Raw genomic sequence first — 115,343 nt, forward strand, 5'->3', positions numbered from 1 at the left:
AAGGTCGATTAGAAGCCCTGCTCAACTTTCAGCAGGTTTGTATTGACCTCACTGGTCTTGAATTTGCAGGAGCGTCATTGCTTGATGAAGCGACCGCCGCTGCTGAAGCCATGGCAATGTCAAAGCGCGTGAGCAAAAGCAAATCCAATAGCTTTTTTGTCGATGAGCGCGTTTATCCGCAAACCCTTGATGTGATTCAAACCCGTGCCAAATATTTTGGTTGGGATGTGGTCGTTGGTGATTTTGAAACCGCCAAATCCGGCGATTATTTTGGCGCCCTGTTCCAATATGTGGGTAAAGAAGGCGACGTTCAAGATTTAACCGACGTCATCACTGAAGTTAAGAAAAACAAAACTTACGTAAGCGTTGCCAGCGACATCATGAGTCTTGTGCTGCTTAAGTCGCCTGCCGATATGGGCGCAGATGTGGCGCTTGGAAGCACTCAGCGCTTTGGTATCCCGATGGGCTTTGGCGGGCCGCACGCTGCTTACTTTACCTTTTTAGACAAAGCCAAACGTTCAGCACCTGGTCGAATCATTGGCGTATCAAAAGACGCTCAAGGCAATACCGCGCTTCGAATGGCACTTCAAACCCGCGAGCAGCATATCCGCCGCGAAAAAGCCAACTCCAATATTTGCACCTCGCAAGTGCTACTTGCCAACCTTGCTGGCATGTACGCCGTTTATCATGGTCCTGAAGGCATCAAGCGCATTGCCACAAGAATTCATGCAATGGCAACGGCGTTTGCTGATGTGATTAAAAACGAAGGCGGCAGTGAACTTCGCGTCGTTCACGACCAATTTTTTGATACCGTATTGGTCGATTGCGGCTCTGAAAAACTGGCGACGCAAATTTTTGAAAATGCCGATAATATTGGCTACAACTTATGGCGCGTAGGCGACAGCAAAATCAGTGTGGCATTTAGCGAAATCAGTGATGCCGCTGACTTTAACGTGCTGACGCAATTGTTTGTGAACAAAGCTTTTGATTTACCAAATGAGGCTCGCGTGTCACTAAGCAGCGAGCACTTGCGGACGGATGACATTTTGACCCATCCGGTGTTCAATTCGCATCATACCGAGCACGAAATGCTGCGCTATTTAAAATCGCTTGAAGATAAAGATTTGGCGATGAACCGCAGTATGATTCCGCTTGGCAGCTGTACGATGAAGCTGAACGCCACCAGCGAGATGCTACCCATCACGTGGCCTGAATTTGCCAACGTCCATCCGTTTGCACCGCGTGACCAAGTTACCGGCTATATTGAGATGATTGACAGCTTGCAAGACCAATTAAAAGCCATCACCGGTTTTGATGACATCTCCATGCAGCCAAACTCAGGCGCGTCAGGGGAATACGCAGGGCTACTTGCCATTCGCCGCTATCATGAATCGCTTGGTGAAAACGACCGCAACATTTGCTTAATTCCAAAATCAGCCCACGGTACCAACCCTGCCACCGCCATGATGATGGGAATGCAAGTGGTCGTGGTCAATACCGATGACAATGGCAACGTTGATATTGGGGATTTGACCGCCAAATGCGAGCAGTACAGCAAAAACTTAGGCGCGCTCATGATTACTTATCCCTCAACCCACGGCGTCTTTGAAGAAGGTATCCGCAAAATTTGCGACCTCATTCACAGCCATGGCGGTCAGGTGTATATGGACGGCGCCAACATGAATGCTCAAGTTGCCATCATGCAGCCTGCAGAAGTTGGCGCAGATGTGCTGCACATGAACCTTCATAAAACCTTTTGTATCCCGCACGGCGGCGGCGGTCCTGGCATGGGACCTATCGGCATGAAGTCGCATTTAGCGCCGTTTAAATCAAGCCACGTTATCTCACCGGTATTTAACGCGCCAAAAGACTGCTCAGCCGTGTCTGCTGCACCTTATGGCTCAGCCAGTATTTTGCCAATTTCATGGATGTATATTGCCATGATGGGTCGCGATGGCTTGCTTGAGGCGACCGAAGTTGCGCTATTAAACGCCAACTACATCGCCCATCAATTAAAAGACGACTACCCTGTGCTTTACACGGGCAAAAATGGCAAAGTCGCTCACGAATGTATCATTGATATTCGTCCACTAAAAGACGAAACCGGAATCACCGAAAGTGATATTGCCAAGCGCTTGATGGATTATGGCTTCCACGCGCCAACCATGAGCTTCCCTGTTGCAGGAACGCTGATGATTGAGCCGACCGAATCGGAGTCTAAAGAAGAGCTTGACCGCTTTATCGATGCGCTAAAAGCCATTAAAGCTGAAGCCTTGAAAGTCAAATCTGGTGAAAATGGTTGGTCACGTGAAGACAACCCACTGGTCAACGCGCCGCACACCGCCGCAATGATTACCGCTGAGGACTGGTCGCATCCGTACAGCCGCGATGAAGCCGCCTTCCCGCTACCTTACGTTCGCGCGCATAAGTTCTGGCCGACCGTTGCCCGCGTTGATGATGCTTATGGCGATAAAAACCTCATGTGCTCATGCCCTGGCATCGAAAACTATATGTAATTCAGCATAACGTAACGTTTTGATAAATTGCCTTCAAGTCAGTCATGGCTTGAAGGTTTTTTATTTTTTAATTTAATTTTTGTTATGATAAATAAAAAGGCTGTTGAAAAAAGGACAATTATGAGTAAAAACCGCGTCATTTTAATTCATGGATTGCATCAAAACGCTTGGGTGATGACCCCGCTTGCAAGGCGCTTAAATCAGCAAGGCTTTTATACGCACCAATTTGGTTATAAAAGCCTTAAAAACAATATCATCACTCATAGTATCGAGCTAAATAATTGGCTTAAAGCCCGTCATGACCCCAATCAAGCGCTTGATTTGGTTGGTCACAGTTTAGGCGGCTTGATTATTCGAGATTTTGCGGCAAGGTTTCCGCAGTGGCAACTTGGTCGCGCGGTAACGCTTGGCTCACCGCATTTGGGCAGCGTTTGCGCGGATTACGCTTGGCGGCTGGCGCCAAAACTCGTTGGCAAATCGTATTTGGACGCACTTGATGGCACGATTGCGCCGTTTGATAAGGATAGATTGTGCTTAGGAGTGATTGCAGGAAATAAGCCGCGCGGTTTGGGGCAGCTGGTTTTAAAGTATCATCAAAAAAAGCAAAGTGCTGAAAGCCTACTTTCTGAGCAACTCAGCGAACAATACAGCCATGACGGCACGGTTTATTTGTTTGAAACCCGTCTTGAGGGCGCCGCTGACCATTTAGTTTTGCCGGTATCGCACACCGGAATGCTCATTGATAAAACGGTGGCGATGCAAACGGCATATTTTTTACAACATGGTCATTTTAACCACTAGCATTTTGATTGGATAAAAGCCCCATCCCTGCTTGCAGCTGTGATTTATGGTTTTGAATGACGGGCAGCAGTTTTGATTTTACCCAATCATGACGCCAACCTAACAGCCCTTCTGGAAATTCAGTATCAGCCTTATCTAGCGCAACAAACTCATAAAGCTCATGAAGCCATTTTTTGCGCATAAGAATATTTTTAGGAACCCCTAAAGCTTCAGCTTGAGCTTTGATAACCTCTTGAACCGCATTATCAAGCGCTTTATCCTTTGAGCGATACGGCGCGACGATTAAAGCTGGTTGGTCAGCCAAGGCTATTTTTTTAGCATTTTTAATGACGGTCAATAATTCCTCACCATATAAGCGAATCATACTTCGGTGCATCGTCGTTTTATGAGCAAGTTCGCGCAAATTACTTGGCTGCTCGTTGATAATCTCACGGACGGCTTGTTTTTTAATCACAAAGGTTCGCGGCTGATTGGTCGCCCTTGCCAGCGCCTCTCGCCAAGCGCTGACTGCCTGCAAAATCGCCAGCTGCTCCCCTGTATAGCGATAATCGGCAAGCCCTAAATAAATGTCTTCATCTTCAATATGCTGAACGTCATAAAGCTCAGCAGCATAAAGCTGACAATCTTCCCAAACGTAATCGTAAAGTCCGCGCGATTTTAGCTGCTGCTCGACCACCAAATATAGCGCCGGCAAATAGCGAACGTCATCAATCGCGTAGTCCTCTTGCTCCTCGGATAAAGGGCGTACTAGCCAATCAGACTGACTGTGCTCTTTGTCAATGTGCATGTCCAAAACATCGGCAAGTGCTTGCTGATAGCCCATTTGCAACTGCCCCGTTAAATACGACAGCGCAATTTGGGTATCAAAAATATTGGTTAAGGGCGGACAATCGGACAATAAATAAAAAATCCCCAAATCCTCGCCGCAAGCATGCCAAATGGCAATATCGACTTCGCTCACTGATTGCCAAAAATCGGCAAGGCGCAGCTTTGGCGCATCAAGCAAATAAATGGCGTTGCCGGTGTTTAGCTGAACCAAAGCAAGCCTTGGGTAATAAGTATCGCGTTTGATAAACTCGGTATCAAGCGCCACGCGACCGCACGTTGCCAAATCCTCAAGCACCATCGCTAGCTGATATTGCTCACGAACCCAAACGACCGGCATATCATCAGCAACATCCAGCAGCGCATCAATATCCGGCTCAGCTAAAGTCGTGGTAGCTGAATGTTGCTCTAAATTTTGCAAAGTTGCTAACGGCGCGGCGCTTTGGGTGGCAGTGTTGGCTAAATCATCGGTCACAAGCGGTGTCCTGAGTTATCGGGAAAATTAAAAAATTGAGTTATCAATAGAAATTATAAAAAAGAGCGGTTTTGCAGGGCTTGACCAAGGGTCATGCTGTCAAGATATTCAAGCTCACCGCCCATCGGCACGCCTTGAGCAAGCCTTGTGACCTTCTTAACATGCCGACCGACCGCTTCGCTGATAAAGTGCGCGGTCGTTTGACCCTCAACCGTCGTTCCCGTTGCCAAAATCAGCTCATCAATCGGCATTTGAGTGACGTAATGAACCAGTTGGTCGATGTTTAAATCGTCGGCGCTGATGCCATCAATCGGCGATAAATGACCGCCGAGCACAAAATAGCGACCGCGATAATTGGCAGTTTGCTCGATTGCCATCACGTCCGCTGCCGTTTCAACGACGCAAAGCTGGCTATCGTCGCGCCTTGGGTCTTGGCAAAGTGGACAAATCGCCTCATCGCTTAGGCTATGGCAGCGCTGACACTCATTGATGCCGCGCATGGCTTCATCTAAAGCGTGGGCTAAGGCAATGCCTTGCGGGCGCTTTTTGGTCAATAAGTGCAGCGCCATGCGTTGGGCACTTTTTTGACCGACCCCAGGAAGAACGCGAAGCTGATTGACCAGTTGGTCAAATTTGGCAGTAAGCAATTGGACATCCTTTTTTTGGTAAAATTTACCATGAAAAGTCACGGATTAACCTTAAAAATGGGGTCAAATCACGCAAATAACAACCCCAAAACGGCTTGCTTGATTGCCAAATTTTACGTTAAAAATCGTGTTAAATCGCTCTTAATTGGCGATTAAAACAAGCCTTGCATTCCTGGTGGTAATCCCATGCCGGCGGTCGCTCCTGCCATGGTTTCTTCATACAATTCATCCGCTTGGCGAACGGCGTCGTTAATGGCAGCAGCAATCAAATCTTCAATCATGTCCGGCTCATCTTCTAATAAGCTTGGGTCGATGCTGATACGTTTGACCACGTGGCGACCGGTCATGGTCACTTTTACCAAACCGCTTCCGGCTTCGGCGTGGACTTCTTTGTTGGCAAGCGATTTTTTGGCGCTCTCAACGTTGGTTTCGACCTTTTTTTGCATCGCTTGGGCTTGCTGCATCAATGCTTGAATGTTCATAATGCTCTCTTTTTAATAATTAATTTTAGTAACTAAGGAATATAAATCAACTAAAAACGCTCAATTATAACGCGCTCAAGCCAATCTGTCTAAACCGCGCGCCAAATCTTTAATGATGTCGTCCGCGTCCTCAAGACCAACCGACAAGCGAATTAAACCATCGCCCACGCCCGCTTCAAGGCGCGCCTCAGGGGTTAAGCGAAAATGCGTCGTCGTTGCCGGATGGGTAATCGTGGTTTTGGCATCGCCTAGATTATTGGTGATTGAAATCATTTTGGTGGCATCAATGACTTGCCAAGCGGCGGATTTTTCATCCAATTTATCGGTAGCTTTGACTTCAAAACCTAAAATTGCGCCAAAGGCATTTGGCATATGATTTTGCTGTTCGGCAAGTTTATGCGAGGGATGGCTTGGCAATCCTGAAAAATGAACGTGGCTAACACGGGGATGATTGACCAAAAATTCAGCGACTTTATTGGCATTGTCACAATGAGCGCGCATCCGTAGTTTGAGCGTCTCAAGCCCTTTGGTCATGACCCAAGCGTTAAACGGGCTTAAGCTGATGCCTCCTGAGCGAACTACGGTAAACGCTTCTTGCATCAGCGCATCGCTACCAACGAGCGCGCCGCCTAAAACCCGACCTTGACCGTCGATGTATTTGGTCGCTGAATGAATGACAATGTCCGCGCCCAAATCAAGCGGTCGTTGAATGGCAGGAGTGGCAAAGCAGTTATCCACAACCAGTAAAATACCGTTTTTGCGGCAAAGCTTACTTAAAAAACCAATATCACAAATTTGCGCCAAAGGATTGCTTGGACTTTCGCAATAAATGACTTTGGTATTGGGTTTTACCGCAGCTGCCCAAGCGTCGTTGTCAAAGCAATCCACATAGCTGACTTCAACGCCAAATTTGACCATATAGCCGTTAAATAAGCCAATGGATGAGCCAAACAGCTGATTTGCCGCCAATAAATGGTCGCCTGACTTTAAATAGGCTAAGCACATGGTCAAAATTGCGCCCATTCCCGACGCCGTTGCCACCGCGCGCTCGCCATTTTCAAGGGCAGCCAATCGACGCTCAAAGGTGCGAACGCTTGGGTTGGTGTGGCGCGAATAAACGTTTCCGGTTTTGGTGCCATCAAAATGGGCGGCAGCGTCGCTTGCGGATTTGTAAACGTAAGAGCTGGTGGTAAAAATCGGCTCGGAGTGCTCGCCCTCATCAGTTCGGTGTTGACCTGCGCGAACGGCAATGGTTTGCATGCCGTAGTCTAGGTTTAAATCTAAGGCATCATTTTGCCAGTTTTCATCAAGGGTGGGGTCAAATTGCGAAGTCAAAGTAAAATTCCTAAATTTCGGCAGAAGTTGTAAAAGAAAAATAAAGCGAAAAAAGCGGTTCAATAATTGCCCAATATCATAGCACGGGCATCAGTCTGCGACAGCTAAAACGTACAAAATTTTGCCGTCATTGGGTCGCAAATGAAACCCCATTAATAATTTTATGACTTTGATTGAAATCTCTAAATGATTTTGGCGAAGCGTGACTAAGAAAATTAACGTATTTGCCATAGGCACAAGCTTTAAGTCCTGTTAAGCTTAGCTGCGCTGGCGAAATGTGCGCTTAGCTCTCATTAAAAAACTTTGTATTTACCCAATGATAAGGATTGTCATGACCTCGCAAAATGCTTCCGTAACTAATATTCAAACTCCTAAAACCGTCAGCTTTTTGGGGCTTGGCGCGATGGGATTTCCAATGGCAGGGCATTTGGTTGGCAAATTTGACAGCGTTTTGGTTTGGAACCGCAGTTTTGATAAAGCCCGTCAGCATGAAACCGAGTTTGGCTCAACCGCCGCCGATTTTGAAACGGCGGTCAGCGCTGACGTGATTTTTTCTTGCGTGCCAACCAGTCAGCAAACCGCTGAGCTTATCGAGCGCGCCAAGCCTTATTTAAAAAAAGGCAGCGTTTGGGTCGATTGTACCAGTGGCGTCCCAGAAGCGGCAAAAATGGCGGCACAAATCTTGCAAGAACTTGGTTGCCAGTTTATTGACGCGCCAGTTTCTGGGCAGACCATTGGCGCCATCAACGGAACATTAACCGTCATGGCAGGCGGTGACAAAGCCGCGCTTGATTACGCCTACCCTGCCATTGATTGCTTTGCCGGTCGCATTGAGCATGTCGGCAAAAGCGGTGGCGGCTTTGCGGTCAAAGCGGTGAACAACACCTTATTTGCGGTGAACAGTTGGGCGCTTGGCGAGGGTTTGTCCGTATTAAAAGCGCATGGGGTCAGTCCGAGCGCAGCGCTTGCTTGCATTAATCATTCAAGCGGTCAAAGCTTTGCCTCAAGCGTTACTTTCCCTGACCGCATTGTTAACCGCAGTTTTCCAAAGACCTTTACCTTAGATTTGATGGCAAAAGACTGCGGCATTGCCACCGATTTGCAGCAAGAAGCCAAACTTCCTGCGCCCGTGATGGCGCAAGTGGCAAGCTTTATGCGCGCCGCGAGCAATCAAGTAGCCGCAGGGTCAGCCGATTTTTCCGAATTTATTAAATTTTTGGAACAGTGGCATCAACAAGAAATCAGCGATGATTTTGAGGCTTAAAGCCAAGCAACCAGCAACCCAAGTAAAAAGGTAAGTTTTCATGTCGATGCTCTACTCCGTCTTAAATCGACTTTGGCACTGCTTGGCGCTTCTTCTGCTGCTCTTACTTGGGGCAAATTTGAGCGGCTGCCAAGTGCTGCCTAAAGAGCCGCATTTGCCTAAAAGTATCGCCTTATCGGCAAGAGCTGAGGCGCTTTATCAAGGTGATGCTGCTTTACCTAGTGCAAAAAAAGGGATAGCTCAAAGCTCAGTCAAGAGCAATAATACCGACCTTGTGGCTGCCATCAGCGAACAAAATAACATCCACCCTGACTTATCCGGCTATTACCCCATCGTCACCGGCGCGAATGCATTTGCGGCGCGAAGTATTTTGACGGCAATGGCAACCAAAAATATCGATGTTCAATACTATATTTGGCACGATGACCAGTCGGGGCAATTGCTGCTTAAAGACTTATGGGAGGCAGCGGAGCGCGGCGTCATCGTTCGATTGCTGCTTGATGATTTTAATAACAACGCCGATTTTGACCAACAGTTGCTGCGCTTTGCACGCCACCCAAATATTGCCGTTCGCATTATTAATCCGCTTATGCACCGCAAATTTCAAACGCTGAACTATTTAACTGGACTGCCACGAATCAATCGGCGAATGCACAATAAAAGCATGACCTTTGACCGGCAAATTACCATCATCGGCGGTCGCAATATTGGCAATGAATATCTCAGCAACGACCAAAAAAGCCAATTTGCCGATTTGGACGTGATGCTCATTGGCAAAGTCGTCACGGATATTGATAACAGCTTTAATAGCTACTGGTCAGCGCCGATTTCTTTTGATATTGAAACGCTTGCAGAACCAAAGTCCAATGCCCCTAAGGATTTTTTGGTAGGGCTTGATAAGCTTGGCGAGGCGCAACAAAATAGCGGCAAAAACAACTTAAAGGTTTATAAAACGGCAATTGAAGACTCCTCCATTGATAAGGATTTGATTAACAAACAAGTGCCATTTCGCTGGACGGACATGCAGTTTTTAAGTGATGACGTTGGTAAATTGACCAAAAGCGCGCCGGTGGAAACTAACTTAGTTCATCAGCTGCGAACGCTGCTTGGGCGACCCTCCAAAGAGCTGACGATTATTTCTTCTTACTTTGTTCCCACCAAAAATGGGGTGAATACTTTAATTCAGCTTGCCAATAAAGGCATTAAAATTAAGATTTTGACCAACTCATTTGACGCCACCGATGTGACCGCGGTTCATTCAGGATATAGTCAATGGCGACCCAAACTTTTGCAAGCCGGCATCAAAATCTATGAGCTAAAATCAACAGCAAGTGAAGAAAAACGTGAAAACAAGCTTTGGAAAGCGCGCAGTCAATCGTCAACGAGCCTTCATGCCAAAACCTTTGCCGTTGATGACCATCAAGTATTTATTGGCTCTTATAATGTCGACCCGCGCTCGGCTAATATCAATACCGAAATGGGGGTTGTCATTAATGATGACGATTTGGCGCGGCAGTTGCACGAGGCGCTCAGCAATGATTTGCTCAATCAGGCTTATGAAGTAAAGCTTGCCGCTGACGGTCAATTAAAATGGCACACGATTGAACATGGTCGTCAAGTGGTCTATGACGCCGAACCGCAAGTGGATTTGATTGACCATCTTTGGCTGAGCATCATGTCATGGCTGCCCATTGATTGGCTGCTGTAGTCGCTTGATGGATTGAACTCATGTTACTTACTTAACTGGGGTTATGTTGCACTTAGCTGCTTTTTGGATGTGTGATTTATTATGCCTTCTCGATCTCAATATGCCTTAATGTCCTCCAAAGACAAAAACATGGTGATGTTTGTTTGTTTTAGCAGCGCCGTGGCTTTTTTCGACTTTTTGATTTATTTATATATGGCGGATATCGTTTCAGCCGCCTTATTTCCAATTATCGCAGAAGCGCGGTTTGCGAAACTGCAAAGCCTAGCTTTATTTGCGGTAGGTTATTTGGCAAGACCGCTTGGCGGGGTGATTTTCAGCCGCTTTGGTGACATTAAAGGTCGCAAACCCATTTTGCTCATCAGTATTTTGGTGACGGCTTTTAGTATGCTTGCCATGGCTTGCTTGCCGACGTTTGCGCAATGGGGCGTTGCTGCGTCCTGTTTATTTATTATTTTGCGGCTGATTCAGGGCATGGCGTTTGGGGTATTTGTACCGCTGGCTTGGATTTTTGTGGCAGAACACGTCCCTCGGCAATATTTATCACTCGGTTGTAGCTATGTGACCGCCAGTTTTTTTGTTGGGGTGCTCTTTTCTAATCTGTTTTTTACCTGGCTAACGGGCACCATGACCCCTGAACAACTGATGGTGAATGGTTGGCGGCTGCCTTTTATCGTGGCAGCGGTGCTGAGCTTTTTGCCGCTTGTCGCTTGGCGATTTATCAATGAAACGCCGTTTTTTGAAGCATTGATTCGAGAGCGAAAATCCCCTTCTAAACCTATCAAGTTATTGTTTAAGCACTGCGGTCAGTCAGTATTTATTGCGATGATGCTTACCATGGTCATTTCAAGTATTACCACCGTGGTGGTGCTGCTGCTTCCTGATTTAATTGAAATTGGCTTTACCATCGATAGTGACTTATTCGGTTTCGCCCACAGCTTAGGCATTGTGTTCATGATCTTTGGCTGCGTATTTTATGGGCTGATTTCGAACTATCAAAATTATGGTAAAGTACTCATTATCGGCTCAGCGCTGCTGATTGTTCAAGCTATTGTGTTTTATTACCATTTACAGTCCGGCGGCGATTATGTGTTGATCATGTATGCCCTGCTTGGTTTTTTTGCCGGCATCGTGGGCATGGTTCCGGCAATTTTAGTGCAATTATTCCCAACCAACGTTCGCTTAACCGGTCTTGCCATCTCCTATAATGTGATGTATGGCGTGATTGGCGGTGTTGTGCCATTCTTTTTGGGCTATGCGGCGTTATTTTTAGCGTTTGCTCCTGCACTTTATATGGTATTTATCGGCGCGATTGGCGTCATTATGGGGCTTTATTTTTATCAATTGCCAGAATTTAAGCGGATTAATGAAGTCATTAATGATTAAAAAGTCTTAACTTTCGCTTGCCAATTTTAAAATTTAATCAAATATGTAAGGTATCCCGTTCATGCTCATGTCCCAAAAGCGCCTATCAATTGCCCCAATGATTGATTGGACAACGGCTGATTTTCGCTATTTTGCACGGCTGTTTAACCCAAACGTGATACTTTATACCGAAATGATCAGCACCGGTGCGATTTTAAAGGGCAGTCGGGCGCGGCATTTGCGTTTTGATACTCTTGAGCACCCCCTTGTATTGCAGCTTGGCGGCGCGGATTGTAGCGAGATGACCGAATGCGCCGTTATTGCTCAAAATTACGGCTTTGATGAGGTCAATATCAATGTCGGCTGCCCCTCCGACCGCGTTCAGCACAATAAAATTGGCGCTTGTCTTATGGCAGAGCCAAAAACGGTTGCCAATTTGGTTAAAGACATGCAGGCAGCAGTTGATATTCCGGTGACCGTCAAGCACCGCATTGGCATTGACCACTTTGACAGTTATGAGTTTATGCGCGATTTTGTGGCAACGGTTGCCAGTGCCGGCTGTCAGCATTTTATCGTTCATGCCAGAACCGCTTGGCTGCAAGGCTTAAGCCCCAAACAAAACCGCGAAATCCCGCCGCTGCGTTACGAGGAAGTTTACCGCTTAAAGCAAGAGTTTCCGGAACTTAAGATTGAAATCAACGGCGGTATTGAAACGATTGAGGATATTAAAGCTCATTTAAACCACGTTGACGGGGTCATGATTGGTCGCGCCTTTTATCATAACCCGTATTTGCTTGCCGAGGCTAACCGCTTATGGGGTGAGCCTATCCCAACGCGCTCCGAGATTTTAACCAAGCTTTATCCGTATTTAGAGTCAAAAGTGGCAGAAGGCGAAGTTCTTGCCACCATGGCTCGCCATTATTTAGGATTGTTTCAAGGGTTAACGGGCGCTCGTAAATGGCGACAAGCCTTAAGCGGCAAGCCAAAGCTGACGATTGCTGATATTAAAAGTGCGGCGGATGACGTGTTGGCGCTTAATCCGGACGCTTAATTGTAAGGTTAGGCTTGCTGCAAATATTGTAGCATTGCCGCGCCGTTATTGATGATATGCAGCAGCATCGGCAACAGCAGCGAGCCGGATTTAATGCGTGCCAAACAAAAAATCAGCGCTAAAATTACAATGGTGCTCATCTCATAAATGCCGTATTGCAAATGAATCAGCGCAAAAATAACACTGGTCACCAAACTTGAAATAACCAAGCCGCGCGGCGCTTCAAACTGCTCGTTAATGGCTGACCAAAGCAGCCCGCGAAATACCAACTCTTCATAAATGGGCGCAACCACCACCATCACTATGACCAACAGCCAAACCGAATTGACTGAGGAAAATAACGGGTCAACGAAATCAAGCGGCGCTTTATCAAGCAGATAAGTCAACGCTTGACTGCCAATCATAAAGAGCAGCAAAATGCCAATCATGGCAATGGCAACTTTAAGATTAAAAGGCTTTAGCGCCAGATAATCGCCAACGGACTGCTTTTTTAATTTTAAAATCAGCCAAATCAGCAAGGTTAATATCAGCGCGCTGATAACGATGGAAGCACTCACCACCGTACCGTTACTGCTTCCTAAAAACAGCACCTCATCCCAAGCTAAGTGAGCTGAGTTTGTCAGTAGCCACTTCCCTGCCAAAAATACACTTGCCGTTTGGGTGACAAAAAACAAAATGATTGTTGCAACAATCAGCCCAATGACGCCAAACCTTGAAAACAAAGGCTTTGGCGGTGCTATATCTGCCGCTGATGGCGAACCACTCATCAAGCAGATTCCAGATCAGCGCGGTTTTTATTTGTAGCGGCACTTTGTGAGGCTAAAATTTCAAGGACGCGCTTTGAGACCGATTTTGGATACTCAAGCGGGAACATGTGACCGCCGGCGTGGGTTTCAAAAGGGATTTTTAGCCTTGCATTCATTTTTTGTGGAAACTTTTGCTTAAAAAAGACGCTGTCTTCACCAATAATCAGCTTAACCGGCGGCTTTGGCGCTTTATTTGGGGTCAGCCAATACCATGAAGGGTTGGTTCGAAATATCGCCACTTCATTTGCCTTTGGAATTGCAAGGGTGACTTTGCCGTCGGCGCGCTCCTCTAACCCGTGATTGATATAGCCTTGAAAACTTTCGTCGGTAAAGTCTTTAAAAAAGGCTTTGTGACGCAGTTTTTGATAAGCATCGTCACGGCTGTCCCAAACGTCGCGGCGGTATTTTGAAATTCCTGACGGCGATATTTTGTCCATTAAGCGGTGGTTCATCAGCGGCAGACGGTCAAGAGTTTTTGCCAAATGCCAAACCAAGCTTTTATGACCATAAATCCAAGGCGGATCTAAAAGTACCGCTTGGCTCACGCGATTGGGCGCTCGGTACAAGGATTGCAGCGAACACATGGCGCCAAGCGAATGACCAACGACAACGACCGTATCCACGCCATGCTTTTGGCAAGCGCTTTCAATACTGTCAATCACTTGCTGAGTAAGACTTTTCCAGTGGTTGTCTACGGGATAATCGGGCGTTGCGCCGAGCATGGCAATGCGCTCAATGGTAAAAAACGGCTCAAACGCCTCAAAAAATCCAGCTTCCACGTAAACGGCACTGGGCATGCCATTGGCGTGAGCAAAATGTAGCACTGGCTTTTGGGTGAGTTTTGATTTGGGCAGATTGGCAAAGCTTTGAGGGTCAATCGTCATAACTACTCTTTTTCATCCGTGAATTGTTTATTAAAATTTGGCAATAATAAGCCTGCCGCCAAATTTATTTTGACGGCAACTTAGATTGAAACATCGCAAGTTAACGCATTTGCGCGTTATTGTCTTCCTTTGGCAACACATCAAGGCTTAAATTTGCCCCAAACCCTGAGCCCATTTTTACCGCAAAACGATCCATAAACAATTGAAATGGATCCATCGGCGTATAATTCACCACATTGTCCAGCTTTAATTGGCGCTCAAGGCTTGAGATGCTGCCGGTTTTATCCGCAAGTCCCAACGCAATCGACTGCTCGCCGGTCCAAAACAGCCCTGAAAATAGTTTATTTTCTTCAGGGTTTTTCAGCCGGTTACCGCGACCTTGTTTGACCGCATTAATAAAGTGCTTATGGGTATTGGCAAGCACCGATTCGACGTGTTTTTCTTCATACTCTGTCAATGGTCGCGACAAGCTTAAAATGTCTTTATACTCGCCAGCGGTGATGGTTCGGTCTTTGACGCCGACTTTATCCATCAAACCTTCAATATTATAGCTTGGCATAATCACACCAATGGAGCCGACCAAGCTTGAGGGATTGACATAAATTTCATCAGCCGCTGAGGCGATATAATACGCGCCCGATGCCCCCATATCGCCAATAACGGCATACAGTTTTTTCTTAGGGTATTCTTTTTTAAGCTGCATCATCGTTTGCCAAATTTCATCGGACTGAACCGGTGAGCCGCCGGGGGAGTTAATATCCAAAGCAACCGCTTTTGAATTGGGGTTTTCAAACGCCCTTGTCAGCGCTTTATTGATATCATAGGCATTGGCAGGGTCGCCGCTGCTGATTGTGCCTTGCAAATCGACCACCGCCAAATGCGGCTGAGCATTGTCGCCGCCGAAGCTGTCGAACCCGCCTGCTTTTGGGCTGCTGCAACCGCGACCAAGGGTCAAAAATATCAATAAAATATAACCAAAGGTCAAAAGTTTAAAAAATATTCCCCAACGCCGAGCGCGGCGCTGCTCCTCAACGCTTGCCAGCAAGGTTTTCTCAATCAACCGCCACTCTTGACCACTTGGCGGCGCAGCAACGGGCTGCAAATTGTTATTGGTATTATTAACGTCATCGGGGCGTTTGTTAGGGTCAGGTGGCCAGTTCGGCATAAATTTTCCTAAAAAAATCAGTAAAAAAAACAAAATTGTCAATCAGTATGGTGACAATTCAAGACAGGTTCAATAGCGAAACGGTGAAATCTTTTTAATCATCACAAAAAATACCTAAGGTGGCAACATGGTCAACGCAGCTTCAAATGGCTTTCTATCATAAGTCACTGCTGAACCAATGGCTAATTTGTTCAAGGTTTCAGAAGAAGTTTGTGAGCGGCTGTGCCCTACCCAAACACTTTTGCCCTCATAATGAGCTTGATTGGGGCAAAGCAGCTCCCAAAGTTGCCAGTGATAAGGATGTCGGCTGCCGTCTAAAATGAGCTGATACGCTTTGGCTTGGCGGTTAGTAGCGCTCGAATTACGCATTTGCAGCGCAGCTTTTGGCGATGTTTTAGGATTTGCTAAGTTGAAATAAACAATTTCAATGGCAGCTTGACTACTAATTTGAATACTACAATCCCAAACTCGGCTATCGTTAATTTCAAGCCAACCTGTCAGCGCTTCAATGCGAATTGGGCTATCTGTTAAGCTAACGCTACCATCTGCTTGCCAAACTTTTCCCGACTGGCAGCCTTGAGCAGTGATTGCGCCTTTTGGCAAATCATTAATCATGCCAGCTTGCCAATAATTATGGATAATGAGTTGCTCACTTAATTTTGCAGCAACGGCAGGTAATAATGGCAACGAGCTTTGCGCTGATAATTCAACGTGAGCCGCCGCTGATTGAACCACCAAACCATCAAGACGCGAAATATTTAACCGCTGTAAATTGTCCGTTAAAGTGGCGCTAAGCACTTCGGCGCTTAACTGACTTGGTCGCGATTGCCAAGACTTATTGTCAATGGCTCGATGGTCAGCCAAAATAAGCCAACTGATTTGGCGCGTAGAATCATCTTTTGATACTACTGGATACTGCAACAAAGCGGCGCTTATTAAAGTATCGCCTGTCGGCAAAACATATAAGGTCGGCGTCGATAGCAGCGCTTGATTTTGCGCACTGACCGTCATTATTAACAAAAATAACGGCGGAATTGCCAAATAACGACCAATCAGACCGCGCGGCAGCAGCCAAGGCAGCAATAGCAAAACTGTAATCAGCAGCAAACTTGGCGTCATGGCAGTGGTCAGCCAAGCTTGCTTTGCCCCACCAAGTTCCGTTAGCCAAGCAATAAGCTGATGAAGCTGTATCAGCATTTGAGTGATGAGTTGCCAAATCTGGTCGGCGGCGGCAGGTGATACTAAATAAACCACCCCTGCCAATAAATTGAGCGGCACCAATAGCCAACCAAACAAACCAATGGCAAATAGATTAACTACCAATCCCCAAAGCGACACCTTATTAAATAAAATCAGCGTAACAGGCAATAGCGCCAAAAACAGCCAACCTTGCAGCTTGAATAAACTTATAAAGGCTTGCCAAGTTCGGTTACGCCAAGCTGAATAAATAGTGTCCCCAGATTGTATTTTCGCCCGTTTTTCCTCATAAGCCAATAACAGTGCCACCGCAATAAATGACAACCAATAGCCGGCTTGCCAAAGCATCAAAGGGTCAAACCAAGCCATCACGACCGCAAGCGCTAAGAGCACTTGCCGCGTTGAGATGGGCAGCAGCGTCAAGCGAACCAATCCTACCAAAAGCAGCGTCCAAGCCGTTCTTGCTGCCGGAACATCAAAGCCAGTAAATAGCGCATATAAAAAGGCAGCGGCAACCATCACCAAAAACCGCCATTGCCACCTTGATAGTCGCTGATAGCCTTGTGTCCAAAAGCGCTCAATTAATTTGCTCACCATTGCCGCTAAAATCAGCGCCAAAAACAACACGTGCGCTCCTGAGATGGCAAGCAGATGCGAAATCCCTGCAATTTGGTATAACTCTTTGGTATCACGATGAATTAAACTGCGGTCGCCGGTCAGTAAGCTTAAGGTCACCGCCCGCGCTTGCTGCTGCTCTTTTGAGAACGTATCCCAACCTTGGTAGAAATGCTCGCGCAGTTTAAAGCGACCTTGATTAATAGTTTGGCGAAATTGTTGTAAAAACCCCTCATCGGTTGACGGTTGCCAATTTGTAATCGTCAACTCACTGACCGCTTGAATTTGCGCTGTGCCATCAATATGCCGCGAGCGCAGCCAACGATAGCTGTCAAACCCTGACGTCGCCTCGTTTGATTGTTCTAAAGGCTTAATGGTCAAAGTCATTAACCGGCGCTCGTTTGGCATTAACGCATTGAGTTTTTCGGCAAGATTATCCCCGTCATTTTGGCGTTTTTTTTGCAAATTTGATAAAAACTTCGATGTTGGCTTTGATGATTTTACAGGCTGATTAGGTTGAGGATAAGCTTGCAGGAGCACGCGCTTTGGTTCGGCTAAACTATTGGCTTGCCAAAGTGAATTGTCATCAAGGGCGTGCTTTGCCAATTGATTCAGCTCAGTTGACGATAATTTTTTTGTCATTGGCAGCATGGCTTCAATGACTGCCGCTTGCCGATAGCCGGTGTCCTCGGTCATGACGCTATCGCTCAGCGCTTCAATTCGGACTAACGCCTGAACACGATGGCTTTGAGTGATTTGCCGCTGCTGGGCGGATTGATGATGGTGGATAACTTGCAAAATGCTGATTACTATGAGCAATATCGCAAGCCCAATCTGCACGATTTTTTGACCTAACACTAAAAGCCTTTGGCTTTTATCAGCACGACAAACACTCAATGGCTTACGATATTGCAAAATCATCATTATTAAAGCAATTGCAATACCAATGATCGGCAATACTGACGGCGCTATCGTACCAAGCCAAACACTTTCAGGAACGCCAATATCTGTAGCCGCACTGAGTGCCGCGAGCATGACTGCTAATAAGGCGATTCCTAATAACCAAAACAAGCGCGCCCCTTAGCCATCATTGATAGCTCTTATTAATTACCCCTTTGCCTTGATTATTAACCGCTTGCTACTATTGGCATTAATAAAGGCTCAAAACAGCTATTTATAGACAATTATCAACAAAAAGTCGAGCACTTTTTATTAGGCGCATAGCTTTCAAAGGCATATTATCTTATACTGAGTCTAATCATTAAAATTGCCTACTTTATTGATTTTCTAGCCAGTTTTTATCATTCATACCAGCAAGTTAAGACAATTCATGCCCAAAAAACGCCTTAAAGCCATGCTTCCGACACCTGAAAAGCTGATGGAAAGCCGATCCTTAAAGTACTTTGCGCCGCATTTAGCCGATGCAAGGCTTTGGCAATTTAACCGCAAAAGCCTGAATAAAGCCGTTTATATCGGCGTATTAAGCGCTTTTTTCCCATTGCCGGGGCAGATGCTGCTGGCACTTATTGGTGCGCTGATTTTTCGGGCCAATGTGCCGATGGCGCTTGGTTTAACGTGGATTACCAATCCGGTGACGACTTTGCCGGTATTTTATGCTGCGTATTATGTGGGCGCGACCATCTTAGGCGAGCCGATGATTAGCCTGCGCCTCATTGGGCGGATGATTTCAGATTTTAGCTTGTGGATTTTGGCTGACGGCACAAACCCTTTTGTCACTTACCAAGGTTCGGTATCCATTGCAGCGTTCTGCCTAGGGCTGGTATTGCTTGCCATTGTGACTAGCATCATCTGCGGGCTTGCCTTTAATGCCATCTGGCGTTATCGAACTGTCGTCACGTGGCAAAAACGGCAATTTGAAGAAAAAAAGCGCTTATCGCGAAAATTAAAAAACGATAAGCGCCAGTTAAATGATTAGCCCATTAAACCATTAGTAAGACTCCCAGTGACCATTTCTTAATAACAGCTGGCGGTCGGCAAGCTCGGCAAGACCTCTGTCATGAGTCACCATCAAAAGCGCAGTTTGCATGGTGCTTTGTAGCTCGGACAATAACCCAAATACGCTTTGAGCGTTGTCATAATCCAAGTTTCCGGTTGGCTCATCGGCTAAAATAAGCGACGGCTTGGTCACAAGGGCGCGCGCAATAGCAACACGCTGACGCTCACCACCCGACAGCTCGCCGGGTCTATGGTCAAGTCTATGACCAAGACCAACTTTTTCAAGCAAATCAATCGCCTGTTTACGGGCGCTATCCACGCTCACCTTTGGTCGCATCAGCAGCGGCATGGCAACGTTTTCAACGGCAGTAAACTCGGCCAATAAATGGTGAAACTGATAAATAAATCCCAAATACTGATTGCGCATCGCCCCGCGCTCAGTTTCGTTCATTTTATTTAAGCATTGACCGTGAAGCCAAACCTCACCGCTGGTTGGGGTATCAAGACCACCAAGCAAATGCAGCAAGGTGCTTTTTCCTGAACCACTCGTACCAACAATCGCGATGCGCTCGCCGGCGTTGACCGTTAAATCAAGACCGGTCAACACTTGGGTATGAACTTTGCCCTCATCATAGACTTTGCTGATATTGGTAGCCGTTAAAATGGCGCTCATAGCAACCTCTTTTTTTTAGATAATCTTATTAATTTCTAAGCCCAAATTACTCATAGCGCAGCGTTTGCGCCGGCTGAATTTTTGCGGCTCGGCGCGCCGGATAAATGGTTGCCAAAAAGCTTAAAACAAACGAGGCGGTGGTAATCAGCACCACATCAAGCGCGCGCAGTTGCGAGGGCAAATAGTTGATAAAATAGGCATCAAATAAATGCAGCCCAAAACTTTGGTTGATAAAGCCTAAAATATCACTGATGGTCAGGGCAAAAATCACCCCCAAAATCGTTCCGGCAACCGTTCCAATCACGCCAATGACCACGCCTTGAACCATAAATACTTGGGTAATCAGCTTTGGGGAGGCGCCAAAGGTTTTTAAAATGGCAATGTCCGCTTTTTTATCGGTTACCAGCATCACAAGGCTTGAAACGATATTAAACGCTGCCACCAAAATGATTAAAAATAGCAATAAGCCGACCATGGCTTTTTCCATTTGAATCGCGCCAAACAAATTGCCATGCGTTTGCGTCCAGTCACTCGGATAAAGCTGGTCGGGGGCAATTTGCGCCGCTTTTTGGGCGGCCATTGGTGCATTAAAAATATTATCAAGCTTCATGCGAATGCCTTGAGCGCCATCAGGAAGTCTGAGCAGTTTTGCCGCATCATTCATCGGGATAAATGCCATAAGGCTATCAACCTCGGGGCTGATACTAAACACGCCGGACAGTGTAAAACGTTTAAACCGTGGAATGACACCTGCAGGTGATGGTGATGCCTCAGGAAGCACCAGCGTGACTTTGTCGCCCACTTGCAGCCCTAATGAGCGCACCATCTCTTCACCCAAAACAATATTAAAATCGCCACCTTTGAGCGTATCAATACTGCCTTCGGTCATATGATTATTAATGATGGAAACGTCTTTTTCATATTTTGGGTCAACACCCGTCACCATAATTCCGGCAACTTGACCATTGGCTGTCAGCATCCCTTGCAATTGAATAAAGGGCGCAACGGCACTGACCTCAGGGTCTTTTTTAATTTCAGCCGCCAACCCTTGCCAGTCACTAATGACCTCGGTTGAAATGACCGTTGCTTGCGGCACCATTCCTAAAATCCGCGTTTTTAGTTCACGGTCAAAGCCATTCATCACCGACAAGACCGTGATAAGTACGGCAACCCCAAGGGTCAGCCCAATCATAGAAATCAGGGAAATAAAGGAAATAAAACGGTTACTGCGCTCGGCTCGAGTGTACCGCAATCCAATAAATAACGCTAAAGGACGAAACATAGTCAAACTCTTTTACCAATAACTGCCAATTGCCGCTGATTGAGCGGTGCAGCTTATTTTGACAGGCTTTTTATTGAGGGCGGCGCTTTTGATGGCGCATCGCCAAAATGGGGACAGTTTGACACAGTTTACGCGTTCTGTGCCAATCATTCGCAAAAACTTTTTGCACAAAAGCTGCACTTTGGTATTATTTTTGGCAGCAGACTTGCTATTATCAGTCGACATACCTATATAAGCTGAGTAAGATCGCAACATTTGGGATTTTTGACCACTATTTTATAGCCAACTTTGATGGCAGTTAACGTCAAACGTTTGGGCTGACTTAATTTTTGAGTGACTTCATGACCATCAATTACCAATATAAAAACGTGCAACCGCCTACTAAAGTGGCGCTAACCGATGACCAAACTGTAGGTCACGCTGATCATTGGCGGATTTTGACCGATGATATCAGCGAAGATGTCCCCAATTGGCTGTCGCAAATGATTGATCGCGCGGTTATGCCAAAAGGTCTTAATAACCAAGTCAGCGCTTATGATAACCGTTTACTCTTGTCTGAAAACGCCCCTTGCCATATCAATCAAGTCCTTGCCATGAAAGAGGGTAAGCCTGAGCGCTTTATTAATGCCTATCCTTGCATTAATGGAGCTTATGGCTTACATTGCCAAATTGAGCGCGTTATTGTCAATGACAACAGCCTTGATGCTGTGTTGCGTTTAAAATCTACAGACGGCAGCATCATTTATGCCTTTGATCAACTCTACACCGTCAACCGCCATCTTTATCAACAACAAGAAACTTACTTTGTTAATTTTAGCGCTTGGGTTCATGAAATCACCTTGAGCAACAAAGATGAAGTCATCGTTGTTGAAGACCAAGAAGCCATTCGCTATCATCGGGCATTTAATGATATCGTTGCGGCAAACGATGGCGTGATCCCTGAAGATATTCAAGACCAAATCAAAGCTTGGCAACCTGAAACCTCAGCGCAAATGGCGCCCGTTGAAATCAATCTAGGTCATATGTGCGCCTATTTATTTGGCGACACCTTAGGTCAAGAGGATGAAGCTTGGTGCCAAGGTCAGGTATTAGGCAAACAAGAAGCTAAATTTAATGATCAAAGCATTTTGCTGTTTGATGTGGTCATTTTAAGAGAAGCAAATGCCATGCCGTTTGTCGTTCGCATGGGCGCGGTTCACAACCAAGCCAATCAAGCCATTGAAGTCAACGATTATATTCAAGCCAATATTTGGCTCCAAGCAGCCATTTATAAAGAAAATCAAGAAACTGCCAAATCGCAAGCCAGCTAGTTTCAACTCAATAAAAAAGCGTCACAATATTTGGACGCTTTTTTATATTTAACTTCAAACGGTTACGCCATTTCGGTCATCGCATAAACTTGTTTAAACAGCTGCTTTTGTTCGCTGCTTGGTTTGGCGGTTTGAAGTGCCATCAATTGCGACATATCGCCTTCAACGCGGATTTTGCCACTCATAAATGCGCCCATGACTTCATTGACATCAAAGCCACTAATTAGGCTTTGTAGCGTATCTCGATCAAGGATTAAGGTGGTGGTGGCATTGTCGTTAAAACCTTTGTGCAAGTAGCCTTGACTGTAATTGGCCTCAACGTCGCCCTGATCATCGGTTACTTTTAAATTGATATTCATATCAGCAAGCGCCGGCGATAAGTTCAATTCGCCCGTGTCTTTAGCAATTTGCTCCGCTTTTGCAAACCATTCATCGGTTAAAAATACTGCCATTATTATGTCCTCATCAATGTTAACTATGGTTCAACCAACCCCCTAAATTTAGGCGTCAGCTGCTTATTATGACTGGGATTGCCGCTTAAAAATACCAAAAATCATGCGCTCTTGCCAAATTACAACAAACCTTAGGTACGTCTTGACTTCAAAGGTTTGGCGAGTTGTCTGGTAAATCCTTACTAATTGTATTGATATGTTACTTAAATTTGATATGATAGCAAGGCAATTTTAATTTTAAATCGAAACTGAAATTTTCCCTTAACATCAGGGATTGATAGGCGTATCATAAGTAATTATGAGAATTATGAAGCAGTTGGTTCAGATAGCCTTTTGATATTACATGACTTTTTAGCAACACCTTGATTGTCATATTAACTTAAAAGCCGCTTTTTTCTGCTCATAACCATTTTATTTTTGACTTTTATTGTTAAGCTTTTACCAAAATAATCGGTTCAGAGGCTTTATCTGCCGATCAGTTTTACTAAAATGACTTAATAAATAGTTTGTATTTTGGCGCATCCGTTTGATGATATTTCGTTAATATTGCGTTACAATACCTTAAACAGAGTCGGGAGTTTTAACTAAAAATTACGTAATTGTGTGACTGTCAGCCGCCGCTAGCATCCTTCTTCGATTGCTGAGCCCATCATCACTAAGAGGCATGTTAATCACTTATAGCATTAAGTTGTAAATGAATTGAGTTGGCGCATTTTCTTATCAAGCAAAGCCGTTTATGACTGTTCAATCCCCCAATTGGTCGATGCGTTTTTATAAAGCGCCCATGAGTTGACACTAAGACCAATATGTAAACAGACAGTTAAGCCGATATTTGCAAAGTTAAGTAAAATTGGACATTGGCATCTGGCGTGAACGAGATAAAAAAGTGGCACTTTGGCTTTTTTATCGAGCATTAGTTAATTCTATTGATAATTCGGGCTGTAAAGGAATCATCCAATGAGTTTACAAAACACAGCAGTCGCCCCTATTGACCGTGAGTACGAAATTACTATCGTAAGATTCTTTACGATTATGGCTGTCGTTTGGGGCATCGTCGGCATGAGCATTGGTGTGTTCATTGCGTCACAACTGGCTTGGCCAGCGCTTAACTTTGATATCCCGTGGCTGACGTTCAGCCGCTTAAGACCATTGCACACCAACGCGGTGATTTTCGCGTTTGGCGGTAGTGCATTATTTGCAACCTCTTACTACGTCGTTCAACGTACGTGTAAAACAAGACTATTCGCGCCTTATTTAGCTTGGTTCACCTTTTGGGGTTGGCAAGCAGTAATTGTGTCAGCGGTCATTACGCTACCTTTAGGTCTCACTTCAACCAAAGAATATGCTGAGCTTGAATGGCCAATCGATATTTTAATCGCTTTGGTTTGGATCTCTTACGGCGTTGTGTTTTTTGGCACGCTGATTAAACGTAAGACCTCGCACATTTATGTGGCAAACTGGTTTTTCGGCGCATTTATTATCACCATTGGTTTATTGCATATTGTTAACAGTATGGCAATCCCTGTCAGTGCGTTTAAATCGTACTCATTGTTTGGTGGAGCAACCGATGCGATGGTCCAGTGGTGGTATGGTCATAACGCGGTAGGCTTTTATTTAACTGCAGCCTTCCTTGGCATGATGTATTACTTCGTTCCGGTGCAAATTGGTCGTCCGATTTATTCTTATCGTTTGTCTATCGTCCACTTTTGGGCATTGATTGCCTCTTATATGTGGGCAGGCGGTCACCATTTGCACTATTCAGCGCTTCCTGACTGGACGCAGTCTTTGGCGATGGTGTTCTCAGTGATTCTATTTGCGCCATCTTGGGGCGGTATGATTAATGGGGTGTTAACGTTATCTGGAAGTTGGGACAAGCTTCGCACTGACCCGATCATTCGCTTTATGATTGTAGCCCTATCCTTCTACGCGATGTCAACGTTTGAAGGTCCTATGATGTCCATCAAAACGGTCAACGCTTTGTCGCATAACACTGACTGGACCGTAGGTCACGTTCACTCAGGCGCGCTGGGTTGGGTAGGTATGATTACCATCGGCTCGCTTTATGTGCTGCTGCCGCGTATTTATAACAAGCCTAAGATGTATTCTATCAGCTTGATTACTACTCACTTTTGGCTTGCAACTGCAGGGACTATCTTCTATATCGTCTCTATGTGGATTTCAGGAATTGGTCAAGGCATGATGTGGCTTGCCACTAACCCTGATGGTACTTTGGTTTATAGCTTTGTTGATACCGTTGAATTCTCCCATTTCCCATATATTGGTCGTGCATTTGGCGGTCTATTATATGTCTCAGGAATGGTAGTGATGGCTTATAACTGCTACAAAACCTTGCAAATGCCTGAAGGTAAACCTGTCGATGTCGCCGATCCTACTGACCATGAACCTAGTGTTGATGAGTCACAGACTGCTAAAGTGTAAGGAGCTATCATGGCTGGTATTCCACATGAATTGATTGAAAAAAATACGGGCTTGTTGGTCATCGGTATCGTGATTGCCATCAGCTTTGCCACACTGGTCGAAATCGTACCGCTTATTTATGATCAAAAAGCTCCTGAAGAAGGCGGTGTTAACACGCCGCTACCTTCGATGAAGCCTTGGACGGCACTTGAGTTTGAAGGTCGTGAGATTTATATTCGCGAGGGTTGTCACGTTTGTCATACCCAAATGGTGCGACCACTTCGTGCTGAGGTTGAGCGTTATGGACCTTATTCGCGCGCGGCTGAATCCACTTGGGATCACCCATTTTTATGGGGCTCAAAGCGTACCGGACCTGACCTTGCTCGCGTTGGTGGCAGATACTCTGAAGACTGGCAAAAGCAGCATTTAATTGACCCGCGCTCATTGGTTCCTGAATCTGTGATGCCAGGATTCCCATGGCTGGCTACCAATGAGGTAAACGGCGCCAACATTCAAACCAAAATGCGCTTGTTCCGCGATCGTTTTGGGGTTCCTTATACTGATGAAGATATCGAAGGTGCTCCAGATGCGGTTCAAGGCGCCACAGAGCTTGATGCTTTGGTTGCTTATTTGCAACAGCTTGGTACGGCAATGGAAGGGCAGCGATAATGAGCATTGGTGAATTACAAACGATTGCGACAGTTTCAGCTTTTATTGCCTTCGTAGGTGTCGCATGGTGGGCGTATTCGCCAAAAAACAAAAAACGCTTCGAAGAAGATGCACAACTTGCGCTTGACGATGAGGTAGAGCCTACCTCATCGGATGAGACGCGCAATAAGGATAAATGATGACATTTTTTTGGAGTTCTTGGATTACCGTATTAAGTATTGGGTGCTGGTGTTTCATTCTTGGGGTCTTATTATTTGTACTAAAATACAAACCCACAGTAGAAGAAGACGGAACGACTGGTCACAGCTATGATGGTATTCAAGAATACGACAAGCCGCTGCCTAAATGGTGGTTGGTAATATTCTTTGGGTCAATTATTTGGGGCGCGCTGTATTGGGTGTTTTTCCCTGCAATTTTCCCCTCGCATTGGAAGGGTATTTCAACCGTTGAGGTTGATGGTGAGACCGTTCCTTGGACATCGCGAAACGAGTTGTTTAGTGACCTTGAGAGCAACAACAAAGTCTTTACTGATAACTTTGAAAAAAATATTTTGGCAAAGGCAGGCGCCAGTGGGGCAACGGGAACGCTAAAATCTTTGGCAGAAATGCAAGAGACTTTGCGTAAAAGTGAAACGCCACCAGCAGACCTGCAATCAAACATTGATACTAAAATCAATGAGCTTGGACCTTATGTAGAAAAGCTTGCCAATGATCCGAACGCGCTGAAAGTCGGTAGCCGCTTATTTTTGCAAAACTGTGCCGTTTGTCATGGTTCAAACGCCAAAGGTGCAACTGGCTATCCTAACCTTACCGATAATGATTGGTTATATGGCGGTGAAGCTGAAAATATTTTAACCACGCTTCATAAAGGTCGCGTTGGTGGCATGCCCGCTTGGCGTGATCAGTTGGGTGAAGACGGCGTTCGAGCGGCTTCTGAATACGTGTTGTCGTTATCATCAAATCACGGCAGCAAAGCCAATCTGCCGCTTGATAAGACGCTTGTGACTCAAGGTGAAGCAATTTTCAAACAGCAGTGCTCTATTTGTCACGGTCCAGATGGCAAAGGTATGACCGCAACCGGCGCGCCAAACTTAACCGATAACATTTGGTTGTATGGCGGTGATCGCGAAACTGTACGCGAGACCCTTCGTTATGGTCGAGCTGGGGTGATGCCTGAATGGGAAAGCAAACTTGGTAATGAGCGTATCATGCTTCTTGCAGCTTACATCTATTCTTTATCAAAGGATGCTAAAGATGACCAAGCAAAAGTTCCTGCCAGTGCTACAGCACCAAAAGCTGCCAAACCTGCAGCCGCTAAAGAAAGTTAATATTGTTTAGTTGATTCACAAAGGAGCTTAACATAAGCTCCTTTTTTGATGCGTCTTACTACTGATTGAGATAAGACCGCGGCTAAATTTACGAGCAAGCCAATATTGTTATGATATATCCGCCTAAGATTATTGTTTTTTTGAAGATTCACCCCATTTACATCTTAAGTAATGCTAAACTATATAGCCAATAAGTACCGCTTAAAATAACCGTTCATTGAGAGGATCATCACTCCTCTCAACTGACATTGATAACATCGTAACGCCAGAAGATTTCGTTTTACCGCTCTTTGTTACCCATGCCAGCAAACTGATTCTTTTTTTTAAAGAGGCAAGTTTATGTCAGCACCACAACCCAATAGAATTCCTGTTCGCGAGGTCGATTTAAACGCCAATAAACAGCGCGTCCACCCCCGATTTATTAAAGGTTTTTATCAAAACATCCGCGTCATTACCATGTACGCCCTACTGGCATTATTTTTGATTTTGCCGTGGCTGCGCTTTAATGGTCGGCAAGCCATTTGGTTTGATGTCCCCTCGCAGCATTATTATATTTTTGGGATTACTTTTTTAACCCAAGATTTTTATTTTATCGCTGTTTTTGCCATTATCGCCGCATTCTTGCTGTTCGTGGTGACTGTTTATGCAGGTCGCGTTTGGTGCGGCTATGCCTGTCCGCAAACCATTTGGACACATATGTATCAATATGTGGAAAAGTTGGTGATTGGCGACCGTAACAAGCGCATTAAGTTCGATAAAGAGCCAATGACTGCTAAAAAAGCCTTTAAGCGACTTTTGATTTATTTTATTTGGTTTGTGCTGTCGGTGATTACGGCAGCAACCTTTGTCAGCTACGTTGCCGGAACGGACTTTTTATACCACAGTTGGCAGATGATTGGTGGGGTTATTCCCTTCCCTGATTGGCCGGTTTGGGTTTGGGTATCGATGTTCATTTTTACCTTTTCCACCTACGCCAATGCCGGTTATATGCGTGAGCAGATGTGTATTCAGATTTGCCCATATGGTCGTTTCCAAAGTGTGATGTTTGATAAAGATACGTTGGTGGTCTCTTATGATTATGAGCGTGGTGAGCCGCGAGGCGCTCGCAAAAAAGGCACGCATCCGGACAATTTAGGCGACTGCGTTGAATGTACCATGTGTGTTCAGGTGTGCCCAACAGGGATTGATATTCGTGATGGTTTGCAGGTTGCTTGTATTCAGTGCGCCGCTTGTGTCGATGCTTGTAACGATATCATGGATAAAGTCGGCTATCCGCGCGGGTTGATTCGTTATACCACTGAGCGGCAATTGGTTGAAAAAGAGCCAAGTAAGCTTTTGCGACCAAGATTGTTTGCCTATTTAGCGTTGTTATCTATCTTAGTTGGCGGCATGGTTTATGCGTTGACGGGTCGCGTGCCACTTGAAATTGACATTCGCCGTGACCGCAACCAGTTGTCATCGACCAACGCTCAAGGTATGATTGAAAACAGTTATATTGTTAAGCTCACCAACAAAACCCAAGAGCCACACACCTATAAGCTCGCTCTTGAGCCGCAAGATGGTTTAAGCTTGCAGTTGCGCTTTAACGATGTGCCGCTTGAGGCGGGTGAAAGCTATGACATGCCGGTGAGTATTTACGGCGACCCTGACGTTATCGATGAGGGTCAAACGCCAGTTACCTTGACGGTCACCAGTGAAGATGGCAAATACAAAGTCAGCAAACAAAACATCTTTACCACTCAAGGTCAATAATTTTGCAAGTCAGCGCTTAGGATAAAAGCTGTCCTAAGCGTCTTTTAGACATCGGTCAAATGATAGGTAGATTATGGCAACGCAACTTCAATCCCCGAACTTTAAGCACCAAGACTCTCAGCCGTGGTATAAAAACTACATGGTACTGATTTTTGTAATTGGTATGCCGCTATTTGTGGTGGTGGCGTGTCTTTGGTTTGTCTATTATTCCTATCAGATTCGCGACAGCGTGGTTCGCGATGACTGGTATATGGACGGCAAGACGCTGTATCACGACGTCTCACGCGACAAGCTGATGTATGAGCTGGACCTGCGCGGCGATTTACAATTTGCGCCCAATGGCGATGTGGTGTTTTATTTAAACTATCCTGAGCAAAGTCTGCAATCAGGAAAGCTACTCAATGGCGACCCGCTCACCTACCCTGATGAGCTTGAATTGTCCATCTCACACGCCACTGACATTAAAAAAGACCGCGACGCCATTTTAAAACATGAAAGCGGCAATAAATACAGCGCTCATGTCGATTTGGACTCGGTGAAAGGCAAATACTACTTGCAAGTCAGCTACGATGGTAAAGACGATTGGCGGATGCAAGACGTTGCCAAATTGCCACGCTCGGAAGTTGTTTTTAGCCCCCTTCCGGTTTTTGCCAAAACGTCGTAATGCTGATTTAAAATAAAGAAAAGTTAAAACAAATAAAAAGCCAGTCAATGAAACTGGCTTTTTTTATGGTAACCCTAAAGCTGGGCTTTAAATTGCCGGATTTACCGTTGGGATTTTTTCAGCAAATTTGGGATTAAAGGTTTGTGATTTTGGCGCGGTGGGAAGCCCGATATCAGCTAAGCTTGCAAGCTGACCGGCTTGAATATTCTCCCCTTCAAACAAGCGCTCGTTGTCATCACGCTCAAGGCTTAGGTTTTCAAAGTCAAAAAACTCACGGTCGGCAAGCTGTGATGGCGCCACGTTTTGCAGCGCTTTAAAAATAGACGCCAAGCGCTGCGGATGCGCGTTGTCCCAGTCTTTGAGCATGTCATTAATAATGGCGCGTTGTAGGTTTTTTTGGCTGCCGCAAAGGTTACAAGGAATAATTGGGAAATTTTTATAGCGCGCGTATTTGATGATGTCTTTTTCTTCGACATACGCCAGTGGTCGGATTAAAATATTTTGCTTATCATCGCTTAGCAGCTTAGGCGGCATGGCTTTGAGCGCCCCGCCGTGAAAGAGGTTCAAAAAAAACGTCGCCAAAATATCATCGCGGTGATGACCAAGCGCTACCTTGGTTGCGCCAATTTGCTTAGCAAAGCCATAAAGCGAGCCACGGCGCAATCGCGAACACGCTGAGCAGTACGTTTTGCCTTCAGGGACAACGCTTTTCACAATGCTGTAAGTGTCTTTTTCCAAAATATAATGGGCAATGCCTTGTTCGTTGAGATAGTTTGGCAGCACCTCTTCTGGAAAGTTTGGCTGTTTTTGGTCAAGGTTCACCGCAACAATGTCAAAGCTAATCGGGGCAATGCGTTTGAGCAGCAGCAAAATATCAAGCAAGGTAAAACTGTCCTTGCCACCTGAAATGCAAACCATGACCACATCGCCATCTTCAATCATATTGAAGTCGCGAATTGCCCAAGACACTTGCTTGCGTAGCTTTTTTTGCAATTTTTTAAAGCGCACTGAGTCGGGGTCAGCGGCTGCCATGGCGGCTAAGTCTTGAGCATCGTCATCCATATCAAAGCTTGCGTTGTCGCTTAGGTTCGCGTCATCGGCTTCATTAAAATTTTGGCTTGGATTAAATAAGGTCGCAGCGCTCATAGCAGTCTCAACATTGGCAATCATAAAAGCTGCTGATTATAACAAATTTTGCTAAGGGGTTGAAAACATGCTGATATTATTTGCGCAAATTTGCGGCGCAGAGTTTTGTCTTGAGGGCAAGTTTGTTAAGATAAGCGTTTTTAATCCCTCTTAAAAAGTGATGACCACCATGACTGATACCGCCCAAACTTTGACCCCACAGACCCATCAAGACGACAGCGCCAACCAGAATGCCGTTGTGCTCTTGTCAGGCGGTCTTGATTCGGTGACCTGTTTGTATTGGGCGCGGCAAAAGTTCAATCAGGTGACCGCCATCAGCTTTGATTACGGTCAGCGCCACAACAGCGAGCTTGAAGCGGCAAAAGCGATTGCTCTTGACGCCGGCGTTTCGCATCGGGTGATTAATATTGATATTGCTCAGCTTGGCGGCTCATCACTCACCGACCACAGCATGACTATCCCCGATGGTGATGCCAATAAATTTGCCAGTCACGCCGCTGATAGCAGTGATGACAACGACGCGATTCCAAACACCTACGTTCCTGCCCGAAACACCATCTTCTTATCGTATGCCTTAGCCGTTGCTGAAGTCACCAATGCCAACCATATCGTCATTGGGGTAAGCTCGATTGACTATTCAGGGTATCCGGACTGCCGACCTGAATTTATTGCCGCGTTTGAGCGCCTAGCCAACCTTGCCACCAAAGCGGGTGTGACCGGTCAGCATTTATTTGTACAAACGCCGCTGCAAAACTTGTCCAAAGCGCAAACTATCGAGCTTGGGCTCAGTCTTGGCGTGGATTATGGCAAAACCATTTCGTGCTATCAGGCGGACAATGACGGTCTTGCTTGCGGTAGTTGCGACAGCTGCGCGCTGCGCCGTCAAGGATTTTTAGATGCTGGCGTTACTGACCCGACCCGCTATCAGAACTAGGCAATTTTAGATTGTTTTCACAATTGCGTAACATTCACTTTCATCATTACAGCAGCTCAGCAGTGTTAAATTTAACAAATCCTTGCTATGGTGAGAGCGTTTTTATGGTTAATAACGGTATTGAAGCTATTTTTTCTCATTCATGCCGTTCACGAGAGGAACTCTATGAAGCTGTTGCAACTCCTACCTTTAGCCGCTATTGGCTTTTTGGCTATCCCCCAAGCAAATGCCTTGGATATCAAGCAAAACAACATCAACCAATGTGTTGAAGGCGCGGTAAAGTACAAAGTAGCTGACAAAGCCACCGCCAGTAAGCTTTGTAGCTGCACCATCAATGTTCGCAGTAAAATGACCATCGGTCAGATGTGGGAAATTGAAAGCTACGCCCAAAGCAAAAAAGACCCCTCAACCCTACCTTATGTTAAAAAAATGCAAAGCGACTTGCAGCAGTGCACCAAAGGTCTTGATTTGAAGCCACCACAAAAGCCATCTTAAACCATTAATGCAAAGCTAAATTTTGAAGATTATAAAAGGTTGACTTAGGTCAGCCTTTTTTGATGCTTGCTTGTTATCACCTGCAATAACCACCACGCTCACAGATTTGCAACAGCTTACTGCCCTGACTAAGCTGATTTTTGCAAAAATTGCTTGTAAGATAACTTATGATTTATAAAAATCTCTTGACTTAATTTGTTTCATTTAATCGCTATTTCACCTAAAAATCATTGAGAATATTATGAACCAAAATAATAATTTATCAGCTAACCTTACCCCTCAACAACGCGCTAAGCATAAAAATAATAACCTCTCTCGCCACGTTGCCGTTGCCATCATCGGCGCAGGAACTTCCGGTCAAAATGCCTTTCGCCAAGCAAAAAAAACCACTGAAAACATCGTCATTATCAATCATGGCTTTTGGACGACCACCTGTGCAACCGTTGGCTGTATGCCAAGTAAGCTTTTGCTTGCGGCAGCTGAGCGCGCTTTTGATGCCAAAAACTCTGCCGACTTTGGCGTAAGCGGCGACATTAACATCGATGGCAAACAAGTCATGAAGCGCGTTCACAAACTTCGTGATGACTTTACCGGCAGCGTTCAACAGCAAGTAGCAAGCTGGGATGACGATAAAAAAATATCCGGAAAAGCGACAATTAATAAAGATGGTCTTATCGAGGTTAATGATGAAGTGATTAAAGCCGATAAAATCATCATTGCCACCGGAAGCTCGCCGTTTGTTCCTGAGGATTGGGGAGAAAAGTTAAAAGATAAACTTTTGACTTCTGATTCGGTATTTGGCTTGACCGATTTGCCCAACTCCTTAGCCGTCATTGGCGCAGGAGCGGTGGGGCTTGAGCTGGCGCAAGCGTTTTCACAGCTTGGCGTTGCGGTCACTTTATTTAACCGAACGCGAACCGTTGGCGGTCTTGGTGATGACAAAATCAATGAGCAAGCCATCGACTGCTTAGCAAAAGACTTGACCATGAAGCTTCATAGTGAAATTAAAGACGTTGGCGTCCGTGATGATGCCGCTTTTATCCGCTATAAAGACAGCAATGGCAAGACGCAAGACTGGCAAGGTGATTTTGTATTGGTGGCGACCGGTCGGCGCAACCATATCAAAGCGCTTGGCATTGAGAATTTGGGGGTAGAGCTTGATGACAAAGAGCGCCCAAAACACCTCAACATCAACACAGGTCAAATCGATGGTTTGGAAGTTTACGTGATTGGCGATGCCAACGCCCATTTACCGCTGCTGCATGTTGCAAGCGATGAGGGCTTTAGCGCCGGAAGCGAGGTTTGCCAAAACAACTCCGGCGCTTATATCCGCCCGCCTGCCCTGCCGATTTCTATTGTGTTCACTTCACCGCAAATTGCAACTGTTGGTCAGTCATTGCAAGACATTAAAGACCATAATTTAGACTTCGTTATCGGCAAGGTTGACTTTGCCAAACAAGGTCGCAGCCGAATTATGGGCGTCAATTGCGGTCTTTTGCACATTTATGCTTGTAAAGCAACCGATAAAATCTTGGGCGCAAGTATGGCAGCACCGGACGCGGAGTATTTAGCGCATATTTTAGCCATTGCCATTACCAACCAATTAAGCGTCAAGCAGCTTCTTGATGCGCCGTTTTATCATCCGACCATTTTAGAAGGCTTGCGAACGGCGCTTCGCGATATTCAATCGCAAATGAACATTCCGCATCAAGTCGAGGGCAGCGAGGATACGGGATTTTAAGCAAAGCGCTAATTAAGCTTAGGGCTCAGCGCGGATTTTGATGCTAAACTAGCCGCTCAATCTCTCAGGTTTTTTATTGTTTATAAAAGGTCACCAAATTATCATGGCCATTGCCGGTATCGCTGAATTTTTTCATGAAATTGGTCGCGATTTGTACACCAGTTTATATCTTGCCATTGGCGGCTCGCTTGAGGAAGATTCACGCGACTGGACATCACGGGCGGTTGAGCTTGCCAGCACCGCCATTAAAATCTTGATTTTGCTTGCGATATTGGGCGCGGTTTACTGGCTTGCCATTTATGTCTTGAAAAAAAACAAAGCCCGAATTCGCTTAAATGCGCGCCGATTGGCGATTATTCACTCCTGCCTGCGCTACATTTGGATTGTTGCAAGCTTGATTGCCATCATGAGCCAAATAAATATTGAACCAAGCACCGTTAAAGCCACGGCAAAAGCAAGCATTTGGGCAGGACTTTATTACGTGCTTTGGACGTCCTCGGGGCACATTATTCACAAAATTTTGCAGCACTACGGCATTAGCGCCTCCATTGAACAGCTGCTAAATAACATTTTATCGGTGCTGATTTTAATTTTGGGCGCGGCTAGTGTGTTGGCGCAATTTGGCTTTGATATTGTGTCACTGGTTGCCGGTCTTGGGATTGTCGGCTTGGCAGTTGGTTTTGCCGCGCAATCCACCCTTGCCAACTTTATCGCCGGCATCACCATTTTACTTGAGCAGTCGTTTCAGGTAGGCGATTGGATTAGCCTGAACGACAACGAAGGTCGGGTGGTGCTGATTTCCCTGCGAACGACGCATATTTTGACCCGCGATAATGTCACCGTGATTATCCCAAACGCAACCGTGGCATCTTCTGAGGTGATTAATTTAACTTCCAAAAACTTTGTGCGCTTTGATATTAAAGTCCGAATTGCCCTTGAAGATGACATTGCAGAGGCGCGAAAGGTCATTTTACAAGTCTTAACCGATGCTGATGTGGTGCTCACGCGACCTGAATCCTCGGCAACGGTGTCGGAAATTGGCGATTTTGGGGTGTTTTTTATCGTCAGATTTTGGGTGAAGCCAGCATCTGTTGCGAGAATTCCTAAAATCAAAGAAGACTTATATGAAAAAATTAAGGTCGCCTTTGATAACGCTAATATTTCAACGCCTTATCCGCACATGCGCCTGTTGATGCCAAAAGATGTGGATTACCCCATTGCCACCAAGCCATTTGCCACCACCGTTCAAGCTGCCGAGCCAAACGACAGCAAATCTTAAGTCTAAATTTTAAAGCATCTTAAACCGCGAATTATTAAAAGCAAAAGCGCTCAGACTATGGCAAGTAAGTTATGCTAAAATGACGGGTTTATAGTTTTCACCTTTATTGGTCAGGAATGTGTATGACAAGTCCCGCTCGCCCTTTGCAATCATTTATCATCACTTGCGCCGACGGTCTTGAGCTACCGCTTCAAACGGAGCTGACAAGCTTTGGTATCACCAGTGAGATTAAAAGCACTGGCCGGCTATCGGTTGATGGCAATATCAAGGATTTGTACACCATTTGCCTGTGGTCGCGGGTGGCGTCACGTGTTTTATTGCCCATTAAGCGCAAAAACATCAACACCGATTATGACGTGGCTGAGCAGCTTTACGGTTTGGCAAAATCGGTTGATTGGTGCGAGCAATTTGGCGTTGAGGACACCTTTGCCATTCGCTTGTCGGTTGACAAACGCGTGGCGGTCAATCAGCAATTTGCCATGCTGCGGATTAAAGATGCCATTGCCGACGCCTTTAACGAAAAATTTGGCGCGCGACCAAGCGTTGACAGCCGTCAGCCGGATTTTGCGATTTTTGCAACGGTCAATGACAAGCAAGCTGAATTGTACCTTGATTTGTCCGGAACGAGCCTTCATCGCCGAGGCTACCGCGTGGCAATGACCGAGGCGCCATTAAAAGAAAACCTTGCTGCTGCCCTACTTTACACTTCAGGTTGGCACGAAAAAGACCAAAAAGCAAATCAAAGCCAAGCTAAGCTTGATGCGCTTATCGACCCCATGTGCGGCTCAGGAACGTTTATTATCGAAGCGCTGTTGATGCACTGTGATTATCCGGTGGGCATTGACAAAGCAGCTCGGCAATTTGGCTTTTATCACTGGCGACATCATGACGAGGCGCTTTGGCAATCGATGATTGAGACCGCACAATCGCGATTTGAAACCGCGCTTTCACAAGCAGTAAATAACCCTGAAACACTACCATTTATCGTAGCGTTTGATGCCGATATTGGCGCGGTGATTGCCACTCAAAAAAACCTCATTGCCGCAGGACTTCAAGAGTTATTGCCGCATTTAACCATTGAGCAGCGACCGTTAAGCCAATTGCAAGGTAAATTAAAAAGGTTTATTACTGACAATAAATTTAGCCGACCGCTGATTATCACCAACCCACCTTATGGTGAGCGTTTGGGAACAGAAGACAGCATCCGACCGCTGTATCAAGGTTTGGGGCTGATGCTGCAAGACAGCTTTATTGGCTCGCCCATCACACCGATGCTTGGGATTTTGGCAGCAAAGGTTGAGCAAGCGGACGTATTGCCCATTATTGAGCCGCAAACGCTGCGTTGTCATAACGGCGCGATTACCGTTTATTTCCGCTTTGGCAAGCTTAATAAATCCAAAGCTGATAACTTAATCACTCGTTTTGAAAAGCGTGACATTCAAAGTGAGGAAGCGCAAGATTTTATCAACCGCTTACAAAAAAATCTTGGCAAATTAAAAAAACAAGCTCAAAAAGAAGGTGTGACCAGTCTTCGGGTTTACGATGCTGATTTGCCAGATTTTAAAGTCGCCATTGACGTTTATGGCGATTATGTTCACGTTCAAGAATACGCGCCGCCAAAAAGCATCCCTGTGGAAACCGCCAAAAAACGCTTTAACTTGGCGCTTTTAGGTATCCGAGAAGTTCTTGAGGTCAACCGCGAGCAAGTATTTATCAAAACTCGCGCTCGCCAATCAGGAAATGAGCAATACCGCAAGCAAAACACCACTGACAAACGCGGCAAATTTTATATTGTCAAAGAAGACGGCGCTTATTTTTACGTCAATTTTACCGACTATTTAGACACCGGATTGTTCCTTGACCACCGCAATATGCGGTCGCGCGTCAAAGCAGCCAGCAATAACAAATCGGTGCTTAATTTATTTGCCTATACTTGTACCGCAAGTGTTCACGCGGCTATGGGCGGCGCAAAAAAAGTTACCAGTGTAGATTTGTCACAAAACTATCTCGATTGGGGCAAGCAAAACTTTGCCCTTAATGGTTTAGACGTGATGGGGAGCAAATTTAGCTTTGTTGCTGCCGACATTTTTGAGTGGATTAAAAGCAATACTGAGCAATTTGACGTCATTTTTATTGACCCGCCAACGTTTTCCAATTCCAAAAAGTTTCAAGGAACGTTTGACGTTCAGCGCGACCATGCGGCATTGATTAACCGCGCGATGAACCGCTTATCAGCAGGCGGCGTGTTGTATTTTTCCAATAACTTTACCCGATTTGAATTGGATGAAAATCTGCGCGAGCGCTATGAGGTCGTTGATATTACGCCGCAGACCATTGGCTTTGACTTTAATCCCAAAAAGCCGATTCATCAAAGCTTTGAGATTCGCCATCGCTGATTTCAAATCGTTTGATGGACTGCTAAACTTTGTTTGGTTAACTATTTGAAAATGGCGCAATCGGCTTTGATTACGCCATTTTTTGTTGCTATGATAGTCAGACGATTTTTTATAATTTTTAATGATAATAAGGACAACTTATGGCGTTATCTCTTAGTAAGGGCGGCAACTTATCACTGACCAAAACCGACCCCACCTTAAATAAACTGTTAATCGGTCTTGGTTGGGATGAGCGCGCAACCTCAGGGGCGGAGTTTGATTTGGACGCCAGCGTATTTTTGCTGAGCAATGCCGGAAAGGTTCGCGGCGACCATGATTTTATTTTTTATAACCAATTAAAATCGGACAATGGCGCGGTTGAACATACCGGTGATAACCGAACCGGCGAAGGCGATGGTGACGACGAGGTTATCAAAGTCAACCTTGCGCAAGTGCCAAACGACATCGACAAAATCGTGGTGACCGTGACCATTCATGATGCTGCCGTTCGCAACCAAAACTTTGGTCAAGTCGCCAATGCTTTTATCCGTGTGGTCAATGAAGACACCGGCGCGGAAGTCGTTCGCTTTGACTTGGCAGAAGACTATTCGGTAGAAACGGCAATGGTCTTTGGCGAGGTTTACCGTCATAACGGCGAGTGGAAATTCCGCGCGGTCGGTCAAGGCTATTCAGGCGGCTTGCAAGCCATGTGCCATCAGTACGGCGTCAATATTTAGCCTTAAATTTGGTTTGCAAAATAATCACAATTTACCCTAGCAAATTTTTGCTAAATGCTTTATGTTGCAATAAAGGATTATTAAGAAAAAGTGGCTCTCATTGAGCCACTTTTTTGTAATTTTGGGCGGGAATAATTTGATGATACGCTTTGCAACCGGACAGGATTTGTCATGAGACATTTTTATTTAGACTTTATTTTTACGGCAATAGCACTTGTGGTGGCGGCGTGGTGGGGCTACTCTCACGGCGGTCTGGGAGGGCTGATTACGGCGCTGTCGATTACTGCGATTTTGGCGGTGATGGAAGTTTCTTTATCATTTGATAACGCGGTGGTTAATGCCTCGGTGCTCAAGCACTGGGACAAATTTTGGAAAATGATTTTTTTAACCGTTGGGATTTTGATTGCCGTTTTTGGCATGCGCTTGGTATTTCCGATTGTCATTGTGGCGGTAACTGCTGACCTTGGCATGATGGAAGTGGTGAATTTAGCGCTTTATAACCCTACCGAATACTCAGAAAAACTGCTCGCCCACCATGCAGAAATCTCAGCATTTGGCGGCATGTTCTTACTTCTTGTGTTCTTAAACTTCTTATTTGATGACAAAGACGTTCATTGGTTTGATTGGCTTGAAAGCCGCTTGGCAAAGTTCGGTCAAGTCGATGCCATGAGCGTATTTGTGGCGCTTGCCATTTTGGTGCTGTCATTAACTTGGGTCGATAATGCCAAAGATTCGGTCGTCTTGATGGCAGGGGTTTGGGGTATTTTGATTTATCTTGGCGTTCAAGTGGTCTCCAGTATGCTTGAGGGCGATTTGGAAGAAACCGAAGAAGCTGCTGAGCAAGGTAACGCTGCTGCCGCTGGAAGCGCCATTATGAAAGGCGGGATTGCCGGATTCTTATATTTAGAAGTCCTTGATGCATCATTCAGTTTTGATGGCGTCATTGGCGCATTTGCCATTACCAATGATGTGATTATTATCATGTTAGGTCTTGCCATTGGTGCGATGTTTGTACGTTCCATGACCATCTTTTTGGTGGACAAAGGCACGCTTGATGAGTTCATCTATCTTGAGCACGGCGCGCATTATGCCATTGGTGCCCTTGCCATTATCATGCTGTTATCAATGCGCTTTGAAGTTCCAGAGCTGGTCACCGGACTTATTGGGGTTGCCTTTATTGTTTGGGCGTTGTTTGCGTCAATCAAGCATCGAAAGCTTGAAGCAAAAACGACCCCACTTGAATAATTTTTTATAAAACGGACTGTATTTTACAATATGGTCTGTTGTTAGCCCTTATTTTCGTATAACAATTTTAAAATCTAGCGGAAAAAACGCTTAAGATTGCAAAACTTTAGCACAAAATTTGGCTTGCACAATCCCTATTCGCTCAAGTATAGTTGATTGCAGTGAGCGGAAATTTTTGACGCCAAGACAGTAAAAACAATGCGAAACCAACAATAAACTCAATTTGCTTAAAGGACATCTTATGGCTATTAGCTTAACCAAAGGCGGCAACGTTAACTTATCCAAAGAAGCGCCAGGGCTTACCAACATTACCGTGGGTCTTGGTTGGGACCCGCGCGCCACCGACGGTCAAGATTTTGATTTGGACGCGATTGGCTTTTTGCTCAATGACGCCGGAAAAGTTCGCAATGACAGCGATTTTATCTTTTTTAACAATTTAAAATCAGACAACGGCGCGGTTGAGCACACCGGCGACAACCGCACTGGCGAAGGCGCAGGCGATGACGAAACCATTAAAGTCAATCTTGCCATCATCCCAAGCGATGTGAACAAAGTGGCCGTTTGCGCCATCATTTATGACGGTCAAACGCGAAACCAAAACTTCGGTCAAGTCAGTGATGCTTATATCCGCATCATCAATGACAACGGCGGCACTGAGATTGCTCGATTTGACTTGTCAGAAGATGGCAGTACCGAAACGGCGATGATTTTTGGTGAATTGTACCGCCACAGCGGCGACTGGAAGTTCCGCGCCGTCGGTCAAGGCTTTAACGGCGGTCTTGGACCGTTAGCTGCCTCTTACGGTGTTAACGTTTAAACTTCTGCTTGCATTTTTTGCCATCAAATGCTCAAGTGGTGTTTGGTGGCTTTATTTTATTAAGATGGCTTGTTACTAAAAGCTATTATTAATTTCTTATTAAAAAGTACGATAGGACAGCATTATGGCGGCAACCTTTAGTCTGATTGGCACGATTGAACCGTTTTTACATTGCAACTTAAAAAAAGGCGACGCGATATTTTGTGAAGCCAACGCGATGGTGATGATGGAGTCGAACCTTGAGTTAAAAGGTAAGCTTCAAGGCGGAATTATGCAGTCACTCATGCGCCGCTTTGCCAACGATGAGTCGCTATTTCAGCAGCAAATCGAGGCCGTTCATGGCGAGGGCGATTGCCTGCTTGCGCCAACCCTTGATGGCGATATGCAGATTTTAGACGTAGGCGCTTGCCAATATACGCTCAGTGATGGCGCGTTTGTTGCGGCGCAATCGGGCGTTGATATCCGAGCGCAAATTCAGCGCAACCTTGGCGGCGCCATATTTGGCGATACCGGCGGCTTTATGGTGATGCAAACTCACGGTCATGGTCAAGTGGTGGTGTCAGGGTTTGGTTCGTTGTTTGAAATTGACGTCACCCCTGATAAAGATGTCATCATTGATAACGGTCACGTCGTTTGTTGGGACTCACGACTTGATTATAAATTGTCGGTATCGACCAGTAAAAACAAAGGCTTTGTTGGCAATATCATCAATTCGGTGACCAGTGGCGAGGGTATGGTATTGAACTTTTCCGGCAGCGGTAAAGTGGTCATCTGCTCGCGCAACCGCGACAGCTACCAAAGCTGGCTTCAAAGCATTCTTGGCACAAGCTCTGGTGGTCGCGGCGGTAGTAGCAACGGCTTTTTAAACAACATTTTATAAAACCTTTTTTTATAAAACTTCAAAAATCATAGCAATAATAAGGAGAAGAACATGGCAGTTAGTTTGCAAAAAGGGCAAAAAATTTCGCTGGCGAAAGAAGCCGGCGGCGAATTAAACCACGTTAAATTGGGGCTTGGCTGGGATGTGGCAACCCAAAGCGTCCCGCAAAAATCAGGACTATTAGGAAAACTGTTTGGCGGCGGCGTTGGTGGCAGTTCCATCGACCTTGACGCCTCTTGCATTATGTTTGATGCCAACAAACAGCAGGTCGATGCCGTTTGGTTTAGCCAATTGCAATCCAAAGACGGCAGCATCACCCATTCCGGCGACAACCGAACTGGCGCAGGCGATGGCGACGATGAAGTCATCAACGTTGATTTATCGCGCGTTCCAAGCAATGTCACCGCGCTTATCTTTACCGTCAACAGCTTTACCGGTCAAAGCTTTGACAATGTTGCTAATGCTTACTGCCGATTGGTTGATGCCAATAATAACAAGGAAGTAGCGCGATATGACTTATCCGCTCAGGGCAACCACACCGCACTGATTATGGCAAAGGTTTATCGCCATAATAACGAGTGGAAAATGCACGCCATTGGCGAGATTGCCACCGGTCGCACCTTTCACGACTTAATGCCGTCAATTGTGCCGTTTGTTTAAGTCGGTTTTAAAATCAGCTTTTGAATTTCAGTACCATTAAGTTTTAATCTCAGCCCACCATAAGCATGGGCTGATTTTTTGTCTCTTACTTACGACCGCGCTTCCAATTAAAGCCCCAATTAAAAGCTTTATCCATATATTGATGACCTTGAAAATATTGGTCAAGGCGCTCAACATTAATGCTGCCGTTTTGATTGACAAGGCGCGCAATCGCGCACATCGGTAAATTGCCCGCGCCTTCAGTGAGCCGCGTTTCAATCGGCGGCTGCTCCGGAACATAAATCGTCACTACGCCATCCGTCTGCGACCAGTTTGGAACGCCCTCATAAATAAAGGCAAAAATAAGCACCTCATCAATCTGCGACCAGTTGGCGCCATTGATATCAAGCCACTCGCCGCCTGCAATCTGACCGGTTCGGTCATCGCCGCGAAGGCAAACAAACGGCGCGCGCTGCAAATCACCAAAATTGCCACCAAGCGCTTGAATTAAGGTTTTGTCGCCATTTTTTAGCGAAATCATTGCCCCCAAATCCAAATCAACGCTTGCTGAGCTGCTGCTCTGTTTAAATAAATCGCTTAAGCGACCTTTTTTTGGCGCTTGCGGCGTAACGCTACCACCTTGATTCCAGTTAAGATTGATAGAAATCTTGCCAAAATTGTCACGCTTTTGCAGATTGATGGTCGATTGGTTTTTGGTTAAGGTAATTTTGCTTAAATTAACCGTAGGCGCAGGTGGCGGCGTGCTTTTTTGGGAATTTATATTTGAGTTCGCAGAATTTGGATTGATTCCTGAGGATTGATTTTGAAACGGGCTTGGCGGCGGTGTTGGTGCCGGACTGTCGGCAATTTCAACCCCAAAATGCTCGGATAACGGCTTTAACCCGCCATCAAACCCTTGAGCAATAAAGCGAAACTTCCAAGCGCCTTGACGTTTGTAGCATTCAGCTAAAATCATCGCCTTTTCACTGCGATTGGCGGCGCTCAGCGGACAGTTTAATAAAAGCGTTTGACCTTGAAACACTTGAATATCAATGTCGCCCAACTGCGCAAGCGGCTTATCACTTGAAAAGGCAATGGCAATTTTTTCGATGTCGGCGGGCTGATTGGTTAAATTGATATCAAAAAAACCATCAGCATCATGACCGCGAAAGCTGACCGTGGCATCATCAGCGCGCGTTTGATTATAAAAAATCATATCGCCATCACCGCGAACTTTTCCTGCGCTCGTCAAGCGGTAAGCGGCGCAATCAATCGGCAATTGGCTGATAATACGAACGCTAATGCTGTCATTTGGCAGCGCGGTATTGGCGCCGGCAACTAAAGTTTGGCTCATAAATTATCCTTGTTATTTTTAAAAAATTGATTCATTAAAACTTGGTTTGCCCTATAGTAGCATGAGCGCTTGGCAATTTGCTTTATTCAAAAGAAAGTTTGGCTTTGACTGTCACCCATTGGCGCAATCGACTATAATTCACTATTGGTAAACTTTTAAAATAACTTTTGGCGCAGCCCTGTAGAGCAACTTTTATGAGCAATAATTCAGCTACAAATATTCCTGCCGTTTGGCTTGCCGAGGGTCAATCAAGCCAGCGCGATATGCTGCAAAGTTTGCAAGCGCTGAAAGCCCAATCAACCTTAAAATTTACCATCATTGCTTCGCACCGCCACAACCGCCCCGAGATTTTTGAATTTGCCGATAAAGTCTATATCGAGCCAAAAGATAATGACGAAAATGCCTTACCGCGATGGCAATTTGTACTCAATCACGCCCGCGAAAACAACGTCAAGGCGCTGCTGACAGGTCGCAACAGCATCGATTATGAAGCGCATCGCGAGGAATTTACCAAAGCTGGAATTCGCTTGTTAACGGGAGCCACGTCAACGAAAAGCCTTGCGGCAATTGATGACAAATTTGCCTTTATGCAGCATTGCCAAGCTAATAACATTGCCGTGGCAACCGCTTGGCGTTTTGAAACGCTTGCTGAGCTGCAAGATTTGTTAGCCAAGCATGGTGATGAGCCACTTTGCGTAAAACCGGTCAGCGGAATTTTTGCGCAGGGATTTTGGCAACTGGATACCGGAAAACCTGATAATAAAGCCTATGACAGCTTTGAGCACTTATATTTTACCGACGATAAGAAAATCCATCTTGAGCAGTTTATCAGTGCTTATCAGCACAGCGACATGATTAAAAATAAGCCCATTCCGATGCTGCTTATGCCCTATTTGTCCGGTCAAGAGTTTTCGATTGATGTCGTTTGCGAGAACGGCGAAATTTTAGCTGCCATCACGCGCCATAAAATGGATAAGATTCAACATATTGGTCTTGATGATGCGGTGATGATGGTTGTCACGCCTTTGATTCGCGCGTTTCGCTGTGATGGTATTATCAGCGTTCAAACCAAAGCGGACGTTGATGGCAATCACCGCGTCCTTGAAATCAACAGCCGACCCTCCGGCGGTATTGACTACACCCGTCATAGCGGCGTTGATTTGACCCAAATTGGCTTTGGCTATTGGCTTGGACTTACCCCAAAACCAAATCTTGCAGCCGTTGGTCAGCAAATCAAATCCTGTCAAGTTCGGGCGATTACGGTTGGGGTGAAGGTCTAATTTCAACGGCTAAACTTAATAAACTAACACTCTTAAAAATTGACATGTTAGCGCTTTATATTTGGTAAAAATAGCCTTTATAATACGCGAATTTGGCATCAATGCCGCTTGAGACGCCCAACTTATCATGATTGATTCAAATACTAGCCCATCAAAACTTACCGTAACCCTACCCCGGGGAACGCTTTATTTAACTTATCAAAGCAACCCAAACCTTGATAATCGCTATGACATTGCCGACTTATTAGATTTTGCGCAGCGGATTAACCCAAAGCGGGCGTTTTTGTTTGTGTCCAAAGTCCTTGGGCGTCATATTCCCGTTGCCCCAAGCGTGATGCGCCGCGCCTTTAGCGATTTGGCAGGGTTGATTCCTGAAGGTTTGCCCGAGCCGATTTTGGTACTTGGCATGGCAGAAACTGCCGTTGGGCTGTCGGCAGGCGTTCATCAAGTGCTGCAATCGCGCTACCCAAACGCGCTACTGCTCAATTCAACCCGCCATGCCATTAACCACCCTGATGCCAAACTTTTAACAACATTTAGCGAAGACCACAGCCACGCCAGCCGCCATCTGATTTATCAAAGTGACGATGAGCAAACGCAAAGCGCCATTTTAAATACCAAAACGCTCATCATGGTTGATGATGAAGCGTCAACGGGAAATACTTGTCGAAACGTGGTCAATGCGCTAACAGAGGCAGGACTCAATCAGCTTGAGCAAGTACACTTGGCAACGCTCGTCGACTGGTCGCTTAACTCAGGGTCAAATGTTGAGGACACAAAAGATATTCAATTTTTTCGGCAACATTTATTAGCGGGCAATTGGCAATGGTCGGATGCGCCCAATCCTAACCCCATCATTATGCCAAGCTTAGATACCACAGCGGCAGGCTCTGAGCCAGTATTACCAACGGGAAATTGGGGACGGCAGCCAACTCTTGATAGCACCTCAGGATTTGGCAATTATTTAGCCAATTTTTGGGAAAGTTTTGCGCGCAAATTTGGCAACAATGCGACGCTTCCCAAGCGAATATTAGTGCTAGGTAGTAACGAATTTGTTTGGTTGCCATTTTTATTGGCTGAGCATTTAGATCAACAAACCTTATTACAAGACTCAGATCCTAAGGTTTGCTTTAGCGCCTTGACCCGCTCGCCGATTGCGATGGGTGGCGCGATTTCTGCAACGTTAAGCTTTCGTGACAATTATGGCTTGGGAATGACCAATTTTGTTTATAATGTCGCGCCAAGCGCTTGGGAGTTGATTGTCCTTTGTATAGAGACGCCAGCCGATAGCGTAGATGAACTTTGGCAAAATTTGGACAACGTGCTGATTGTTAGCCCTGAGCCATCGTTTTAGCTAATTTTTAACTGACCTTTAATAAACCACCGAGCCAAACCATGAGCGCGTCATTTTTTAAGTCTGATTCAAACGTTATTTTGCCTTATGCTTTTATGGATTTGGACGATACCTTATTTCAAACCAAACGCAAAATCGATGCTTGGCAACTGGCGGTCGATGACGATACGCTGACTTGCGCAGCAGTTAATAAAAAAAATGAACCGCTGAGCTTTATGAGCGCTCGGCAAAATGCCTTTGTCAATTGGCTGCTTGTTAGTACCGAATTAATCGTCGTGACCGCTCGCGACAAAGACGAAATCCAGCGCGTGAAATTGCCTTTTGCCAGTTGGCAGGTTCTGACTCATGGCGCGCTAATTGTCACGCCAAAAGGCAAGCCGCTTGAGTCTTGGCAAGAAAAAATGCAATTAGCGCTCACGCCTTTGCAAGATAAATTAAACTCGCTGACTGCCTTGATTCAGCCATTAAGTAATGAAGAGTTGACTTTTACACCGCATAACGATATTTTTTGTGGTAAGGACTTGATGATTTATTTGGCGATTAAACATCCACAAAAAGACCATGACGTGCTTGCAACTTTGGCAAAAAAGTTACCATCTCTTATTCCGGATTTTACCGATAATTTTTATATTCATGTCAATGCCAACAATTTAGCGATTTTACCTCACGCCATTCACAAAAAAAACGCCGTCAATTTTTTGCTTGAAACTTATTTAGACCCAAACCGACCGAGCTTTGGCTTTGGTGACAGCGTGGCGGATTTGCCGTTTTTGCAAGGTCTTGATTGGTATGGCATGCCGGCTCGCGGTCAGCTTCACGACCATTTAAACGCCTCTATTTAACCCAAGCGGAATAATATTAAATGACAACAATCAATGAGTTTGGGTCAGGAAGCTATTTACCAAGCGATGTCACGGTGCTGCTTGAGGTGGTGGATAAAGCAAGCGTGATGGACGTGCCAACCGCGCAAAAAGAGGCGCTAATTCAAAGCGGCAAGCGACATTATTCTGAAATGTTAACTTTGGAAACCGCACCGACGCCTGAGCATTTGGCGTTATACCAATCGGCGCTTGATGATGGCAAAAATAGAATGGCCGCCGAGATTGCCAATTTAACGGCAACGCTTACCGAAATTTTTGCAAAAGATATTGATGCCGAGCAGCCGCTTATTTTAGTCAGCCTGGTTCGGGCAGGGTTACCCATTGGCGTATTATTGCAGCGCGCGCTGAATGAAAACAAGGTTTCAAGTCGGCATTTTGGTTTAAGTATTTTGCGCGGTCGCGGTCTTGATTTGACGGCATTAAAGCTTATTTTGCAAAACTTTCCAAAAAGCCCTATCGTTTTTATTGATGGCTGGACAGGAAAAGGGGCAATTTATGATGAGCTTGCCAAAAGCCTTGCGCTGTTTAATGACCCAAGTCATGCCCACTTTAGCCAAATTTTTCATCAAGGTAACCACGTCATTGCGCTATTAACCCTTGCTGACCCTGCAGGCGTGGCTTGGCTTTCGGCAAGCTCGGACGATTGGCTGATTCCGTCAGGGCTATTAAATAGCACGGTTTCAGGATTGATTTCGCGAAGTTTATCAGCAACTTCGCCAGCAAATTTGCATCGCTGCGTGACTTATGACGATTTAATAAATGAGGATGTCAGCCTTGATTTTATAAATCAAATTGATAATGAAAGACAAAGCTTAATTCAAGCGCCGACCATTTTGCCGACCTATTCTCAGCCGCGATATGCCACCAAAGCCATCATTGATAAGTTGGCAAATCAGTATGATATTAGCAATCGCAACCGAATTAAGCCGACAATTGCGGAGGCCACGCGAGCCATTTTGCGCCGTGACCCCGAGCGCGTGTTACTTGCTGCGCCCAATCATCCAGATACCGCGCTGCTTCGGCATTTATGTTCGGCGCGCGATATTAAAATAGAGGTTTTAGGCGAGGCGCTTTTACCTTATCAAGCCGTCACCCTAATCAAACAGCGAGCATCTTAATTTTAATGATAGGTTTTTGAACAAAAACCAATTAAGATAAGCGCTAAACATTATATTTTAACTTTAATTTTCGTGATGACTGCGATGCCCGATACCCTTGCCAGCCTCAATCAGCCCGCCCAATCTTTGGTGAACGCAACGACGTTTCCCGATGAAACGCCAAACGCGCGCGCCCAACACCCCTATCAGCTTGGGGCAAGCTTATATATGCCTGCCACGCGGCAAGACATTTGGCAGGTGATTAAGCGTGATAAGTTGCCAACGATTAACAGCATTATCATTTGCCTTGAGGATGCGGTCAGTCAAAATGACGTTGATTTAGCGCTCAACCAATTCCAATCCCTGCTTAAGACTTGGCAATCAAATTACCAAAGCATCAATAGTCCAAATCAAACTATTGATTCAGACCGTAAAAACCCCATTCGACCGCTTGTGTTCGTTCGACCGCGCAATCCTGAAATGCTCTACCAACTTGCTGATTTTGAACATATTAATCTGATAGATGGTTTTGTGCTGCCAAAGGTTGATTTATTTACTTTGCCAAAATGGGTTGAAGCTTGCGCGGTTCATGATGCCAACAAGCTATTAATGCCAACGCTTGAAACGGCAGCGGTTTTTAATCCGCAGCATAATGAGGAGCTTGCTGCCGCGTTTAAAGACGCGTTTAATCAAAGCATATTTGCGCTGCGAATTGGCGGCAACGATTTATTTGCCGCGTTGAGACTGCGCCGACCTAAAGACAGTATCGTTTATGAGACGCCCATTGGCATGCTTGCTTATCAATTGCTTGGCGCGTTTGTGCCGCATGGCTTTTATTTATCCGCGCCGGTATTTGAATATCTCGACCAGCCTATGCTGTTTATGCAGGAGCTCAATCGTGATGTCAGCCTCGGTTTGGTGGGCAAAACAGTGATTCACCCCAGCCAAATTGCCCTTGTTCAACAAGCATTTTGCGTTCCAAGCAGCATTTTGGAGGAAGCTCAACAAATTTTGCACGCCGAGGCAAAAGCGGTATTTAAATTTAACAATACCATGCTTGAGCCTGCCACGCACCGCGCTTGGGCAACTGAAATCATCAATCGCGCTGCTGTATTTGGCACGATTAACGACAGCCCAAGTGATTATAAACCGTTAATATAACTAAATTTAGCAACTTAACCCGCTTAAAAACTTCTGAATCACCGAATTTACTTGCTCAGGCTCTTCAATGGTTGAGCTGTGACCGGCGCGCGCAATCACCGCAAGCTTTGAGCAGGCAATGCCAAAATGCAGCCGCTCAGATTTGATGTAAGGGGTGGCTTTGTCGTCCGTTCCTGCGACAATAAGCGTTGGCGTTTTGATCTTGTAGAGTTTTTCAAAAACGCCGCCGCGCTCAATTACCCCAATCGTCGCTCGCGTTACCCCAGTTTTATGATTGTCTTGCATTCGCTCTTGCCAAGCTTTGCACTCATTTTTACGCGATTTATCGGTCAAAAACGCGTTACCAAACATGATTGGCATCACTTTTTTACTGGTTCGGCGTATCCCAAGCCAGCGCAAACTTGCCAAAAATTTTGCATACTGCGCCGCCTTAATAGCTTCTTCAGGGTCAGCGGTCGTGTTGAGTAGCATCAACGAGTTTAATCGGTCAGGAAAATCAATCGCCAATCGCAGTCCAACAAAGCCGCCCATCGACAGCCCCAAAAAATGACAGCGCTTAATGTTCAGCACATCCAAAAGCGCCACCACATCGCGCGTTAAATTGTCCATATCGTAGCCATCTTTGGTAATCTGTGAGCGACCTTGACCACGAAAATCAAACGCGATACAGCGAAACTGATCGCTTAACGCGGCAACTTGCGAATCAAACATTTTCAAATTCCAAAGCAGACCGTGAGCAAACACGATCACCGGCTTGCTGTTATCATTGGGGGCGCTGTCTTCATAATAAATGCTGGCATCGTTCAGCTCAACTTGGGGCATAACGTCATCCTTGATCATAATTGGCAATATTTTTCTTTAGCATAAATCACAATGCCCGCTTTGAATAGCGCAATTCAAGACGAAATGAAACTTTTTATTTAAGGCAGGTAATTTTTAAGCAAGCTTTATCTTTTTTTAGACGCATGGCTTACAATTGCGGATTTTTCTTCCTTCATCAACCTGATATAGTCAGCTTAAACAAGCCGTTTGTGATCCACGCGCCCATTGCCAAAACAAGAATAAGGAATCGTTATGCCAACTGACCTTGTGACCTATCAGGTTGCCGACCACATTGCGACCATTACCATGAACGATCCGGCGACGCTCAATGCCATCAGCACGCCTATGAAAAATGCGCTGATGGCGGCACTTATTGAGGCTGATAGCGATGATGACGTTCGGGTGATTGTCCTTCAAGGCAGCAATCAAAACTTTTCAAGCGGCGGTCACATTGGTGAGATGCTTGAAAATGGCACAAAAACCGAAGCTTTGGCAGAAAAAATTGAAGCGATGGTCAGTGGCGTTGCCGAGCTGAGCTTAAAATTGCGAACCGTTTATAAGCCCATTATTGCCAAATTAGAAGGCGCGGTGGCAGGAGCGGGAATGAACTTGGCACTCACTTGTGACTTTCGCATTGCAAGCGACAATGCCAAATTTGTGCAAGCCTTTGTTAATATTGGCTTAATTCCAGATGCCGGTGGCATTTATTTATTAACTCAGCTGATCGGGGCGGCAAAAACGACCGAGCTTGTGATGCTGGGTGACAAATTGACGGCAGAGGACATGAAGCGGCTTGATTTGGTCAACGAGGTGACAAGTGCAGCTCATATTGATGATTGCACCCAACAGCTTGCCAAGCGCTTAAGTCAACTGCCAAGTAAAGCCCTTGCTACCATGAAAGATATGGTTAATACTCACGCATTTATGGGACTCAATGAAGCGCTTGATATGGAAGTTCATCAGCAAACGATGATGGCACAAACGGCAGAGTTTAAAGAAGGCATCAGCGCGTTTATGGAAAAGCGCGCGCCGAATTATCAAAATAAGTAAGCTAATTTTTGACAAGTTGATCGTAAAATTTAAGACTGACTATGAAAAAATACCTCATCGGATTTGGCTTAGCCTTGATTGCCTCAACGGCAATTGCAGACTCGTTTTGGAATCATAACGGCTCCATCATGCGACTATCCGACTACGGCAATGAGCGCGTATTTTCCTATGAGCACCCATCCGATAAAATGCAAAGCGCAGGCGTCAGATCCGGCGACGTCTTATTTAATGGTGTTCGGCGCGGCGATAAATATTACGGCACTGCGCATGTTTTTTCTAAATATTGCAATCATAGCCTGCCCTATAAAGTCAGTGGTAACGTTTATAAAGATGCCAAAGTGGTGCTTTCTGGAACCCGACCAAGTTACGATACCGGCTACAACAAAGGCTGTTTGCCAAACGGTAAAATGCGAACGGATACACTGGTTTTTACGTATATCAGCTCAGAATAATCAGACAAAGCTTGTCAATTGAATAAGGCAGCTGTTCAAAAAACAGCTAACTGGCTTCGAATATCATCAAAAAAAAAGGGCGGCTCAGTTAAATGACCGCCCCATTGTTTTATCTAAAAGGGCAAATTATGCTTGATTGACCGACTCAGCAAGGATCACATCGCCGTCATCTTTGGTAATCATCACGGTTGCTGATCGCGGCGTGCTGCCACCGGCAACCGCGCCCCACGACTCTTCTGGGTGCTGAATATTGATAAATAAGGTTTTAAAATCGGGCGTTAGCGTAATCCCTGTGACCTCGCAGCCTTTTGGTCCCACAAAAAAGCGCTTAATGGTGTCCTCAGTGGCCGTTTTTCCCATAATCGTAGCTTGATTGGCTGAAGTGATGATTGGCGCGCCATCTTTAACTTGACCGGGCAACGCGGCAAGCAACATGCAGCTGCTGGTATCGGTATAAGCGCCGTCATCGGTCTGAATCCAAAGTACGCCGCGCGGATCAAAGTACAAGCCATCGGGCGAAGAAAAGTCATTCTTCGCCGTTAATGCCGATAGGTTCTCCGCCGCTAACTCATTTGGGGCGGCAAACAAATAGATATCCCATTCAAAGCTTGTCGCGGCATGGTCGCCGCCAGTTTCTGACCAGCGGATGATATGACCGTTATCATTGCCGCGGGCTTTATTGCCGACACGATAACTGCGCGGATTTGATGCGCTTAACGGCTGATCGCTTTTCTCGCCGCGATACTTATTATTGGTCAAAGTCACATAAACTTCACCGGTAATCGGACTCACAGAAACCCACTCAGGGCGATCCATTTTGGTGGCACCAAGCGCATCCGCTGCCGCCCGAGCAAAAATCAGCACCTCATCTTGACCATAAAAAGGCAGCTCGCTATTGGTCGAATCTAAGCCATTTTGACCATAAACCAACGAGCGCCACTCACCGCGACCATCTTCATGAAACACAGCAACATAAAGCGTGCCCTTATCCATATATTTATCGCCTGCTTTTAAGCCGCCGCCGATGTCTTTATTTGACCAAAGCGCGCTTGACACAAATTTATAAATATATTCGCCGCGAGCATCATCACCCATATAAAACACCACCGGTTTGCCTTCAATGACGGGCGCATAAGCACAGTTTTCATGAGCAAAGCGCCCCAATGCCGTACGTTTTTTAGGAGCAGAACTTGGGTCAAACGGATCAATTTCGGTGATATAACCAAACGTGTTAAAGTTGTTGCGATAATCCTCGGTCGCACTTGCCCCAGAAGCCGTCATATCCCAACGCGAAAACTCATCTTCAAAAATTGCCTTGCCAGCAGCAGGCGTATGCCAAAGGTAGCCGTTGCCTGCAAAATTGGGATTAGCACCATAGCGCGATCGACCATAATTTTGAGCCGCGGTAAGCTTACTGTCATCTTGACCACGCGCAAAAACGCCTACAAAATTTTCTTCTGTGGTCAGATACGTGCCCCAAGGTGACAGCCCTGCCCCGCAGTTGTTATTAATGCCGCGCGTTTGGTGACCGGTTGGGTCAAACTTTGTCTTTACCCAATCCGATCCTGCGACAGGTCCTGACAATTGCGTCACCGTACTGCTGGTAACCCTACGATTGTATTTAGACACTGGCACCAACTCATAACCTTTTCCATTACCGCGCTTTCGAAGTTCAGCAACACAAACCCCATGACAGTTGACCTCACGGCGAACATCACTTGCCAACCGGCGCTTTTGAAAAATAGGCGCAGCGTTGTTATTTTCAAAAACCTTATACCCAAAAGGGCTAAGCTCTTCGCTGTTCACATACTCATGATTCATCACAAGCAGCCCATTGTCCGATACTTTTGGATGATACGAGCTGCCTTGCTTTCCAAAAAACCACATGCCATCATGATTGTCACCCACACGCCACTCAAACGACTCAGCGGACAGCAAGCGATCATCGCGCCAGTCCTCAAGCCCCGGCATCAGCGGCGTTCCAAGCGGCAAAATCATTTCAGCGCTATAACCCTCGGCAACGCTCATTTGTGCCGCCGTTGAATGCGCCACCGCGTTAAATTTTAGCGCCTCAGGTCGACTCAAATTGCCCGACGCTGGAATAGCGGCTTGGTTATCTCCACTGGATGGAATCAGGTTGTCGCCTTCATCATTTTGACAACCCACCAACGGCAGCGCCCCAAAAAATGCAGCAGCAGTCAGCCCCGCCCCACCCTTTAACAAGCTTCGGCGCTGCAATCGGCGGCTGATGACCGTTTGAAAGTCAAGGTTATTGGTGGGATTTGAGTCCTCAATCATTTCATGAGCAAGATTTTTTGGCGGGCTTAGTTGAGTCATAATAACTTACCTTGCAATTAGCGGGATAAAAATAGCAAATAAAAATCAGCACTATTAGTGATATGCCAAAGCTTACGCAGGGTTTATGACAGGGTAATGAAAAATTTGGAAATAAAATAAGCAGTCGCCCATAAAAAAACCCCAATCACTTTAATTCAGGGTTTTTTATTATAAGGCTAAATCTTTAAACCTGCCTTGCCGGAGCGCCCCAACGGTTCATTTCAGGCTTGGTGTCGCTTGCCAGCCAAATAATTAATAAAATAGCGCCAATTAAAGGAACAAGCCCAATGAGAATCCACCACCCTGAGCGGCTGGTATCATGCAATCTACGAACCGTCACCGCAAGACTTGGTAAAAAAAGACCTAACGCCACTAAAATATAAAACAGCCCTATACCAGAATCAAAAATAATTCCATCTAATATCATGGCAATGATAGTTAAAACAAGTTGCACAAGATAAAAATACCAATACTCTTTTCGGCGAGCGCGACCTGAAAAATTAGCATAATTGCGCAGCCCCTTTTGAAACCACTCTAAAATACTGTAGTCATCTTCAGCGGCACGATTATTGGGCGGTAAACTTTGCTGATTTTTAGTTAGGTTTAAGCGGCTATCTCTAGGGTCAATCATAGAATTCTCTAAAATACAGGGTAAATATACTTTTCTAATTTTGTTAACGAAAGTTTATTCTATATATATTTTGGCAAGAACTCAATAAATGTTTAAAATATAACTTTTAGCAACATAAAAAAAGCCCCGAACTAACATTCGAGGCTTTTTACTTTTTAAGAGCCAATTTTACGCCAATTGAGCAACATCAATCTTATCTGCTTCAGCGGTATAAGTTGCCATTTGGTCAAAATTCATATATTTATAAATCTCGCCGCCCATGCTGTTAAGCATTCCAGCATACTGCTGATATTCAGCATTGGTTGGCAATTGACCTAAAACAGCAGCCACAGCCGCAAGCTCAGCGGAAGCCAAATAAACGTTTGCGCCCTGACCTAAACGGTTCGGGAAGTTTCGTGTTGAGGTTGAAACTGCCGTTGATTTTGGCGCAATTCGAGCTTGGTTACCCATACAAAGCGAGCAGCCTGGCATTTCAGTTCGCGCGCCGGCTTGGGCGTAGATGTTGTAGTAGCCTTCATCCATCAATTGACGCGCGTCCATTTTGGTTGGCGGCGCGATCCAAAGCCGAGTTTTCAAGCTTCCTGCAGGAACTTCTTGCAAGAGTTTTCCTGCCGCGCGGAAGTGACCGATGTTGGTCATGCAAGAACCAATAAATACTTCATCAATGTGGTCACCTGCCACATCCGATAAGGTTTTAGCGTCGTCTGGGTCGTTCGGGCAGCACAGAATCGGCTCTTTAATCTCGCTCATGTCGATGACCATATCGATGGTATATTCGGCATCGTCATCTGCGCGCATCAGGCTTGGATTGGCAAGCCACTCTTGCATCGCTTCAATTCGGCGGCTGATGGTTCGGGCATCACCATAACCTTCAGAAATCATCCATTTAAGAAGCGTGATATTTGAATTCAAATACTCTTTTACCGACTCTTCAGAAAGGGTAATGGTACAACCTGCGGCACTTCGCTCAGCAGAAGCATCTGACAATTCAAACGCTTGCTCAACGGTTAGATTTTCTAATCCTTCAATCTCAAGGATGCGACCGTTAAACTCGTTAATTTTGCCCTTTTTATCAACGGTTAAATAGCCTTCTTTAATCGCTTGATAAGGAATGGCATGAACTAGGTCGCGTAAGGTAATACCCGGCTGCATTTCACCAACAAAGCGAACGCGAACCGATTCTGGCATGTCCAGCGGCATGACGCCCGTTGCTGCCGCAAATGCCACAAGACCAGACCCTGCAGGGAATGAAATCCCCATTGGGAAGCGGGTGTGTGAGTCGCCGCCCGTGCCAACGGTGTCCGGAAGCAGCATTCGGTTCAGCCATGAGTGAATGATACCATCACCTGGTCGCAAGCTGATGCCGCCGCGGTTCATGATAAAATCAGGTAAGGTGTGCTGAGTTTCAACGTCAACTGGCTTTGGGTAAGCAGCGGTATGACAGAATGACTGCAGCACCAAGTCCGCTTGGAAACCAAGACAAGCCAAGTCTTTTAATTCATCACGAGTCATAGGGCCGGTGGTATCTTGAGAGCCGACCGTGGTCATTTTTGGCTCGCAGTACATTCCAGGGCGAACGCCCTCTAAGCCGCAAGCTTTGCCAACCATTTTTTGCGCTAAAGTATAGCCGCGACCCGTATCGACTGGCTCTTCAGGTTTGGCAAAGATTTCAGAGTGACCCAATCCTAAGTATTCGCGGGCGCGATTGGTCAAACCGCGACCAACAATAAGCGGAATTCGACCGCCAGCGCGAACTTCGTCAAGCAGCGTTGGTGAGTTGAGTTCAAACGTTGACAGCACTTCATCAGAATCATGCTTGGTGATTTTGCCATCGTACGGATACAAATCAAAAACATCGCCCATCTCAAGTTTTTCAACATCGACATTTTCAATCGGCAATGAGCCTGAATCTTCCATGGTGTTAAAGAAAATCGGCGCGATTTTACCGCCCAATACCAAGCCGCCGCCGCGTTTGTTAGGAACATTTGGAATGTCATCGCCCATCAACCAAAGTACCGAGTTGGTTGCTGATTTTCGGCTTGAACCGGTTCCGACCACATCGCCAACATAAGCCAGCGGGAAGCCTTTTTCTTTTAATTTTTCAATAAATGCCATTGGACCACGGACGCCTTCGACCTCAGCGGTGATGCCATCGCGTGAGTTTTTGTGCATTGCTAGGGCATGCAGTGGAATGTCCGGACGGCTCCAAGCATCTTGCGCTGGTGATAGGTCATCGGTGTTGGTTTCACCCGTGACTTTAAAGGTAGTATAAGTGGATTTTTTAGGAACTTCTTTACGCGAGGTGAACCACTCAGCATCCGCCCAAGATTGCAACACTTCGCGAGCGCAAGCATTTCCGGCTTCGGCTTTTTCAGTCACGTCATGGAACGCATCAAAAATAAGTAAGGTTTTTTTCAAAGCGTTAGCGGCATCTTGCGCTACTTCTTTATCATCAAGGGCGGCAATCAATGGCTGAACGTTATAACCGCCTTGCATTGTTCCTAAAATTTGAACGGCTTTTTGCTTGGTGATAAGAGGGGACGTTGCCTCACCTTTTACAATGGCTGCCAAAAATGCGGCTTTTACATAAGCGGCTTGGTCAACGCCTGGTGGGATTCGGTTTTCAAGTAAATCCATCAAAAAGGCATCTTCACCGGCGGGAGGGGTTTTAAGCAGCTCAACCAAATCAGCTACCTGATGCTCGTTTAGTGGCAGAGGAACAGTCCCTAGCTCGGCACGTTCTGCGACATGTTTACGATAAGCTTCTAACACGATAGTCGTCCTCTTAATTGGTCATCGCGCATCACGTGGGGGCTTAGAATAAGCGACCTTCTGATACGCCAGATGGATAAATTATGAGTAATAATATAACGCAATTGGGCTCAAAAGTTAATGACCTACCTGCCAATTCACGCCCATAGCCAACATTTATTAAAAAAATAGATGGTATTTTTAACCAAACACCTAACGAAAAACAACCAAACCATTTAACAATCATCAGCTAAAAAGACGTAAATCGTCTCATTAAAGGTAAAAAATAAAAATAGGTATTATCAAAATTTTATTTAGTGATGATTGCTACTTGAAGGATGAAAAATAAGTCAGATATTGTTATACTTCAAGTCACTAAATTTGCTTTCCACGCTCTTATCAGCCCAATTCTCCCCGATTAAAACCTTTTTACTAATAAGGACTTAGGATAAGTCTATGACTTCATTAGCCGTTCAAACGCACGTTCCTGCCCCAAAGCCAAAACCTAAAAAAGCCATTCAAGGTGAAAAGCTGCGCGGTTATGACAAAGTTGCCAAAATTCCGATTAAAATCATCCCAACCGTTGAGGCGAAAAAAAAGCCGGATTGGATTCGGGTAAAAATGTCCTCGCCTGCTGAAGTCACGCGGATTAAAGAAACCCTTCGCGAGCAGCGCCTTTATACGGTTTGTGAAGAAGCCGCTTGCCCAAACTTGCCGCAGTGCTTTGGTGATGGTACGGCGACCTTTATGATTATGGGTGATATTTGTACCCGCCGCTGCCCGTTTTGTGACGTGGCTCACGGTCGCCCAAACAACCTTGACCCCGACGAGCCGCGCCATACTGCCGAAACCATTTTAGGGCTTGGGCTAAAATATGCGGTAATTACCTCCGTTGACCGTGACGATTTAAAAGACGGCGGCGCCGCGCATTTTGTTGAGGTGATTAATGAATCCAAAGCCTTAAGCCCAAACTGCTTAATTGAAATTTTGGTTCCCGATTTTCGCGGTCGCATGGACATCGCCCTTGACTTATTAACCGAAACGCCGCCGGACGTGTTTAACCACAACATCGAAACCGTACCGCGCCTTTATAAAGCCTTCCGCCCCGGCTCTGACTATCAGCACTCGCTTGATTTATTAAAAATTTACAAAGCGCGCCGCCCTGATATCGCTACCAAATGCGGCTTTATGGTAGGTTTGGGCGAAACTGAAGAAGAAGTTTACGCCCTGCTTGATGACTTAAAAGCGCATGATGTTGATATGATTACCATTGGTCAATATCTGCAGCCAAGCAAAAACCACGCCCCTGTTGAGCGCTACGTTCATCCTGACGAGTTTCAGCGCTACATGGACTACGGCAAAAAGATTGGCTTTTTTAGCATTTGGGCAGGTCCTATGGTGCGCTCAAGCTACTTTGCTGACCGTCAATACTACGGCGAGGATTGCCCTGCGCCAATCCGCAGTAAAAAAGCGCTTGAAGCGGAAGGCAAATTAGGCTGCTAATTTAGCTGGTATGTTTGCTAAAAAGAGGTCGCGTTGACCTCTTTTTTTGTTTTGGGCGATTTTTGTTTCAAGCTCTTTTTTACTGGATAAGTAAATTATTACAGACAGCGCTTTTGGGAAGCCTTTATAATGGTGGGTATTTTTTTGAACATTTTAAACCTTGGATAACTATTTTATCGTGGTTCACAATAATAGGAACAATAACGTGACGACCAATAGCCCCATTACCTCATCAGACCAAGCCCATCAGCTTTATCATACTTTTTATGACCCAAAATCATCGGTGAAAGCGACCTTACTTATCGTTCACGGCATGGCAGACCACAGCGGTCGCTATCAAAAGTTTGCGCAGTTTTTGGCAGACAATGGCATTGCCGTCGCCACTTATGACCAATTAGGTCACGGCAGAACGATTAAATCACGCGAGGAGCTTGGCTTTTTTGCTTTACAGCATCCGATGCAGTCGCTCTTAAAAGACGTCATCATTATGGCAGACCGCTTAAAAGCGCGCCATCCGAACGTTTCGCATTTTATTTTAGGTCACTCGATGGGGTCATTTATCGTTCGCACGGTGATGAAGCATCACGCTCAGGATTTTGCCGGTGCAATTTTGATGGGCAGCGCCGACAGCAGTTTGTTATCTAAAGTCATGTTGCCTATCAATGGTATTCTTGCCAAAGCGGCGCCTAAAAAGCCCAATACCTTTTTTGCAGATATGATGAATGAGATGTTTAACCGCAAGTTTGGTCGCAAAATTTCTAAGTCCAAATTTGCTTGGCTTAGCGAAAATGTGCAAAACGTGAAAAATTACGATGCCGACCCGTTGACCGGATTTGCCTTTACCAATAACGGCTTTTTGACTTTATTTGCGTTGATGCAAGCCGGACTCAATAAACACTGGGCAACCACGATTAATAAAAACTTTCCCATGCTGTTTGTTAGCGGCGAGAACGACCCCGTTGGTAATGGGGGTCGCGATATCAATCGCGTGGTAAAACGACTACAAAAACAAGGCTTTAATCATGTCGATAAACGATTGTACCCGAACATGCGCCACGAGCCGCTTCATGAGCAGCATTTTGAGGTCGTTTATCACGATATTTTAAATTGGCTCAACCTCATTATTAACGAAAAATAGGCGCAATTGTAACATGACGCTAAAGTTGCTAATTGCCTGTAAATTGGCGATAATAAAGCGTATTTATTTTAGATTGCAATAACGCGCTGTCTTAACCGTTAAATTACAATAATTAAAAAACCAAAGGACAAGTTATGCCATTACAACTACAACAAATTATTGATGCGGCATTTGAAAATCGCGGCGATTACAGCCCAAGTTCCATGCCGCAAGACATTCGCGATGCCATTGAGCAAGTGCTTGCAATGCTTGATAATGGCAGCCTTCGCGTTGCCGAAAAAAAGGACGGCGCTTGGGTGGTTAACGAATGGGCAAAAAAAGCGGTATTGCTCTCGTTTCGTCTGCATCACAACTACGTCATGCCCGCAGGCGACCACGTTCAATATTACGACCGCGTTCCGACCAAATTTGCCAATTGGTCAGCCGAGCAGTTTAAAGAAGCTGGCATCCGCGTCGTGCCGCCCGCCGTTGCCCGAAAAGGCTCGTATATTTCGGCAGGGGCGGTGCTTATGCCCTCATACGTGAATATCGGCGCATTCATCGACCAAGGCGCGATGGTCGATACTTGGGCAACGGTTGGCTCGTGCGCGCAAATCGGCAAAAACGTGCATTTATCCGGCGGCGTTGGTATTGGCGGGGTTTTAGAACCGCTGCAAGCCAATCCCACCATCATTGAGGACAACTGCTTTATCGGCGCGCGCTCCGAAATCGTCGAAGGCGTCATCGTCGAGGAAGGCTCGGTCATCTCGATGGGCGTTTATATTGGGCAATCAACGCGAATTTATGACCGCGAAACGGGCGAAATTCATTATGGTCGCGTGCCAGCAGGTTCAGTCGTCGTTTCTGGAAGCCTTCCTGCAAAAGATGGCAGCCACAGCTTATATGCCGCCATCATCGTGAAAAAAGTCGATGCCCAAACCCGCGCCAAAACTGCCGTTAATGAGTTGCTGCGATTAGATTAAGACTAAAACCGTTAAGTTGTTATAAAAAAGATGCTAAGCAATTTGGCATCTTTTTTCTATTATTTTTCGCGAGCCGCTCGCAGTTTTATTTTATTTCTTTATAATTTATTGATTGCTAATTTGACACCTAGATTGATTATGACTGAGCCATTGCTACGAACGCCAAGTATTCCGACCACTGACCCTGAAGCGGGATTAAAAATTACCGAGATTTTTTATTCCCTTCAAGGCGAAGCGCTGACCTCGGGGCTACCAACGATTTTTGTCCGGCTGACCGGCTGCCCTTTGCGCTGCGTTTATTGTGATACTGAATATGCGTTTAGCGGCGGCACGCGGCAATCGCTTGATGCGATTATGGCAACGATTCAAAGCTTTCCGTGCAAGCGTATTTGCTTAACCGGCGGTGAGCCGCTTGCTCAGCCAAACGCCATCGCCCTTATGAACCGCTTGCTAATGGAAGGCTTTGAGATTTCCTTAGAAACCGCAGGGGCACTTTCGGTTGCCGACGTTCCGACTGCGGTCAGCAAAGTTATGGACATCAAAACGCCAAGCTCGATGGAGTCTGATAAAAATTTGTGGTCAAATTTGGATTATTTAACCCAAAATGACCAGTTAAAATTTGTCATCATGAACCGCGCTGATTATGAGTGGTCGCGCGACAAACTTCGTGAGCACAATTTAGACAAACTTGTGGGAACGGTTTGGTTTTCGCCAATGTTTAACGTCGCCGAGGAAATTGACGCGAGCAATGTAGATGAGTTAGTCGCTCCTGAAGTGCCCATACTCGCGCGCGAGCTTGCCGAATGGATTTTGGACGACGCCTTGCCCGTTCGCTTTCAATTGCAGCTTCATAAAATCATTTGGGCAGATGCCAAAGGCAAATAGCTTAAAGTCAAAGCTTAATTTAGAGCCTAAAATCAAAACTTAGAATCAAAACTTAAAAAACATAAATCGCGCAAAACCGCAAAAAGGTAGCCCATGGTCAAACTGATTTTATTAGGACTGTTAGCCGGAGCGCTGTTTAGCTCGACGTTTATTTTAAATGAGCTGATGAGCGGTGCCGGCGGTCATTGGTTTTGGTCGGCAAGCTTGCGTTATGTTTTTATGTGGCTGATTTTGACCGTCATTATCAGCATTCAGCACGGCTTTGGTCGAATTAAAGCTTTATTTGCCATTTTTTTTGAGCATTGGCAATTTTGGTGCATCACCGGAACGATTGGCTTTGGGCTATTTTATAGCGGAATTTGCTACGCCGGTGACCACGTTGCCGGTTGGGTGGTTGCCGCGACGTTTATGTTTACCGTGGTGACCAGTCTTTTGGTCTTGGTCGCCTTTGGTCAACGCTTTGCCAAAAAATTTATTGCTTATGCGGTTCTGGTTTTTATCGGCGTGGCGCTGGTCAACATCAGCGAAGGACTTCGCGCCTCAGATGCGATTGACGCGACTGCACCCATGAGCGAGATGCTGCTTTTTGGCGCCCTGCCGGCGCTTTTGGCAGCGTTTTGCTACCCGATTGGCAATCAATTGGTTTGGCAAGTGTCTTATAATTCTCGCAATTCTCGAAAACGCATCCGCAAAATCCGCGAATTAACAGCAGCAAATCCTTTAAACGAAAACCTCCAAACTGAACCTACTACTGAAGAACCTTTACTAACTTCCCCACTTGCCCGCCTTATTGCCAAAGTCCCAAGCATTGACACTGACCTTTTGCAAAACGCCTTTAACAAAGTTTGGCTGATGACGCTTGGCAGCTTGCCATTTTGGATAATTTTAGGAGTTATTGTTCGACCTGATACGCCAAGCGCCTCGCAGATGTTTAATACCCTACTGGTGGCGCTGCTTGCCGGCGTTGGTGCGACCAGTATTTTTTTCTTTGCTCGCGAGCGCGCGGTAACCTCAAGCGAAGTTGCCGGAGTTGACTCCACCCAAGCCAGCGAAGTGGTGTTTGCCTTAATTGGCGGAATTATTTTATTAAACAACGCTTTGCCCTCCTTTATGGGCGTTTTTGGCATTGTTCTTATTATTACTGGCTTAATCTTATTTGCCAAAAATGGTTAACTTTTGCCAAATTTACCTTTATCCTTATTTTTATTAAAAAAAGCTTTGCAAATGCCAAAATATTGATTAAGCTTGCAGTATGCCGACAGGTGCCCTCCGCCTGATGGTCGTAAAACGCCGTTCGTCCCCATTCAGGGTCACGGCTATGATTGCCCCCAACCTTTTTTATCTCTACTCCTTTGGGCGTTTTGTTCAAAGGTTTTTCACGTGAGCCAATTTGACAAGAGTACTTTTGTCATTGCTTTTGCTTGGCGCTTTGTGCCGTTTGAGCATTAGGATTTTTGGCTTTAAAGATTTTGGGGCGCGCTTTTTGGTTTATTTTGATGAGCTTATGTTGCCATGATTCCCATTCATTTTGCCTCGCAGCTGCCTGCGGCGCTCACCCCTGATTTTATGATGCGTTTTGAGCCGACCTCGTTTATGTTTTGGCTTGAAATGTTCGGGATTTTTGCCTGTAGCGTTTCAGGAACGGTGCTTGCCAAACATCATAAATTTGATATGTTTGGCTGTATTTTGGTGGCGATGATTACCGCCATCAGTGGTCCTACGGCTCGTGATATTATCCTTGACCGCTATCCGCTGTTTTGGATGGTCAATATGAATTACTTAGTGATTATCACCGTCACTTCCATCGGCTTTCAGATGTTTTGTAACCCAAAAGCGCGCCACGTTGAGCCGCTACTCAAATTATTTGATGGCTTGGCACTGGCAATTTTCACCTTAATCGGTATTCAAGTGGCGCAAGAAATGGGCGCAAATATTCCGATTTGTATTTTGATGGGCGTGCTGAACATTCTATTTGGCGGTGTTATTCGCGATATGCTTTGTAATGAAATTCCACTGGTGTTGCAGCGCGAAATCTACATCACCGCAGCAATTGTTGGCGGCGTGGTTTATTTTGCCATGCAAGGCTTTGGAATCACCAACTGGATTACCGAAGCGGTCACCATGCTGATTATTTTTGTCATTCGCATGCTCGCGGTTCATTACGATTGGCGCTTTCCAGATATTAGCTTGGTGAAACGACCACAAGTTTAAAATTTTTGGAAATTTCTTGAAAAGTAAATATAAAAAAAGAGGAGCGCAAAACTCCTCTTTTTTATGGTCTTTTTTTATTTAGAATAAAGCTTAACTACAATTAACCACCGCCAAATCACGAATCATTAATTGCAAGCTTTGGTTGCCGCGCCACTCATTAATGTCCAATTCAAACAATAAATGAACGTTTTGCGCGCGGTAATCCCAAGCCTGACTGTCATAATTAAAACAAATCGCTTCAATTGGATATTGAACGTCCGGATAGCGTAGGCTTAGCTTTAAATGCTTGTCTTTTAACACTTTAAAATTAAGCACTTCAAAAATACCATCAAAAATAGGCTTGGCAAACCCATGACCCCAAATGCTGGCATTATTGATAAAATCGGCAAACGACAAGCTAAAATCTTGCGGCAACAATTTGCCATCAGTCAAAGTTTGCGGCGTAAAAATGGCGTCATCAATATCATTCATTGCCGCGTTAAACACTTCGGCAAAGGCGTCAAAGTTTTTGCGCTGAATGGTCAATCCGGCCGCCATCGCGTGACCGCCAAAATGGCTAATCAGCTCTGGATGACTTTCAGCCACATTTTCAATGGCATCGCGGATATGAATGCCATCAATTGAGCGCGCTGAGCCTTTAAGCAAGTCATCTGCTGCTGTTTTATTCACATCCGCCGGCGCAAATACGATACTGGGTAAATAATAACGCTCTTTTAACCGCCCTGCGACAATGCCAATCACCCCTTGATGCCAGTTGGGTTGGTATAAAATTAAGCTGCGATTGCTGTTATTTTGCGTTTTATCGTTGTTGCTGCTTTTTGAGGGCTTACTTTCCGAGTCATTGCTTTGAGAGTTTGAGTCTTGGCTATCGAGCGCTTCCACAATCAGCGCGGCTTCCTCACGCATTTTGCCCTCAATTTGGCGCCGTGTTCGGTTTAAGGTGTCTAATTCAAATGCCAATTGCTGCGCTTTTTGCCAATCATCGGCAAGCAAGCACTCAATGCCAATTCGCATGTGCTCAATTCGACCAGCAGCGTTAATTCGAGGCCCTAAAATAAAGCCAAAATCTTGCGCTTGCAGCTTTTCAGGAGCGCGGCTCGCTTGCTCAAGAAGCGCCAAAATCCCTAAGCAGCAACGCTTTTGCCGAATGGCATTTAGCCCATGATGAACCAAAATGCGGTTGTTTTTATCCAAAACGCCAACGTCAGCAACCGTTCCAAGCGCCACCAAGTCCAAATGCTTGCTGACTTGAGCGCTTGATTTTTGCGCGTCACGGCGAAGCTTTGCCAAGCGCCCAAGCACATAAAACGCCACGCCAACGCCAACCAAAGCTTTGCTTTGAAACGGGCAGCCAAGCTGATTGGGGTTCACCACCGCTTCGGCGTCGGGCGTTGGTTTGGTGGTTAAATGATGGTCAGTGATGACGACTTTGACGCCCGCATCATGAGCACGAGCAACGCCTGCGGTACTTGAAATGCCGTTATCCACAGTGACGATTAATTCAGGTTGGTGCAGCTCAACCGCCAAATCAACAATCTCAGGGGTCAGACCATAGCCATATTTAAAGCGGTCGGGAACGATAAAATCAACGACTGCGCCCATCTCTCGCAAGACGCGAATCATAAGCGCGGTACTGGTCGCGCCATCACAATCAAAATCACCAACGATTAAGATTTTTTGCTGAGAATCAATGGCGGCATCTAGCAGCGCAACGGCGTCATCAATCCCTAATAAATCCTCAGCAGGAAGCAGCGCGGCAAGCGAGGTTTCTAAATCGGTAGGGGCGGTAATATCGCGGCTGGCATAAAGTCGCGCAAGGGTCAGCGAGCGCTCAGCAATGGGCTGCAAAGCGTCGGGAAGCACCAAATCGGCGCTAAATCGGGGAGTTAAGGTTAGCATGGGGCTATTTTACTTGTAATTGTTATGCAGCTCAACGACTCTTTAGCCTTTGATTCATTTAATTTTTTTGGCAAAACTTAGCTATCGAAACTTACGATTTTTACAAAACCTGACTTTAGCCTTGTGCCGATTTGTGGTTTGATACAAAGCGATGCTGAAATAAGCCTGCCAGCTTTTTAAAATAACTTTTATAAGCTGGCTTTTATAGGATAACCTCGCAATAATAAGCAAAACCGTCATTTAATAAGGATAATAATATGGAAACAACTCCGTCAGTTGAAAAATTACCAAAAACCATTGACCCCAATTTAAATTTGGATGAAGTCAAAAAAGAATGCCAAGAACTGGTTAAAAAACGCGCCAAAGTTTCGGCGGGTGTTGCCATCGTTCCGGTGCCGTTTTTTGATGTGGCGGTTGACGCCGGAATGCTCACCACCCTACTTCCTGAAATCAGCGAGCGCTTTGGTTTGATTGAGGGCAACGAGTCGGCGATTGATTTGCAATCACGCGAAGTTCACTGGAAAGCGCTAAAAGACCGTGCGGTAGATTTTGCAGGGCTTATGGCAACTCGCGGAATCGTTAAAAAGACCATTCAAGGCTTTGGTGGTCGCATTGTTGCCAAGCAAGTGACCAAATTTATCCCGCTTGGCGGTCAAATGGTGGCAGCAACGATGGGCTATATGATTTTTAGAAAAATTGCCTTTGACCACATCGACCAGTGCTACAATTTAGCCAAAGACATTCAAAAAGAACAACATGCCAAAACTGTGGCGTAATGGACTTAAACTAAGTTTTTAAAATAATAGCTTTTAAAAAATACAATCATAAAAAAGCCAGCAATTAACGCTGGCTTTTTTGGCAACTGATTCTTATTAATGATTATCAGTTGTTGTTAACACTTCTGGCTCAACCGTTGAGGAAAGCGACAACACTTTATTGCGAAAATACTCGGACTTACTTTCAATAACTTTGTCCACATCTTTGATTAATTCTTTAATAGAATCATCATAAACGCCGTGATTTAGCTCGGTTTCAAAGGCGGTAAAGGGGTGCTTTCTGGTCGCTGAGCGCACATCGGTGATGCCATTTTTGGTGTAAAAAATATCAACGCGACCGTCGCTGTTTAAAACGCAGTTTAATAAGCCGCCCTCAACCATTAATTCGACGCGCTCAGGCATAAAAATATAATCAGCAACATCAACCAATTCTTTTTCAACGCCGCGTAATAGCAATGATTTTACATCAAACATAGTGACCTTCCTTAAAGTTATAATATTTTATCCAAGTTATTATTTTTGCCAAAATCTTGTTGTTCTGCTATCCATAGTACAAAAGCTTGCCGCGTATTTTAAGTGAGAAAGTGTAAGGCTACGTGAAAGAACGTTTAAATTATCCCTAAAATCGCAATCAGTTAATCCATCACTTCTACAAAATCATCATTTTGCCACTCAATACGAAACTGCCGTTCAGGAACAAGCAGTTCGCCATCTTCAAACGCTTCAGGATGCGACCGAAAATTGGGAATGGCTCGGAACTCAAGTCCTTTGGCGGATAATTCATACTCAATAATTTCCTCGCTAAAGGGCGCATAAAGCAGTACCTCAAAGCTGTCTTTAATTTGCTGGTTGCGACCAAGAAGTAAATATTGAATCGTACTATGGCTATGGACGCTACCACCAAGCGGACCTTCTGAGGTCACATCAATCACCCAATCGCGGTAGCCATCTTGGTTAAAATCGCGCGCAAATAACGGAATTAGTTTAATATAATAATCTGCTCGGGCATCTTTTGTGGTAGGCAGTTGCTCAAAACAAGCAAATTCTAATTTGGTCGCCGTTTTGGGATTGGGATTTGGAAAACTGCAAAATTCTTCTACTAAATTAGTAACAACTGACTTTGGAATGTTAGGCGCTTTTGGCGAATAGCTTGCCGCGATTGCTTGATTTGCCAGCAGCGCTATCCCCAAACTGGCAACAAAGGCAATTGCTTTTACTAAGGTGGTCATGATTGCCTCCATTTGCTGATAGCTCAGTTTTTTTATGCATCCATTCATCTAATGTAGCAAAAAAAGTGTTCATCATTGTTAGCTAAGCTCATGAGTTGCTTATCAATCCTGTTAATTTAGCAAAAAAAACGGTCTGAGCATCCTCAAACCGTTTTTTATTCAAGCTTTTATAAAATCTAAAGCTACTGGACAATATAAGCTTTTAGCTCAAGCACTTTATCACGAGTTTTAGCGGCTTCTTCAAATTTTAAATCGCGCGACAGCTGCTGCATTTGTTTTTCTAAGCGCTTGATTTCTTTAACCAATAAATCAGGGCTTCGCAAGATGCTGATATCGACATCCGGCAAATTGCTGCTAATAGCAATGCTTTGGTTGTCGTTGGCGTCCAAATCCTCGCCGGTGTCAATCTTATCGGTGATGCTTCGGCGAGCGCCACGCGGGGTAATGTTGTGCTCAATATTAAAGGCGATTTGCTTTTCGCGGCGACGCTCAGTCTCCTCAATGGCTTTTTCCATACTTGGGGTGATGCGGTCGGCGTACAAAATGGCTTTACCGTTTAAATGACGGGCGGCGCGACCAATGGTCTGAATCAAAGAGCGCTCCGAGCGTAAAAAGCCTTCTTTATCAGCATCAAAAATCGCCACCAGTGACACCTCGGGCATATCAAGACCTTCTCGAAGTAGGTTAATCCCGACCAACACATCATGGACGCCGGTTCGCAATTCATGAATGATTTGCATCCGCTCGACCGTGTCAATATCTGAGTGCAAATAAGCGACTTTGACGTCGTATTCTTTTAAATAACTGGTCAAATCCTCCGCCATGCGCTTGGTCAAGGTGGTAATCAAGACGCGCTCATCAAGCTCGCGGCGTTTGATGATTTCGGACAATACGTCATCAACTTGGGTTAAAACAGGGCGGATTTCAATTTCAGGGTCGACAAGTCCCGTTGGGCGAACGACTTGCTCAACAATTTGCTCGCTGCGTTCAAGTTCATATTGCGCAGGGGTTGCGGTCACAAAAATGGTCGCAGGCTTGATGCGCTCCCATTCTTCAAACTTCATTGGTCGATTGTCCATGGCGCTTGGCAAGCGAAAGCCATAGTTCACGAGGTTTTCTTTTCGTGATTTATCGCCTTTATACATCGCGCCAATTTGCGATACCGTCACGTGCGATTCGTCAATAAACAACAAAGCATCGGGCGGAATATAATCAAACAAGGTCGGCGGCGCTTCCCCTGATGGTCGCCCTGATAAATGCTGCGAGTAGTTTTCAATGCCGTTACAATAGCCTAACTGCTGAATCATTTCCAAATCGTACTGGGTGCGCTCTTTGATGCGCTGAGCTTCAATCAGCTTATTATTATCACGAAAATAATTCAGCCGGTCTTCAAGCTCGGCGCGGATAGTTTTGCTCGCCTCTTCAAGCTTATTTCTTGGCGTTACGTAATGCGATTTGGGATAAATGGTAATCCTTGGCACACTGCGAACCGTTTTTCCGGTTAACGGGTCAAACCACGTTATTTTTTCAACCTCGTCATCAAATAATTGAACGCGAACGGCAAGCTGTTCAGATTCCGCCGGATAAATATCAAGCGTCTCGCCGCGTAAGCGATACGTTCCGCGACCAAAATCAAGCTCATTTCGGGTATATTGCAGCTCAACCAAACGCTTAATCATCGAGGTTCTGTCAATTCGGTCACCGACGACGATATGCAAAAGCATGGTCAAATAGCTTTCGGGGTCGCCCAAACCATAAATTGAGGACACCGACGCCACGATAATGGCATCTCGGCGCTCAAGCAGCGCTCTTGTTGCTGACAGGCGCATTTGGTCAATATGGTCGTTAATCGCGCTGTCTTTTTCGATAAAGGTATCGCTTGCGGCAACGTAAGCTTCGGGCTGATAATAGTCGTAATAACTGACGAAATACTCGACCGCATTGTTGGGAAAAAACGCCTTAAATTCGCCATAAAGCTGAGCGGCTAGCGTTTTGTTATGCGCCATAATGATGGTCGGTCGCTGACACTCGGCAATCACTTTAGCCATGGTGTAGGTTTTCCCCGACCCCGTCACGCCAAGAAGAAGCTGCTCATCCATGCCAGCGTTGACACCTGCGACCAGCTTTTTAATGGCTTGCGGCTGGTCTCCTGCCGGCTCAAAATCGGTGACCATCTCAAAGGCGCGGCTTGAAATTTGCGTTCCTGAGGCATTGACACCGGTAATTTCCGCCTCCCCTTGCAATTGGGTGGCAAGCTGATTTAACTGTCGTGACGACCGTGGTTCTGGCATTCTCATAAGCAGCTCTTTTTATTGATAACTATGGATAATTTATAACAATTTTGTGATAACAATATGGGGATTTTGGTGCCAATTTAAAGGGAATTTGGCACTTTAAAGGCGTAAGTTTCGCCGCAATTTCCCCTTGTTTTTAGTCTTCTTTTTATTCTTAAACTAGCAAAACTCTAGGGGTTAAACCTCCTATTTGATTTGACTAATTACAAAGCTTTGCACAGTTAACAAAGCAATTACACGCCTACCTCACAAAGCCTAAATCAGGCTCTAGACTCAGATTGTGCTCATGTTAAGATAGGTTTTGCAATGACCGATTGGCAATGCGCTGAGCTTATAATTTTGTTTTAGCGATAACTTTTAAATAAGCAAAATCGATTGTCAATTTGAACAATAACAACAAATAAATAATAACTGGAGAAAATAATGAGAGAACGCTATGCAAGTGGAATCGATGACGACACCGCAAAAAAAATGTCTGAGCTGTTAAATGCCAACCTTGCCAACGTCATTGATTTGACCTTAGACGGTAAACAGTGCCATTGGAACTTACAAGGCTCTGGATTTATTGGCGTTCACCAACTTCTTGATGATACTGCTGAGCGTATCCGCGAGGTATCAGACGCCCTAGCTGAGCGCATTGTCATTTTAGGCGGTGAGCCAGACGGTCGCGCCAGCCGCGTGGTCAAAAACTCAATTTTAGAGCCGTACCCAACGGACATTGCGACGGTAGAAGAGCATGTTCGCGCCCTAACAGGTCGCTACAAAAAAGTTGCCGCAAAACTGCGTGAAGCCATTGATACAGCAAGTGAAGCCGGTGATGAAGATACCGCCGACTTATTTACTGAAGCCAGCCGAATCATTGATAAAGATGCTTGGTTCATCGGTGCCAACGCGCCAAAAGAAAACAGCTTTGACAACAAAAAATAAGACCTTAGGCAATAAATAAGTTTTATCAAAGTTTGAATAAGCCAAAAAAAGTCGCCTTAACTGGCGGCTTTTTTCATCGGTTAAAGATTTGATTAAATTTTTCAACACCCGTTAAGATTTTGACGGCGTTAAAGTTTTCGCATTAGGAACTGACAGCGTTAAAATTGACTCTTGAAATAAGGGATTGGCGCGAAATTCATTTTCAATCTCTTCAAATTTTTGTGCTAAATGTTGCTCCTGCTGGTTTCCTGCAATATCTACCGCTGCTACCATAAATATCTTCTGGGGTCCTACCCATTCTAAATGCAGGTAAGACACGCTGTCAATATCTGGCTTTGCAAGCAACGCTTTTAACACATAGTCATGCATGTCATCAGAAACTTTATGACCCACCAAAAAATCACGGTTACGGCTGATTAAAAATATCGCAATCGCGCCAAGAAGTAGCCCGACGATGATTGAGCCTAGCGCATCCCAAAACGGCTCGCCCGTATATGCATGAAGCCCCATAGCAATGGCAGCAATCACCAAGCCAACAACCGCTGCCAAGTCCTCAAAAAACACCCCGCGAAGGGTCGGGTTTGAGGTTTCAACCACATAACCTAGCGCGCTAACGTTTAATTTATCGCCATGCTGCTTACTTTGTCGGTAAGCTTGAACCAACGAAAAACCCTCAAGCACAAACGCAATCGCTAAAATGACAAAGCCGATGGTGTAATTGGTTTCGGTTTCAACCGCATTCCATTCTTTAATGCCGGTATAAATCGACACCACCGCCCCTGCCATAAACACGCCAAAGGCGGCAATCATTGACCAAACATACGATTCTTTACCATAGCCTAACGGGTGGCTTTTATCAGCAGGTTTGACCGCTTTTTTTTCAGCAACGATAAGCAGCGTGCCATTTCCGGTATCCGCCCAAGAGTGCGCCGCCTCGGCAATCATTGATGCCGACCCCGTCATAAACGCCGCCACCGTTTTGGCAATCGCAATCAGCAAATTTGCTCCCACCGCAATCAGTACCGTCACCAGTGAGCTTTGCGGCTTGTGAGGGCTGTTGTCCTGAATGCCCTCCCCCCGCGAGCGCGGTGCTTGGCTTTGTAGTAGGCTGGATTGTTGATAAGCCGTATCAGGGTCAGTATTTTTACTTTTAGCAGTTAGATTTTGGCTCATAATGGGTCGTGGTCTCGATTCACTATCAATACCTATAGCCTAAATCATCTTTCGTAACTGTGCAGTAGCGCTTTGGTGGCGCAAGCGTTAATTCAAACCAAAGCCTGAATTTGCCTACTCCTCTGAAGGTTTGCTGCCAAGCTCGCCCACCATCGTTGAAAAATCACAGCTTGGACGACGCGCGCGCTCCATATAAAACTTACGCCGGTCAAGAGCAGCATCAAAGCGGCACTGCTGAAGCGGCGTTTTGATTTCAAGCGGCGGAATGGCGGTCGGCTTTCGGTTTTCATCAACCGCGACCATGGTAAAATAGCAGCTGTTGGTATGGCGAATGGTTCGCGCACGAACGTCTTCGGCTTCAACGCGAATGCCAATCTCCATTGACGTTCGACCAACATAGTTGACGCTTGCTGCAAAAGTGACTAGCTCACCTACGTAAATGGGCTCACGAAACATCACTTGGTCAACCGACAACGTCACCACATAGCTTCCGCTATAGCGACTGGCACAAGCATAAGCGACTTTATCAAGCAGCTTTAACAAGTCGCCGCCGTGAACGTTGCCAATAAAGTTTGCCATGTCCGGCGTCATCAACACCGACATATACAATTCATGGTTAAGCGGCGCTTTTTTGGCGTTGGCTGAGTTATTCTGTTGAACCATAGCAATCCTTTCGTAACAGTTGAGCGATTTTTTATCAGTGTAGCGCAGATTGCTGAAGATTTGGGAGAAGTATTTTTGCAATTTTCTTAAAAATCTCATTTTTTAAAGCGAATTTAAGCTTTTTTTAAAAAATAATCTTAGAAAAATTTGGCTTTATTAACCCAATATTGCCGTTAATACCAAATTTAACCCTTAAAAACCCTAAAAAGGTAAAATTAATTTTATTGCAATTTCAAAGCCTTAATGTAATTTCGTACTTTCTTTGAAAAATTTTTGATAAAAACGCTTGACCAATTTTTTATCTTTGCTAGAATACGCCCCACTTAGCAGCAACTTTAATCCCCAATAGCTCAGTTGGTAGAGCGTCGGACTGTTAATCCGTGTGTCCCTGGTTCGAGCCCAGGTTGGGGAGCCAAATTCTAGCAAGACCTTTGAATCCTTTTGATTCAGTTATGGCAAATGCCAATACCCTCATCCACTTGATGAGGGTTTTTTTCTGTTCAAAGTTTGGTAAAGTTTACTTGATAACGCTTTTTACCTTTATTTTAGAAATTTTTTACCTTAGTGCTTGACAGCTAACAGGCTCTTAGCTAGAATGTGTCCCACATAACGAGTTGCCAAAAAAGATTTGTTATGACCACTAATCCCCAATAGCTCAGTTGGTAGAGCGTCGGACTGTTAATCCGTGTGTCCCTGGTTCGAGCCCAGGTTGGGGAGCCAAATTCAAAAAGCCTTCATCATACTTTGATGGAGGTTTTTTTTATGGTCGCTGTTTTTGTTCCTAAGTGATAGCTGCTATCATGAGACTTCATGTCGGATAAGGGTTTATTATGCTTCCTGTTCATATCAAAAATAAGTTTTCAGCGCACCCCCAAAAGGTCATGCGACCGGTCAGTATTCGCTTGTCGGAGGAGATGATTGAGATGCTCTCGACCACGGCAAGCGAGCTTGGATTTAAGCGCATTCAAGGCTTGATTCGCTTGTATATCCGCCAAGGTCTTGACCGCGACCACCAAGATTATACGCTGGCTCATGATGAGGTTTTTATCGAAAAATTGCGCAAGCACGGCGTCAGTCAGCGCATCATTGATGAGGCAATTAAGGACACGCACAACAATCATACCACGCAGCCGTTGTCACAATTGCAGGATTGAACGGGATTACGGATTCACTAAAAAATAAACGTAGAGTCTGCAAATGACGCTCACCAAACGCGCCACATTCGTTACTTACCTTATTAATTATTTATAGGTAAGATAAAGCTAAAGGCGCAATGAGGAGGCGACAATGCTCAGGCTGGTAACCATAATAACGCTAAAAAAATCAGCAGTGCGACTGCTTTTTGCCTTATCGGCTGCCCTGTTGCTTCATGGCTGCTCAACGCCGCAAGATGACCCGATGCAGCAAGCGATTCCAACGGATGTGAAAAACTGGCAAAAAAACCTCAAAGATACGCTTGCGCGATTGCCTGAAGACGAGCGTCGACTGCTTAGCCGCTATATGATTCGCATGCGCTTAAGCGAGGCTTATGAGTCAGGAGCGCTGCCACGAACCACGATTGAGCAAGCGCTCGTTCAGCAGCGCGAATATGAGCGGCTGCACCCTGATAACCCAACCGGCAAAAAAAGTCCTGTTGGCGCTACCAAAGCCGCAACCAACCTTTACCCTATTGTGCTGCTTCCTGTAAAAACCAGTACCAATGACCATTTAAACCAAGTTCGATTGCAATTTGTGCTCAGCAACCATGACAACACCCCTGTTAAAAGCCTAAAAGCAGTATTGTTGCTTCGTGACCCAAAGCTGCAATCTGGAAAGCCGGTATTGATACCGCGAACGCAGTTTGTCCCGCCGATTCTTCCTAATGACTCAGCCGTAGTGAGCGTTGATGCCAGTATCGAGGACATCAACGTGATGCGGGCAATTCAAAATCCGCAAAATGTGACGGTTTATGTTGATAAGGGCACGATTATGCTAACGGACGGTCGCGCGATTGAGATTGGTCAGCAAGACCAATAATAATACAGTAAGTAAATGCTTAAACAAAACGTTTGAATTGCCATAAAAAAAGCCCCAACTGATATCAGTTAGGACTTTTTCAATTTGGCGGAGACGGTGAGATTCGAACTCACGAAGGGCTATGAACCCTTGCCGGTTTTCAAGACCGGTGCATTCAACCGCTCTGCCACGTCTCCATAGGTGCATCATTATAGCGATATTTTTGCAGATGGCAAGCGCTTTTTTTAAAAATTTAAATTATTTTTCATCTGCTGCATTTTTGCTTTTGGAATAGCTTTGGTCAATGACGCGATTTGATGCCAAATGCAGGCACATATCAAGCAAGCGATTGGCGTAGCCCCACTCGTTATCGTACCACGCAAAAACTTTAAACTGATTGCCCACTTGCATAAGTTGTTCACCATCAATGATAAGCGATTCCGGCTGATGGATAAAGTCACTTGAAACCAAAGGCTCATCGGTAAAGTCCATAATGGTGGCTAAATATGACTGACAAGCAGCTTTGAGAGCTTCGCGGATGGCATCAAGGGTTACGCCGTCTGTTTCAAAAACAAAGGTCACATCGATGGCAGCAACGTCAATGGTTGGCACGCGAATTGAATGACCGTTGATTTTGCCTGCCATGTTGGGCAAGACGCGAGCGGTGGCAGCAATGCTGCTTGAGGTAGTCGGAATGATGTTGTATCCTGACGCTCGGGCGCGGCGTGGGTCGCGGTGAGCTTGGTCAAGGACAGTTTGGTCGGCAGTGACCGCGTGAATTTCGGTCATCATCGCCGAGGCAACCCCAAAAGCGTTATCAAGGGTATCAATCAGCGGAACTAAGGCTTGAGTGGTACAAGAAACGCTTGAGATAATCGGCAACTCGGTGGTCAACTCGTCACTGTTGACGCCCATAACAATTGACGCATCCACCTTATCAAAGGGTGCCGCGCCAATAATCACTTGCTTTGCGCCTGCCTCAATGTGCAAATTAGCCTTTTCATACGAGCGAAAATGACCAGTACATTCAAGCACCACATCGACGCCGAGCGTCTGCCAAGGCAACTGTTTTGGGTCGGATTCGGACAGCATTTGAATGCAATAGGTATAGTTATTTTTGGTCAAGCAAAGCTGATAGTCCTCGGCAGCTTCATTTTCAACAAGCCGATGACCTTTTTTGGCTTCGGTGGCAACCAATTGCGCGCTGATACCAAGGCGGCTTAATCTGCCGTGCGTGCTGTCAAATTTTAATAAATGCAGCAAAATATCAGCAGGGGCTAAATCATTAATCGCCACCACGTGAACGGCGCGACCCAACACTTCAAAGCGCTCAAGCAAGGCACGAAGAACGTTGCGACCGATTCGACCAAAGCCGTTAATGGCAATTCGTAACGGCTGCTGGCTATCGCTTGTGGCGTGGAAGGCTTTAGCAGTGGCAAAATCTGAGGTCAATTGATAATTGGCTTTTGAAAAATCAGGCATAATAAGGTCACTTTAGATGATAAGCCCAATTTCTTGGTAATATAACTTTGACCAAACAATTAAGCTTAAGGTGATTGGAAATTACGGCAATCTAGCGAAGGTTAAAGGGACAGCAAAAGCGGTGCGTTTGAGTCAATCAGCAATAAAAATCAGCGCCAACCGAATGGTGTTATAAGGGATAGCGGCATTTAGCGCCTCAAAAATGGGCTTAATTTTGACATTGCCATCATCGTCAATATCGTTGGGATCGTTTACCGCCTTGATAGTGTGATACACCGACTCGACCGCTTTCATGATGCCTGATTCTGGCATCAGGTGCGCCAAATCAAGCGTTGGCTGCTGTTTGTGAATGTCCCTAATATGGCGCATAATCGTTGATTGTGCAAGCCCTCGCACCTCAGCAATGGCTTGAATGCTCATTTTATCAAGCAAATGCTGACGGGTAATATCGAGGGTGCTTAACGATTTGTCTTTTAATTGGTTTTTTTGACCTTGCTTTTTTTGTTGTAACTTTTGCTGATCGCGGCGTTTTTTTTGCAGTTTTTCATAGCCAGCGATGGCAGCTTTGCTCGTTGTGCCACCCGATTTAATAATAAAGTTTTTTTGCAGCTGAGTTAAGTCTTTGGCGTCAATCTCCGCCAATCTTGCTTCGGCGTCTTTTGACAATGCCAAAAAGCGCTTATCGGCCCCGCGCGCTAACGGGTCAAGTTGCAGGCTCATGTCGTTAAGCCCAAGTAAGCGCAGTCCCGACAATGATTTGAGCCGTGATAGTGCCACGTAACCTTGACCAAGCTCAAAAGTTCGCGACAAATCAATCTCAGCGGCTTCAAGGGTCATTCCTTGCGATTTGTGAACGGTAATCGCCCAAGCTAAGCAAAGTGGCACTTGAACATAACTTGCCAGCACCTCACCATGCTCATCTTCAATCACCCATTCTTCAGGCTCAGCAATAATCTCGCGACCGCAATTTAAACGGACAACAGGCAGCTTTTGTGTTGATTGAGTTTTGGCTGCTGCTTTTTCTGCCTTGTCTTTTAAAGTCGATTTTTCATCTTCTTTAGTTGGTTTATCGTCGTTTTTATCATTAAAAACTTTATCATTTTCTGATTTATTTGAGGGGAAATTATTACTTTCTGAGGTTTGCGATTTGATGGCTGAAAATCCGACCAACTCGCCCATCGTGCCGTTGGATACGCCCGTTTCAGTATTGTTTTTAATAAACATCACTTTTGCGCCGATTTTTAAAGTCAAATCGTCTTGAGTTCGAACGGTCTTTTTTAAGGTGTCAATCAGCTTTTTATCGCCAAATAACGACGCTTGAAATTCCAAACTGTCCCCTGATAACGCGGCAAGCTCTTTATCATTGATTTTATTGACGTTTAAATTATGAGTATAAAGCCGAGTCCGGTTGGCATCAATGTCATGCTGATAGGTGGCTTCAAGCGCTTGGATGGCCTCAATTGTGACTTGCTGGCGGCGGATTTGGTTTAAAATATCATCAAGGCTCAGCCCCTCAGCGTCTTCAGTTACTTGCCGATGCTGCTCGCTTAAATAGCAAATGTTAAAGTCCGCCTCAAGCCAAGCCTCACTCATAAAGGCAAACTTATCGCGGTTGCTCTCCTCACGGTTGCCAATCGGCGGCAGCTGAAAAAAGTCGCCAGCCACGACAATTTGAATGCCGCCAAAGGGTTCGGAAGTTTTTCGAATGTGTTTTAAAACCGTATTGACGGCATTTAACTGCTTGGCATGAAGCATCGAGATTTCATCGATAATCAATACCGCCGTGTCTTTAATTCGGTCGGTTAAAAACGGATTTTTGGACAGCTGCGCCAAATCGCGCTCACTGATTTCATCGCGAATACCAATCCCCGACCAGCTGTGAATGGTCGTGCCGCTCATGTGCGTCGCCGCAATGCCAGTGCTTGCCGTCACCGCAACCGACACCTTTCGCGCCCGCAAATAGTGAATATATTGGTTAAGCGTATAGGTTTTCCCTGCGCCTGCTGAGCCGGTCAAAAACACGTTTTGACCCGATTTTAAAATATCTAAAGCACAAGATTGGCGCATATCGACCTTTTATTCATTCAAAACCTTGATTATATCAGCTACGCTTGATTTGCAAAGGGTTTTCCCAAGCCATTAAGCCTTGATAACCATTAGCCAATCTCTAAGCCTAAATATTGACAATGCCTTTGCACTTTGGATAACTTTGGCAGCCAAAAAATGCCTGACCTTTATTTTTGCCCGTTTTTGCAGTTCGCTTGACCATATCACCTTGGCAGTTTGGACAAGTTGGCGGATTTACTGCCGTAAATTCTGCTTTATCGGCTTTGTTAAAGCTTTGCAATTGCTCATTAGGGCTCGCATTATCAAACTTATTTTGCAAATATTCGCGGTGCTGACGGTCAGTTTGTCGCGATTTTGGCAGCCGCACTTTTTCAATTTTGTCCACAATCGCGGTCATTTGCTCATGGTTTAACATTTGCTCTTGCTTACTTTTAATATACGTTAGCATGCCTTTATTTAGCACATATTCCGGCAAGTCATCGCGCGTCTTAATTTCGCAATGCCCCATAAATGCAATGACCGAATGAAAATAGCGCAAATTTAGATTTAACAATTCGGACAGCGTTTTCATATGCAAATAATTTTGCCGCAATGGATTTTGAAATTGGTATTTTCGACCCATAATCATTTGCGTCCATTTGGCGTCGCGCTCTTGACCAAAAATCCAACCTTTATAATTTTTGGTTTCAATCACAAAAATACCAAAGCTTGAGACGATGATATGGTCAATTTGTGTGGTTCCGCCATCACTTAGCGGCAAGGTGACGTTATTTAGGCGTAAATACTGGCGGCGATTGAGCATCACCCAAGTCGCAACGCTGACGATAAGCTCACCGATTCGACCTTTAACACGCGATAGCAATGACATGACAACTCTCAACAAATCAATTAATGATAAAAAAACAGTGTGAAAAAAATAAGGAAAATTTATGGCAGCAGCGACCATTTTTTAAAAAATGCTATCATAAACAATAGTTTTTAAAATTTCAGCCCCAATTTTATCATTATTTTCTTGGATAGCTTTTATGACCGCTTTTCGCACTACCTTGGTTAACTTTGCTTTGACCGGCTGCTTGCTGATGTCAATCTCTGCCGCTAATGCTGCTTTGCCGCAAAAATGGGCGCTTGACGTGCCAAAAACCAACGTCAATTTTAAAGTGGCGTATTTAGGCTCAGGAACGGTCGAGGGCAAATTTCATAAGGTAAATGGCACGATTAATTATGACGTTAAGCAGCCAACCCGAACGACGATTAATTTTACCGTTGATGCCAACAGCGTGGATACCGGTCGCAAGCTTCGGGACAACTTTTTGCGCCGAAAAGAGCTGCTTAACAGCGACAAATACCCAACGATGACCTTTGTGTCAAAAAAAGTAAGCATGATTAACGACAAAGAAGCCAACGTGACGGGGAATTTTACCGTTCTTGGGCAGACCAAACCGCTAACCATTAGGGTTAAGCTGTCGAATGTTGAAAATGACCCTGCCACCAAGCAGCCAATTTTAAAATTTCGCGCAACTGGTTTAATTGACCGCTTTGATTACGGCGTTACCGCATTTCCAAAAGTGGTTGGTAATATGATTCCGCTGGATATTTCGGGCAATTTGGTGGCGGCAAATTAGATTTTATAACATTATAATAAAAAAGAGTGGCTAGATGCTAACCACTCTTTTTTTATGGCTTGTTTTGTATAGCTTAATTTTTGAGGAAAATTAAACCAAACTTCTCACCGCATTAATAACGGCATCAGTAGTAATGCCAAACTCTTTGTAAAGCTCGCCTGCCGGCGCTGACTCGCCATAAGTGGTCATGCCAATCACTTTGCCATCAAGACCGACGAATTTGAACCAATAATCGACATGAGCGGCTTCAACAGCAACGCGAGCGCGAATGTTGCTTGGCAACACGCTGTTGCGGTAATCAGCATCTTGCTCGACAAAGATTTCGGCGCAAGGCATAGAAACCACGCGAACGCCAACGCCGTCAGCGCTAAGCGTTTCATAAGCTTCCATAGCAAGGCTCACTTCAGAGCCGGTAGCAATGATGATGGCTTGCAGCTTGCCCTGTTCTTTTGCCAAGACATAGCCGCCTTTGGCAATATTAGCCACCTGCTCGCTGTCACGATTTTGATGCGGTAATCCTTGACGGCTAAAAATCAGCGCCGATGGATTGTTGGCAGATTTAATCGCTTCAACCCAAGCGCTTGCCGACTCTGCATCATCACAAGGTCGCCAAGTTCGTAGGTTTGGCGTGGTTCGAAGGCTGGTCAGCTGCTCAACCGGCTGATGGGTCGGACCATCTTCACCAAGACCGATGGAATCGTGGGTGTAAACGTGAATGACACGTTGACGCATTAAAGCGCTCATGCGAACGGCGTTACGAGCGTATTCCATAAACATCAAAAACGTTGCCACGTATGGGATAAAGCCGCCGTGAAGGGCTATACCGTTGGCAATCGCGGTCATCCCAAATTCGCGGACGCCATAATAAATATAGTTGCCCGCCGCATCTTCTTGTAAGCCCTTAGCGCCTTTAAATAGCGTTAAGTTTGACCCTGCCAAATCCGCTGAGCCGCCAAGCAGTTCAGGAAGCAAAGGCTGAAGCGCATTAATCGCGTTTTGACTGGCTTTTCGGCTGGCAATGTTGCCGCCGCCATTTTGACAAGATTCGATATAGGCTTTGGCTTTGGCATCAAAATCGCTTGGCAACTCGCCGTTTAATCGGCGCTCAAGCTCCGCTGCTAATTCAGGATAGGCTTTTTTATAAGCCTCAAAGTTCGCTTGCCAGTTGTTTTGCAGCGCAGTACCTTTTGCGCGACCGTCCCAAGCTTCGTAAATTTCATCGTCCAAATCAAACGGCGCATGCGTCCAAGATAGCGCATCACGGGTTAAGAGGATTTCATCATCGCCAAGTGGCGCGCCGTGACTTGCCGCAAGACCTTGTTTGTTCGGGCTTCCTGCGCCAATGGTGGTTTTACAAATGATTAAGCTTGGCTTATTGGTTTCGCTAATCGCCGCTTGCGTGGCTTCAGTGATTTCGTCGGTGTCGTGACCATCAACACTGATTACCTGCCAGCCATACGACTCAAAGCGCTGCTTGGTATCATCGGTAAACCAGCCTTCAACATCGCCATCAATTGAGATGCCATTGTCATCGTAAAAGAAAATAAGCTTACCAAGCTGAAGCGTTCCGGCAAGCGAGCAAACCTCATGGCTGATGCCTTCCATTAAGCAGCCATCACCCAAAAAGGCATAAGTATGGTGGTCGATGATGTTGTGACCGTCTTTATTAAACTGTGCGGCAAGGGTTTTTTCAGCAATCGCAAAACCAACAGCATTGGCAATCCCTTGACCCAAAGGTCCTGTGGTCGTCTCCACCCCTGGCGTATAACCAAGCTCAGGGTGACCGGGGGTTTTTGAGTGCAATTGGCGAAAGTTTTTTAAGTCGTCAATGCTAACGTCATAGCCCGATAAATGCAGAAGCGAGTAAATCAGCATTGAGCCATGACCGTTTGACAACACAAAACGGTCGCGGTTTGCCCAAGTTGGGTCGGACGGGTTGTGCTTTAAAAATTTGCGCCAAAGCACCTCGGCAATATCGGCCATTCCCATCGGCGCTCCGGGATGACCTGAGTTGGCTTTTTGCACCGCATCAAAGGATAAAACACGGATGGCGTTGGCAAGTTTACGTTCGCTAATGGGAGCTGGCATAACATGTCCTAATTGACTAAAAAACTAAAAATCGCGAATCGCTTATCAAAGCGCTATGTCGCGGCAAATTTTAGCGCTTATCTTATCATAACTACAAAAAAATAACGGTAACGCGAACCACTTTTTAGCGCGCGTTACAGTCAACAATGTAAAATATAAACGTTATTTGGCAGCAATCACCGCCGCGCCACCCATAAATGGCTGAAGCACTTCAGGAATATCAATGCTGCCATCAGCATTTTGGTAATTTTCCATGACGGCAAGTAAAGTTCGACCTACTGCAAGCCCTGAGCCGTTTAGCGTATGCACCAAATTGGTTTGTTTGCCGTCTTTAAAGCGCGCGCCCATGCGTCTTGCTTGAAAATCACCGCAGTTCGAGCAGCTTGAGATTTCACGATACGTGTCTTGGCTGGGTAACCAAACTTCAATGTCATAGGTTTTTTGAGCGCTAAATCCCATATCGCCGGTGCAAAGCTTTACCACGCGATACGGCAAATTGAGCTGCTGCAAAATATCTTCAGCTTGCGCGGTCATCGCCTCAAGCAACTCATCCGACTGACTTGGCGCAGCAATATTGACCATTTCCACCTTTTCAAATTGATGCTGACGAATCAAGCCGCGAGTGTCGCGACCGTGCGAGCCGGCTTCACTGCGAAAGCACGGCGTATGCGCGGTAAATTTCAATGGCAACTCTTTAATATCTAAGCGCTCACCGCGAACCAAGTTGGTCATGGGCACTTCAGCGGTCGGAATTAAGTAAAAATCGGTGCTGTCATTATTGGTATGATTGGTGAGTTTAAACAAATCATCTTCAAATTTTGGCAACTGCCCCGTCCCTTGTAAGCTTTCGCTGTTGACAATATAAGGCACATAGGTCTCAAGATAGCCATATTTTTGGGTATGGGTGTTAAGCATAAATTGAATAAGGGCGCGGTGCAGCTGGGCAAGTTGACCTTGAAGCACGCTAAATCGGCTTCCGGTTAATTTTGCCGCCGCTTCAAAATCTAGCGTTCCAAGCGCTTCGCCAAGCGTTGAGTGGTCTTGAACTTCAAAGTCAAATTCTCGCGGCGTGCCCCATTTGCGAACCTCAAGATTGTCCTCTTCAGACGCCCCAACCGGAACGTCATCGGCAGGTAAATTGGGAATTTGCAGCGCCGCGTGGTTGATGCGGTCTTGAAGCAATTTTAGCATCTCTTCTGCCGCTTTAATCTCGCCGCTGATGCTTTGCATCTCCGCCATCACCGCGCTTGCATCTTCGCCCGATTTTTTTAGAATCCCCACTTGTTTGGCGCCACTATTTCGGCGAGCTTGCAAGTCCTCGGTCTTGATTTGCAGGGCTTTTCGCTCCGACTCAATCGTTTGCCAAAAGTCCAAGTCCAAATCAAAGCCGCGAGTGGCAAGCTTTTGCTTTAGCGCTGGCAAATCCGTCCGTAACAGTTTGGGGTCAATCATAATCTTTATGCCTTTGTGCTTGTGATGCCAAAAATTAAATATTTAAGTTAAATTAAGCGCTCAATCACGCCAAATTAGTAGCCGCTATCATAGCAAGCTTGGCAAGATTTGACTATATTTTGCCGCGCAAGCTTTGCTAATAGCCACCAATCAGCGACGTTCTACAGTTTCTTTTACAGTCACTTTTCGGTAAGATAAGAAAATCAGCTAAGCTAACTTAAAATTAACGTTTGCAGCTTGTTAACAACTGCAAATTTTGCCCCATTTATCCGTCACCGAGACCCGTTTATGGCACTCTACCCTTATACCTTGCAGCCGGTATCCTTAAATTTGACCGAAGCCGAATTTCATCAAGCGCAATATGAGCTGTTTGCCAGCGCTCAGCCGTCATTTGGGCTTAAAGGCATCAAAGTTAAAGAATGGGTGATTATCGCGATTGTGATTGTTCTTGCCATTGCCGGACTCTTGATGGTTTCAGGATATTCAACCATCATTTTTTGGCTGATGCTTGTCGCCGTTGTTGTTTATTTAGGAATGCGAACCATTGGTTTTAAATGGTACGTCACCAAAGAATTTGACAAGCAAATTGCGGCTCAAGAAATGCCGGAGGAGATGCGCGGTCTCAAACTTGGCGTTCAAAAGCATGGCTTGGTACTTGCCATGCCGGTCAACCAAGCTGAGCTTATTGAAAATCCAAAACACCGCGGCATGCAAATGCGCGCCGCCCCAACCCAACAAGCCGTCATTCCGTGGAGCGCGGTGACCAGTTGGGATGAAACGCCTGATTATTTATTTGTGATGTTTGAATTAAAAGGTCAAAAAGGCAGCCAAATTATCCCTAAGCGTTTAGAGGCGCAGAATTTCCCCATTGCCAGTGTCCGCGACCACTTAAAAGAAGTTGTTCCCGTTCAAGGGCTGAATTTAGAAGCCATTAAAGAATAATTGATAACAATACTATTTATTTTGCAAAACTAATTTTAGTAATTAATTTATTAAACTTAACAAAGCAGCTTGATTTGCTAAACTAATACTATGTTCAAGAAGCGAAGTTCTAACCACAACCCAAACAATGACTAAAAAAGGACAAGAACATGAGCCAAGCAACCCAAACTAAAAACACCAACCAAATCGGTCTTGAATGCAAAGAGGTGGGGCAAATTATCAATAAGTTAAATGACCTACTCTCAAGCTATCATATTTTTTATATTAACGTTCGCGGTTATCATTGGAACGTCAAAGGCGCGCATTTCTTTACTTTGCATCCAAAGTTTGAAGAGCTTTATACCGCGCTACAATTGCAAATCGATGAGATTGCCGAGCGCATTTTAACGTTAGGTGGCACGCCTTATCATGCTTATAGCGATTTTGCTCAGCATAGCAGCATCAAAGAGGACAAAAACGTCCATGATGGCAACACTTGTGTTAAAGGCGTGGTCGGCGGACTCAAAGATCTGATTGAAGAGCAGCGTCAAGTGTCCACGATTGCTGCTGCTGCTGAAGACCAAGGCTCAGCCGACCTTGTGGATGCTTATATTCAAGAGCAAGAAAAACTGGTTTGGATGTATAACGCATTTTTAGGTGAATAAGATTTAACGGTATCAATCATCAAGCTAAACAATCAAGCTATAAAAAAAAGCATCTATAGGATATAGATGCTTTTTTATTTGTCATTGTTTTATCGAAAGCTTTTTATTAAATCCGCTTTTATTGAGAAATCCACTGGCGGATTTTCTCGCGCTCGCTTGGCGTGGCTTTAAGCCAAAGCTGCATAAAGCTATCAAGCGTACTATTCGTTGCTTGAGCGCTAGGCTGAACCGCGATGGTTTGCGTGGCTGAGATTTGGGCAGGCTTTGCGTCAAGCGCGGCAATCACCTCTTGGTTTTGCAGTTCTGCGTCACTGCTGCCGCCGCCAAAGACGTTGCCAAAAGCTTTATTTAACCCTGAAAAAATCCCGCCATTGCCGCTGCCTGAGCTTTGCTGACTGGCAATGATGTTGCCGTTTTGTGACACCGCTAGCGTTGGGCGTTTGGCATAGTCTTTTGCAGCGGCATAATCATTGGGCTGATTGGGCATGATTAAGCGGTAGGTTTGATTGTCCGCCATGTCCGCTGCAACACTGATATTTGCCGAACGCAAATAATCGTGCTCATCACGAGGCAAATTAAATAATCGATCATACTTTGCCGTAATGACGTGTTTTCCTGCCTGCAAGGTAAATTTTTGGGTATTGTCCTGAAACAGACCTTGTTTTAATTCTTGACCATTAATAGCCGTGACTTTGATATTGTCATCGACAAGCAACGTGACGGCAGCTTGAGCAGTCGTTAGCGCGCTTAGACTCAATATTGCCGCCGCTCGCGTTAAATTCAAGGCAGTCATTTTCATAAAGCATCCTTAATAAGCAATAAAGCTTGGCTGATGGAATTAAAAATCCAGCGGCATGGTCGTATTGACGCTATTGTCGCTTAATTTTTGATGGTCTTCTTGGGATTCTTGGGTGATATCAGCAAGCTCAGCGGCAAGGGTTTGCTCATCAATGGTACGCATGGCGTCACTGATGACCGCTTTTGAGACATTACTGCGGCTTAAGTTGGAAAACATCGGCTGAATATAGTTTAAAACATCCATCATCGCGCCGATTTTATGTGGACCTTCTTGCAATAAGTGCTCAAGAATACGCTCATCAAACTGCCAACCACGGCGACGCAGAATCGATTGAAGTAGCGCTTGCCTATCTGCCAACTCTTGACCATCAGGAACGCGAAAGCTTGGCGCTTGGGCTAAGCGCGTGAGCAAATCAGTCAATTGAAAGGGCAGCGACATCGCTTTGGTATTGGCGGCAAAGAGCAGTTGGCGCTGACCTTCACGGCTACGATTAATCAAATGAAAAAGCGCTTCTTGCCACTCGGAACTTTGCTCGATGACCTCTAAATCATCAATGGCAATGACATCAAAGGTTTCAAGTGAGGACAGCACATTAACATCGGTATGAATCAGCTCATTTAAAGACAGACAAATTGCTGATTTATCCATTTCGATGAACGACTCACAAATGGCAGAAAGCAGGTGCGATTTGCCCGTTGCCGGACTGCCAAACAAATAAAGCTGGCGAATCAGCCCCACATGGAGCTGGCGCACCGCATCAATGATTGCCATCCAACCCGGACCTGAAAAGTCGCTAAGACTGGCATCATGCTTGATGTCAAGATTAAGACTTAGCTGTGCTTCCGCCATGAATCATCAACTCAATTTTACCGCGCGGCTTTTGGCTTTATATCACCGACAATATGTTACCAAAACCACGACGCGTGTTTTAAGACTTAAAGAATCAGCCGCGACCGATTGTGCGCCTATATATACCATATTTACAAAATGACTGACAAGTCTTTTACAAAAAGACCGACTTAGCGTTTGGCAAATAAGTCCAACTGTTTGCGACCTTTATACAAATCAGTCGTTAAGTAATAAGCGTATAAATGCCTAAATAGGACATTGATGACCGCAGACACGGGCAGTGCGATAAGCATTCCAACAAACCCCAGTAAACTTGCTCCTGCCAATACCGCGAAAATGACCCAAAGCGGCGATAAGCCAATTTTATCACCCAAAAGTAGCGGCTGAAGCACATAACCTTCGGCGGCTTGACCAATCAAAAACGCGCCAACAATCAAGGATAAATGAAACCAATCTAAGCCAAATTGAAACAACCCTGCGATGATGGCAGCGATAAAGCCAAGACCAAAGCCAAGATATGGCACAAAGCTGGCTATTCCTGCCCCCATACCAATAATTAAGCCAAGCTCAAGCCCAATCAACTGCAGCTGCACCGCATAAATCACCCCAAGTAAAACCATCACCAGCAGCTGACCTTTAATAAATGCCATCAGCGCCCCATCACATTCCTCAGCAATACTGATGACCTTTCGGCTATACGCTGCCGGAATCGCCATTTTCCAAGAATGAATTCGGGCATCCCAATTAAATAAAAAGTAAAAGGTTAAAATCGGCACCAAAACGATTAACCCTGCACTATTAATAAAGCTCATACTTGAAGCAATCACTTGACTCATAAAGGTACTGGCATCGGCAATTTTATAATGCGATTGCATATATTCCAAAAAGGTTTCTGAAACGCCTTTGGGCTCTAAAGGCGGCAATCTGACCCGACCATGTTCAAGCAGCCACGTTCGCACGGTTTCGTTATACCATGTCAAAATCTTCGGCAAATACTCCCAAGCCGACTGCATTTGATGCCAAAGGGTTGGTATCAGCCACCAAAGCAACAGTGCCATGCCAACCGTAATCGCCGTATAGACCACCAAAATGGCAATCCAGCGCTTGACATAACGCGACAGCTTTCTTACCAAAGGATTAAACAAATATGCCAAAACAAAGGCAACAAAAAAAGGAATAATCACCGGCATAAGCCATCGCAGCAGCAACAGCGCAATGACAATGATGCTAACAAAAAACAGTCGCCTGAAAAATGGGTCAATCGGTTGGTGCAACATAAAAGGTTATCCTGCCAAAAAAGCGCTTTTCTTATGGTTTTAATTAAAATTTTGCCGTGAGCAAGGCTCTGGCTTGATTATCGCAGAGTTGGTGAAAATTGCGGTGAATTTTTGTGAAAAATCGCCTACTTTTCTCCAATGGCGTTATTTTTTAGCAAATTTGCAGAGTTTCTTGATATTTGCCAAGCTTACTTTGCCGTAAGTCGCAGTTTTTCGGTATAATGCGCAAACTTCTACCTAATTTTATTGTTTATCTTCACCTTTTTTAATTCATTTTTTAATTTGCGAGACAATCATGAGTGACAAGCCCTCTTTAAGCTACAAAGATGCAGGCGTTGATATTGATGCCGGCGACGCTTTAGTTCAACGAATCAAATCGGTTGCCAAAGCCACTTCGCGACCTGAAGTGGTGGGCGGTCTTGGTGGCTTTGGCGCGCTTTGCCGAATCCCGACCGGCTACAAATCGCCACTACTAGTTTCAGGAACGGACGGCGTTGGCACTAAGCTTAAGCTTGCCTTGCAGTTGAACCGCCATGAAACGATTGGTATCGACTTGGTGGCCATGTGTGTTAATGATTTGCTCGTTTGCGGTGCTGAGCCATTATTTTTCTTGGATTATTACGCTACTGGCAAATTAGACGTGGATACCGCCGTGACGGTTGTTTCAGGGATTGGTGAGGGTTGTAAACAAGCAAATTGCGCGCTTATTGGCGGCGAAACTGCCGAAATGCCCGGAATGTATCAAGACGACGATTATGACTTAGCCGGATTTTGTGTCGGTGTGGTTGAAGAAGAAGAGGTCATCACCGGTGATAACGTTGCTAAAGGCGATGTGTTAATTGCTTTAGCCTCAAGCGGCGCGCATTCAAACGGTTATTCGCTCGTTCGCAAAGTCATTGAAGTCAGCGGCATTGATGTGAATAACAGCGATAAAACCCTTGATGGCAAGCCGATTTCCGAGGCGCTGATGGCACCAACACGAATTTATGTTAACGCCATTAAAGCGCTTCAAAATGCGCTTGGCAATGACAATATCCATGCCATGTCACACATCACCGGCGGCGGTTTAACAGACAACTTACCGCGAGTTTTGCCTGATGAGTTGGCAGCGCAAATTGACACCCAAAGCTGGCAGTTTTCCGAGCTGTTCACTTGGTTGCAATCTGAGGGCAATATCGCCCAAAGTGAAATGTACCGCACCTTTAACTGCGGCGTGGGCTTTGTGATTGTCGTTCCAAAAGATAAAGCCGAGCTTGCCATTAACACGCTAAAGGATGCCGGCGAAACCGCTTGGCAACTGGGTGAAATGGTCAGCCGTCAAGATAACGCTGTGGAATACCGCTAATGGCAACCTCAAGCGATGCTCAACCTAAGCTGCGCGTTGCGGTTTTAGTTTCAGGAAACGGCAGCAATTTGCAAGTGCTCATTGATGCGATGCAGGCTGCTGCGTTGCCGATTGAAATTGTCGGCGTCATTAGCAACAATCAAGACGCTTTTGCCATTTCCCGCGCCCAAAACGCCGGAATTGATGTTGCTGTGTTATCGCATGTGGCAAGTGGCAAGCGAATGGCGCTAAAAACCTTTGAAAAGCATGCTTTTGAGCAGTTAACCGCTTGGCAGCCGGATTTGATTGTGCTTGCAGGGTTTATGCGCGTTCTGAGCGCGGAGTTTATTGACCAAAGCCCCGCACCAATGATTAATTTGCACCCTGCGCTATTGCCTGCTTATAAAGGTTTGGATACCCATCAGCGCGCGGTCAATTCAGGCGACCGCATTCATGGTTGCAGTATTCATTTGGTGACCGCTGAGCTTGATTCGGGGCAAGTTTTGACCCAAGCGCTGCTAAATGTCAGCCCAAAAGACTGCGCTCAAAGCTTGCAAGACCGCGTTCAACATCTTGAGCACAAACTGCTGCCTTGGACGATTTTGCTGCTGGCAAAAGGGGTTCTGCCTTTGAATAATAACGACTACTCACCAAGCCCATATTTGCCAAGCTTGCCGTTGAAGCTTGTGCTGTAAAAAGATTGAGTGAATAGTAAAAACCCAACGCGTTCAAGTTGGGTTTTTTATAACTTAAATTTTGATTAAAAAAATTGGTTTTTTGGTCAATTATGAATTCAAGTCATCAAAATAAAGGATGAATAACTGGCAGTTCTTCTTTATTGTTCTCTTCTTCTGCAACCAATTGTCTTGCCACATGCAAAATCAATTGCCGAAGCCAGCGGTGCGCCGGATGATGCTGCAGTAGCGGCGACCATGCCATGGTCAACTCAAACTCTGGAATAAAAAATGGCGGCTCTTTCATCACAATACTGTCGTTATTCGCCTGCATTCGGGCAACGCGTGTTGGCAAGGTCGCAATCAAATCTTTGTTTGCCTCAAGCATGGCAGGCATTTGATAATGACGGGTAAATATGCTAATTTGACGCTTTTGTCCCAAGCGCTGCAAAGCTTGGTCGATAGAACCTAAGCCACCGGATTTTTCAGGATTAACCCCAAAGCCCACGCCCATTCCCGTTTTGGAGACCCAAACGTGCTGACCTTTGAGATAGTTTTTTAAATTGAAGCGGTTCACATAAGGGCTATCGGCGGACAGCAAACAGCTAAAAGTATCGCGCCAAACCAGCACTTGATGAAAGCTTTGCGGAATTTCGTTAAAGCGGTTAATCGCCAAATCAACTCGACCCTGCTCCATGTCGCGATAAGACACATCTGATGGCGTTAAAAAATCCAAAATCACATTCGGCGCCTCTGATCTGAGCGCTTTGACCAGTTTTGGCACCAGCGTCGCTTCGGCATAATCGGAAGTCATAATCCGAAACACGCGCGAGGTGCTATAAGGTCGAAACTCCGTTCTTGGCTCTAGCACTTGGGTTAAGTCTGCCAAAATCTCACGGATTCTTGGTTGCAACTCTAAAGCGCGTTCCGTCGGCGTCATCCCCTCAGATGATCGAACCAGTAATGGGTCATTGAATAGCTTGCGCAATCGGCGTAAAATATTGCTCATGGCAGGCTGAGTGATCCCAAGCTGCTCAGCGGCGCGCGTAACGTTTTTTTCTCGAAGCAGAACATCCAAATGCACCAATAAATTTAAGTCAACCCGCTGCAAATTCATACGCTGCTCTCTTATTTAATAGTTTTGGCAGGGTAAACGTAATTTCGTAGTTCCGCTGCCGATTTGGGATGAGTAACTGCTCTAATTGTCTAAATCTCAACCTGCTGATTTTATTATACTATAACCTGTTGAAATGTTAATGGTAAAAATCATATAATAGCTAAATGTAGTCTTGGCGTTTACCAGTCACTATAGCGGCGATTGAACATTTTTTAAAAGCAATAAAGCGTGTTACTCCCCGATTTAGAGTCATATTATAGTCGTATTTAATCATTATACTATGAGTTAACTGCTCTAAGATCTGGCACGATATTTTGAATCATTATCGATAACCATTGCCTTTTTATAAAATGTTACGCTTAAAGCACTTGTAATTTTTGCCAAATTTGTTTAGGGTAGTAGCCCTGCATCAATGGTTGACTTATCAAACCATCATTAATTACAGCATTATCGCGATAATCAGTTGTCAACCGCTAAAATAATCGGTAAACTCAAAACGATTTTATCAAGCTTGCTTTTAAGACAAAAACAAAGCAAATTTGAGACAAAGCATCTCTTCTAACTTAACGCTGTGCTAAATTTTAAATCACAACTTTAAGATAGAGTAATCTTGACGCCAATGGCGCAAGGTGCGGCATGACTTTGCCGTCTAGCAGTAGGAATTCCCTAAATTTAGGGGAGGAAGTCAAGGATTGAACTTCAATACTTTTTTAAATGAGTTAGGCAAATCAGCATCAATTGAGTTTCGATCAGTCAAACTTGTGACGCGCGCCGCGTTGTCATAATAAGCATGTCAATACTTGATTTTTTGTGTGTTAACTTTAATACCTCACCAAGGAGAAGTCTAGATGTCAACTTATACATCTGCTATCGATCACATTCGTGAACTAAAAAAGAAATACGGCAACTGGGAAAACATTAGCGAAACTGATGCTGCCCGTATGATCGTTCAAAACCGTTTTAAAACTGGTTTAGACGTTGCAAAATACACTGCAAAAATTATGCGTGAAGATATGGCGGCTTATGATGCTGACCATTCAAAATACACCCAATCATTGGGCGCTTGGCACGGTTATGTTGCTCAGCAAACCATGTATGCTAACAAAAAATACTTCGGTACTACTGAAAGAAAATACATCTACCTTTCAGGCTGGATGGTAGCTGCCCTTCGCTCTGAGTTTGGTCCACTTCCTGACCAATCTATGCACGAAAAAACTGCCGTTTCTGACCTTATCGAAGAAATCTACACCTTCTTACGTCAAGCTGACGCTAAAGTGTTGAACGACTACTTCCGTGAGCTAAAAGCGGCTCAAGAAGCTGGTCAAGACACCAAAGCTATCCAAGACAAAATCGACAACTTTGAATCGCACGTTGTGCCAATCATTGCTGACATCGATGCTGGATTTGGTAACGAAGAAGCCACTTACCTATTTGCTAAAAAGCTTATCGAAGCTGGTGCTTGTGCGCTTCAAATCGAAAACCAAGTTTCTGATGCCAAACAGTGTGGTCACCAAGCGGGTAAAGTTACCGTTCCTCATGAAGACTACATCGCGAAGCTTAACGCTATCCGCTATGCATTCTTAGAGCTAGGTGTTGACGATGGTGTTATCGTTGCCCGTACCGACTCTGAAGGCGCGTCTTTGACTCAAAAAATCCCAGTATCAAATGAGCCAGGCGACCTTGCTTCTAAATACATCGATTTCCTTGAGATGGAAGAAATCACCATCGATCAAGCAAACGAAAATGACAGCCTTCTTAAGCACAACGGCAAATTGGTTCGTCCTAAGCGTTTAGTGAACGGTCTATATCAGTTCCGCGAAGACACCAACATTGACCGCGTGGTTCTTGACTGTGTAACTGCTTTAGAGAACGGTGCTGACCTTCTTTGGATTGAAACCCCAACTCCTGATGTTGAACACATCAAAATGATGGTTGATCGCATCAAAGAACAACAGCCACAAGCTAAATTGGTTTACAACAACAGCCCATCGTTCAACTGGACGCTTAACTTCCGTAAGCAAGTTATCGCTAAGTGGGAAAAAGAAGGCAAAGACGTCTCTGCCTACGACAAAAACAACTTGATGAGTGCTGACTACGACGGTACTGAACTTGACAAAGAAGCTGATGAGCTAGCTCGCAACTTCCAAAGAGATGCAGCTCGTGAAGCTGGTGTATTCCATCACCTCATCACCTTGCCAACGTATCACACTACTGCTCTTGAAATGCACAACTTGGCTAAAGGCTACTTCGGTGACGAAGGTATGTTGGCTTATGTTGCAGGCGTTCAACGTAAAGAAATCCGTGAAGGCGTTTCAGCGGTTAAGCACCAAGCTATGGCAGGATCTGACCTTGGTGATGACCACAAAGAAATCTTCTCTGGTGAAAACGCGCTTAAAGCCGGTGGTACTAAAAACACCATGAACCAATTCGGTTAATTCTCGATGGTTTAATGCTTGAAAGCTTGTAAAAAAGCCGCCTTATTGATTAAGGCGGCTTTTTTTATGACGGCTTTATTTTTAATATCAAAATCGAAAATAAAATCTTGTGAAAGCTTGCGCGCTGCCCTACGATAACAATGAGCACCTAATTATCATTAAGCCAACTACCATCAAGGGTTAATCATGCAAGAAATCGAGCTAAAGTTTTTAATCAATGAAGCCCATTTAAAAGGGCTACTGCGTCAAGTCCAAATCAAATCTGCCAAGAAAACACAAATGGCAGCGTATTATTTTGACACCAAAAAGCGCGATTTAGCCGACCATAATATTGGGCTTCGAATCCGCCAAGAAGGCAATGATTGGGTTCAAACCATGAAAGCTGGCGGCGATGGTCTAGCGGCAAGACTTGAGCATAACCAAATGCTTGATTCTCAAGACGTTCAAAATATGCTTGTCAGTCAAGCTTTGATGCCAGAATTGAACCTTTATAAAACAACGCCAATGGCAGACGCTTTAGCCAATTTTTCGTTAAAAAAACTGGCTAAGCAATTAACCTTGCAATATGTGACGGATATCAACCGAACCACAAGGCTAATATCAGACAATCAAAGCCAAATCGAAGTGGCTTATGATGTTGGGGTCATTAAAAATGGTATGGATGAGGCGCAACAGTCGCGCGTTCATGAGATTGAATTTGAGCTGTTATCCGGTGATAATGCATTTTTATTTGAAACGGCAAAACAGTGGTGTAAACGTTATAAGCTTTGCTTATCAACGATTACCAAAGCTGAGCGCGGCGGACTGCTCATCAACCATCAAGGCTTTAGCGACCCTATCACTTCCCGCGACATTTTTGTTGATTTATCCAGTGATTGCTCGCCGTTTACCTTTCTGCAAAAAGCTATTCAGCATTCATTATTGCAAATTTTGCCGAATATGAGCGCCATTGCTGAAAAAAGTTCTAATTACCGTCACTTTGAGGCGCTTAACGATGGTCTTGAGCGCCTCATTTCGGTACTTTCCATAGCGGCAAATTTATCTGTTGAGATGGATACCAACTGGCAAGCTGTCATTACCGATTATGCGAAGCACTTTAATCAGCAGACCCTTGAATTAAAACGCCTTGATAACGAGCCAAACCTTAACCGCCTGCAAAATTTTAATAGTCAAAATATTAACAGCAATGAAACCCATCAAGAGGATATACAAACGCTTATCGACAAAACCAGTAGCCTTGTTTTTCAACCAGAATTTCAGCTCACCTTATTAGATTTAATTGCCTTTACCATGCAAAGTGAAGCTCGTGCCAAAAAAGTAATATTGGCGCAACCTAAGCTTTATAAGCTCTTTGATAAACAATTGGCTCAAATCAATAAAAGGCTTAAAAAGCAAGACATTAAAGCAAAGCTTCTCTCCAAATCTTCAAGCGATGATGACGTTTTGCAAAATTTATTAATTTGGCTGAATCAGTTAAGTCACTTAAATGACATTGCCAAGCCGTTATTTGCTAAAGATGCTAAAGCTCAAGATACTGCTTACCGAGCTTATAAAGCTAAGCAAGCGCTATCAAGTTATCTAAATCAGCACTATTATCAACAATATTATTTAAAACTATCGCAAAGCCAGCCAGCTTATTTATTTCATAGCGGCTGGTTTGCAGCGCTTGCTAACCGCGAGGCTAAACGGGCTTGGCAAGCGCTGAAAGCCTTGTAGCCACCGACTTATCGAAGTGGGCGCAATTACCAGTTACTGGTCAGTTAAACCAATAACTTTCATGCGCTCATTGAGCGGTTGATAGGTTTTTTCGCCAGCCGGTGCTTTGATATTACCAAATGGCATTTGCGCCACCAAGTCCCAAGAGTCAGGAATATCAAAGGCTTTAGCAACCTCACCATCAATGAGCGGGTTATAATGCTGCAAATTGGCGCCAACGTTTAGCGCTCGCAGCTCAACCCACATGGCATACTGGTGCATTGCTGAAGTTTGCTGAGCCCAAACGGGGAATTTGTCCGCATAAAGGGCAAATTTTCCTTGCAGCGCTTTGACCACCTTTTCATCTTCAAAAAATAGCACCGTCCCTGCCGCTTGCCGAAAGCCATCAAGCTTTTGCTTGGTACTTGAAAAATCTCCATTACCGACGGCTTCTTTAAGCTTAGCTTCGGTAATGTCCCAAAGTTTTTGATGGGCATCATTAAACAGCACCACCAACCGCGACGATTGCGAGTTAAAAGACGATGGCGTGTGCAGCAAAACGCGCTCCGCCATATTAACGATTGCTTGCGGCGCAATTGGCAATTCATTTCCTAACGCATAAATGGATCGGCGCTCATCAAAGGCTTTTTGAACCGTGCTTAAGGTTTCTTGAGTCATTATCGTTATCCTTATATTGCTTAGTTAGATGAGATAAAAGTTAGATGAGATAAAACAACTTATCCAAAAAAATTATATCATTTAACTTAATTAGCAAGAATATTTGTTAATTTTTTATTACAAATACAGCAGTTAATGAAATAAAATAAAAAAAGTCTTTAAGCTTCAATAACAACCTGAGTTCCCTCAATCACCTCTTCAAAAAGCATTATAATATCGTCATTTCTTATGCGAATACAGCCGTGCGACAGCGGCGCGTCCATAGGTTCATCATCCGGCGTACCATGAATATAGATATAGCGCGAAAAGGTATCGCAGCAGCCAAGCTCATTATTGCCTTGGTTTACTCCAACCTCACAACCTGCCAGCCACAATATTCGCGTTAAAATCCAATCACGGTTAGGAAATGCCGCCCCAAGCTTAGTGTCATAAATCTCTCCTGTCGGAACACGACCGACAAAAACGCTGTTAATCGGCATATCTTGACCAATTTTTTTTGCGATAATGTGGCGACCAAGCGGCGTGCAGTTGCTACCCTCAAGGCTACCAATACCATTTTTTGCCGTAGAAACGACATAGTCTTTAATGTGGCTATCACCATGATAAACGCTTAAAACTTGGCGACCGATACTGACGACAAGATAAATTTGTGAGCGGTCATTTACTGCAGTTTTCAAAATCATTTCTCCTGTTAACCTTTAAAATCTCTAAAGTTTTCCATAAAAAAACAGAGCTCAAAGAACTCTGTTTTTCATTTAACCTAATCTTGCGATATTACTTTGATAAATCGCGACCTCGGCTGGCTTCAATGGCAAGACGAAGACCGTTTAGACGGATAAAGCCTTCTGCGTCTTTTTGGTCATAAGCGCCGGCGTCATCTTCAAAGGTGGCGATTTTTTCATCAAACAATGAATCGTCAGATTTGCGACCAACCACACTGACCGAGCCTTTATAAAGCTTCACGCGAACCGTTCCGTTCACGTATTCCTGTGATTTGTCAATCAACGCTTGCAGCATTTCGCGCTCAGGGCTGAACCAGTAGCCGTTATAAATGATTTTGGCGTAGCGTGGCATCAACTCGTCTTTGAGGTGCGCAGCCTCGCGGTCAAGGGTTAACGACTCAATACCGCGGTGGGCTTTGAGCATAATCGTTCCGGCAGGCGTTTCATAGCAGCCGCGTGATTTCATACCCACGTAGCGGTTTTCAACGATGTCCAAGCGACCAACGCCATGTTTGCCGCCAAGCTCGTTTAATTTAATCATCACTTCAAATGGCTTCATCGCCTCACCATTGATGGCAACGATATCGCCTTTTTTATATTCAAGCTCGATATATTCAGGCGTATCAGGCGCGTTTTCTGGGCTGACCGACCAGCGCCACATGTCGTCTTCAGCTTCAGCAAACGGGTCTTCTAACACGCCGCCTTCATAAGAAATATGCAAAAGGTTGGCGTCCATTGAATACGGCGATTTTTTGCTGTTTTTAGCGTAATCAATAGCAATGTCGTGCTCTTCGGCGTACTTCATCAAGCTTTCACGGCTGGATAAATCCCACTCGCGCCAAGGGGCAATGGTTTTTACTTCAGGGGCAAGCGCAATGGCGCCAAGCTCAAAGCGGACTTGGTCATTGCCTTTTCCGGTGGCACCGTGGCTGATGGCATCGGCGTTGTGTTCTTTGGCAATTTCAACCAAACGCTTGGCAATCAGTGGTCTTGCAATGGACGTTCCAAGCAAATATTCGCCTTCGTAAATGGCGTTGGCGCGAAACATGGGGAACACATAATCGCGGGCAAACTCTTCGCGTAAGTCCTCAATATAGATGTTTTTGATGCCCATGGCTTCAGCTTTGGCGCGAGCCGGCTCAACTTCCTCGCCTTGACCGATATCTGCGGTAAAGGTAATGACTTCAGCGTCATAGGTTTCTTGAAGCCATTTGGCAATGATGGAGGTGTCCAAACCACCGGAATATGCCAAGACGATTTTGTTGATTTTACTGGGGTCAAGCTTTGCCATGAATTGCTCCTGATTCAATTTTTGAGGTTTAAAAAAGGTTTAAACCTCAAAACGTTGCTTTGTAAAAAATAAAGTCATCACACCAGTTTACCTTATATTTAAGGCAGGCAAAAGTGCTTAACAGGCTAGGCGTTCAATTTGACACCGTTTTGCTGAAAATCTGACAATTTACTTTCAAAAATCGTCATTTTTGTTGACTAGGGCGGTTAACTAAGCTTGTTAACTAGAATTGCTAGTTATGTGTCAATCACTCAATCATTCCGAGCAAAAGCTTTCATATCCGATTGGGCGAAAATCTGCTATCATATCCGGCAACGATTGCCGTTACTTTTTACAACACCCCTAGCCGATTTTTGCCATTTTTCATCACCGAGCGCTAATTATGAGCACCATCACCGAGCTTACCTTACTCCAGCCAGATGATTGGCACATTCACCTTCGCGACAACGCTGCCCTTGCCACCACCGTTCCACACGCCGCCATGAGCTTTAACCGCGTGATTTGTATGCCAAATCTAGTGCCACCGGTAAAAAATGCAGCCGATGCGGCAGCCTACCGTGAGCGGATTTTAAACGTTCTTGGGTCAAGTGATATTAATGATGCTAGAAAAGCGGCGTTTGACCCGCGAATGACGCTGTATATGACTGACCATACCACGGCAGAAGTCATTGAAATTGCTGCTAAATCAGGAATCGTTCAAGCGGTTAAGCTTTATCCGGCGGGCGCTACCACCAACTCTGCTGACGGTGTCACGGACATCAACGGTCGCGCTGACGTTTTTGCTGCCATGCAAAAATACAATATGCCGCTACTCGTTCATGGCGAAGTGACGCACAATCACGTTGATATTTTTGACCGTGAAAAGCAGTTTTTAGAGGAAGTTTTGGCAAAAATGATTCGCGATTTTCCAGAATTGCGAATCGTCCTTGAGCACATCACCACCAAAGACGCCGCCGATTTTGTGTTGGCTCAGGGCAGCCACGTTGGCGCGACCATCACCCCGCAACATTTAATGCTCAACCGCAATCACATGCTGCTTGGCGGCATCAAACCGCATTTGTACTGCTTGCCAATTTTAAAGCGCCAATCACATCAAGAAGCGCTATTAACCGTCGCAACCAGTGGCAGTCCGAAGTTTTTTGCCGGAACAGATTCAGCGCCGCACCCAACGCACAAAAAAGAAGCCGCTTGTGGCTGCGCAGGCTGCTATAGCTCAGCGACCGCTCTACCGCTTTATGCCACCGCCTTTGATAGCGTGGACAAAATCGACAAACTTGAGGGCTTTACCAGTCGCTTTGGCGCCGAGTTTTACGGCTTGCCGGTAAACACCGATACTGTAACCATCGTCAAAAAGCCCATGCTCGTACCCACAAGCTTCCCCTATTTTGATGGCGGAACGCTCACGCCATTGATGGCAGGCGAAACCTTGCCGTGGTCGATTCAAGCTTAAATGATTTAAGTCAGACTTTGGCGGCAGTTGTAAAAAACTGCTGCTAAAATCCTATGGCGCGCTAACCATGCTCTCATTATTTTAAGCACTCATTAACAAAGCGATTTTTATAGCAATGACTCATAATGATGCCCCGTCAAGTTTAACGAATCAAGCATTACCAACTGACCAAACCGCACCAAAGCCTATAGCGGAAAATCAGACGGCTAATACTGAAAATTTATCTGAACCTTTAACCTTAAAATCAAGGTTTCGGCAGTTTTTACCCGTCGTCGTCGATGTGGAAACCGCCGGATTTAATGCCAAAACCGATGCCCTGCTTGAGATTGCTTGTATTCCCATCTTAATGGATGAGACCGGCGTATTTTACTTAGGGGAACCGCAAAACGCGCATATTGAGCCATTTATTGGCGCAAACCTTGAGCCAAGCGCGCTTGCCTTTACCGGAATTGACCCAAACAATCCGATGCGAAAAGCCATTGCTGAAGATGAAAAATCCGCGCTCAGACGTATCTTTAAAGTCCTAAAAGAGGTTCGCAAAGAACAAAACTGCCGTCAATGCGTTCTTATCGGTCACAACGCGCATTTTGATTTGGCGTTTTTAAATGCTGCCGTTGCCCGAACCAACAGCAAAAATCAAAATCCATTTCATCAATTTTCAGTTTTCGATACCGTCACGTTATCCGCACTTGCCTTTGGACAAACCGTTCTTGCGCGAGCTTGCCAAGCCGCCGGAATTGACTTTGACGGTAGCAACGCCCATTCGGCGCTTTATGATACCCAAAAAACCGCCGAGCTGTTTTGTTACATTTTAAACCGTTATCCTATGCTCCCCATTGCCCTAAATGAAGCTTTGGACGACGCGAAAACCAATTGCGAAAATTCCCAAACTGATTAACCAATTCCTTATATTAAACGACAAAACTAAACAGTTCTTTATAATCCTTAATCTATACTAATAATTAGGCAGTAAACTCTGCTTATTTATGAAAGATTGCTCACTTAATCGCACGGAAAGTTTGTGCTAAAGGAGGGATTTGATTATGGAACCGCATCATATTTTATGGGGAACGATTTTTGGCTATATGGCGCTAGCATTAACCATCAGCGGAATTACTTCCCTTTGGATTCGTCACCATTTAAAAAGCAATGACTTGCACCCAAAACGGGCAATTAAGAAAAAATATCTCGTTGCTAAAAGAAATCGCCAAAAAAGTCTTGACAAGAGATAACGCCCTATTTATAATACGCACCACTTCAGCAATAATGGTGAAAGCAGCTGAAGCAACTAGTCCCCATCGTCTAGAGGCCTAGGACATCGCCCTTTCACGGCGGTAACCGGGGTTCGAATCCCCGTGGGGACGCCAAATTAACAAGCTTTGCTTGTGAAGCCTTCAAAAGTTTATTGCTTTTGAAGGCTTTTTTGTTTTTTATAGTAGTTATCAGACAACCATCAATTGACAATAAAAAAGCCAGCAATAGCGCCGGCTTTTTTTAAATGATAGAAGCTGTTAAAACCCCAATTTATCAGCCATCACTACCCAAAGTAAAGCAATGATAATCAGCGCGGCAAGAACCGTTTGAATCAGAAAAAAGGCTTGGTGCTCACCAACGACCTTACTTAATGTTAAGCCAAGCGTACTATATTTTATCGGCTGAGGGTCCAGCTGCTCCCCACCTTCTTTTTGCTGATAATAGTTTTGCAGAGCATCTAAAAATTGATCACTTTCTGCCTCGCTCCAAGTATAAGGCTTAAACGGCAAAAGTTTTTTGACCTTTGGATCTTTTAGCAGCCAACGCTCAAGAATAATCGATCGCAGTGACCAGCCTTTAAATCTACGCTCAGTGGTCTGTGAAAAATCCAAGGTTTTTAAATCTTTATGCCGATCATCCATCAGCAGTTGGTTTTTTAGGTTGGTGAGCGCTTGCTCTGAGCCTTCAATATACTGATAAAAATAGCCATTACCATAGCAAAGAATCCCTGTAATCTCATTTGCTTGATTATTTTTTATTGACGATTCGGCAATATCGTTTAACGTGCTTGCGCCAGACAGCCCTGTTGAGGTAATTCGGCTGATGTAAATTAGCTGATAAAGGTCTGACTCCAAAGCTTGGGTTGAATCAGCGACCGTTGACAATGTACCTCTCCTCATTTATCGCGCCATTAGCGATATGACAGTGATATAATAAAAGACTTCTGCAATAAAATATTGATTTCATAGCAATTATCTTTATTGTATTAAATTGGTTACATCATAGGGCAGTTTAGTCATCATAGCAACTTCTCATTTGTATCTAAAGCACTAAATTGCTGTTTAGTTTAAACTATAACATTATATTCATGAATTTACATATAAAATAATCAACTTATTTATATTATTATGGTGAAAGTTCGCCAGCTCAGCAAAAATTTTAGTAATTAATCAATATGACCTTTTATTAGCGCTTTAATGATCAACTCATCTTCAGGAAACGTCAGCTTAATATTTTGCCGGCTTCCTGATACCAGTTTAATGGGAAGGTTTAACGCTTCAAAAGCACTGGCTTCGTCTGTAATGCTGATATTATTATTGGCAATATAGGCTAATGCCTGTACTAACGCCCCCAGTCGAAACACTTGTGGCGTTTGGGCTTGCCACATTTGGCTACGGTCCACCGTTTTTTCAATATAACCCTCACCGAAAGCCTGTTTAAGGGTATCAACCACGGGCGCTGCTAAAATTGCTCCGAATGGCTCATGAAATGCGGCTTGAATGACGTTATTAATATCAGCTACAGGAACGGTCGGTCTTGCGGCATCGTGGATAAGCACGAAATCATGCTCTTGAGCGCCCGCAGCAATAAGCGCGGTCACGCCGGCTTGAACAGATTGCCAACGCTCAGCACCACCAATGGCAAAGCTTACGGGAAGCTCAAAATTCAGAGTTGGGGCAAAGTCATCGCTCGCGCTAATGACCAGTAAACAGCAGTCAATATAGGCACTTTTTGCCAAACAGCGAACGCTATGCTCTAAGATCGTTTTGCCAAAAATTGGGGTGAACTGCTTAGGAAGACTTGATTGAAAGCGGCTGCCTGATCCTGCGGCAACAATCATAGGATGAATTTTAGCTGACAGCTTGGCGGCAGGTAACGCTTGAGCTAAGCGCTCTTGAATCATGGGTCAGTCCTGAATCATGAAAATTAGAATAAAACGATGGGATCGGTATTACCGATAAAGTAAATTTTTCAGCGATTGTTACCTTAGCGCTGCGGCGTTGACACCGTTGACACTTGAACAAAAGTTTCATTTGGCTTAATGAGTCCTAAATCAAGGCGCGCATGTTCCTCGACCGCCTCTAAACCGTTTTTCAAGTCGTAAACATCGGTCTTCAGCAGCTCATTGGCAAATAACTGGCTGTCATTTTTTTGCTCTTGCTTGACGATTTCAGCACTGAGTTGCTTACGCTCAAAATGACCGTTTTCACCAAACCAATATTGGTATTGCAGCCCTAAGAATACCAAAACGGCAAACGCAAATAATAAAAACTGACTAAAATATTTCATAACCACTTAAGTCAATAGATCATAATGAATGGGCAAGTAACATAATCAGAGTGCTTAGCAAAACCTTGATTTTGCTAAGCGAAACGTCTATATACAATCTGCCAAATTAACCACGAAGCCCGATAAATTCATCTTTACCGCGGTAGCTTGCGCGAATTTGCTGCTCAATGCGAAGTAGTTGGTTGTATTTGGCAACGCGGTCTGAGCGGCAAAGTGAGCCGGTTTTGATTTGACCTGCCGCCGTTCCTACTGCCAAATCAGCAATGGTGCTGTCTTCGGTTTCGCCTGAGCGGTGTGAAATGATGGTGGCGTAGCCGTTTTTCTTCGCCAGATAAATAGCGTCAAGCGTTTCTGATAACGTACCAATTTGGTTAAATTTAATCAAAATGGCGTTGGCAATGTGCTTATCAATGCCTTCTTGCAAAATAGCAGGATTGGTCACAAATAAGTCGTCGCCAACCAATTGAACTTTATCGCCGATTTGCTGGGTTAAATACGCCCAACCGTCCCAATCAGACTCATCTAAGCCATCTTCGATTGAGATAATGGGATATTGACGGGTTAAGCCAACGAGATAGTCAGAAAATCCTTGGCTATCAAAGGCTTTGTTGCCCTCGCCTGCTAGCACATATTGACCGTTTTTATAAAACTCACTTGCGGCGCAATCAAGGGCTAAATAGATGTCTTGACCGGCTTTGTAGCCAGCTTGGTCAATGGCTTTCATGATGACGGTAATGGCTTCTTCGTTGCTGCGCAGGTTTGGGGCAAAGCCACCTTCATCACCAACGGCAGTATTTAAGCCTTGTGATTTTAGCACTGATTTTAAGCTATGAAAAATCTCTGTTCCGGCGCGAAGGGCTTCTGAAAAGCTGCTAAAGCCGACCGGCTCAATCATAAACTCTTGAATATCAACGGTATTGTCCGCGTGCTCGCCGCCATTTAAAATATTCATCATGGGAACAGGCATGGTCAATGAGGTTTGACCCCGAAGGTTGGCAATATATTGATGCAGTGGCAAATTTTGCGATTGCGCGGCGGCTTTGGCAGCGGCAAGCGATACCGCAAGCATCGCATTGGCGCCCAAATTGTCTTTATTTTGTGTGCCATCAAGCTCAATCATGATGTCATCAATGCGCTGCTGTTCGCTGACATTGGTGTTCATCAGCGCCGTTCTGATTTGGCTGTTGACATTAGCTACAGCTTTTTTTACGCCTTTACCCAAATAGCGACCGCTATCTTGGTCACGAAGCTCGAGCGCCTCTCGTGAGCCCGTTGACGCGCCACTTGGGGCAGCCGCACGACCAATCGTGCCGTCTTCTAAAATAACGTCAGCTTCAATGGTTGGATTGCCGCGTGAGTCTAAAATCTCGCGAGCGCGAATGTCTTTAATTTCAGAACTGCTTTTGGTTTCTTCAGCGTACATGGTTTATAAGTATCCTTTGGTCATGCCAAGTGGTATGAGAAAAATCACAAAATTTCTAACAATCATCGCTTAAAAAGGGACTGCTCCGCGCTTTTTTAACGCAATTTGGCGCATCCTAACGGCTGCCATCATAGCATAAATTTTGTTAATCAGCGCGCTTTGGCAAAACATTATTGGCTTCAATGGGGGTTTGAAATCGGGTCAATCGTAGGGCGTTTAATAGCACCGAAATGGAGCTAAGCGCCATGGCAGCAGCAGCTATCATTGGATTTAAAAACCCAAACGCCGCTAGTGGAATCCCTAAACAGTTGTAAATAAAGGCAAAAAATAGGTTTTGCTTAATATTTTTTAAAGTGGCATTGGCAATTTTTTGCGCGGCATCAATATGCAGTAGCGACTCGCCCATCAATCGTGCTGAAGCGCTATGCTGAGCCACGTCTGTACCTTCAACCATGGCAAAGCTTGCGTTTGCTGTTGCCATAGCAGGAGCGTCATTCACGCCGTCACCTGCCATCGCCACTTTACGACCTTGCTCTTGCAGCGCTTGAATTTGCTCGGCTTTATCGCGAGGGCTCATGTGACCAAAAGCTTTATCCATGCCAAGCTGTTCAGCAACATAATTGACCACGGATTGATTGTCACCGCTCATCAGCACCACGTTAATCCCATCATTTTTTAGCGCTTGAATGGCATCAAAAGAATCCGCTTTTAAATCATCTGCCAACGCAAATGCGCCGAGCGGAACGTCATTAATGCTCACCGCCACTGTGCTTGCAATTTGCCAAGCTTTAGGCATAAGCTTTGGCAAGGTTAAATTGGCAAACTTTGCCGTTCCAACGCGAACGGTTCCTAAGTTTTCAATCACCGCTTCAATCCCTGCGCCCTTAACGACATTAACCTCACTGACTGAAAGTAGCGGCAATCGTTGCGCTTTTGCGGCATTGACAATGGCGGTCGCTAAGGGGTGGCTGGCGTGGGCTTCGACACTGGCAGCAAGCTGTAAAACTTCATTTTGGTCAATGCTATTGTCCGCCATCACCGTATCTACAATGGTTGGGCGACCGATGGTGAGCGTTCCTGTTTTATCAAGGACGACGGTGTCAATATTGCCCGCTGCTTCAAGGCTTTGGGCATCTTTAAACCAAATCCCATGGCGCGCAGCAACGCCCATTCCTGCCATAATTGCCGCAGGGGTTGCAAGTCCAAGCGCGCAAGGGCAAGCAATGACCAACACCGAAACCGCATGCATGAGCGCCGTTTCAAAAATACCCGACCACCACCACGTTACGCCAAAAGTGAGGATGGCAATACTCACGACAACAGGAACAAACACAGCGGTCACGCGATCGGCAAGCCGTGCTAGATTGGCTTTTGAGCCTTGAGCGTCACTGAGCGCTTGCACCATATCGCCAAGCTTGGTGTCACGACCCTTTGCGCGAACGCGATAAACTAAGCTGCCATTTTCAACCAAAGCCCCTGCTAATAACTCATCGCCAATTTGTTTTTTTAAAGGAACAGACTCACCCGTTAAATGGCTTTCAACGCAGTAGCCCTCGCCCTTAATGACTTTGCCGTCCGTTGCCACTCGGCTGCCTTGCTTGGCGCGTAAAATGTCACCAACTTGAACGTCTTTGAGCGCAACCTCGTGAAAATCGCCGTTGGGCTGCAACTGCTCAACTTCATCGGGGGTTAACGACAATAATAAATCAATGCTGTTTAAGCTTTGCTTTTTGGTGCGCTCCTCAAGGTATTTTCCCGTTCGCACAAAGGCAATGACCATCACTCCGGCTTCAAAATAAACGCCCGCGCTGTCATGACCGTGACCCATGCCCTGCATTAAAGTTGCCAAGCTGCCATCGCCGTGAGTGAGCCAAATATAGGTTGAATACGCCCAAATCGTCACCGTGCCAATGACCACCAGAACGTCCATATTGGCAAGACCGCCTTTAATCGACGCCCAAGCACTTTTGTAAAACGGCAGCGCCAAGCCAAATTGAACAATGGTGGCAAGTACAAACTGAACCCAAACTGGCGGCATCCACGCCATGCCAGCCCCAACCATCATCCCAAGCATTCCTGCCAAAAACGGCAGCAAACAAACCCAAAGCGCAATCAAGCGCCAAGGCAATTTTGGCGTGTCCTCATCCGTATCAAAAAGTGTCGCCTCTTCTTGCAGGTTAGCAACGAAACCGGTTTTATTGACCCACTCCAAAATCTGCTGAGCAGTTACCGCTTCTGGATTGTAATCAATATTAGCAGTTTCACCGGCAAAGTTAACGCTGGCGCTATAAATTGCAGGCTTTTTATTGAGCACTTTTTCAATTCTTGACGCGCACGCCTGACAGGTCATGCCCTCAATCGCAAGCTGTAAATGGGCGCTATCGGGCTTAGGCTGATTGCGGTCGGTAACTTTTGCGCTCACCTCAAGGTTGTCATTAACGGCAGAATTGGAAACATCACTCATGGAACTTCTCGTTTTCGTCAAAGGTCAAAATTAACACGCATTATAGTCAAGATGGTTACAACTGCCAAAATTACAATACTTAATTACTTTTGCAAGCTAACGCGGCGTTTAAACCCAAGAATGGCATCTTAAAGACAATGATTTAAAATCAAAAAACCAGCATAAAAGCTGGCTTTTTTAACTTAAAGAGTGAGTGATTCAACTAACTATTGGCAACCGTCGCGTCAAATCCGGCATCCTCAATGGCACTGGCAATTTTATCAGCGCTGGTTTTGCTGTCGTCAAAAGTTACGGTCGCCTTATTTGCTGACAAATCAATGCTCATGCTGTCAAGACCGTCAATATCCGCGGTTGCATTATAAACGCTGGTCACGCAGCCTTGGCAAGTCATGCCGTCAATATTAATAATTCTAGTTTGTTCTGCCATGATAGTTCCTTTTTTATTAATAAAGTTTTTGATGCAAAAAGACGCTACAAAATCAATGATAGCGCGGGTTTTGCGGCGCATCGATAGGAAACGGCTGAGTGACATAATCAACCATAGTAATCGCCGCGGTCAGCGCGTGAATGGTGGTTTCGTTATCATCATAGCTGACAAGTGCGGTATGGCTGACAGGGTCAAGATCAATCGCGGTCACGCCAGTGATGTTTTTTAGCGCCGTCATTACACTGTCAACCCCTTCGGGGGTATCGATATTTTCAATACTCACTTTTGCCACTTGAATAGCCATAAGCACTCCTTTTTAGTTATTTTTTTACTGCTATTATTTTTTACTGATATTAATGGGTATCGAGCTTTTCAAAGCCTTTAACGAGCGAATCAAGCTGTTGAATTTGCCGTAAAAATGGCTCAAGTTGGCTCATTCTAAGCGCGCAAGGACCATCACATTTTGCCGATTCTGGGTTTGGGTGCGCTTCTAAAAATAGCCCTGCAAGCCCTGTCGCCATTCCGGCGCGCGCAAGCGTCGTGATTTGCTCACGGCGACCACCTGCGCTATCACTTCGAGCACCCGGCTGCTGCAGGCTATGGGTCACATCAAAAAACACCGGAACGTTCATCTGCTTCATGGTGTCAAAGCCAAGCATATCCACGACCAAATTGTTATAGCCAAAGGCACTGCCGCGCTCGCACAAAATGATCTTATTATTGCCCGCCTCAAGACATTTATTAATGATATGGCGCATCTCATGCGGCGCTAAAAACTGTGCTTTTTTAATGTTAATAATCGCGCCCGTTTTTGCCATCGCTTGTACCAAATCGGTCTGCCGCGATAAAAACGCTGGCAGCTGGATAATATCGGCAACTTCTGCAACCGGCGCGGCTTGGTACGGCTCATGAACATCGGTGATGATTGGCACCCCAAATTTGGCTTTGATTTGACCAAGCCAATCCATTCCCGTTTCAAGTCCCGGCCCGCGAAATGAGGTCAAACTTGAGCGGTTGGCTTTATCAAAACTTGCTTTAAACACAAAGCCGATGCCAAGGCGGTTACAAATATCAAGATATTGCTCGGCAATCTCAAATGCCAATTCTTTTGACTCCAAAACGTTCATGCCGCCAAACAACACAAAGGGCTTATCATTGCCAATAATGATATCTTGCGTTGGGCTTTGAATGGTAAGGTGCGATTGGGCTTGCAAATCGTTCATTGAGCGTATCCTAAGCGTAATCTTGTTATTTGGATTTTTTAAACTGAGATTAAAACACTGAAATTAAAAAGAACTGAAGCTAAAAACAAATCATTGAGCGTTATTGTAGCGCAAATTGAGTTGAAAAAAAGTGCCGCGCAACTTTTGACCACAAAATCATCACCAGCAAGCTACAATCTTAAAGATAGTAAAAAACTAAAATAATAAGAAAATCTTCAATAAAAAAGGTCAGCTCGAAAACTGACCTTTTTTTGAAATGATAATAAGAACTTATTTACTGTCGTGATATGTTTTTGCCGCTTTCACAAAGCTGTTAAATAGCGGATGACCACCGCGCGGTGAGCTGGTGAATTCAGGGTGGAACTGAACCGCCACAAACCAAGGATGGCTTTGGATTTCGACCGCTTCAACCAAATGCTGCTTGGCAGAATACCCTGAAATGGTCATTCCGGCAGCTTCTAACGGCTCAATATAGCGGTTGTTCATCTCATAACGGTGGCGATGACGCTCGGTGATGGTGGTCGCGCCATAAATCCGCGCAAGTTTGCTGCCGGCAACCAACTCTGCCTTTTGAGCGCCCAAGCGCATGGTGCCGCCAAGGTCAGAGTCATCGCTGCGGATTTGCAACTCGCCGCGCTCATCAAGCCACTCAACGATAAGACCAATGATTGGCTCGGCGGTCTTTTTATCAAATTCTGACGAGTTGGCGTCTAAATTTAATACGTTGCGAGCGTATTCAATGACCGCAAGCTGCATGCCAAGGCAAATGCCAAGATACGGTACGTTATTTTCGCGGGCATAAGTAATGGCTTTCATTTTGCCAATCGTTCCGCGCTCACCAAAACCGCCCGGAACCAAAACCGCATCGGCGTGTTTTAAGTTTTCAAGCAAGCTGTCGTCATCTTCTAAGCGCTCGGCATCGACGTAATCGATTTTGACCGCCGTTTGGTGGGTAATTCCGGCGTGAAGTAGCGCTTCATTAATCGACTTATAAGCGTCTGGAAGCTCAACGTATTTACCGACCATCGCCACGGTGACATTGGCTTTTGGATTGAGCTGAGCCTCAACGACTTTGTCCCAATCGCTCAAATCGGCTTCTGGCAAATCAAGACCAAAGCGCTCGCAAATGATGTCATCCAAATCCTGTTCATAAAGCGCTCGCGGAATTTGATAAATGCTTTTGGCGTCTTCGCACATGATGACCGCGCGCTCTTCAACGTTGGTAAATAGCGCGATTTTGCGGCGGTTGTCTTGCGAGATTTGATGCTCTGATCGGCAAATCAAAATATCCGGCTGCAAACCAATGGAGCGAAGCTCTTTGACTGAGTGCTGAGTAGGTTTGGTTTTGGTCTCCCCTGCGCTTGAAATATAAGGCACAAGGGTTAAATGCATGAGCATGGCTTTGTTGCGACCAAGCTCAACTTGCAACTGACGAACGGCTTCCATAAATGGCAGCGATTCAATATCACCGACCGTTCCGCCGATTTCGATGATTGCCACGTCGTAGCCTGCGCCACTGGCTAAGATTTTATTTTTAATTTCATCGGTGATGTGCGGAATCACCTGAACCGTTCCGCCCAAATATTCACCGCGGCGCTCTTTATTAAGTACCGTTTGATAAATGCGACCACTGGTAAAGTTGTTGCTTTTGCTCATCTTTGAGTGGCGTAAAAAGCGCTCGTAATAGCCCAAGTCCAAATCCGTCTCAGCGCCATCGTCGGTGACGAACACCTCACCGTGCTGAAAGGGGCTCATCGTGCCAGGGTCGACGTTGATATACGGGTCCATTTTGGTCATGGTGACCTTGACCCCGCGCGCCTCTAACACCGCGGCAAGTGAGGCTGCCGTGATACCTTTTCCCAGTGAGGACACCACCCCACCTGTCACAAATATAAACTTGGTCATAGCTCTTCTGTCGGTCGTTGGTAAAAAAGAATTTTACTAAAAATACACAAGAAAATATAGGGCAAAATCTGAATCGGACGGATTTTAAACCTTTTCTAAAAATTGGCAGCTAAATTAGCGCTCATAAAAAAACCCACCATAACCGATGAGCTTTTAACATTAAACAAGCAGTTTATTAATTTTTAGATGACTAAAACTTATATTCAAGCCCTGCCCCAAAAGCAAAAACGTCAATATCCGATTCGATATTGGTGTAATAATTCTTCTTGCCTTTTTCGTCCACTTTGACCTTGCCAACCGCCACGTAATCAGCAGAGTTTTTGCCAATATAAGCATGAGCGGTGATGTCCTTTTTAAAGTCATACGTTCCGCCAAGCACGATTTGGTCAGAGTTTGAATCGCTATAACCGTTCAAGTTGTCGGTTTTGTTGTACTGCAAATAAACGGCAGCAGGCTTGTCAAACTTATCTAGCTTCATTTTTCCGCTAACGACCAAGCCTTTTTCAGTTTTTGAGCCTTGATACTTATAGTCGGCTTCTTGATACATCACCCCAAGCGTGAGCGGCAGTGAGGTAAATTTGTTCATATCCGCGCGCAGCGTTCCGCGAATAATATCGCCGGAATATTCAACTTTTTGGCTATCGGGCTTATTGATATCGGTTAAATCTAAAATATCAATCTTGCCTTCATTGTCCATATTTTTGGTATAAGCAAGCCCTGCGCTGATGCCTTGAGCGCCCTCAAACATCATGGAGGCGCCATAGCCTTCATTTCTCAATTCGTCCTCATTGGTGGCGTATTGCAGCGCAAGTTTCACCGGAAGGTCTTTATATTGCGGGGCAAACCAAACGATGGAGTTGCTTTGGCGAGAGTCATCAAGCATATTTAGCGCGCGAAGCTCTTGCTCATCTTTGAGCTTACCATCGCCTAAATTGTCCCAGTAGCCTTCGGTGACGGTGACATTATTAACTTCGTCCAAAACTGAGGAGTTGCGACCCACGCGAACTTCACCAAATTTTTTATTTTCAAGCCCAAGATAGGTATCGCGGCTTTTTAAAGTATGGTCATCACCGTCAACACTGACGCCATATTCAAGCTTATAGATGACGTTGGTATTGCCCGTGATTGCTTCATCGCCTTTAATGCCAATTCGCGAGCCATGCGAGTTGAGTTGAACGGCATTTTCATCATAACCGTCCAAGGTTTTCACGCTTTCATTTGGTGCAAGCTTGGTGGTCAAATCCGACTTCAAATTCACATAGTCGGTGGTTAAAAATATCTTACCGTAAACTTTTGGCTCAGCGTGAACACTGCTTGTGGCAGCAAGGATTAAGGCAGGAAGCAATAATACTTTTTTCATAAAAACTCTTGTAAATTAAAATTAACTAAAAACAAAAACTCACCCCTGTTGGAGTGAGTTTTATTATATTACCAATAAAATCATCTTAGAAGATGTATTCTAGACCGCCGCCTAAAGCAAAGACGTCAGCATCGCCAACGTAAACTGTTGGATTAGGAGTGTCACGGTTATAAGTTACGCCGTCAGATGAGTTTTGACCAACATAAGCATGAGCAATCATGTTTTTCTTAAACTTATATTTACCGCCTAGGACGATTTGATCTGAGTCAACGTCTTTTACGCCAGCTAGATTGTTTGTGCGGTTGTACTGAAGATAAACAGAAGCAGGTTTTGCAAAGCTGTTTAAGCCCATCTCACCACTAACGACCAAGCCTTTTTCTTTAGTGTCCGCACCATCAAAGTCTGCTTGTTGGTACAATGCACCTAAAGTTACAGGATAAGATACATAGTTGGCAAGGTCAGCAGTTACCGTACCGCGAAGGATATTACCTACGATATCCATATCTTTGGTATAAGCTACGCCAGCGGTAAAGCCAGTGCCTTGGTCAAACATTAAAGAGGCGCCGTAGCCATTGTTACGGTCATCGTTATCGCCTACGAAGCTTTCGTCTGCAGCGTATTGAAGGGCAAGCTCAACTGGAAGCCCTTGATATTTTGGCGCAATCCAAACTACAGAATTGTTTTGGCGCTCATCACTTACCATATTAAGGGCTTCAAGATTTTTTTCTTCTTCAAGCGTGTTGGTACCTAAATTGTCCCAAAAACCTTCGGTAACGGTTACGTTGTTGACATAATCAAGAACTGAGGTGTTACGACCAAAGCGGAATTGACCAAAATCTTTGTTCGCAAGACCTAGGTAAGTATCACGGCTTCTAAAGGTGCGCTCATCACCATCAACACCAATGCCGTACTCTAACTGATAAATCACATCAGTATTGGCAGTCATGGCTTCTGAGCCTTTAAAACCAATTCGTGACGCATGAGAGTTGATTTGAACGGCATCACTGTCATCACTAAAAGCAGTGGTTGTGCCAGCTTCGACGCCATCAAAATCGGCATTAACGTAGTCAGCTGTAACAAATGCTTTACCATAGATAGTAGGTGCAGCTTGGGCGGCAGTCACAGTTAAAGCAGCAACAGCTGAGGCTAAAAGTAATTTTTTCACGGGAGTCTCTCCACTTTACAATTTTAGTAAGGTGCTGGCGGTAGGCTGGCACCCAAAATGGTATCGTCACAAATCCTCAAAATAAATGTAACTGGCTACCGAACAAAATATAAAATAAGTATGACGAGATGTTATGACAGCACTATGAAAAAAATTAATGCTTACAAAAAAAGCTCTTTCTTCGTAACCTGATTGTAAGATTAAGCCCTTATCCTTAATACTTGTAACACTCGTTACCAAACTCATACTTCATTAATAAGCATATCAACTTTGACATAATTTGCAACATTTTTTTTGTTTTTATCTGACCTTCATAAGACTGTTATTATCAAGATAGTCAATTTAGCCTTATAAAAAAGCCTCCGTCAGTATTGACTAACAAAGGCTTGATAACGTAAAAAAGACACATTAAATCGTAAAAATCAAATCACGCAAGAACTGGCTTTTACTTTAAGGCGCGCTTGATGCAATAACGGCTCAGTGTAGCCATTAGGCTGAGCGCGACCTTTAAAAATCAAATCACAAGCGGCTTTAAAAGCAATTGAATGGTCAAAATCAGCTGCCATCGGTTGATAGTTGGGATCGCTCGCATTTTGCTCATCAACAATGTTTGCCATGCGCTTCATGGTTTCCATAACTTGGTCTTCAGTTACGATGCCATGAAGTAGCCAGTTGGCAATGTGTTGGCTTGAAATGCGCAATGTCGCCCGATCTTCCATCAGCCCAACATTATTGATATCCGGAACTTTTGAGCAGCCAACGCCTTGATTGACCCAACGAACCACATATCCCAAGATGCCTTGAGCGTTATTTTCCAGCTCTTCACGAATTTCTGCATCCGTCCAATTTGGGTCGGCAGCTAGTGGAATGGTCAAAATGTCATCGATAGTGGCGTGCGGTCGTGATTTTAGAGCTTCTTGAACGTCAGGAACGTTGATTTCATGATAATGCAAACTGTGCAAGGTGGCGGCGGTTGGTGAAGGTACCCAAGCCGTGGTCGCGCCAGCTTTGGGGTGAGCTATTTTAGCCTCAAGCATCTCTTTCATTTCATCAGGCTTTGCCCACATGCCTTTGCCAATTTGCGCATGACCTTGAAGCCCAGTTTCTAAGCCCACATCAACGTTCCACTGCTCATAAGCTTTTAGCCATGGTTGATCTTTCATTCGGCTTTTACGAACAAAAGCGCCGGCATTCATACTGGTGTGAATCTCATCACCAGTACGATCCAAAAACCCTGTATTAATGAAAATGATGCGATGACGAACTTGACGAATGGCTTCTTTTAAATTGACCGTCATTCGCCGCTCTTCATCCATGACCCCGATTTTGATGGTGTATCGCGGCAGCTCTAAGATATCTTCCGCCATGGCAAATAAGTCATCGGCAAAACGAACTTCATCAGGGCTGTGCATTTTGGGTTTAACGATATACATCGAGCCTTTTCGCGAGTTGGCAAGCTTGTTTTTACCTTTAATATCATTGAGCGATAGCAGCGGGGTGATTAAGCCATCCATAATCCCTTCAAAAACTTCCTCAAAACCCTCGCCTAAATCAACTAAAATGGCAGGATTTTGCATCAAGTGACCGACGTTTCGAAGCAGCAGCAGCGCCCGACCTGAAAGCACAAGTTTTTTGCCATCAGGGGTGATGAATTCGCGATCAGCGTTTTGTTGGCGGGTTATGGTGTTGCCATTTTTTTCAAAAGTCTCAACCAAATCGCCATTCATCAGCCCAAACCAATTGCGATACGCGGCAACCTTATCTTCAGCATCGACGGCGGCAATAGAATCTTCTAAATCTTGAATGACGCTGACCGCCGATTCCATAAAAATATCTTTGATTCTTGCTGGATCAGCTTTGCCAATAGGGCTTTTGGGGTCAATTTGGATTTCAACGTGAAGGTTATTATTTTTTAGCAAAATTCCCGTTGGCGCGTCAGTGTTACCAACAAAACCGACAAATTTACTGGGCTCTTGCAACGACGTCTTGACATCGCCTTGAGTGATCACCAATTTGCCATCAACGACGCTAAAGCCGGTTACCTCGGTGAACGAGCCGTTTTCAAGCGCAAAGTGCTTGTCCAAAAATGCTTTGGCGTAAGCCACGACCGCCGCCCCGCGTGTTGGGTTATAGCTTTTTCCCGCCTCTTGACCATTGGCTTCACTAATCACGTCCGTACCATAAAGCGCGTCATACAAGCTGCCCCAACGTGCATTATTGGCATTGAGCGCATAGCGAGCATTGAGTATCGGAACCACCAACTGAGGTCCTGCTATCTGAGCAATCTCCGCATCAATATTTTGGGTAGCGACTTGAAAATCTTCGCCTTCAGGCAACAAATAACCAATATCTTGCAAAAACTGTTTGTAAGCCGGAAAGTCAACCTTGCCATTTTTTGCCGGATGATCAAGGTGCCACTGATCAATTTGCGCTTGCAAATCCGCTCGAGTTTGCAGCAGCGCCTTATTTCTTGGCG

98 protein-coding genes and 4 tRNA genes (2 of these 102 running past the window's edge) are annotated in these 115,343 nt (G+C 45.2%); 54 read left to right on the top strand and 48 right to left on the bottom strand.

Annotated features, from left to right (window positions below; translation table 11 throughout):
* On the top strand, positions 1 to 2,516 hold the 3' portion of the coding sequence (gene gcvP, locus ACZ5XY_RS02385) for an aminomethyl-transferring glycine dehydrogenase (protein ID WP_464742619.1). The gene continues 382 nt to the left of window position 1, outside the view; 2,516 of the gene's 2,898 nt are visible here — the last part of the coding sequence; its start codon lies off the left edge, out of view; the stop codon is at positions 2,514 to 2,516.
* A gap of 117 nt (positions 2,517 to 2,633) precedes the next feature.
* Positions 2,634 to 3,317 carry an esterase/lipase family protein gene (locus ACZ5XY_RS02390; RefSeq protein WP_464743705.1) on the top strand — a complete coding sequence of 228 codons (684 nt, stop codon included), beginning with the start codon at positions 2,634 to 2,636 and terminating at the stop codon, positions 3,315 to 3,317.
* Here the strand turns inward: ACZ5XY_RS02390 and ACZ5XY_RS02395 are convergent.
* The 4 genes from ACZ5XY_RS02395 to ACZ5XY_RS02410 all read right to left on the bottom strand — a co-directional run bounded on the left by ACZ5XY_RS02395 (position 3,307) and on the right by ACZ5XY_RS02410 (position 7,006).
* Entirely contained in the window at positions 3,307 to 4,617 is a 1,311-nt protein-coding gene (locus ACZ5XY_RS02395; RefSeq protein ID WP_464742621.1) for a ribonuclease D, read from the bottom strand. The two genes, ACZ5XY_RS02390 and ACZ5XY_RS02395, sit on opposite strands and share 11 nt — an antisense overlap.
* Before the next feature lie 53 nt (positions 4,618 to 4,670).
* Positions 4,671 to 5,264 carry a recombination mediator RecR gene (gene recR, locus ACZ5XY_RS02400; RefSeq protein ID WP_464742623.1) on the bottom strand — a complete coding sequence of 198 codons (594 nt, stop codon included), beginning with the start codon at positions 5,262 to 5,264 and terminating at the stop codon, positions 4,671 to 4,673.
* Positions 5,265 to 5,416: 152 nt separating this feature from the next.
* Positions 5,417 to 5,746, bottom strand: coding sequence for a YbaB/EbfC family nucleoid-associated protein (locus tag ACZ5XY_RS02405; RefSeq protein WP_464742625.1), 330 nt, complete (start codon positions 5,744 to 5,746; stop codon positions 5,417 to 5,419).
* Positions 5,747 to 5,821: 75 nt separating this feature from the next.
* The gene (locus ACZ5XY_RS02410) at positions 5,822 to 7,006 is read right to left on the bottom strand and encodes an O-succinylhomoserine sulfhydrylase (protein ID WP_464743707.1); all 1,185 of its coding nucleotides are present in this window, start codon (positions 7,004 to 7,006) and stop codon (positions 5,822 to 5,824) included.
* 406 nt (positions 7,007 to 7,412) lie between these two features.
* Between ACZ5XY_RS02410 and ACZ5XY_RS02415 the strand changes: the two genes are divergently transcribed.
* The 4 genes from ACZ5XY_RS02415 to dusA all read left to right on the top strand — a co-directional run bounded on the left by ACZ5XY_RS02415 (position 7,413) and on the right by dusA (position 12,466).
* A complete protein-coding gene (locus tag ACZ5XY_RS02415) occupies positions 7,413 to 8,345 on the top strand; it encodes an NAD(P)-dependent oxidoreductase (RefSeq protein WP_464742627.1) in 933 nt (310 codons plus the stop codon).
* Positions 8,346 to 8,391: 46 nt separating this feature from the next.
* Complete coding sequence (locus ACZ5XY_RS02420) at positions 8,392 to 10,053, top strand: phospholipase D family protein (protein ID WP_464743709.1); 1,662 nt, start codon at positions 8,392 to 8,394, stop codon at positions 10,051 to 10,053.
* 81 nt (positions 10,054 to 10,134) lie between these two features.
* A complete protein-coding gene (locus ACZ5XY_RS02425) occupies positions 10,135 to 11,436 on the top strand; it encodes an MFS transporter (protein ID WP_464742629.1) in 1,302 nt (433 codons plus the stop codon).
* A gap of 67 nt (positions 11,437 to 11,503) precedes the next feature.
* Positions 11,504 to 12,466: a tRNA dihydrouridine(20/20a) synthase DusA gene (dusA, locus tag ACZ5XY_RS02430; RefSeq protein WP_464743711.1), complete on the top strand. Its 963-nt coding sequence runs from the start codon at positions 11,504 to 11,506 to the stop codon at positions 12,464 to 12,466.
* Between the two features lie 8 nt (positions 12,467 to 12,474).
* On the opposite strand, the gene ACZ5XY_RS02435 is transcribed toward dusA, so the two are convergent.
* The 4 genes from ACZ5XY_RS02435 to ACZ5XY_RS02450 all read right to left on the bottom strand — a co-directional run bounded on the left by ACZ5XY_RS02435 (position 12,475) and on the right by ACZ5XY_RS02450 (position 18,204).
* A complete protein-coding gene (locus tag ACZ5XY_RS02435) occupies positions 12,475 to 13,233 on the bottom strand; it encodes a lysostaphin resistance A-like protein (RefSeq protein ID WP_464742631.1) in 759 nt (252 codons plus the stop codon).
* The gene (locus ACZ5XY_RS02440) at positions 13,233 to 14,156 is read right to left on the bottom strand and encodes an alpha/beta fold hydrolase (RefSeq protein ID WP_464742633.1); all 924 of its coding nucleotides are present in this window, start codon (positions 14,154 to 14,156) and stop codon (positions 13,233 to 13,235) included. Before ACZ5XY_RS02440 ends, ACZ5XY_RS02435 begins: the two co-directional genes overlap by 1 nt.
* 100 nt (positions 14,157 to 14,256) lie before the next feature.
* The gene (gene sppA / locus ACZ5XY_RS02445; RefSeq protein ID WP_464742635.1) at positions 14,257 to 15,321 is read right to left on the bottom strand and encodes a signal peptide peptidase SppA; all 1,065 of its coding nucleotides are present in this window, start codon (positions 15,319 to 15,321) and stop codon (positions 14,257 to 14,259) included.
* A 114-nt stretch (positions 15,322 to 15,435) separates the two neighbouring features.
* Positions 15,436 to 18,204 (bottom strand): ComEC/Rec2 family competence protein, encoded by a 2,769-nt coding sequence (locus tag ACZ5XY_RS02450; RefSeq protein ID WP_464742637.1) that lies wholly within the window; start codon positions 18,202 to 18,204, stop codon positions 15,436 to 15,438.
* 259 nt (positions 18,205 to 18,463) lie between these two features.
* Here ACZ5XY_RS02450 and ACZ5XY_RS02455 point away from each other — a divergent pair, with 259 nt between their 5' ends.
* Positions 18,464 to 19,069: a DUF2062 domain-containing protein gene (locus ACZ5XY_RS02455; protein ID WP_464742639.1), complete on the top strand. Its 606-nt coding sequence runs from the start codon at positions 18,464 to 18,466 to the stop codon at positions 19,067 to 19,069.
* Between the two features lie 12 nt (positions 19,070 to 19,081).
* On the opposite strand, the gene lolD is transcribed toward ACZ5XY_RS02455, so the two are convergent.
* Together lolD and ACZ5XY_RS02465 are read right to left on the bottom strand one after the other, a co-directional pair.
* Positions 19,082 to 19,762: a lipoprotein-releasing ABC transporter ATP-binding protein LolD gene (gene lolD / locus ACZ5XY_RS02460; protein ID WP_464742641.1), complete on the bottom strand. Its 681-nt coding sequence runs from the start codon at positions 19,760 to 19,762 to the stop codon at positions 19,082 to 19,084.
* A 46-nt stretch (positions 19,763 to 19,808) separates the two neighbouring features.
* Positions 19,809 to 21,044 carry a lipoprotein-releasing ABC transporter permease subunit gene (locus tag ACZ5XY_RS02465; RefSeq protein WP_464742643.1) on the bottom strand — a complete coding sequence of 412 codons (1,236 nt, stop codon included), beginning with the start codon at positions 21,042 to 21,044 and terminating at the stop codon, positions 19,809 to 19,811.
* Positions 21,045 to 21,385: 341 nt separating this feature from the next.
* Here ACZ5XY_RS02465 and ACZ5XY_RS02470 point away from each other — a divergent pair, with 341 nt between their 5' ends.
* Positions 21,386 to 22,354: a hypothetical protein gene (locus ACZ5XY_RS02470; RefSeq protein WP_464742645.1), complete on the top strand. Its 969-nt coding sequence runs from the start codon at positions 21,386 to 21,388 to the stop codon at positions 22,352 to 22,354.
* 62 nt (positions 22,355 to 22,416) lie between these two features.
* Here the strand turns inward: ACZ5XY_RS02470 and ACZ5XY_RS02475 are convergent, their stop codons facing one another.
* Complete coding sequence (locus ACZ5XY_RS02475) at positions 22,417 to 22,806, bottom strand: SCP2 sterol-binding domain-containing protein (RefSeq protein ID WP_464742647.1); 390 nt, start codon at positions 22,804 to 22,806, stop codon at positions 22,417 to 22,419.
* Positions 22,807 to 23,763: 957 nt separating this feature from the next.
* Here ACZ5XY_RS02475 and ccoN point away from each other — a divergent pair.
* The 6 genes from ccoN to ACZ5XY_RS02505 all read left to right on the top strand — a co-directional run bounded on the left by ccoN (position 23,764) and on the right by ACZ5XY_RS02505 (position 29,636).
* Positions 23,764 to 25,245 carry a cytochrome-c oxidase, cbb3-type subunit I gene (gene ccoN / locus ACZ5XY_RS02480; protein ID WP_464742649.1) on the top strand — a complete coding sequence of 494 codons (1,482 nt, stop codon included), beginning with the start codon at positions 23,764 to 23,766 and terminating at the stop codon, positions 25,243 to 25,245.
* A 9-nt stretch (positions 25,246 to 25,254) separates the two neighbouring features.
* On the top strand, positions 25,255 to 25,893 hold the full coding sequence (gene ccoO, locus ACZ5XY_RS02485; protein ID WP_464742651.1) for a cytochrome-c oxidase, cbb3-type subunit II: 639 nt from the start codon (positions 25,255 to 25,257) through the stop codon (positions 25,891 to 25,893).
* Positions 25,893 to 26,072, top strand: a complete 180-nt coding sequence (locus ACZ5XY_RS02490) for a cbb3-type cytochrome oxidase subunit 3 (RefSeq protein ID WP_464742653.1) — start codon at positions 25,893 to 25,895, stop codon at positions 26,070 to 26,072. The genes ccoO and ACZ5XY_RS02490 overlap by 1 nt, the downstream gene beginning before the upstream one ends.
* Positions 26,072 to 27,220, top strand: a complete 1,149-nt coding sequence (ccoP, locus tag ACZ5XY_RS02495; RefSeq protein WP_464743713.1) for a cytochrome-c oxidase, cbb3-type subunit III — start codon at positions 26,072 to 26,074, stop codon at positions 27,218 to 27,220. Before ACZ5XY_RS02490 ends, ccoP begins: the two co-directional genes overlap by 1 nt.
* 339 nt (positions 27,221 to 27,559) lie before the next feature.
* On the top strand, positions 27,560 to 28,972 hold the full coding sequence (gene ccoG, locus ACZ5XY_RS02500; RefSeq protein ID WP_464742655.1) for a cytochrome c oxidase accessory protein CcoG: 1,413 nt from the start codon (positions 27,560 to 27,562) through the stop codon (positions 28,970 to 28,972).
* Between the two features lie 73 nt (positions 28,973 to 29,045).
* Positions 29,046 to 29,636 (top strand): FixH family protein, encoded by a 591-nt coding sequence (locus tag ACZ5XY_RS02505; RefSeq protein ID WP_464742657.1) that lies wholly within the window; start codon positions 29,046 to 29,048, stop codon positions 29,634 to 29,636.
* An 87-nt stretch (positions 29,637 to 29,723) separates the two neighbouring features.
* Here ACZ5XY_RS02505 and ttcA read toward each other — a convergent pair whose 3' ends face one another.
* The gene (gene ttcA, locus ACZ5XY_RS02510) at positions 29,724 to 30,698 is read right to left on the bottom strand and encodes a tRNA 2-thiocytidine(32) synthetase TtcA (RefSeq protein ID WP_464743715.1); all 975 of its coding nucleotides are present in this window, start codon (positions 30,696 to 30,698) and stop codon (positions 29,724 to 29,726) included.
* Positions 30,699 to 30,951: 253 nt separating this feature from the next.
* Between ttcA and queC the strand changes: the two genes are divergently transcribed.
* The 10 genes from queC to ACZ5XY_RS02560 all read left to right on the top strand — a co-directional run bounded on the left by queC (position 30,952) and on the right by ACZ5XY_RS02560 (position 41,945).
* On the top strand, positions 30,952 to 31,716 hold the full coding sequence (gene queC, locus ACZ5XY_RS02515) for a 7-cyano-7-deazaguanine synthase QueC (protein WP_464742659.1): 765 nt from the start codon (positions 30,952 to 30,954) through the stop codon (positions 31,714 to 31,716).
* A gap of 165 nt (positions 31,717 to 31,881) precedes the next feature.
* Complete coding sequence (locus ACZ5XY_RS02520; RefSeq protein WP_464742661.1) at positions 31,882 to 32,211, top strand: hypothetical protein; 330 nt, start codon at positions 31,882 to 31,884, stop codon at positions 32,209 to 32,211.
* Positions 32,212 to 32,452: 241 nt separating this feature from the next.
* Positions 32,453 to 33,952, top strand: coding sequence for a dihydrolipoyl dehydrogenase (locus ACZ5XY_RS02525; protein ID WP_464742663.1), 1,500 nt, complete (start codon positions 32,453 to 32,455; stop codon positions 33,950 to 33,952).
* Positions 33,953 to 34,055: 103 nt separating this feature from the next.
* Positions 34,056 to 35,231, top strand: a complete 1,176-nt coding sequence (locus tag ACZ5XY_RS02530) for a mechanosensitive ion channel family protein (RefSeq protein WP_464742665.1) — start codon at positions 34,056 to 34,058, stop codon at positions 35,229 to 35,231.
* A 116-nt stretch (positions 35,232 to 35,347) separates the two neighbouring features.
* Entirely contained in the window at positions 35,348 to 37,627 is a 2,280-nt protein-coding gene (rlmKL, locus tag ACZ5XY_RS02535; RefSeq protein WP_464742667.1) for a bifunctional 23S rRNA (guanine(2069)-N(7))-methyltransferase RlmK/23S rRNA (guanine(2445)-N(2))-methyltransferase RlmL, read from the top strand.
* A 140-nt stretch (positions 37,628 to 37,767) separates the two neighbouring features.
* Entirely contained in the window at positions 37,768 to 38,343 is a 576-nt protein-coding gene (locus ACZ5XY_RS02540) for a TerD family protein (protein ID WP_464742669.1), read from the top strand.
* Positions 38,344 to 38,514: 171 nt separating this feature from the next.
* A complete protein-coding gene (locus tag ACZ5XY_RS02545) occupies positions 38,515 to 39,588 on the top strand; it encodes a DUF475 domain-containing protein (protein WP_464742671.1) in 1,074 nt (357 codons plus the stop codon).
* Between the two features lie 241 nt (positions 39,589 to 39,829).
* Positions 39,830 to 40,405, top strand: coding sequence for a TerD family protein (locus ACZ5XY_RS02550; protein ID WP_464742673.1), 576 nt, complete (start codon positions 39,830 to 39,832; stop codon positions 40,403 to 40,405).
* A gap of 124 nt (positions 40,406 to 40,529) precedes the next feature.
* Complete coding sequence (locus ACZ5XY_RS02555; RefSeq protein WP_464742675.1) at positions 40,530 to 41,285, top strand: TIGR00266 family protein; 756 nt, start codon at positions 40,530 to 40,532, stop codon at positions 41,283 to 41,285.
* 51 nt (positions 41,286 to 41,336) lie between these two features.
* Positions 41,337 to 41,945 (top strand): TerD family protein, encoded by a 609-nt coding sequence (locus ACZ5XY_RS02560; protein ID WP_464742677.1) that lies wholly within the window; start codon positions 41,337 to 41,339, stop codon positions 41,943 to 41,945.
* An 85-nt stretch (positions 41,946 to 42,030) separates the two neighbouring features.
* Here ACZ5XY_RS02560 and ACZ5XY_RS02565 read toward each other — a convergent pair whose 3' ends face one another.
* Positions 42,031 to 43,278, bottom strand: a complete 1,248-nt coding sequence (locus ACZ5XY_RS02565; RefSeq protein WP_464742679.1) for a TerD family protein — start codon at positions 43,276 to 43,278, stop codon at positions 42,031 to 42,033.
* A 194-nt stretch (positions 43,279 to 43,472) separates the two neighbouring features.
* Here ACZ5XY_RS02565 and ACZ5XY_RS02570 point away from each other — a divergent pair, with 194 nt between their 5' ends.
* From ACZ5XY_RS02570 to ACZ5XY_RS02590, 5 genes are all read left to right on the top strand, one after another.
* Positions 43,473 to 44,558 carry an ATP-grasp domain-containing protein gene (locus tag ACZ5XY_RS02570; RefSeq protein WP_464742681.1) on the top strand — a complete coding sequence of 362 codons (1,086 nt, stop codon included), beginning with the start codon at positions 43,473 to 43,475 and terminating at the stop codon, positions 44,556 to 44,558.
* A gap of 127 nt (positions 44,559 to 44,685) precedes the next feature.
* A complete protein-coding gene (locus ACZ5XY_RS02575) occupies positions 44,686 to 45,912 on the top strand; it encodes a phosphoribosyltransferase domain-containing protein (protein WP_464742683.1) in 1,227 nt (408 codons plus the stop codon).
* Between the two features lie 41 nt (positions 45,913 to 45,953).
* Entirely contained in the window at positions 45,954 to 46,754 is an 801-nt protein-coding gene (locus ACZ5XY_RS02580; protein WP_464742685.1) for a hypothetical protein, read from the top strand.
* Positions 46,755 to 46,774: 20 nt separating this feature from the next.
* On the top strand, positions 46,775 to 47,911 hold the full coding sequence (locus ACZ5XY_RS02585) for a cysteine protease StiP domain-containing protein (RefSeq protein WP_464742687.1): 1,137 nt from the start codon (positions 46,775 to 46,777) through the stop codon (positions 47,909 to 47,911).
* Positions 47,912 to 47,986: 75 nt separating this feature from the next.
* Positions 47,987 to 49,051 (top strand): HpcH/HpaI aldolase/citrate lyase family protein, encoded by a 1,065-nt coding sequence (locus tag ACZ5XY_RS02590; RefSeq protein ID WP_464742689.1) that lies wholly within the window; start codon positions 47,987 to 47,989, stop codon positions 49,049 to 49,051.
* Between the two features lie 6 nt (positions 49,052 to 49,057).
* Here ACZ5XY_RS02590 and ACZ5XY_RS02595 read toward each other — a convergent pair whose 3' ends face one another.
* Positions 49,058 to 49,873 carry an alpha/beta fold hydrolase gene (locus ACZ5XY_RS02595; protein WP_464742691.1) on the bottom strand — a complete coding sequence of 272 codons (816 nt, stop codon included), beginning with the start codon at positions 49,871 to 49,873 and terminating at the stop codon, positions 49,058 to 49,060.
* A 252-nt stretch (positions 49,874 to 50,125) separates the two neighbouring features.
* Between ACZ5XY_RS02595 and ACZ5XY_RS02600 the strand changes: the two genes are divergently transcribed.
* Both ACZ5XY_RS02600 and ACZ5XY_RS02605 read left to right on the top strand, forming a co-directional pair.
* On the top strand, positions 50,126 to 50,923 hold the full coding sequence (locus ACZ5XY_RS02600; RefSeq protein ID WP_464742693.1) for an enoyl-CoA hydratase/isomerase family protein: 798 nt from the start codon (positions 50,126 to 50,128) through the stop codon (positions 50,921 to 50,923).
* A 41-nt stretch (positions 50,924 to 50,964) separates the two neighbouring features.
* Positions 50,965 to 51,375, top strand: coding sequence for a hypothetical protein (locus tag ACZ5XY_RS02605; protein WP_464742695.1), 411 nt, complete (start codon positions 50,965 to 50,967; stop codon positions 51,373 to 51,375).
* 126 nt (positions 51,376 to 51,501) lie between these two features.
* On the opposite strand, the gene ACZ5XY_RS02610 is transcribed toward ACZ5XY_RS02605, so the two are convergent.
* The 3 genes from ACZ5XY_RS02610 to acnB all read right to left on the bottom strand — a co-directional run bounded on the left by ACZ5XY_RS02610 (position 51,502) and on the right by acnB (position 57,115).
* The gene (locus ACZ5XY_RS02610) at positions 51,502 to 53,712 is read right to left on the bottom strand and encodes a PhoX family protein (protein ID WP_464742697.1); all 2,211 of its coding nucleotides are present in this window, start codon (positions 53,710 to 53,712) and stop codon (positions 51,502 to 51,504) included.
* A gap of 184 nt (positions 53,713 to 53,896) precedes the next feature.
* Positions 53,897 to 54,343 (bottom strand): DUF805 domain-containing protein, encoded by a 447-nt coding sequence (locus ACZ5XY_RS02615; protein ID WP_464742699.1) that lies wholly within the window; start codon positions 54,341 to 54,343, stop codon positions 53,897 to 53,899.
* Between the two features lie 168 nt (positions 54,344 to 54,511).
* The gene (gene acnB / locus ACZ5XY_RS02620) at positions 54,512 to 57,115 is read right to left on the bottom strand and encodes a bifunctional aconitate hydratase 2/2-methylisocitrate dehydratase (protein WP_464742701.1); all 2,604 of its coding nucleotides are present in this window, start codon (positions 57,113 to 57,115) and stop codon (positions 54,512 to 54,514) included.
* 435 nt (positions 57,116 to 57,550) lie between these two features.
* On the opposite strand from acnB, the gene lipA reads away from it, so the two are divergent.
* From lipA to ACZ5XY_RS02650, 6 genes are all read left to right on the top strand, one after another.
* Entirely contained in the window at positions 57,551 to 58,597 is a 1,047-nt protein-coding gene (gene lipA / locus ACZ5XY_RS02625) for a lipoyl synthase (RefSeq protein ID WP_464742703.1), read from the top strand.
* A 205-nt stretch (positions 58,598 to 58,802) separates the two neighbouring features.
* Positions 58,803 to 59,735, top strand: coding sequence for an alpha/beta fold hydrolase (locus ACZ5XY_RS02630; protein WP_464742705.1), 933 nt, complete (start codon positions 58,803 to 58,805; stop codon positions 59,733 to 59,735).
* 134 nt (positions 59,736 to 59,869) lie between these two features.
* Positions 59,870 to 60,697: a 2,3,4,5-tetrahydropyridine-2,6-dicarboxylate N-succinyltransferase gene (dapD, locus tag ACZ5XY_RS02635; protein WP_464742707.1), complete on the top strand. Its 828-nt coding sequence runs from the start codon at positions 59,870 to 59,872 to the stop codon at positions 60,695 to 60,697.
* 138 nt (positions 60,698 to 60,835) lie between these two features.
* The gene (locus ACZ5XY_RS02640) at positions 60,836 to 61,582 is read left to right on the top strand and encodes a radical SAM protein (RefSeq protein WP_464742709.1); all 747 of its coding nucleotides are present in this window, start codon (positions 60,836 to 60,838) and stop codon (positions 61,580 to 61,582) included.
* A 93-nt stretch (positions 61,583 to 61,675) separates the two neighbouring features.
* A complete protein-coding gene (locus ACZ5XY_RS02645; RefSeq protein ID WP_464742711.1) occupies positions 61,676 to 62,755 on the top strand; it encodes a multidrug resistance efflux transporter family protein in 1,080 nt (359 codons plus the stop codon).
* Between the two features lie 339 nt (positions 62,756 to 63,094).
* Positions 63,095 to 63,793, top strand: coding sequence for a trimeric intracellular cation channel family protein (locus tag ACZ5XY_RS02650; protein WP_464742713.1), 699 nt, complete (start codon positions 63,095 to 63,097; stop codon positions 63,791 to 63,793).
* Between the two features lie 90 nt (positions 63,794 to 63,883).
* Here ACZ5XY_RS02650 and recJ read toward each other — a convergent pair whose 3' ends face one another.
* Positions 63,884 to 65,692 (bottom strand): single-stranded-DNA-specific exonuclease RecJ, encoded by a 1,809-nt coding sequence (recJ, locus tag ACZ5XY_RS02655; protein ID WP_464742715.1) that lies wholly within the window; start codon positions 65,690 to 65,692, stop codon positions 63,884 to 63,886.
* 257 nt (positions 65,693 to 65,949) lie between these two features.
* Here recJ and ACZ5XY_RS02660 point away from each other — a divergent pair, with 257 nt between their 5' ends.
* Positions 65,950 to 66,468, top strand: coding sequence for a hypothetical protein (locus ACZ5XY_RS02660; RefSeq protein WP_464742717.1), 519 nt, complete (start codon positions 65,950 to 65,952; stop codon positions 66,466 to 66,468).
* A 96-nt stretch (positions 66,469 to 66,564) separates the two neighbouring features.
* On the opposite strand, the gene ACZ5XY_RS02665 is transcribed toward ACZ5XY_RS02660, so the two are convergent.
* The 3 genes from ACZ5XY_RS02665 to uvrB all read right to left on the bottom strand — a co-directional run bounded on the left by ACZ5XY_RS02665 (position 66,565) and on the right by uvrB (position 69,994).
* Positions 66,565 to 66,942: a hypothetical protein gene (locus ACZ5XY_RS02665; protein ID WP_464742719.1), complete on the bottom strand. Its 378-nt coding sequence runs from the start codon at positions 66,940 to 66,942 to the stop codon at positions 66,565 to 66,567.
* Between the two features lie 161 nt (positions 66,943 to 67,103).
* Positions 67,104 to 67,697, bottom strand: a complete 594-nt coding sequence (locus tag ACZ5XY_RS02670; RefSeq protein WP_464742721.1) for a hypothetical protein — start codon at positions 67,695 to 67,697, stop codon at positions 67,104 to 67,106.
* Between the two features lie 182 nt (positions 67,698 to 67,879).
* Positions 67,880 to 69,994, bottom strand: coding sequence for an excinuclease ABC subunit UvrB (gene uvrB / locus ACZ5XY_RS02675; RefSeq protein WP_464742723.1), 2,115 nt, complete (start codon positions 69,992 to 69,994; stop codon positions 67,880 to 67,882).
* Positions 69,995 to 70,414: 420 nt separating this feature from the next.
* Between uvrB and dps the strand changes: the two genes are divergently transcribed.
* Positions 70,415 to 70,918 (top strand): DNA starvation/stationary phase protection protein Dps, encoded by a 504-nt coding sequence (dps, locus tag ACZ5XY_RS02680; RefSeq protein WP_464742725.1) that lies wholly within the window; start codon positions 70,415 to 70,417, stop codon positions 70,916 to 70,918.
* A gap of 111 nt (positions 70,919 to 71,029) precedes the next feature.
* Here the strand turns inward: dps and ACZ5XY_RS02685 are convergent, their stop codons facing one another.
* Both ACZ5XY_RS02685 and ACZ5XY_RS02690 read right to left on the bottom strand, forming a co-directional pair.
* Positions 71,030 to 72,091: a cation diffusion facilitator family transporter gene (locus tag ACZ5XY_RS02685; protein WP_464742727.1), complete on the bottom strand. Its 1,062-nt coding sequence runs from the start codon at positions 72,089 to 72,091 to the stop codon at positions 71,030 to 71,032.
* A gap of 114 nt (positions 72,092 to 72,205) precedes the next feature.
* Complete coding sequence (locus ACZ5XY_RS02690) at positions 72,206 to 72,754, bottom strand: acyl-CoA thioesterase (RefSeq protein ID WP_464742729.1); 549 nt, start codon at positions 72,752 to 72,754, stop codon at positions 72,206 to 72,208.
* Between the two features lie 339 nt (positions 72,755 to 73,093).
* Between ACZ5XY_RS02690 and ACZ5XY_RS02695 the strand changes: the two genes are divergently transcribed.
* From ACZ5XY_RS02695 to ACZ5XY_RS02710, 4 genes are all read left to right on the top strand, one after another.
* A tRNA-Asn gene (locus ACZ5XY_RS02695) sits at positions 73,094 to 73,169 on the top strand.
* A 229-nt stretch (positions 73,170 to 73,398) separates the two neighbouring features.
* Positions 73,399 to 73,474 (top strand) — tRNA-Asn (locus tag ACZ5XY_RS02700).
* Positions 73,475 to 73,584: 110 nt separating this feature from the next.
* On the top strand, positions 73,585 to 73,908 hold the full coding sequence (locus tag ACZ5XY_RS02705) for a CopG family transcriptional regulator (protein WP_464742731.1): 324 nt from the start codon (positions 73,585 to 73,587) through the stop codon (positions 73,906 to 73,908).
* A 133-nt stretch (positions 73,909 to 74,041) separates the two neighbouring features.
* Positions 74,042 to 74,770, top strand: a complete 729-nt coding sequence (locus tag ACZ5XY_RS02710) for a hypothetical protein (RefSeq protein WP_464742733.1) — start codon at positions 74,042 to 74,044, stop codon at positions 74,768 to 74,770.
* Positions 74,771 to 74,855: 85 nt separating this feature from the next.
* Here ACZ5XY_RS02710 and ACZ5XY_RS02715 read toward each other — a convergent pair.
* From ACZ5XY_RS02715 to ACZ5XY_RS02730, 4 genes are all read right to left on the bottom strand, one after another.
* Positions 74,856 to 74,946 (bottom strand) — tRNA-Ser (locus tag ACZ5XY_RS02715).
* A gap of 61 nt (positions 74,947 to 75,007) precedes the next feature.
* A complete protein-coding gene (locus tag ACZ5XY_RS02720; RefSeq protein WP_464742735.1) occupies positions 75,008 to 76,231 on the bottom strand; it encodes a type I glyceraldehyde-3-phosphate dehydrogenase in 1,224 nt (407 codons plus the stop codon).
* 132 nt (positions 76,232 to 76,363) lie between these two features.
* Positions 76,364 to 78,298: an AAA family ATPase gene (locus ACZ5XY_RS02725; RefSeq protein ID WP_464742737.1), complete on the bottom strand. Its 1,935-nt coding sequence runs from the start codon at positions 78,296 to 78,298 to the stop codon at positions 76,364 to 76,366.
* 106 nt (positions 78,299 to 78,404) lie between these two features.
* A complete protein-coding gene (locus ACZ5XY_RS02730; protein WP_464742739.1) occupies positions 78,405 to 79,166 on the bottom strand; it encodes a nuclease-related domain-containing protein in 762 nt (253 codons plus the stop codon).
* A gap of 157 nt (positions 79,167 to 79,323) precedes the next feature.
* On the opposite strand from ACZ5XY_RS02730, the gene ACZ5XY_RS02735 reads away from it, so the two are divergent.
* On the top strand, positions 79,324 to 79,920 hold the full coding sequence (locus ACZ5XY_RS02735) for a YceI family protein (RefSeq protein WP_464742741.1): 597 nt from the start codon (positions 79,324 to 79,326) through the stop codon (positions 79,918 to 79,920).
* Between the two features lie 90 nt (positions 79,921 to 80,010).
* Here the strand turns inward: ACZ5XY_RS02735 and tkt are convergent, their stop codons facing one another.
* Together tkt and serS are read right to left on the bottom strand one after the other, a co-directional pair.
* On the bottom strand, positions 80,011 to 82,008 hold the full coding sequence (gene tkt, locus ACZ5XY_RS02740) for a transketolase (protein WP_464742743.1): 1,998 nt from the start codon (positions 82,006 to 82,008) through the stop codon (positions 80,011 to 80,013).
* Positions 82,009 to 82,170: 162 nt separating this feature from the next.
* The gene (serS, locus tag ACZ5XY_RS02745; RefSeq protein WP_464742745.1) at positions 82,171 to 83,460 is read right to left on the bottom strand and encodes a serine--tRNA ligase; all 1,290 of its coding nucleotides are present in this window, start codon (positions 83,458 to 83,460) and stop codon (positions 82,171 to 82,173) included.
* A gap of 288 nt (positions 83,461 to 83,748) precedes the next feature.
* Here serS and ACZ5XY_RS02750 point away from each other — a divergent pair, with 288 nt between their 5' ends.
* Both ACZ5XY_RS02750 and ACZ5XY_RS02755 read left to right on the top strand, forming a co-directional pair.
* The gene (locus ACZ5XY_RS02750) at positions 83,749 to 84,402 is read left to right on the top strand and encodes a YcxB family protein (protein WP_464742747.1); all 654 of its coding nucleotides are present in this window, start codon (positions 83,749 to 83,751) and stop codon (positions 84,400 to 84,402) included.
* Between the two features lie 149 nt (positions 84,403 to 84,551).
* Positions 84,552 to 85,046, top strand: coding sequence for a Dps family protein (locus ACZ5XY_RS02755; protein WP_464742749.1), 495 nt, complete (start codon positions 84,552 to 84,554; stop codon positions 85,044 to 85,046).
* A 118-nt stretch (positions 85,047 to 85,164) separates the two neighbouring features.
* Here ACZ5XY_RS02755 and ACZ5XY_RS02760 read toward each other — a convergent pair whose 3' ends face one another.
* The 3 genes from ACZ5XY_RS02760 to ACZ5XY_RS02770 form a co-directional block, all read right to left on the bottom strand.
* A complete protein-coding gene (locus ACZ5XY_RS02760; protein ID WP_464742751.1) occupies positions 85,165 to 85,845 on the bottom strand; it encodes a DUF2057 family protein in 681 nt (226 codons plus the stop codon).
* A 39-nt stretch (positions 85,846 to 85,884) separates the two neighbouring features.
* Complete coding sequence (gene hda / locus ACZ5XY_RS02765; protein WP_464742753.1) at positions 85,885 to 86,694, bottom strand: DnaA regulatory inactivator Hda; 810 nt, start codon at positions 86,692 to 86,694, stop codon at positions 85,885 to 85,887.
* Between the two features lie 170 nt (positions 86,695 to 86,864).
* Complete coding sequence (locus ACZ5XY_RS02770; protein WP_464742755.1) at positions 86,865 to 87,971, bottom strand: AI-2E family transporter; 1,107 nt, start codon at positions 87,969 to 87,971, stop codon at positions 86,865 to 86,867.
* A gap of 280 nt (positions 87,972 to 88,251) precedes the next feature.
* Between ACZ5XY_RS02770 and purM the strand changes: the two genes are divergently transcribed.
* Positions 88,252 to 89,316, top strand: coding sequence for a phosphoribosylformylglycinamidine cyclo-ligase (purM, locus tag ACZ5XY_RS02775; RefSeq protein WP_464743717.1), 1,065 nt, complete (start codon positions 88,252 to 88,254; stop codon positions 89,314 to 89,316).
* Positions 89,316 to 89,990: a phosphoribosylglycinamide formyltransferase gene (purN, locus tag ACZ5XY_RS02780; protein WP_464742757.1), complete on the top strand. Its 675-nt coding sequence runs from the start codon at positions 89,316 to 89,318 to the stop codon at positions 89,988 to 89,990. The genes purM and purN overlap by 1 nt, the downstream gene beginning before the upstream one ends.
* Positions 89,991 to 90,096: 106 nt before the next feature.
* Here the strand turns inward: purN and ACZ5XY_RS02785 are convergent, their stop codons facing one another.
* Positions 90,097 to 91,086, bottom strand: coding sequence for a LysR family transcriptional regulator (locus ACZ5XY_RS02785; protein ID WP_464742759.1), 990 nt, complete (start codon positions 91,084 to 91,086; stop codon positions 90,097 to 90,099).
* 848 nt (positions 91,087 to 91,934) lie between these two features.
* On the opposite strand from ACZ5XY_RS02785, the gene ACZ5XY_RS02790 reads away from it, so the two are divergent.
* On the top strand, positions 91,935 to 93,521 hold the full coding sequence (locus tag ACZ5XY_RS02790) for an isocitrate lyase (protein ID WP_464742761.1): 1,587 nt from the start codon (positions 91,935 to 91,937) through the stop codon (positions 93,519 to 93,521).
* A 186-nt stretch (positions 93,522 to 93,707) separates the two neighbouring features.
* Entirely contained in the window at positions 93,708 to 95,237 is a 1,530-nt protein-coding gene (locus ACZ5XY_RS02795) for a CYTH domain-containing protein (RefSeq protein ID WP_464742763.1), read from the top strand.
* Positions 95,238 to 95,270: 33 nt separating this feature from the next.
* Here the strand turns inward: ACZ5XY_RS02795 and ACZ5XY_RS02800 are convergent, their stop codons facing one another.
* The 3 genes from ACZ5XY_RS02800 to ACZ5XY_RS02810 all read right to left on the bottom strand — a co-directional run bounded on the left by ACZ5XY_RS02800 (position 95,271) and on the right by ACZ5XY_RS02810 (position 97,907).
* Positions 95,271 to 95,894 (bottom strand): nitroreductase family protein, encoded by a 624-nt coding sequence (locus ACZ5XY_RS02800; RefSeq protein WP_464742765.1) that lies wholly within the window; start codon positions 95,892 to 95,894, stop codon positions 95,271 to 95,273.
* A gap of 158 nt (positions 95,895 to 96,052) precedes the next feature.
* Entirely contained in the window at positions 96,053 to 96,571 is a 519-nt protein-coding gene (locus ACZ5XY_RS02805; RefSeq protein WP_464742767.1) for a L,D-transpeptidase family protein, read from the bottom strand.
* 97 nt (positions 96,572 to 96,668) lie between these two features.
* Positions 96,669 to 97,907 (bottom strand): argininosuccinate synthase, encoded by a 1,239-nt coding sequence (locus ACZ5XY_RS02810; protein WP_464742769.1) that lies wholly within the window; start codon positions 97,905 to 97,907, stop codon positions 96,669 to 96,671.
* Between the two features lie 382 nt (positions 97,908 to 98,289).
* Here ACZ5XY_RS02810 and pyrC point away from each other — a divergent pair, with 382 nt between their 5' ends.
* The 4 genes from pyrC to ACZ5XY_RS02830 all read left to right on the top strand — a co-directional run bounded on the left by pyrC (position 98,290) and on the right by ACZ5XY_RS02830 (position 100,724).
* Positions 98,290 to 99,357 carry a dihydroorotase gene (pyrC, locus tag ACZ5XY_RS02815; RefSeq protein ID WP_464742771.1) on the top strand — a complete coding sequence of 356 codons (1,068 nt, stop codon included), beginning with the start codon at positions 98,290 to 98,292 and terminating at the stop codon, positions 99,355 to 99,357.
* A gap of 115 nt (positions 99,358 to 99,472) precedes the next feature.
* On the top strand, positions 99,473 to 100,255 hold the full coding sequence (gene rnt / locus ACZ5XY_RS02820) for a ribonuclease T (RefSeq protein WP_464742773.1): 783 nt from the start codon (positions 99,473 to 99,475) through the stop codon (positions 100,253 to 100,255).
* 145 nt (positions 100,256 to 100,400) lie between these two features.
* The gene (locus ACZ5XY_RS02825) at positions 100,401 to 100,589 is read left to right on the top strand and encodes a hypothetical protein (RefSeq protein ID WP_464742775.1); all 189 of its coding nucleotides are present in this window, start codon (positions 100,401 to 100,403) and stop codon (positions 100,587 to 100,589) included.
* 59 nt (positions 100,590 to 100,648) lie between these two features.
* A tRNA-Glu gene (locus ACZ5XY_RS02830) sits at positions 100,649 to 100,724 on the top strand.
* A 144-nt stretch (positions 100,725 to 100,868) separates the two neighbouring features.
* Here ACZ5XY_RS02830 and ACZ5XY_RS02835 read toward each other — a convergent pair.
* The 12 genes from ACZ5XY_RS02835 to ACZ5XY_RS02890 form a co-directional block, all read right to left on the bottom strand.
* Complete coding sequence (locus tag ACZ5XY_RS02835) at positions 100,869 to 101,510, bottom strand: BLUF domain-containing protein (RefSeq protein WP_464742777.1); 642 nt, start codon at positions 101,508 to 101,510, stop codon at positions 100,869 to 100,871.
* 266 nt (positions 101,511 to 101,776) lie between these two features.
* Complete coding sequence (gene ispD / locus ACZ5XY_RS02840) at positions 101,777 to 102,514, bottom strand: 2-C-methyl-D-erythritol 4-phosphate cytidylyltransferase (protein WP_464742779.1); 738 nt, start codon at positions 102,512 to 102,514, stop codon at positions 101,777 to 101,779.
* Between the two features lie 83 nt (positions 102,515 to 102,597).
* Positions 102,598 to 102,900, bottom strand: coding sequence for an FtsB family cell division protein (locus ACZ5XY_RS02845; protein ID WP_464742781.1), 303 nt, complete (start codon positions 102,898 to 102,900; stop codon positions 102,598 to 102,600).
* Positions 102,901 to 103,006: 106 nt separating this feature from the next.
* A complete protein-coding gene (eno, locus tag ACZ5XY_RS02850) occupies positions 103,007 to 104,323 on the bottom strand; it encodes a phosphopyruvate hydratase (RefSeq protein ID WP_464742783.1) in 1,317 nt (438 codons plus the stop codon).
* A 145-nt stretch (positions 104,324 to 104,468) separates the two neighbouring features.
* A complete protein-coding gene (locus ACZ5XY_RS02855; protein ID WP_464743719.1) occupies positions 104,469 to 106,673 on the bottom strand; it encodes a heavy metal translocating P-type ATPase in 2,205 nt (734 codons plus the stop codon).
* 316 nt (positions 106,674 to 106,989) lie between these two features.
* Positions 106,990 to 107,214, bottom strand: coding sequence for a heavy-metal-associated domain-containing protein (locus tag ACZ5XY_RS02860; protein ID WP_464742785.1), 225 nt, complete (start codon positions 107,212 to 107,214; stop codon positions 106,990 to 106,992).
* 52 nt (positions 107,215 to 107,266) lie between these two features.
* Positions 107,267 to 107,518, bottom strand: coding sequence for a heavy-metal-associated domain-containing protein (locus ACZ5XY_RS02865; RefSeq protein WP_464742787.1), 252 nt, complete (start codon positions 107,516 to 107,518; stop codon positions 107,267 to 107,269).
* 49 nt (positions 107,519 to 107,567) lie between these two features.
* On the bottom strand, positions 107,568 to 108,437 hold the full coding sequence (gene kdsA / locus ACZ5XY_RS02870; RefSeq protein ID WP_464742789.1) for a 3-deoxy-8-phosphooctulonate synthase: 870 nt from the start codon (positions 108,435 to 108,437) through the stop codon (positions 107,568 to 107,570).
* Positions 108,438 to 108,707: 270 nt separating this feature from the next.
* On the bottom strand, positions 108,708 to 110,342 hold the full coding sequence (locus ACZ5XY_RS02875; RefSeq protein ID WP_464742791.1) for a CTP synthase: 1,635 nt from the start codon (positions 110,340 to 110,342) through the stop codon (positions 108,708 to 108,710).
* Between the two features lie 190 nt (positions 110,343 to 110,532).
* A complete protein-coding gene (locus ACZ5XY_RS02880) occupies positions 110,533 to 111,702 on the bottom strand; it encodes a porin (RefSeq protein ID WP_464742793.1) in 1,170 nt (389 codons plus the stop codon).
* 85 nt (positions 111,703 to 111,787) lie between these two features.
* A complete protein-coding gene (locus ACZ5XY_RS02885) occupies positions 111,788 to 112,867 on the bottom strand; it encodes a porin (protein ID WP_464742795.1) in 1,080 nt (359 codons plus the stop codon).
* A gap of 422 nt (positions 112,868 to 113,289) precedes the next feature.
* A protein-coding gene (locus ACZ5XY_RS02890) for a malate synthase G (RefSeq protein WP_464743721.1) crosses the window boundary here: on the bottom strand, positions 113,290 to 115,343 show its 3' portion. 139 nt of this gene lie beyond the right edge of the window; only the last 2,054 of its 2,193 coding nucleotides appear in the window; the start codon falls outside the window, past its right edge; the stop codon is at positions 113,290 to 113,292.

This window comes from Psychrobacter sp. GTC18467 (assembly GCF_055397455.1).

What these genes read in the sequence shown, in the direction of transcription:
- ACZ5XY_RS02880 (WP_464742793.1), bottom strand. Translation starts at nt 111,702, where the DNA reads ATGAAAAAAGTATTATTGCTTCCTGCCTTAATCCTTGCTGCCACAAGC.
- ACZ5XY_RS02865 (WP_464742787.1), bottom strand. Translation starts at nt 107,518, where the DNA reads ATGGCTATTCAAGTGGCAAAAGTGAGTATTGAAAATATCGATACCCCC.
- ACZ5XY_RS02415 (WP_464742627.1), top strand. Translation starts at nt 7,413, where the DNA reads ATGACCTCGCAAAATGCTTCCGTAACTAATATTCAAACTCCTAAAACC.
- purN (WP_464742757.1), top strand. Translation starts at nt 89,316, where the DNA reads ATGGCAACCTCAAGCGATGCTCAACCTAAGCTGCGCGTTGCGGTTTTA.
- ACZ5XY_RS02440 (WP_464742633.1), bottom strand. Translation starts at nt 14,156, where the DNA reads ATGACGATTGACCCTCAAAGCTTTGCCAATCTGCCCAAATCAAAACTC.
- ACZ5XY_RS02525 (WP_464742663.1), top strand. Translation starts at nt 32,453, where the DNA reads ATGAACCAAAATAATAATTTATCAGCTAACCTTACCCCTCAACAACGC.
- ACZ5XY_RS02575 (WP_464742683.1), top strand. Translation starts at nt 44,686, where the DNA reads ATGATTGATTCAAATACTAGCCCATCAAAACTTACCGTAACCCTACCC.
- serS (WP_464742745.1), bottom strand. Translation starts at nt 83,460, where the DNA reads ATGATTGACCCCAAACTGTTACGGACGGATTTGCCAGCGCTAAAGCAA.
- ACZ5XY_RS02795 (WP_464742763.1), top strand. Translation starts at nt 93,708, where the DNA reads ATGCAAGAAATCGAGCTAAAGTTTTTAATCAATGAAGCCCATTTAAAA.
- ACZ5XY_RS02710 (WP_464742733.1), top strand. Translation starts at nt 74,042, where the DNA reads ATGCTCAGGCTGGTAACCATAATAACGCTAAAAAAATCAGCAGTGCGA.
- ACZ5XY_RS02530 (WP_464742665.1), top strand. Translation starts at nt 34,056, where the DNA reads ATGGCCATTGCCGGTATCGCTGAATTTTTTCATGAAATTGGTCGCGAT.
- ACZ5XY_RS02540 (WP_464742669.1), top strand. Translation starts at nt 37,768, where the DNA reads ATGGCGTTATCTCTTAGTAAGGGCGGCAACTTATCACTGACCAAAACC.
- ACZ5XY_RS02585 (WP_464742687.1), top strand. Translation starts at nt 46,775, where the DNA reads ATGACAACAATCAATGAGTTTGGGTCAGGAAGCTATTTACCAAGCGAT.
- ACZ5XY_RS02670 (WP_464742721.1), bottom strand. Translation starts at nt 67,697, where the DNA reads ATGACCACCTTAGTAAAAGCAATTGCCTTTGTTGCCAGTTTGGGGATA.
- ACZ5XY_RS02490 (WP_464742653.1), top strand. Translation starts at nt 25,893, where the DNA reads ATGAGCATTGGTGAATTACAAACGATTGCGACAGTTTCAGCTTTTATT.
- ACZ5XY_RS02465 (WP_464742643.1), bottom strand. Translation starts at nt 21,044, where the DNA reads ATGTTTCGTCCTTTAGCGTTATTTATTGGATTGCGGTACACTCGAGCC.
- ACZ5XY_RS02565 (WP_464742679.1), bottom strand. Translation starts at nt 43,278, where the DNA reads ATGAGCCAAACTTTAGTTGCCGGCGCCAATACCGCGCTGCCAAATGAC.
- ACZ5XY_RS02810 (WP_464742769.1), bottom strand. Translation starts at nt 97,907, where the DNA reads ATGGCAAAGCTTGACCCCAGTAAAATCAACAAAATCGTCTTGGCATAT.
- ACZ5XY_RS02640 (WP_464742709.1), top strand. Translation starts at nt 60,836, where the DNA reads ATGACTGAGCCATTGCTACGAACGCCAAGTATTCCGACCACTGACCCT.
- ACZ5XY_RS02425 (WP_464742629.1), top strand. Translation starts at nt 10,135, where the DNA reads ATGCCTTCTCGATCTCAATATGCCTTAATGTCCTCCAAAGACAAAAAC.
- hda (WP_464742753.1), bottom strand. Translation starts at nt 86,694, where the DNA reads ATGGCGGAAGCACAGCTAAGTCTTAATCTTGACATCAAGCATGATGCC.
- ccoP (WP_464743713.1), top strand. Translation starts at nt 26,072, where the DNA reads ATGACATTTTTTTGGAGTTCTTGGATTACCGTATTAAGTATTGGGTGC.
- rnt (WP_464742773.1), top strand. Translation starts at nt 99,473, where the DNA reads ATGACTCATAATGATGCCCCGTCAAGTTTAACGAATCAAGCATTACCA.
- ACZ5XY_RS02720 (WP_464742735.1), bottom strand. Translation starts at nt 76,231, where the DNA reads ATGCCTGATTTTTCAAAAGCCAATTATCAATTGACCTCAGATTTTGCC.
- queC (WP_464742659.1), top strand. Translation starts at nt 30,952, where the DNA reads ATGACTGATACCGCCCAAACTTTGACCCCACAGACCCATCAAGACGAC.
- ACZ5XY_RS02420 (WP_464743709.1), top strand. Translation starts at nt 8,392, where the DNA reads ATGCTCTACTCCGTCTTAAATCGACTTTGGCACTGCTTGGCGCTTCTT.
- ACZ5XY_RS02875 (WP_464742791.1), bottom strand. Translation starts at nt 110,342, where the DNA reads ATGACCAAGTTTATATTTGTGACAGGTGGGGTGGTGTCCTCACTGGGA.
- ACZ5XY_RS02725 (WP_464742737.1), bottom strand. Translation starts at nt 78,298, where the DNA reads ATGCGCCAATCTTGTGCTTTAGATATTTTAAAATCGGGTCAAAACGTG.
- ACZ5XY_RS02690 (WP_464742729.1), bottom strand. Translation starts at nt 72,754, where the DNA reads ATGGTTCAACAGAATAACTCAGCCAACGCCAAAAAAGCGCCGCTTAAC.
- ACZ5XY_RS02665 (WP_464742719.1), bottom strand. Translation starts at nt 66,942, where the DNA reads ATGTTTGATGTAAAATCATTGCTATTACGCGGCGTTGAAAAAGAATTG.
- ACZ5XY_RS02845 (WP_464742781.1), bottom strand. Translation starts at nt 102,900, where the DNA reads ATGAAATATTTTAGTCAGTTTTTATTATTTGCGTTTGCCGTTTTGGTA.
- ACZ5XY_RS02545 (WP_464742671.1), top strand. Translation starts at nt 38,515, where the DNA reads ATGAGACATTTTTATTTAGACTTTATTTTTACGGCAATAGCACTTGTG.
- ACZ5XY_RS02520 (WP_464742661.1), top strand. Translation starts at nt 31,882, where the DNA reads ATGAAGCTGTTGCAACTCCTACCTTTAGCCGCTATTGGCTTTTTGGCT.
- eno (WP_464742783.1), bottom strand. Translation starts at nt 104,323, where the DNA reads ATGTACGCTGAAGAAACCAAAAGCAGTTCTGAAATTAAAGACATTCGC.
- ACZ5XY_RS02645 (WP_464742711.1), top strand. Translation starts at nt 61,676, where the DNA reads ATGGTCAAACTGATTTTATTAGGACTGTTAGCCGGAGCGCTGTTTAGC.
- uvrB (WP_464742723.1), bottom strand. Translation starts at nt 69,994, where the DNA reads ATGAGAATGCCAGAACCACGGTCGTCACGACAGTTAAATCAGCTTGCC.
- dusA (WP_464743711.1), top strand. Translation starts at nt 11,504, where the DNA reads ATGTCCCAAAAGCGCCTATCAATTGCCCCAATGATTGATTGGACAACG.
- ACZ5XY_RS02860 (WP_464742785.1), bottom strand. Translation starts at nt 107,214, where the DNA reads ATGGCAGAACAAACTAGAATTATTAATATTGACGGCATGACTTGCCAA.
- recJ (WP_464742715.1), bottom strand. Translation starts at nt 65,692, where the DNA reads ATGCTAACCTTAACTCCCCGATTTAGCGCCGATTTGGTGCTTCCCGAC.
- ccoN (WP_464742649.1), top strand. Translation starts at nt 23,764, where the DNA reads ATGAGTTTACAAAACACAGCAGTCGCCCCTATTGACCGTGAGTACGAA.
- ACZ5XY_RS02650 (WP_464742713.1), top strand. Translation starts at nt 63,095, where the DNA reads ATGATTCCCATTCATTTTGCCTCGCAGCTGCCTGCGGCGCTCACCCCT.
- ACZ5XY_RS02595 (WP_464742691.1), bottom strand. Translation starts at nt 49,873, where the DNA reads ATGCCCCAAGTTGAGCTGAACGATGCCAGCATTTATTATGAAGACAGC.
- ttcA (WP_464743715.1), bottom strand. Translation starts at nt 30,698, where the DNA reads ATGGATGACGATGCTCAAGACTTAGCCGCCATGGCAGCCGCTGACCCC.
- ACZ5XY_RS02615 (WP_464742699.1), bottom strand. Translation starts at nt 54,343, where the DNA reads ATGATTGACCCTAGAGATAGCCGCTTAAACCTAACTAAAAATCAGCAA.
- tkt (WP_464742743.1), bottom strand. Translation starts at nt 82,008, where the DNA reads ATGCCAGCTCCCATTAGCGAACGTAAACTTGCCAACGCCATCCGTGTT.
- ACZ5XY_RS02660 (WP_464742717.1), top strand. Translation starts at nt 65,950, where the DNA reads ATGGAAACAACTCCGTCAGTTGAAAAATTACCAAAAACCATTGACCCC.
- ACZ5XY_RS02750 (WP_464742747.1), top strand. Translation starts at nt 83,749, where the DNA reads ATGGCACTCTACCCTTATACCTTGCAGCCGGTATCCTTAAATTTGACC.
- ACZ5XY_RS02755 (WP_464742749.1), top strand. Translation starts at nt 84,552, where the DNA reads ATGAGCCAAGCAACCCAAACTAAAAACACCAACCAAATCGGTCTTGAA.
- ACZ5XY_RS02605 (WP_464742695.1), top strand. Translation starts at nt 50,965, where the DNA reads ATGAAAAAATACCTCATCGGATTTGGCTTAGCCTTGATTGCCTCAACG.
- rlmKL (WP_464742667.1), top strand. Translation starts at nt 35,348, where the DNA reads ATGTGTATGACAAGTCCCGCTCGCCCTTTGCAATCATTTATCATCACT.
- ACZ5XY_RS02410 (WP_464743707.1), bottom strand. Translation starts at nt 7,006, where the DNA reads ATGCAAACCATTGCCGTTCGCGCAGGTCAACACCGAACTGATGAGGGC.
- ACZ5XY_RS02610 (WP_464742697.1), bottom strand. Translation starts at nt 53,712, where the DNA reads ATGACTCAACTAAGCCCGCCAAAAAATCTTGCTCATGAAATGATTGAG.
- ACZ5XY_RS02505 (WP_464742657.1), top strand. Translation starts at nt 29,046, where the DNA reads ATGGCAACGCAACTTCAATCCCCGAACTTTAAGCACCAAGACTCTCAG.
- ACZ5XY_RS02835 (WP_464742777.1), bottom strand. Translation starts at nt 101,510, where the DNA reads ATGAGGAGAGGTACATTGTCAACGGTCGCTGATTCAACCCAAGCTTTG.
- lolD (WP_464742641.1), bottom strand. Translation starts at nt 19,762, where the DNA reads ATGAGCGCCATTTTAACGGCTACCAATATCAGCAAAGTCTATGATGAG.
- ACZ5XY_RS02590 (WP_464742689.1), top strand. Translation starts at nt 47,987, where the DNA reads ATGACTGCGATGCCCGATACCCTTGCCAGCCTCAATCAGCCCGCCCAA.
- dps (WP_464742725.1), top strand. Translation starts at nt 70,415, where the DNA reads ATGAGAGAACGCTATGCAAGTGGAATCGATGACGACACCGCAAAAAAA.
- ACZ5XY_RS02785 (WP_464742759.1), bottom strand. Translation starts at nt 91,086, where the DNA reads ATGAATTTGCAGCGGGTTGACTTAAATTTATTGGTGCATTTGGATGTT.
- pyrC (WP_464742771.1), top strand. Translation starts at nt 98,290, where the DNA reads ATGAGCACCATCACCGAGCTTACCTTACTCCAGCCAGATGATTGGCAC.
- dapD (WP_464742707.1), top strand. Translation starts at nt 59,870, where the DNA reads ATGCCATTACAACTACAACAAATTATTGATGCGGCATTTGAAAATCGC.
- ACZ5XY_RS02470 (WP_464742645.1), top strand. Translation starts at nt 21,386, where the DNA reads ATGACCATCAATTACCAATATAAAAACGTGCAACCGCCTACTAAAGTG.
- ACZ5XY_RS02825 (WP_464742775.1), top strand. Translation starts at nt 100,401, where the DNA reads ATGGAACCGCATCATATTTTATGGGGAACGATTTTTGGCTATATGGCG.
- ccoG (WP_464742655.1), top strand. Translation starts at nt 27,560, where the DNA reads ATGTCAGCACCACAACCCAATAGAATTCCTGTTCGCGAGGTCGATTTA.
- kdsA (WP_464742789.1), bottom strand. Translation starts at nt 108,437, where the DNA reads ATGAACGATTTGCAAGCCCAATCGCACCTTACCATTCAAAGCCCAACG.
- ACZ5XY_RS02560 (WP_464742677.1), top strand. Translation starts at nt 41,337, where the DNA reads ATGGCAGTTAGTTTGCAAAAAGGGCAAAAAATTTCGCTGGCGAAAGAA.
- ACZ5XY_RS02580 (WP_464742685.1), top strand. Translation starts at nt 45,954, where the DNA reads ATGAGCGCGTCATTTTTTAAGTCTGATTCAAACGTTATTTTGCCTTAT.
- ACZ5XY_RS02455 (WP_464742639.1), top strand. Translation starts at nt 18,464, where the DNA reads ATGCCCAAAAAACGCCTTAAAGCCATGCTTCCGACACCTGAAAAGCTG.
- ccoO (WP_464742651.1), top strand. Translation starts at nt 25,255, where the DNA reads ATGGCTGGTATTCCACATGAATTGATTGAAAAAAATACGGGCTTGTTG.
- ispD (WP_464742779.1), bottom strand. Translation starts at nt 102,514, where the DNA reads ATGATTCAAGAGCGCTTAGCTCAAGCGTTACCTGCCGCCAAGCTGTCA.
- ACZ5XY_RS02555 (WP_464742675.1), top strand. Translation starts at nt 40,530, where the DNA reads ATGGCGGCAACCTTTAGTCTGATTGGCACGATTGAACCGTTTTTACAT.
- ACZ5XY_RS02685 (WP_464742727.1), bottom strand. Translation starts at nt 72,091, where the DNA reads ATGAGCCAAAATCTAACTGCTAAAAGTAAAAATACTGACCCTGATACG.
- lipA (WP_464742703.1), top strand. Translation starts at nt 57,551, where the DNA reads ATGACTTCATTAGCCGTTCAAACGCACGTTCCTGCCCCAAAGCCAAAA.
- ACZ5XY_RS02570 (WP_464742681.1), top strand. Translation starts at nt 43,473, where the DNA reads ATGAGCAATAATTCAGCTACAAATATTCCTGCCGTTTGGCTTGCCGAG.
- ACZ5XY_RS02550 (WP_464742673.1), top strand. Translation starts at nt 39,830, where the DNA reads ATGGCTATTAGCTTAACCAAAGGCGGCAACGTTAACTTATCCAAAGAA.
- ACZ5XY_RS02790 (WP_464742761.1), top strand. Translation starts at nt 91,935, where the DNA reads ATGTCAACTTATACATCTGCTATCGATCACATTCGTGAACTAAAAAAG.
- ACZ5XY_RS02855 (WP_464743719.1), bottom strand. Translation starts at nt 106,673, where the DNA reads ATGACCTGTCAGGCGTGCGCGTCAAGAATTGAAAAAGTGCTCAATAAA.
- ACZ5XY_RS02735 (WP_464742741.1), top strand. Translation starts at nt 79,324, where the DNA reads ATGACCGCTTTTCGCACTACCTTGGTTAACTTTGCTTTGACCGGCTGC.
- ACZ5XY_RS02405 (WP_464742625.1), bottom strand. Translation starts at nt 5,746, where the DNA reads ATGAACATTCAAGCATTGATGCAGCAAGCCCAAGCGATGCAAAAAAAG.
- ACZ5XY_RS02730 (WP_464742739.1), bottom strand. Translation starts at nt 79,166, where the DNA reads ATGTCATTGCTATCGCGTGTTAAAGGTCGAATCGGTGAGCTTATCGTC.
- ACZ5XY_RS02475 (WP_464742647.1), bottom strand. Translation starts at nt 22,806, where the DNA reads ATGGCAGTATTTTTAACCGATGAATGGTTTGCAAAAGCGGAGCAAATT.
- ACZ5XY_RS02760 (WP_464742751.1), bottom strand. Translation starts at nt 85,845, where the DNA reads ATGAAAATGACTGCCTTGAATTTAACGCGAGCGGCGGCAATATTGAGT.
- ACZ5XY_RS02705 (WP_464742731.1), top strand. Translation starts at nt 73,585, where the DNA reads ATGCTTCCTGTTCATATCAAAAATAAGTTTTCAGCGCACCCCCAAAAG.
- sppA (WP_464742635.1), bottom strand. Translation starts at nt 15,321, where the DNA reads ATGCCGAACTGGCCACCTGACCCTAACAAACGCCCCGATGACGTTAAT.
- ACZ5XY_RS02435 (WP_464742631.1), bottom strand. Translation starts at nt 13,233, where the DNA reads ATGAGTGGTTCGCCATCAGCGGCAGATATAGCACCGCCAAAGCCTTTG.
- ACZ5XY_RS02800 (WP_464742765.1), bottom strand. Translation starts at nt 95,894, where the DNA reads ATGACTCAAGAAACCTTAAGCACGGTTCAAAAAGCCTTTGATGAGCGC.
- ACZ5XY_RS02770 (WP_464742755.1), bottom strand. Translation starts at nt 87,971, where the DNA reads ATGTTGCACCAACCGATTGACCCATTTTTCAGGCGACTGTTTTTTGTT.
- ACZ5XY_RS02600 (WP_464742693.1), top strand. Translation starts at nt 50,126, where the DNA reads ATGCCAACTGACCTTGTGACCTATCAGGTTGCCGACCACATTGCGACC.